Origin of the sequence: Ruminococcus flavefaciens, assembly GCF_900119075.1 — a bacterium.
Classification (GTDB): Bacteria; Bacillota; Clostridia; order Oscillospirales; family Ruminococcaceae; genus Ruminococcus; species Ruminococcus flavefaciens_Q.
The window spans coordinates 1-115343 of record NZ_FPIP01000009.1 but is presented as its reverse complement, the minus strand read 5'-3'; the positions used below and the strand labels follow the sequence as shown (position 1 = coordinate 115343).

Sequence of the window (115343 nt, the reverse complement as noted above, 5' to 3'; positions counted from 1 at the left end):
ACAGCGTCACCGCAAACAGCAGACCTCCGTCGATACTGTGCTTACCCGAGGGTAATTTTTTGAATGCCGATTTCATTGTTTCTCCTTGTTTTTTCTTTGTAATAATAACTTGCTGAACCCATGAACGGGATTCCAAAGGGACTGTGTTCCTTTGGCGGAGTCCAGAGGCAGCGCCTCTGGTGGGGTGTGGGGCAAAGCCCCGCAATTATCAAGCGCTCCGCAAGGGGTGAATCGAAAAACAATCCGGTGAATTGTTTTTCGAGAGGGGACGCCCTGCAAGTGAGGGCGTCCCCTTATTGGGCGGATAATATCCGCCCCTACAGCGTTTCATTCATCATTTTATTGTTAGGCACGGGACGCCGAGGACGGCGTCCCCTACAAATAATGATCACTCGCTCCAGTATTTACGGTCAAGGCTTCGGAACTGTGCCGCTGTGGCAACGTGCTGTTTCTGTATGACCTCAGAGCCGTCTATATCCGCGATAGTACGAGCTACCTTCAATATCCTGTCATATGCTCTCGCGCTGAGACCAAGTCTGTCAAACACGTTCTTCATCAGCTTCTCAGCCGCTTCGTCCATAGGACAGAATTCCTGCAATTTATCAGGAGTTATCAGTGCATTGCAGGTGATACCCGTATCCCTGAAGCGCTCCTCCTGTATGGCTCTTGCCGCTACAACGCGCTTTCTGATATCTGCGGAGCTCTCCTCCTTTGCCTTTGAAGCAAGGTCGCCGAACTCCACGGGAGCTACCTCGATATGGAGGTCAAAGCGGTCAAGAAGCGGTCCTGATATCTTGGAGAGATAGCCCGTTACCTTATTTTTCGGGCATATGCATTTGCGCTTGGGGTGTCCGTAATATCCGCAGGGACATGGGTTCATAGCTCCGATAAGCATTATCGTACACGGATAAGTCACCGTACCCGAGGCACGGGCAATAGTAACCTTCCTGTCCTCCAATGGCTGACGGAGTATCTCCAGCGTTTTGCGGTCAAACTCCGCAAGCTCGTCCAGAAAGAGAAGTCCGTTATGAGCAAGGGACACCTCGCCGGGGTGAGGAACTGTTCCGCCGCCTGCAAGACCTGCCGAGGATATGGTATGGTGTGGCGAGCGGAAAGGTCTTTTTGTTATTATGGGCATTTCGGGAGTAAGTAATCCCGAAATTGAATGTATTTTCGTAGTTTCAAGAGCTTCCTCAAAGGTCAGCGGCGGAAGTATTGACGGCATACGCTTTGCAAGCATACTCTTGCCGCTTCCGGGCGAGCCTATGAGCAGGGCGTTGTGTCCGCCTGCCGCGGCTATTTCCAGAGCCTTTTTCGCGGACTGCTGACCTCTTACGTCAGCAAAGTCCAGCGGCTCGTTGTACGCCGCTTCGGGCGGTATATAGTGCTCGCAGGGCGTGAGAAGCTCCTCATTGCGAAAATGACGGATAAGCTCCTCTGCATTATGGACAGCGTAAATATCCACGCCGTCGATAACAGAAGCCTCCTTTGCGTTCTCAGCAGGCACAAATACCGACTTTATGCCTGTTTCACGGGCAAGCATGACCATTGGGAGAACCCCGTTTATGCGGCGGATATCACCGTTGAGGGATATCTCACCGATGAACGAACAGCCGTCGGTATCCTCGGTTATCATTCTCATACCGCGGAGCACAGCCATAAATATCGCCATATCGTGGACCGAGCCGCTCTTTTTCGTATCTGCGGGAGCAAGATTTATCATGACAGAAGCCACAGGAAAGCTGATACTGCATGAGCGCAGTGCAGCGCGGATACGCTCGCGGCTCTCTTTTACGACAGTATCGGGAAGTCCGACTATCTCAAACATGGGATTTCCGCGGCTGATATCTATCTCTACATCTACAGGAAAGGCGTTAAGCCCGAAAAGTCCAAGACTTGAAACCTTTGCAAACATAGTATGTCCCCCTTATCTGAGTTTTAACGGACTGAAAGAAATAGTCCCCTCTTTTCCTGATTTTGGCTTGAACAAGCCTTCAGAAGCGCCTGAACGCGACATACCCGACGTATTGAGCTCGGGCATATTGCCAAGTGGGTTCTGCGGCTTGACATAGCTCTGAGACTTTTGTACAGATGCGGCAGGAGCGGCGCTCTGCTGATTCATCGAATCGTAATAATCCTTTCCGCTCTTTGTGTGCAGGAAGTTCGTTTTCCCCTTCTGGTCATCATATTCAGCTAAAACGACGCTGAACATAGGAAAGCCCTCAGTCTTTGAGAGCTGCTGGTAATCCTTGCCGTCTCTGAAAACTCCGCGGCAGTAGTACATTCCCATAATGCCGATAATAGTAGTTATGACATCCAAGCCCGTAAGCGTAAAGAATACCGAGCTTATCGTCAGGACCATATATATCACAAACAATACAATGCCAAAAGTCTTGCGTTTTCCCAGGTTAAGCGCTGAGAACACAACTATAGCCGCACAGCACAGCACCTGTGCAAAGCCGAATCCAAAGCTGACATTGAAAGCGCCCTTGCTTATCTCCTCGCTGTTGAAAATCATGGGCAGCCAGCCGATAACGTGCATAGGTACGCAGAGGATAGAAAAGAAAGCCATTAACGCACAGGCAATGAGAGTATAAAAAAATATCTGATGGCTGTGCTTTTCAATATCCGAGAGCCTGCCGCGGCATATGGGATAGTGCGCGTGATTTGGCTTTTCGCGCAGTTCCTCGTTCATATATTCGTCCATTAGATCACCTATCGGTTTAGTTGAAAGTTGAGAGTGAAGAGTTGAGAGTTGAAAGTTGATGTATTCGCTTCGCTCATATTATTCAAATAATGTCGCCATAGGCGACACCATAACTTTCAACTCTCATCTCTCAACTTTACGCTGTTTTATAAGTATTATATCATAAAACTAAAAAAATAGCAAGTACAAAAAAGCCGCCCTAAACGGACGGCCCTGCCTTACTTTCTTCTTGTACCGTTCTTTCTGTCGGTACTGCGCTTGAGGTCGCACATACGCTCCTCGCTGGTCTGCTTGAAACGTGACATCATATCCTCAAATGTCATCTCTGACGGAGGTATCTGCTTCTTCGGCTCCCATATAACAGGCTTGCTGCGCTGAGGACGTTCGTTATTCCTTTCGCCCTTATCAAAACTGCGCTCGCCCTTGTCGAACTTATCGAACTTTTCTCCGCCCTTATCGCCCTTGTCAAACTTGCCCTGACCTTTGTCAAATCGGCGCTGACGTGGCTGTGCGTCGCCGTTCTCGGAAGCCTTCTTAATGGACAGGCTGACCTTACCTGCCTCGTTGATGCCAATTACCTTGACCTTGACTTCCTGCTCCTCTGTAAGATGTTCGCGGATATCGTTTACATATGTATTGGCGATCTCGGAAATATGCACCATACCCGTACCGCCGCCCTCGATATCAACGAAAGCTCCGTACTGAGTGATACCCTTGACCTTTCCATTGTAAACCTTACCTATTTCCAGCTGCATAAATATTTATAACTCCTTTTTATGGATCGCTCGGATCCTATTAATCCCTTGTCGTGTCGTAGAATCTGCGCTCGTCGGGATAGGCATAGCCTCTCTCCTCAAGTGCGACCTTTTCCATATACTCTTTGAGGTCATCACTGTCAAGGACACGCTGCAGCTCGGCATTTTCGGTCTCATATGCGTCTATTTTAGTCTGTATCCTCGCCATTTGCTCTTCCTTGGTCTCGCAGTCCTTATTGGTAGTTACGATAAGTACAGCACAGCCGATAAACACGGCAACTGCGGCTAATTTAACGAGAGCGCCGTTGAACAGACCTTTTTTCTTCTGTTTTTCGTGTTTCATTTTTTTGCGCAACGCTTTTCACGTTCTTTCTCTTTTTATTTGCCATTTTATTATACAACAGAAGCCGCCTGTTTAGCAATACTATTTTTATTTTTTTAAGTGGTTTAACAATAATTTGGAGATTTCCTACAAATTTAACATTAGCTTTTGCACGAAGAAGTGCAAAAAATGCTCCTAATGGTCTGAAAATCAACTTCAAAGCAGCTCCGACAACAGAAAAAAGCTTGCGCAGAGTGGCATTGACTGCTCTTCCCACGGTAAAAAAATACAGCGCAAAGCCGAGAACGCTGCCAACAGCAAAATAAAGCCGCATCTCTCCCCTTGCAGCAGCGTTTGAAAAAGCCGTCAGTACCACGGCGTACAGCCCTAAAAAGCCGATATCCTCGGCTGCCACGAGACAGCTGTTATGGGGCAGCGTAAGTCTCAGTACGCGCAGAACATCGTAAGCTGCGCCGACAGCCGCTCCCATAAGACATGAAAGCCCGAATAACCGAAGCTCCTCGCTGACGGTGAAATAGGTCTCGGGGATAGTCATCTGAACAGCTTTCCCAGTGCGGATATGGGACCTTTTTTATCCTTGTCTCCGTAGATAAGCGCCCATATGTCGCCTGTTATGGTCATGTCCCCTGTTTCGACGCTCATGGCGTCGATATGAAGCTCGCGCCCCTGAATGGTCAGCTCCCCCAGCTGAGTATAGAGGATTATCTCCCTCTCGTCGAAGCTGTCCACGTCGGTTATGCCCGAAATACTCAGGCTCTTGCGGTTTTCGAGAATCATATTGTGGTTTTGTTTTACAGTCTTGTCCTGCATGGTCTTACCTCCGATATTTGATACTTCAAGTTTATTCGGAGGACTTCGGGATTATGCCTTTGATGTCAGGACTAAGAACTTAGAACTAAGAGCTAAAAATGTAGGGGCGACGTCCCGTCGCCCGTTTATTTGGTAACGTATTCATTTCGTCGAACAGCTAAACTCCGCCCCCACAAAACAAGGGCTGCCAATGGCAGCCCCTGCGTAGTTTATTCGGTTATTGCAATGATTCGATATCAGCCGCGGAGCTCTGCTCCGATAGCGCTGAGAGCCTTGAGCACGCGCTTCATAGCTCCGTCAGCCTGCTCGTCGGTGAGAGTTCCCTCATGTGAACGCATTGAGATAGAGTAAGCGATACTCTTCTTGCCGTTCTTCTTCATGTCGTCGCTGCGGTATACGTCGAAGAGAGTTACCTTTTCAAGGATCTTTCCGACAGCGCCCTTGATAGCCTTTTCAAGCTCTGCAACAGGCATATCCTCGTCCACAAGGAGACTGAGGTCACGTGTAGTTGCAGGGAACTTTGGCAGGGGCTGATATGTTATCTTCTCAGCGGCAGCTGCCATGAGCTCAGGGATATTGAGCTTTGCAACGTATGTCTTTACGCCTATCTCATAGGTCTCCTGAACCTCGGGGTGAACCTCGCCCATGATACCGAGAGGAGCGCCGTCCTTGAGGATAACTGCGCTTCTGCCGGGGTGGAGAGCGTACTTCTCGTCGAATACATCGCTGTCGTTTGCACGGATATACTCAACGTCCTCTATCTTGAGCTCTGCGAGGAGCTGCTCTACCATGCCCTTGAGGGTGTAGAAGTCAGCGTCGCCGCCGTACATACCGATAGTGAGCTTCTGTGGCTCATCGGGGAGAGAATAGCTGTACTTGTGCTTCTGCTTGCCGCTGTTTGCGAGAGTATCGCCATTGATGAAGGGCTTCTCCTCCTGTGCAGGGAGGTACTCCTTAGCTATCTCAAAGAGACAAGCCTTGTCGTTGCGGTTGTTGTAGTTGAATGAGAGAACGTCCAGCATCGAGGGGATAGTAGATGTTCTCATAACGCTGGTGTCCTCGCCGAGAGGATTAACTATCTTGACTACCTTACGGAGCTTGCTGTCAGCAGGGAGCTTTATCTTATCGAAGTACTTAGGCGATACGAATGAGTAGGTAGCTATCTCGTAGCCGCCCAGAGCAACCGCCGCATTTCTGAGAGTGCGGACGAATTTCTGCTCCTCTGTGAACTCTGCTCTTGCAACGCCGCGGAAATCAGTTGAGGGGATATTGTTGTAGCCGTAGATACGGGCAACTTCCTCTGCAACGTCAGCCTTGCAGCCGATGTCTATACGGAATGAGGGAGCTATTACCTTGCCGTTTTCTACCTTGAAATCAAGTCTTTCGAGGTACTTTATCATGTCAGCCTCTGAGATATCAGTGCCGAGGAAATTGTTTATCCACTCTGCGCTGAAATCAACAGCTGCAGGAGTCTTGTCTGTGTAGTCGCAGTCGATTACTGTGTTGAGGACTTCGCCTGCTCCAAGCTCTTCAACAAGCTGGAATGCTCTCTTTAAGCAGGTCATGGAGATAAGTCTGTCAACGCCCTTTTCATAGCGTGATGAAGCGTCTGATTTAAGGCGGAGAGCCTTTGATGTACGTCTTACCTGTGTAGGCTCAAAGTAAGCTGACTCGAATACAACAGTTGTGGTGTCGTCCATGATACCGCTGTACTCGCCGCCCATGATACCTGCAACGGCAACGGGCTTCTTCTCGTCAGCGATTACCAGCATATCCTCTGTGAGCTCTCTTTCAACGCCGTCGAGAGTCATTATCTTTTCGCCGTTCTTGGCGTTGCGGACATTGATATGAGCTCCCTCAACATAGCGAAGGTCGAAAGCGTGCATAGGCTGACCGTATTCAAGCATTACGTAGTTTGTGATATCAACGAAGTTGTTGATAGGACGAACGCCGCTTGCACGGAGTCTCTCTCTCATCCAGCGCGGTGAAGGACCTATCTTTACGTTCTTGACGATACCTGCGCAGTATCTCTGACACTTTTCCTTGTTGATGATATCTACCTTCAGCATTGAGTTGATATCGCCGTCAACGCCCTTGAACTCGGGAGCCTTTACCTTGAGCTCTGTGCCGTAGGTAGCGGCAGTCTCTCTTGCGAGACCGATAACGCTGAGACAGTCGGGGCGGTTTGAGGTTATCTCAAACTCAACGGAAGTATCGTCCAGACCGATAGCTGTGTGGATATCCTCGCCAAGCTTGCAGTCCTCCTCGATGACGAAAACGCCCTCTGGATCTGCATAGGGGAAGTCGTGAGCTGTGAGACCGAGAGTATCAAGTCCGCAGAACATACCGAAGCTCTCAACTCCGCGCATCTTGCACTTCTTTATCTTGCCCTCGGGGAGAACAGCTCCGTCAAGAGCAACGGGGACGAGGTCGCCCTCCTTGACGTTCTTAGCGTTTGTAACTATCTGTATAGGAGCCTCTGCGCCGATGTCCACCTGACAAACGAAGAGCGCGTCAGCATTTTCGTGAGGTCCCTTTGAGAGTATCTTACCAACTACAACGTTGGAAATATTGCTTCCTTCTTTTTCGTAGCATTCTACCTTAGAGCCGCTCATTGTGAGGGCATGGCAGAAATCCTTTATAGGCATATCGGCTTTAACATAATCGCCGAGCCATTTCATAGATAAATTCATATCTTTTTTCCTTTCATTTTAATTGATCCTGATCCTTTACGATATCAATGGGATCACCATATTCCGAATAAGCTTTTGCCAGATTTAAAAATACCGCATCACGCTCTATAAAGCTTTCATATTTTAGTCTGAATTTACGCGGCAGCCTGTCATGCTTATTAAGGCTGATCTTTATCTCATATACTGTGACTGTTTCCGTGGTCGAGCCCATTTCCGGGTTTTGCGAGCTATAGTACACATTGAAAGAGCCTTTTATCATCTTCTGGATATCTCTTATATAAAAGTACTCCAGTTTCGTGAAATTGACGACCATACCGTTATTCAGGAAGGTATAAGTATGTTTAAGATGTTCAGAATGTTCGAGGAAATAATCTAATTCAGATTCGTTGGTCACTCCCAGAACACCGAGCAGCTTTTTATATTTTCTTTTCGCATTTATAATTGCCATGGCGGCGATCACAGAAGGCGATACAATAAACATAATAAGTAATGCTTTGCCTATTGTGCTGTCGATCTCGTGAATAAAGATGATCGGGAACAGAAAGAGCAGCTGTATTGCTATTCCGCCTACCACTCTTTCTATCTGCTTGCTGAATAAAAATTTTGTTATATTTCTTACCATAACATTGTTTATCCGAACTGCCGAAGCGGCAGCGATCTTGATCAAATATCAGCGTATCATATATCAGAACTGCTCTAAGAATCTCACATCGTTCTCATAGAGGAGACGGAGGTCGTTAATGTCGTAGCGTCCCATAACCATACGCTCCAGTCCGAGACCGAATGCGAAGCCCGAATACTCATTGCTGTCGATACCGCAGTTCTCCAGTACCTTTGGGTGAACCATGCCTGCGCCGAGAAGCTCGATGTAGCCCTCGTCCTTACACATTGAGCAGCCCTTGCCGCCGCAGTTGAAGCAGCTTATATCAACTTCACAGCTTGGCTCGGTGAACGGGAAGTGGTGAGGACGGAAACGGAGCTTGCAGTCGTTGCCGTAGAGCTTCTTCATGAGCATTTCGAGAGTGCCCTTGAGGTCGCTCATTGTGATGCCCTTGTCAACTACGAGTCCCTCTATCTGGTGGAAGAGAGGTGAGTGTGTAGCGTCAACAGCATCTGAACGGAAAACACGTCCTGGGGAGATGATACGGATAGGGGGCTTCTGGTTCTCCATAACGTGGACCTGTACAGATGAGGTCTGTGTACGGAGGAGAACTGTCTCGTTTGTGCCCTCGATATAGAAAGTATCCTGAGTATCTCTTGCAGGGTGATCGGGAGGGAGGTTAAGAGCCTCGAAAACATGGTAATCGTCGTCGATCTCGGGACCGTCAGCGATGTTGAAGCCCATGCCGATGAATATTTCTCTTATCTCGTTCTCTACCTTAGTGAGCGGGTGGAGCTTTCCGAAAGGAGCGTGCTTGCCGGGGAGAGTGATGTCGATCTTCTCCTCTGCCAGCTTAGCAGCCTGTGCATTTGCTTTCAGTGAAGCGAGCTTGCTGCTGAGAGCTTCTTCGATGTCTGCTCTAACCTTGTTGGCGAGCTGACCGATAACAGGTCTTTCTTCTGCGGAGAGCTTGCCCATTTGCTTTAAGATAGCAGTGAGCTCGCCCTTTTTGCCGAGGAACTTTATCCTCAGGTCGTCCAGCGCCTTTATCTCTGTGCAGGAATCAAGCTCCTGCTTAGCCAGCGCTTCGATTTTTTCAAGCTGTTCTTTCATTTTTTCACCTCAGAATGATTTTGTGTGTAGGAGGCGATGCCCACATCGCCACGTTGGTGTTGATCTCATTAGGACGGGCTGATGTGGGCATCAGCCCCTGCAAATTATTTTGTGTCGTGACTAAATAAAAAAGTCCTGTCCAACAGGACAAGACTTAAAACCTTGCTTTTATACCACCCATTGTCAGGAGAGCCGACACTCTCTTGTCTTTAACGCAGACCTACGTCGCAGCCTACTACACCGCATACAGCAGCGCTTCCGCTTTGCCCCTCGCAAGTGAACTTCGGTATGGACTGTAACAGAACGCTCTCACCTTTGCGCCCCTCTCTGAGGAAACAGGTACATACTTACTCTCTCGGTCATCGGGTTATACATCAATTATATAGCTGAAATCCAAAAAAATCAAGCCTTTTTCAAAAAAAATCTCAGTTTACTGCAAACTTGTGAAAAAAAGATGAAGCCTTTGGATTTTTTGGAGCGATTTGTTGCAATCTGACGGAAGCAGCGTGACGCTGCACCCTTGCCACGGTGCCGCTCGTAAACTCGCTCACTGATATCAAAGTCCATGCTTGTACATCGCTTACAGCGCATAATGAGTGAAGTCCGAACTGACGGAAGCAGCGTGACGCCGATGCAGGGGCGGATATTATCCGCCCATTGAAAAATGTAGGGGACGGCGTCCTCGACGTCCCGCAAGCGCCGAATTTGTTATAAATGACCTATTTGTAGGGGGCGATGCCCACATCGCCCCGTGGCACACGATTTAAAATAAGCAGGCTGATGTGTGCATCAGCCCCTACATATTATTCTGGCGACGGGCGAGCGTAACTCGTCCCTACAAACATAAATCATGATTTTTTCACATTGGCAGTTGAATTTTTCATAAAAATATGTTATGATATAAAGTACAGCTTTAATAAAAAATATATGAATGGAGATAAAATAATGGATAATTTTGCAGAACAGCTTGTAAAAAAGAACGAGACAGCTTCTGATAAAACAAGGCGTATCATGTTCATAATCGTGGGTATCCTCTTCACACTGGCGCTTGCAGGTCTTTCTGTGCTCCAGCTGGGCAATCCTATCATGTCCCTGCTCGGCTTGGTACTTGCGGCAGCAGCAGGCTACGGCACCTATCATTTCGTACAGAATACCTACGTCGAGTACGAGTACACCTTCACCAACGGCGAGCTTGACGTGGACAAGATAATCGCCAAGAAGAAGCGCCGCGAGATGCTTTCCACAAATATCCGTCAGTTCACCGACTTCGGCAAATATAACGACGGTATGGAGGAATCCGCAGACATGACCGTTATCCTTGCTACGGACAACATCGCTTCTCATGAGTATTATGCGGATTTTACCGACGAAAATGTTGGCTCGGCGAGACTTATCTTCGCACCCGACGAGAGAATGCTCGAAAATATAAAGAAAGCTCTTCCTGCAAAGCTGAGAACTAAGCAGCAGTAACAGGAATTGTATAAAAAATTCGGCGTAAAACGCTAAAGGGGAGGTCATTTATATGCAGATAGTTACACCAAAGCAAATGAGCAGACTCGAAGAGCGCTCCGAGAAGCTGGGCGTGTCCAAAAGACAGCTCATGGAGAACGCAGGCGGAAAGCTTGCAGAGCTCATCGAGAATTACTGCACCGCAGAGGCAAAGCTGAAGCCCGAGTACTGCTCGGTAGTATTCCTTGCAGGTACGGGAAATAACGGCGGAGACTGCTTCGCAGCGGCGGATATCCTTGTCTACAAGGGCTACAGGATAACTATTATCCATATAGGCGGACTTCCCAAAACTCCGCTGGCGCAGGAAATGCTCAGCAGACTGCCCCGTGACCGCATAACCTTTATCGAGGGCTTCCGCAGCGGCAATGTTGAGGCGGCTATCGAAGCGGCGGAGCTTGACTACATGACCATACAGCCCAAGAGCTCGGACAGCTCCGACGGCAAAAAGGAGCACAATCCCCTCGATGACATACTCCTTGCCGAGAAGAACCGCATGGGACTTATCAAAGGCGCTGTCGTAGGCGCACAGGTCCTTGTGGACGGCGTTTTCGGAACAGGCTTCCACGGACAGCTTGACAAGGACACAATGGGCATTTTCGGCATAGGCTCGGGAGCTTACCGTATTGCGGTGGACGTTCCCAGCGGCGGAAACAGCTCCTCGGGTACGGCAGCCGTGGGCATATTCAAGGCTGACGAGACTATCACCTTCGGATTTATAAAGTCGGGAATGTCACAGTTCCCCATGAAGAAATACTGCGGCAAGGTAACAGTTGCGGACATCGGTATCCCAGAAGAAGCGCTGAGAATACTTGACGGCGAGAGGAAATACTACCGTATCGAGAGAAATTTCCTTGCCTCATATCCGCCCAAGCGCAGCAGAGATGCTCACAAGGGCGATTTCGGAACTGTCCTTGTTATCGCAGGCAGCTCCTCAATGCGCGGTGCTGCGGCATTTGCCACGCTGGGAGCTCTCCGCAGCGGCGTAGGACTGGTTCGTCTGGCTTCTGTTGAGAAGTGCATAGACACCGTATCCGTACTTGCTCCCGAAGCTACATTTCTGGAGCTTGACAGCGATGATTACGGCTATATGCTCTATGATTCCAGCCGCGAGCCCCTTGAAGAAGCCATGAAAAAGGCTGACGCGATAGTTATCGGCTGCGGCATGGGAGTAACTCCCGACACTATCGAGCTCACCAAATTCATCACTCAGAATGCTCCCTGTCCAGTAATTATCGACGCAGATGGAATAAACTGCATAGCTAAGGACATAGATATTTTAATGAAGAAGCGCACGGACATCATCATTACTCCCCATATGGGCGAAATGGCAAGGCTTCTCAGCTGCGACACGGAGATGATAGCTGAAAACAGGCTCATTGCCGCTGAGAAGTACGCTGAGCAGTTCGGCATAACCGTTGTCCTCAAGGGAGCAGGCACTGTGGTGGCAGACAGCCACTCCACAGCCGCTAACCACACAGGCAACGCAGGTATGAGCGTGGGCGGCAGCGGCGATGTGCTGGCAGGCATGATAGGCGCTGCTGTAGCACAGGGCTGCGGCATATTCGACGGAGCCTGCGCTGGCGTTTATATGCACGGACTTGCAGGCGATAAGGCAGCTCAGAAGCTGGGCATGGAGGCTATGCTGCCGAGGGATATCATCAGCAATATCTCCGACGCTTTCAGTATTCTAAAGGAAAAGAAGAGAAATATGACTGTATAAAAGGCGGTCGGATGTGAAAATGTATTTTCATTACTTGATTGGAGCTGGTAACATGAAAAGGATATTCACATTCGTACTGACTATGGCTATGGCGCTGTGCCTTGCAGCCTGCGCTGTGCCGACAGGGGGCGGGAGTTCCCGAAAGAACGGTCTCGGCAATGCTTTTTCGGCAGTTGTGGGCATAACTCTTGACCGACTTGAAGCCGAGGGCGAGATAAAGCGCTACGGTGAGGGCGTATGGGAGATAGAGTTTTCTCAGCCAAATACTCTCAGCGGCGTAAAGCTGGAATTCAGCGAGGGAAATGTGCTTGCCTCCTACAAGGGGCTCAGCTTTTCCGTGCCCCAGTCGGCAGTGCCTGTAAAGGCAATGATGCTCAATCTCATAAAGGCTGTTGAGGACAACGCAAAGCTTGCGGAGCTCAGCGGCGAGGAGAGCGACGGTATGCTGAAAATAAGCGGCAGTCTTGACGGCGGAGACTACACTCTCACAGTTGACAAGGACGGTCTGCTCAGCGGCTTTGAAATGCCAAACAACAAGCTGACCATGAAGTTTTCGGAGATGAAGACTGCTGAGATAACCATAGAGCAGTCGGCTTCGGAGACCTCTGCAGAGACTGCAACAGAAGCAGTATCCACAACAACCACAACTGCTAACGTACAGTAAAAGCAAACCGCAGGCTATGCCTGCGGTTTTCAGTTTGTCAAAAAAACATATCATTTAAGGAGACGCCCTCACTTGCAGGGCGTCTCCTCTTCAAAAACAGTCCACCGGACTGTTTTTGAATTCACCTCTTGCGGAGCGCCTTCGTATCTCGGGGCGCTGCCCCAGGCTAACCGCCCCAGCCCCTCTGTCGCTTTGCGATATCTCCCCACACTGTGGGGAGTCACCCTGCAAGGGCTTTCAGCCCTTGACCTGACCAAAGGGACACAGTCCCTTTGGAATCCCATTCATAGGTAAAACGACTTTTACGATTACCCCTTATTTAAGGAAATCAGGGAGAGAAGCCTCGCCGCCTGTTGCTGTGAATGCATAATAGGACAGGATAGCCGACGCGTCGAGGGCGTTCACAGCTCCGTCCTTGTCAACGTCAAGGTGTTTGAGCTGGTCGGCAGTATAAGCTCCGCCATTGTCGGTCTGCACCTTTGAGTAAAGGCTCAGAGCTTCTGAAGCGTCAACAGCGTCTATCTTATAGTCGCCGTTGCCGTCGCCGAGGCTTATGATGTATGGAGAAACGTCAAAGCCGACCTGCTCTGAGTATTCCTTGACGGATACGGGAAATGCCCAGCCAAGAGCTTCGTCCTCCACAAAAATGACAGGTGTTATACGGTTCCCCTGACTTTTTGCAATGTCATAGAGACTAACGCCGCTGTAAAGCTCCATTGTGGGGTTCTCCCAGAAATGCTTCCTATCCAGCTGTGATTTTACCTTGCTTATATCGTCCTTGCTCTTTAAGCCGTAGACCACAAGATAGTCGGTCCTGTTGTCCTTGCCTGCGTTTAATACAACATCAAACTTAACATAATCATCGCAGAGAGATTTTCCGTCGGTGCTGCGGGTGTAGGCGTTGAGGATTTCTTCCTTTTTTTCAAGAGCGTCTGCAATGTCAGTGACAGGCTGGAGGTCAGGCGGTGTATAGAGGTTTATCTCGGTTATTATGTCAGAATTCAGAGCCTTTTGATACTGCTCGTCTGTGAGAGAACATACTATAGACGGGGTAAACTGGCTGCACCATGCGGCGGAGGGCTCAACACCCAGCTCGCTGAGTATCTCTGCTGACTTCTCTGCGAAGGCTTCCTTCAGCATATCAAGGCGAATTCTCTTATAATAATCTGTGACCATTTTCTCGATCTCTCTCTGGTCGCTTACAGTATCATACAGCGAGTACTGATAATCGTGAGTTTTTTGAGAAACGATCGTGTCTATCTCCGAGGTGTCGATATTCTTATAAAATATCCAGTAATTCTTTGTCTGGGCAGTTTCTTCCGAAGCCGCAGTTTCAGGAGCGGTCTCTGCTGTCACAGCAGTCGGGACTGCCGTCAGAGCTGTCATTGAAAGAGCAGCTGCAAGAACAGCTGATAATAGCCTTTTTTTCATAAGATGACCTCCTTTTGAATGTATATTAACGATAGAGATGGTTTCTTCTTTCTATTAATTAGACGTTTATGCTCTTGAAATCTCTCACCTTTTTCGCAAAAAAAGCCGAAATTTGTACGCCTGCACAAAATATTTCGATAGATTTGTGCAAGTATACAGTGGCATATGGGCGGATAATATCCGCCCCAGCCATTAGCCATTCATATTCTCAATAAGCAAATACAGTACTGGGATTATTTTCATAAAACTGTTTTTTATTGATTTGTTGCCAAATATGTGATTTTGTGCTATACTTAAAGAAAAACTATCCTTTCGGGAGGTCAGCCGTGAAAAAACGATACAGCGTTCCGCTGATACTAATAGGACTAATGATAATCATAAACATTATCGCACGTTTCAGTCGTCCCTTTGCGGACTTCTACGTCACAAAAATATTCCCCCACATATCGGACTGCATATCCTTTGTCAGCGGACTTTTTCCATTTTCGCTGGGAGAAATGCTGACAGTCGCCGCTGTAGCTCTTGTAATATTCGGCATACCGCTGTTTCTTATCCTGCTCATTTTCGCAAAGGGCAGACGTAAGAAAATAGCAGCATTTGCAGGCACATTCGTCCTGTGGATAATCTGCTACGTCACCGTTACCGAGACCATGAACTGCTTCATAATGTATCAGTGTACGCCGTTTTCGGAGAAGTACTTCCCCGACTCCCACGAGCACACCGACGAGGAGATAACGGAGCTCTACGGGGCGCTGATAAAAAAGTGCAATGAGCTTGCAAAGGAAGTTCCACGTGACGACGAGGGCTGCTTTACTCTTACCTGCGATTTCAACAGCGAAGCACGGACAGCCATGAAACGTGCAAGTGAGAAATACCCTCAGCTCCGCGGCTATTATCCCAAGGCAAAGCCCATACAGTTCTCATACTTCATGAGCCAGTCCAATCTGACGGGAATATATCTCCCCTACACTATCGAAGCCAACTACAACGACGACATGGTAAGGGCGAATCTGCCCTCAACGGTCTGCCATGAGCTTGCTCATCTTAAAGGCTTCATACAGGAGGACGAAGCCAACTTTATCTCATTTGCCGCGGCTACAGGCAGCGATAATGTGGAGTTTCAGTACTCAGGCTACCTTGACGCTCTTGAGTACGTACATAATGCCGTCTGGGAGAACGAGATAGAAACGGCTATGCCTCTTTCGGAGTATATCTCAGACGAGGTCCTCAGCGACTGGTTCAGATTCATGCCTGAGAATTACTGGGAAGAGAACGCCTCAAAGGAGGTCATATCCACCGAAGCAGTCAGCGAAGCCTCCACCGCAGCGATAGATACCAATATCCGCATGAACGGCAGAGACGACGGTATCCGCGCATATTCCATGGTGGTGAATCTCCTGCTGGACTATTATTATCCGTAATAATAAAAACCTCCCGAAAGGATCTGTCTTTCGGGAGGTTTTTCTGCATAAATCAAAATTTAAATTTGTAGGGGACGGCGTCCTCGACGTCCCAATGTAGGGGGTGATGCCTACATCGCCCCGTTAAGGGACGCCCTCACTTGCAGGGCGTCCCTAATCGGGCTCGGCACCCTCTGTCAGCAAAGCTGACATCTCCCTGCACAGCAGGGAGTCACCCTCTCAAAAAACAGTCCACTGGACTGTTTTTTGATTCACCCCTTGCGGGGCGCTTTGTAACTGTGGGACTTTGCCCCACACCCTACCAGAGGCGCTGCCTCTGACCTAACAGGTACGTCCCCTCTGTCGCTTCGCGACATCTCCCCATTTTATGGGGAGTCACTCCGCCAAAGGAACACAGTCCCTTTGGAATCCCATTCATGGATTCCACAAGTAATTACGCTAAATTCTGATTTATAATATCAAAGCAGTGTGATTCCGTTTTCTGCGCACTTTGCTATCATGTCATCTGGCCAAATTGAGGACTGAACCTCGCCGATATGCGCCTTTTCAAGCATGAACATACAAAGTCTTGACTGTCCGATACCGCCGCCGATAGTGAGCGGAAGTGTGCCGTCTGCTATCATCTGATGATACTTGTACTGCATTCTGTCCTCTGCGCCGCACTCTGCAAGCTGCTTTTTCAGTGACTCAGCGTCAACACGGATACCCATTGAGGATATCTCCAGTGAATCGTCAAGCACCTCGTCCCAGAAGAGGATATCGCCGTTGAGAGCCCAGTCGTCATAGTCGGGAGCTCTGCCGTCGTGCTTCTCGCCGCTGGCAAGCTTGCCGCCGATACCCATGAGGAATACCGTGCCGTGCTCCTTAGTGATAAGGCGCTCACGCTCGTGGCCTGTCTTGTCGGGATACATATCCTCAAGCTCCTGAGTTGTAATGAAGTAAGGCTCGTCGCATACCTTAGCTGCAAGCTGTGGATAGCGGAGACTTACCTTGCGCTTTGTATAAGCGATTGCCTTTACCAGTGACTTTACAGTATCCTTAAGGAACTGGATATTTCTCTGGTCCCGTGTGATGACCTTTTCCCAGTCCCACTGGTCAACGAAAATTGAGTGGGTATTATCTGTATCGTCATCACGGCGGATAGCGTTCATATCTGTGTAGATACCCTCGCCCGGATTATAACCATAGCGATAGAGTGCCATACGCTTCCACTTTGCAAGTGACTGGACTACCTCTGCTTCTGCGGCGATCTCCTTGATATCGAAGTCGACCTTGCGCTCAACGCCGTTGAGGTCGTCGTTTATACCGCTGCCCTTTTTAACGATAAGGGGAGCAGATACTCTGTCCAGAGTAAGAGCAAATGAAAGAGCCTGCTGGAATACGTCCTTGATATATTTGATAGCGTGCTGAGTTTCTCTCAGTGTGAGGACTGATTTATAGTCCTTGGGGATATACAGCTTTTTTGACATAGAGATCACTTTCCTTTACATTAAGATATATTTAACAGAAAACAGCGCCATTGATGCTTTCTGTGCTGCACGTTTTTAATTAGGGAACGCCGCCCTCGGCGTTCCAATATAAAATTTTTTTGCGGGACGCCGAGGGCGGCGTCCCCTACAAGTGCTTATGGCTGAATTATCTGATAGAGCCGACTGTTCTCGGGAACAGTATTACGTCGCGGATATTTGCCATGCCTGTTGTATACATGATAAGTCTCTCGAAGCCCAGACCAAAGCCGCCGTGAGGCACTGAGCCGAACTTTCTGAGGTCGAGGTAGTCGCTGTAGAGGTCGAGATTCATCTTTCTCTCGTTCATTGCAGCGATAAGCTTCTCGTAGTCAGCCTCTCTCTCGCTGCCGCCGATTATCTCGCCGACGCCCGGTACAAGGAGGTCAACTGCCGCAACGGTCTTGCCGTCGGGATTCTGCTTCATGTAGAATGACTTTATCTCCTTCGGATAGTCTGTTACGAATACAGCCTTCTTGAATACCTTCTCGGAGAGGTATCTCTCGTGCTCTGTCTGGAGGTCGCAGCCCCACTCTACAGGATATACGAAGTTCTCGCCTGACTTCTTGAGAAGCTCGATAGCCTCTGTATATGTTACTCTTGCAAAGTCGTGGGAGATAAGCTCCTCAAGACGAGCGATAAGTCCCTTTTCAAAGTGAGCGTCAAAGAACTTCATATCGTCAGGACAGGTATCAAGGAGCTTGCGGATAACGTATTTCAGCATATTCTCAGCTATCTCGATAACGTCGTCGAGCTCTGCGAAGGCTACCTCAGGCTCAACGTGCCAGAACTCGGCAAGGTGCTTTGGAGTATTGGAATTCTCGGCTCTGAATGAAGGACCGAAGGTGTATATCTTACCCATAGCCATTGCAGCCATTTCGCCCTCAAGCTGACCTGATACGGAAAGACCAGCCTTTCTGCCGAAGAAGTCGTTAGCGTAGTACTCCTCCTCGTTCTTGTAGTCCTTGCTGTAGCCGATAGTAGTTACCTGGAACATCTCGCCTGCGCCCTCACAGTCGCTGCCTGTGATAAGGGGAGTATTTACATAAACGTAGTTGTGTGTCTGGAAGTACTCGTGGATAGCAGCAGCAAGCACTGAACGTACACGCCATACTGCATTGAATGTATTCGTTCTGCCTCTGAGGTGAGGGATAGTACGGAGAAATTCAAGTGTGTGTCCCTTTTTCTGGAGAGGATAATCTGTAGGAGCGTCGCCCAGTACGGTGATACCCTCGGGAACAGCGTTTATCTCGACAGTCTCGTTTCTGCCCTCAACAGCAGTACCTGTTACCTTTACGGACATACCAACTCTTGGCTCCTTGTAGTCGCTGTCGCCCTTGTCAACTACGACCTGTACGTTTTTCAGTGATGTACCGTCGTTTACCTCAACGAAAGCCACGCTCTTGGAGTTACGCGATGTACGTACCCAGCCGCAGACTGTTACTTCCTTGCCTACATAGTCCTTTGTGGAGATTATCTCCTTTACGTCGATGTGTTTCATAAGTGTTCTTCCTTTCAATATATAAGAATATATTATGCAGGACGAGCATAAATACAAAAAGCCCCGTCCTGAAACTACAGGACGGGGCATAATACCCGTGGTGCCACCTGAATTACCGCAAAAGCGATCACTTTTGAGCCGCTGTAACGTGCGGAATACGTCTCCCCTACTCGAATACCGTTTGATCTCTGAGCCATTTACACGCAATGTCACTAAAACACACGCTGCCCCTTTCAGTCACACAGCCCTCTTCGGAACTTGCCACTTGATCCGGCACCCTTTGGGTTTGCTGCTCGGGAGTGTTATTCACACAGACTCTGATATGCGGCTCTCACCCTGCCCACACTCTCTGGGAACGAAATCCTGCGCTACTTCTCTCCGTCATCGCATTTATTTGATGTTTGTATTATAGCACTTATAAAAATGATTGTCAAGTGCTTCGTGGAAAAATATTTCATTCTTTTCACATTACTGTCAGATAATCTCCCTGTATTTCATATTTTCGAGCTTTTTCACACAAAGCTTTCCGAGCATTTTCACTTTGCAATATGATAATTTACAAAAAAGGGGTGTATATTATAAACATGGAAACAAAAAAAGTTCAATTAAGACAGTTTCATTTTTCTTCACTCCCTCTATAATGTAAAAAACCGAGAGATAACCATGATACTTATAAAGAAGTTTTATGCTTATTATTGAGAGAACCCCTTTTGAAAAAGGGGCTTCTCTCAAACTCTCTCCCTAAAACTTTCAGTTTTATTTTTTCTCATATAGGGCTCGCTCTGTTTTTTTTCCGGGGTTTTTTTATTTTGGGCGAGCCCTATATGAGAAAAAATCAGCTAAAAAAGTCTTTGGAAAGGGGTATGGGGGAAAGCCTTTCTTCAGAAAGGTTTCCCCCATAATTAACTATAATCTTCTATATAAGTGTTTATGTTATGCTCTCGGTTTTTGCTTTCATATAAACAGTGTACTGAAGCCGTGCTCCTTGGCATAGCGCTCAGCTTTTTTGCGGTTGACCTGTTTAAGTATCTTTATGGTCTGCTTGTGACCTTTTTTAATGTTTTCAAGTGGGATATTCTCGTCCTCGAACTCCATTATCTGGATATTGCAGAGGCTCTCGCAGCCGCAGAAGGCGTCTTCCTTGATATCCTTGGTGTTCATGCTTATCTTGAGATCCATAAGATTCTGACAGCCGTAGAAAGCCCAGTTGCTTATGCTCTTGATAGTCGGCGGGATAGTTATGGACTCCAGAGACCTGCACCATGAGAATGCGCTCTCGCCTATGGCAGTAACGGAATTGGAGATGATTATCTTTTTGAGGCTGTAGCACTCTGAAAAAGCCGCGCTGCCGATGTCCTCAACAGAACCTGAGATAACTATTCTTCTCAGTCTCTTGCAGGAGAAGAACATGAGGTCGCTTATTCTCTGGAGATAAGCAGGAAGAACCACGTTTTCAAGGCTGTTGCAGCGTCCGAAAGCGCCCTTGCCTATCTTCTTGACAGATTCGGGCAGATTCAGTTCCTTGAGCCTCAGGCACTTGAGGAAGGCATTTTCGCCGATAGATTCGAGATTCTTGGAGAATACCACCTCTTCAAGGTTGAAGCAGTGGCAGAATGCGAACTTATCCACAACGCGGATACTGTCGGACATCACTATCTTCTTCACGGTCTCATTGCCGCGGAAAGCATACTTGCCTACCACCTTGACCTTTTCGGGGATAACGATAGACTCGGTAGTACCAACATACTTAACGAGAGTGCCGTTCTTGTCGATAGCCATGTTGTTGACGTCGTCTATCTCGATATTCTCGTCGTTTATAAGGTCGCCGTACTTCTCATAATCATCGTCGTCATTTTTGTGATGCTCATATACTTTGGGTATTTCGAGCTTCTTTTCTTTTTTTTTTTCTTTCTTTTTTGGTGTTTCGGGCTTCTTTTCCTCAGCTTTTTCTTCCTTTTTTGGAGCTTCGGGCTTCTTTTCCTCAGCTTTTTCTTCCTTTTTGGGAGCTTCGGGCTTCTTTTCTTCAGCCTTTACTTCCTTTTTGGGAGCTTCGGGCTTCTTTTCTTCAGCCTTTACTTCCTTTTTGGGAGCTTCGGACTTCTTTTCTTCAGCCTTTACTTCCTTTTTGGGAGCTTCGGGCTTCTTTTCCTCAGCCTTTACGTCCTTTTTGGGAGCTTCGGGCTTCTTTTCCTCAGCCTTTTCTTCCTTTTTGGGAGCTTCGGGCTTCTTTTCCTCAGCCTTTTCTTCCTTTTTGGGAGCTTCGGACTTCTTATCACCAAACTTCTCCTTATCCAGCTTTACGGGAGCGGGAGAAGTGTCTATTTTCTTCTTATCATGGAGAATATCGGGCTTTTTGTCAGCATTGAACTTCTCCTTTTCGGACTCGGGAATGGAGTCCATTATCTTCTGCGCAAGCTCGTCGCCGTCGTCAGTACGGACAGCCTTGCTCTGCTTTTTCTCGCTTACAGCTTCTTTTTTCGGCTCAGCCTTTGGCTCTGCATGAACAGCAGACTTGGTCTCGGCAGCCTTTGGCTCTGCATGAACAGCAGACTTGGTCTCGGCTGGCTTCTGCTCTGCTTTAGGCGCAGGCTTGGTCTCGGCTGGCTTCTGCTCTGCTTTGGGTGCAGGCTTAGTATCGGCAGGCTTCTGCTCTGCCTTGGGCGCAGGCTTGGTCTCGGCTGGTTTCTGCTCTGCCTTTGGCTCTGCATGAACAGCAGACTTGGTCTCAACTGGCTTCTGCTCTGCCTTGGGCGCAGGCTTGGCCTCAGCTGGTTTCTGCTCTGCCTTTGGCGCAGGCTTGGTCTCAGCAGGCTTCTGCTCTGCCTTTGGCGCAGGCTTGGTCTCAGCTGGCTTCTGCTCCGCTTTAGGCGCAGGCTTGACCTCAGCTGGTTTCTGCTCTGCTTTAGGTGCAGGCTTGGTCTCAGCTGGCTTCTGCTCTGCCTTTGGTGCAGGCTTGGTATCGGCGGGCTTTACCTCTGCTTCTGCCGACTGGCGAGCCTTGACAGCTCTTACCTTTACGACCTTTGCCTTTTTCGGAGTCTTTCCGCGCTCATTTTTTTCAGCGCATACAGGGCAGCTGTCATATTTATCAGCATCGTAGAGATGCTTCTCGGGACATTTTGTCATTTTCATTTTGCTATCACTCCATAGGGTAGTTCTATGCGTTGTTTTTTAAGAAAAAATGAATTCAACAATATAATTATAGCATTTCATTAAGCAAAAATCAACAAAGCGGATAGTCCGCCTCTAAAATTTGTAAATAATTACAAGTATCTTCCGTAATATCCCCCTGCAAACGCGGATTTTCCGCTTACAGATTTGGAATAATTTGGATAAAATGCACAAAGTAAAAATATTGTTATAGCAGCGCTCTATATAAGAAAAGCTGAGAGCCGATGCCGCCGCAAGCGGCTCATAACTCTCAGCTCTCAGCTCTAAACTATTATCTCCGCATTGCTGCCGCCGTTTTTGTCCTTGCGGACTACTATCTGCTTGTCGATACGATGTTTCAGCGCCTGTACGTGGGAGATTATTCCCACAAGACGTCTGCCCTCTGACAGACCTGCAAGAGCACAGACCGCCTGCTCTATGGAATTGTCGTCCAGCGAGCCGAAGCCCTCGTCCACAAACATGGTATCGAGCTGTATGCCACCTGCGGAGCACTGTATCTCGTCGGAAAGTCCCAGTGCCAGTGAAAGCGAAGCCTTGAAGGACTCGCCGCCTGACAAGGTTTTCACGCTGCGCACCGAGCCGTTGTAATGGTCGATAACGTCAAGGTCAAGTCCCACCTGAGTGCGCTTGTCCTCGAATTCCTCACGCCTTTTGAGGGTGTACTGCCCGTCGGACATTACCTTCAAGCGCAGGTTAGCTCGGCGGATTATCCTGTCAAAATAGGCGGTCTGGATATAGGTCTCCAGCATGAGCTTGCTCTGGTCGGAGAGCTTTCCGTTGGCTGTATCCGAGAGATTTTTCACCCATGCATAGCGCTTTTCAAGCTCCGAGAGCTCCGCAGAGCCGTCGGTGATGTTTGCAAGGGCTGTTTTATTTATGGTCAGCCTTGTGTGAAGCTGGCGAAGCTTCGCAGTAAGGGCTGCTTTTTCGGCTGTGAACCGCGATTTTTCGGCAGTTTCCTTTTCACCGTCAAGATCTCCGAAGTCCGCAAGCTGCTCCGTAAGCTGTTTCAGTCTGCCTGCAATTCCCGAGCACAACTTTTCGCCCTCGTTTACGGCAGTTTCAGCCGCTTCGTAAGCCGCCTTTATATCAGCACATTTCTTTCGCAGAGACGCTGCGTATATCTCGGCATTCTCGCCGTTCTCAAAACGCAGTCTGCCGCGGAGCTCCGCAAGCTGACGCCCCAGCTCCGCCAGTCTCGTATCGGAAGCCGCTTTTTTCACGGTAAGCTCGGTGATTTCGGTACTCAGGCGGCTGATGAGCTGCTCTGACTGTGGTATGAGCTTTTCAAGCTCCGCCTTATGGAGAGCCTTTTGGTTTTCCTCGGCTATCTTCGCGGAAATATCCGTAATTTTCGCATTCAGCAGGGTTCGCTCCGAGGCTATTTTCTCACGAACATCGTCAAAAGCGACGCCCTCCATGACCTCAGCAGCTTTCTTCTCAGCGTCCGCGAGAAGCCGCTTCACACCGCCGTCAAGGGTATCCCTGCGGCTGCGGAGCTCCGTTATACTGCGGTCTGTTTCCGCAACAGCCGCCATAACGCCTGTCTGCTGCTTTTCAGCAGACTCCGTTTCGCGCCCCAGCCTTTCGCGCTCGGCTATGAGCTTGTCCGCCTCTGTCAGCTTCTTTTCCAGCTCGTTGAGCTGCTCGATACTGCTTTGCAGCTCCGTGGCGCAGTGCTCTGCGGCTTCTGCCATATCGCAGTCAAGAAGCTCCCTCACCTGTGATGTCAATGTCTTTTCCAGTTCATTCGCCTTCGCCCTTGCGGCAGAAGCTTCAGCGCTGCGCTTTTCTGCGAAGCTCCGCGCCTGTTCAAGCTGCTTTTTCAGCTTTTCCAGCTCCGCCTCTGTGGGGGCATTGGTGCATTTTTTCGCAGGCGCAGGGTGCTCCCGTGAGCCGCACACAGGGCAGGGCTCGTCCTCGCGGAGCTGCTCTGCAAGGACACCTGCACGGTCGTCAAGAAAGGCTCTGTAGCCCTGTTCATATCTGGCTGCAAGTCGGCTCGCCTTTTCTGCGGCTTCGCTGTAGAGCTCCGCCGCCTCCTCGTATTCGCTGCCGCGCTTCTCGCTCTCGGTTATATCCGCGGACAGCTTTCTCAGCTGAGCGCTTCTGCTTTTCAGGCTCTCCTCGCTGCGCAGGAGCTTTTCTTTCTCCGCACCGCAGCTCTCAAGCTCGCCGCGGCGCTTTTTCAGCTCCGATATCTCTTTCGTCAGCAGCTCGCACTGCTTCACCAACCTGTCATGCTCGGAGCTCTGCTCCTTCAGCTCGGCGGCTGCCCTTTTCAGCTCTGTGCTGCTGTTTTCGTATTCCGTTATCTGCTCCGCCAGCCTGTACAGCTCATCGCTGCGTCGGCTCAGCTTCTCGCGCTCCGCGTCCAGCTTCGCCTTGTTCTCGCCTGTGCCGCCGAGAGCTGAAAGCTCTGCTTTCAGCGTTTCCAGCCGCTTCTCCGAAGCGGCTTTCTCGGCGGCGGCGCTGTCAAGCTCGGATACGGCATTGCCAAGGGACTTCTTCTCCTCGGCAAGGAGCCTCTCCTGCTCAGCCGCACGTTCATATTCCGCCCTTTCAGCTTCTACAGCCGCCAACTCCGCCATAAGCTCAGTCACCTTTGACTGACGAGCCTTTTCCGTTTCGTATTTGTCCGCAAGGAGCTTCTGGCGCTGCTGAGCTTCACTGAGCTCCTTGGATGTGCGGTCGCGGTCAGCTTCTATACGTGCTTTTTCCTCTGCCTTTGCAAGCCTTGCACTTACGGCTTCAAGGCTCTTGTCAAGCTCCTCGCTTTCGCGCTCGCACACCTCAGACTGAGCCTTGTCACGGCTTATGAGCTTGTTCATCACATCTGTGATATACTCCAACGGCGGCATTTCCTCGCGGAGCTTTTCCACCTCGGAAGCAAGCTCGTCGTCCTCGGCGCAGACTATGCCCTCAATGTACTGCTTCAAGCCCTCACGGAGCCTGTCACAGCCGCTTTTCAATGTACTGCTCTGAACTCTCAACGCCTCCTGCAATGTCTGGTAATTCTTGGTCTTGAAGATATGACGCAGTATCTCGCGGCGCTGTGTGGTGTCCTCGGTTATGAGCTTCATGAAATCGCCCTGCGCTATCATGGCTATCTGCTTGAACTGCTTTTCGCTGAGCCCTATGACCTCGGCAACTGCTGCGTCAACGTCCCGTTTGCCCGAAACTGCCCTGCCGTCGGGATATGTAAAAACGGCGTTTGCAGGCTGCTGTGCAACACCGCCGCCGCGCTTCGCCTGTCGGGTATAGGACGGGTTGCGGTTTACGATGTAGCGCTTGCCTGCGTAGTCGAAAACCAGCTCCACATACGTCGGAGTATCCAGCGAGGAATACTTCGAGCGAAGCATAGAATCGTCGTCGCGGTTCACGCCGCTGGCACTGCCGTACAGCGCATAGGTTATGGCGTCGAATATGGTGGTCTTGCCTGCTCCCGTATCGCCTGTGATAAGGTAAAGTCCGCTGTTTCCGAGAGCTTCAAGGTCAAGGACCGTTTTTTCGGCATATGGTCCGAAGCCTGATATTTCAAGTTTTATCGGTCTCATGCTTCTTCCTCCCATATCTTCTCTATCAGCGACTGAGCAAGCTCACGTTGCTGCTCTGACATCTCGCCGCCGTTGGCAAGCTTGTAGAACTCCTCAAAAAGCTCGATAGGCAGCCTGTTGTCGGCGTCGGCTGTCTCGATACTGCCGTGGGAGCTCCTTGTGCGGCGGTTATCGTATTCAAGGCTCATTATATTGGGGTAAACAGCGCGGAGCCGTCCCATAGCCTCGGGGATATCCTCCTCGTCGGTTAGCACTGCATGGATATAGTCCTCGGTATTACCTGCGGAGCTGCACTCCTTTGAGCATATGCAGTCGAAGCTGCCCCTCACTACACGCATATCACGGAGAGGTCCAAGAGGGACTGTTCTTACGGTGATATCGCCTTTTACACCGAAGTCCACAACCGTTACGGACTTCTCCTGATTCGCCTCGGAAAATGAGTATTTCAGCGGAGTTCCGCAGTAGCGTATCCTCTCGTCGCCCACATTCTGGGGACTGTGGATATGTCCCAGCGCAACATAGTCGAAGCCGTCAAATGCGGAGCTGTCCACATTGTCTGTACCGCCTACCGATATCTCCTCGGAGTCGCTTTTCTGAGCTCCCGTAACGAACTGGTGAGTAATAAGGATATTGCGCCGCGAAAAGTCCGCATTCATGGCGTCAACTGCGGTATTCACGGCGTCGGTGTAGGTCTCTATTTCAGTATCAGGGAAGAACCTTCTTACGCTGACAGGCTTGATAAATGGCAGCATATACACGCCGAAGTCTCCGTACTCGTCGCTTAATATAGTAGGTACGATATTTCCGTCGTACACAGGCGACATATGTATGCCGCTTTTCTCCATGATATGAGAGCCGAAGGCTATGCGCTCCGCAGAATCATGGTTGCCGCTTATGACAAAGATATGCTTTGTCTGCTCCGCCGCCTTTGTGAGGAAGTCGTCAAAGAGCTTAACAGCCTCCGCAGAGGGCACGGGCTTGTCGTAGATATCCCCTGCGATAACGATGATATCGGGGCGCTCCTCTGATATTATGCTGTATATCTCGCGGAGAATGAACTCCTGATCCTCAATAAGCGAGAATTCGTTCAGTCTCTTGCCGAGGTGAAGATCTGATAAATGGATAAGCTTCATACATAACCCCCTTAAATCATAATTTACATTTGTAGGGGGCGATGACCACATCGCCCCGTTAAGGGACGCCCTCACTTGCAGGGCGTCCCCTCTCAAAAAACAGTCCACTGGACTGTTTTTTGATTCACCCCTTGCGGAGCGCCTTCGTAACTGTGGGGCTTTGCCCCACACCCCACAAGGGCTGTCTGCCCTTGACCTGACCAAAGGAACACAGTCCCTTTGGAATCCCATTCATGGATTCCACAAGTAATTACGCTAAATTTTGATTTATCTACATTAATTATATAGCGTTTACACTGCATTGTCAACGCAGTCAAGACAAAAAAATCCCCGTCCGAGTGCTGCGGATAGGGATAGATTAAATATTTGATTTGCCGATTCTTGAAGCTGTCATATACCGCATATGCCTGACGCCCGTGCAGATGAGCGCTAAGCTGCCGCAGCATATTTACCGTTTGTCCCCCTTGGTTCAGCTCCGTCCGTTCTTTTTATCACGCAGGAACAACGCCGCTGCTCCTGCACTGCAAAGTGCCGCAAACGTCATTACAGGCGGCTTATCGCCTGTATTCGGTACGCTTTTGGCTCCTACAGCCTTTGTGGAAGTTGCCGCAGCAGCTTTTGTGGTACTCGTTTCCGAAGTCCGAGCATATGCTGCGCTCTTTGTCTCTGTCGCCCTCTTGACCATAGTCTCTGAAGCCGACGTGGTCATCTTTGATGTAGTCACACCTGTGTTTTTCACAGTTGTTGTCACTCTTGTGGTGGTCGTAAGCCTTGTGTTAGTCGTCACCTTTGTTGTTGTGGTGGTGGTCGGCGTAGTTGATGTTGTCGTAACAGGCTTCTCATCTACCCATACGCCCGAAGCCGTATTCTCCGCTGTCTGGGTGAATACCTCGTTTTCGCCGTAAAGAGCTCCGTTTGCGTAGTGAACGCAGACCACTCTGTAATAGTATCCGCCCCGAACATTTACGGCATAGCCGTCCAGATTGTAATACTTGGTATTTTTCGCCGTTTTGTCTCCGACAGTCACTTCGTCCTGCCAGTTTCTTCCGTCACTGCTTCGCTGTACAACTATATTCTTGAAGCCGACCTCGTTCATCTTGCCTGATACCTGAGTTTTCGCAGATATCTCAAGAAGCCCTTTGCCTGCTGAGGAACATCTTACAGAGCATTTTTCAATTAGTCCGATAGCCCTCTGGTACTGCTCATAGTAGCTGTTATCCACCGATACAGCGTTCATCTGTACAGGTGCGCCCACAAGCAGCAGTCCTAAAAAGGCAGCTGTAATGTATTTCTTCTTCATTCCGCCGCCCTCACTTCTTTATGAATTCCGAGGGATACGGAACAAAGCCTTCAGCTATTACTTCCAGCTCGTTGTAGTTCACTCCCGAGCCGTGGAGAGTATAGACCGTATTGCCGTAAACGAACACCGCTGTACATTTCCTTGAATCGCCCATTATAAAGCCGCTTATCTCTTTGCCCCTGAATATATCATAGGAATCATCATCACTGGGAACGAGAACATTCGGCAGGAGCTCTTCGGAATAGTATTCCTCAACGGTGATATCTATCTTTGAAGCTGAATTCTCAAATGTGAAATAGCAGTCGTTTGAGTCCTTGAGCTTCTCATTATGGAAATCGGTGCAGGTCATGCTGCCGAAGTCCGTGGGCAGCTGAGTCGGATAGCACGGATATATACCGACGGTCTCGGCTTTGGTGAGCATCTCCTCAGCCATTCCGACTGCTTCCTCATCACATCTGCTAAGCATATTTGCCATAGGGCTGTCGCCTGCGGGAACAGGGACAGTTGTCGTAGAAGCAGGAACGTTTGTAGCAGTTACAGCAGTTGCATATGTGCCCGGCACTGTAGTTGTAAACATTCCTGACACCTGAGTTGCGGCAACTGTGGTCGTAGTAGTATAGATACCCGCAGTCGTAGCTGTGGTAGAAGCTGCCACAGGAGCCGCAGGATCAATGTCCCTGAGCTGGCTGGTGTCTATACTGAAGCCCGATCTTGCCATATTTATCATTGCTTCAAATACGTTTGAGCCGTATGTTCTGAGGGTGTAGAAGTTGAGTCCGATACAGAGCGCGAAGCAGGCGCTGAGGACTGCCGCCCATTTGCGCAGCAGTACGATCCTGTGTCGTTTCTTTCTTGCCGCTGCCTCTGCGAGGACTTTCTCCGCTGGAACAGGCTGCGGAATTTCTTCGTCATTAATATCGACCATAGCGTTGGTGATTTTCTCAATGGCATCAAGATCACGCTCCTCTAACGGCTTGGCAAGCTCCTCATTCAGAAGGGCTTGCAGATCGTCAAGCATATTCTTATCAGAAAGCTTATCTGTGATAGCTTTTTTCTTCAACGGTATCACTCCTTATCCATGATAGCGTCCGCGGACCTTTTTCCTGCGGCGCGAAGCTTCTTTTTTATCTTGTGTATCTTTCTGTAGAGTGCGGGCAGGGACAATCCCAACCGCTTTGCCGCTTCGTTTCGTTGTCCGTAGTCGCTGTCGTAGTAGAGCTCAAGAAGCTTTCGCTCGTCGGGCCCGAGAATGTCCAGCAGGCTTTCGTCTGTGTCGTCAAATCCGCCGCTGTCTGCGATATTCATCGCCTCAGCGCTCTCTTCGAGGCTGACCGCAGGGGGACTCTTTCGCAGGAACGTCTTTATTACGTTGTCTGCCGTCCTGTACAGCCATAGTCTTATATTGTCGGTATCCTCAAGCTTTTCGTGCTTCTGAAAGAATACCACAAACACCTCCTGTGTACAGTCCTCTGCGGAATGGTAGCTGTAGCCGAGCTTCGCGTAGCAATAGCTGAATATCTCGCGGTAGTACCTCTCTATTATCAGCGTGCAATGTTCGGGCTCTATCAACAGCTTCACTTCCTTCCGCCGATAAGCTTCTCGTAATATAAATGTCGCAGAAATGCACACTTTTTTCCGTCAAGCCTTATCTTTGTACGCCTGCACAAAAACTGCGGCAGTAATTTATATATTATTGCCGCAGATGTCATGCTATAATATTTTACCACTTCGTCAGCCTTTTGTCAATCACATTGTATATACATATTTATGTCAATATTTCGCAGAGGAGATGTGTTCGAAAACTGTAATCAAACTGTAATAATTAGCCGAAGAGGATAAAATCGGGCTACAGCTACAGTTCTGAGTTCTTGAAACTATTTAAAAGGTTCATATGAACTTGTTTTTGTGATATTATCTTCTGTGCATTATGCATAAATGCAAGTTTATATCTATACAAGCTGTAATGATTTGTGGCATATTGACAAAGTCATAAAAATAATATATAATACTATCATGCGGTCGAGATAAGTCGAACGCTGTAAAACAAGTGCTCCGCATAAGCACATTTTTAGTATGATATGGAGGTTTATATGTTTGACAACATCAACTGGGGAATCGTAATCCCTGCCGGAATCGGCATCATCCTATTACTCATTATAATATTCACAGGTTACATAAAGGCTCCGCCGGATACTGCGTACATCATCTCAGGTCTGAGAAAGAAGATCATAATCGGTAAGGCAAGCATCCGCATTCCCTTCTTCGAGCGTGTGGATAAGCTGAAGTTACAGCTTATCGCCGTTGACGTAAAGACTTCAAGCGCTGTTCCTACTGCGGACTACATCAACATCAACGTTGACGCTAACGTAAACGTTAAGGTCAGCAGCGATCCTCAGCTCATCAAGCTGGGCGCTGAGAACTTCCTTAACAAGGACACAGCTTATGTTGCAAAGGTTGCAAGAGAGGTTCTTGAAGGTAATATGCGTGAGATCGTTGGTCAGATGTCTCTCGAGGCTATGGTCAACGACCGTAAGGCTTTCGCTGAGAAGGTTCAGGAAAACGCAGCTCCTGACCTGAACAGAATGGGACTTGAAATTGTTTCATTCAACGTTCAGAACTTTACCGACGACCAGAACCTTATCGAGAATCTCGGTATCGACAACACCACAAAGATCCAGAAGAAGGCTGCTATCGCAAGAGCTGAGTCTGAAAAGGAGATCGAGATCGCCAAGGCTCAGGCTAAGAAAGAAGCCAACGACGCTAAGATACTCGCTGAGACCGAGATCGCTCAGAAGAACAACGAACTGGCTATCCGTCAGGCTGAACTCAAAAAAGAAGCTGATACACAGCTCGCTATCGCTGACGCTGCTTACGAGATCCAGAAGGAAGAGCAGCGTAAGTCTATCGAGGTTTCAAAGGCTAACGCTAATATCGCTGCTTCCGAAAAGGACGTTGAGCTCAAGGCTCGCGAGGCAGAGGTAACAGAAAAGGCTCTCGAAGCTCAGATCAAGAAGAAGGCTGAGGCTGACCGCTACAAGGCTCAGCAGGAAGCCGACGCTAAGCTCTATCAGCTGAAGAAAGAGGCTGAAGCCGATCGTTTCCAGCGTGAGCAGGAGGCTGAGGCTCAGAAGGCTGAGGCTGAAGCTCAGAAGTACGCCAAAATGCAGGAGGCTGAAGGTATCGCTGCTGTAGGTAAGGCTGAGGCGGACGCTATCCGCGCGAAAGGTCTTGCTGAGGCTGAGGGTATCAACGCTAAGGCTGAGGCTATGAAGAAGTACGGCGAGGCTGCTGTGCTTGAAATGTACTTCAAGGCTCTCCCAGAAGTTGTTAAGAACGCCGCTACTCCTCTGTCGCAGGTCGACAAGATCACAATGTACGGCGAAGGCAATTCCAGCAAGCTGGTTGGCGACATCATCGACTCCACCACAAGGATCACCGATGGTCTTACAGCGTCTACAGGCGTTGACATCAGAGCTCTGCTGGCTGGCTTCCTCGGCGGCAAGATGGCTGCTCCAAAGGCTGCTGCTCCCGCAGCTCCCGCACAGGACAGCTCAGATAACGGCGACTACGTATACAGCTACGACGAAAACAGAGACGCTCAGGATCACACCGACGACGAAGATACTCAGTACTATACTGATACAAACTCTGAGTTTGACGGTGAAGATACACCGGAGCAGTAAAATAAACTCATTTCCCCCGATGATATGCGGTCATCGGGGGTTTTTGTCGTACTGACGTATTATGCCCTTTACAAAGCAGTTTTTATACTAACAATCGCTCTTTCCATATTGCGCAAAATTTGGTTGGTCTATTTGTATAGTTTTCACAAAGTTATACAAAAAGCATTTACAAAATACGGCATATAGATTATAATGGTATTAACACAATAGATAAACGCATGAAAAAGACAGCAATATTTGGTCAACACCATTGCTAAAACGAGCCTCAGAGGGGGGGCGATATACATGATAAAACATCTTTCGGGTGACTTTGAGACCGTTGAGTATGACACTCAAAAATATGCCATGCTCTATGATAATGTCCAGAACGAAGAGTACCCCGTGCACTGGCATAACGCAGTCGAACTCATTATGCCTATCAAAAATGAATACACCGTAACTGTCAACGCTATGGACTATCTCGTACCCGAGAATGATGTTCTCATCATTCCGCCCGGCGAGCTCCACAGTATGCCCGCTATCCCGGGAAGACGTATAATCTTCCAGTGCGATAACAGTATACTCGGCGAGATATCCGCTCTTGAGCCTGTTATGCGTTCGCTGAATGCACCTGTCCTTATCAATGGTGATATGGATAAGGAGCTTCACGTACTGGCTAAAAAGACAATGCTGGATATCCTGTCGCTGTATAACTCAAAGTCCGAGCTGGCTGACGTTAAGATATACGTCAAGGTCATCGAGCTGTTTATGGCACTCCGCGAATATCAGCTGGAGCAGCAGAAGATAGTTATGGACTGCGACGACGAGAAGATAGACGAGTACAGTGAAAAGTTCGGTACAGTTCTCAAGTATATCGACAATAACTTCATGTACGATATCACTCTGGAGCAGCTTGCCGACGTTGCAGGCTACAGCAAATACCATTTCTCGCGTATATTCAAGCAGTATAACTCAATGTCATACTTGCAGTACATAAATGCAAGACGTACCAAGGCAGCAGAGCTTCTCCTGCTCGACCCGAGCATACCTATTACGGAAGTGGCTATGCGTTCGGGCTTCAAGAGCCTGACCACCTTCAACCGTATCTTCAAGGAGATAAAGCACTGTACGCCTACGGATTTCAAAAAGCTTTATGCATTAAGGTAAAACAAACCGCACATCTTACGATGTGCGGTTTTTATTTATCCTTCTGTTGTTCTTATCTGTCCATAGTTAGATATATCAATCGACTTTATTGATGTTGATCTGTCTGTACTCGGGGAGCTCAACGCCAATTTCATCTTTAAGCACGGATTCAAGCTTATCTACGTCTATCTGATAGTTTTCAGTGTTTTTAGGCTGCATTTCACCTTTTTCATCAGTCTTGTATTCATTGCACTCCACAAAACCATCCATGTAAATAAAGTAATCCACAGTTCGCATTTTATTATCATCAAGCTTGAATACCAGGTCAACTCCATACACTAATCCCCCAACTATATCATCAGATCTTGTCGGTTGAAGCATTTCTTTGAAGTCGTTTAAAAGAAAATCATCAAGACCGATCACACCTTCATCGCTTATCGGAGTAAGACCGTCTGCGGTAGCATAGTACAGCTTTGCCCTCTCAAAAACTTCTGTGGGAGCTTCGGCTTTATACTTTGCAAGTATCTCCGTTATCCCCTTGTCAAAGGCTTCATAATCAACACGGTAAAGCTGTACGGATTCGGGTTCAATAACTTCTCCGTAACCCTTCACATAAGTAACCTTTTGTACGTTATAAACTGCATATCCTATCTCCATAACGGCAAGACCGTATAATTTATCCTCGCTTCTCCATTCAAGACTATGAAGATTCATTTGTGATCGATTTTTCTCTTCTTCTGAAAGCTGATCATCAGATATCTCTTCGCCCCAGTTGAAGTTATTAAGGAAATCGGAAAGATTTGCACGGACATCGTCTGAAAGCTCACCGTATTTGGCGTCATTTGCATTAAAAGTATAATCGAGCTTTCTGAAATCACCGAATGGTGATACGTAATTTGCATCCTCGGCAATTATCGCTTGTATACCGCTGTCAAATGCGTTAAAATCTATCCTGTAACTACGGCTTTCAATAAAATGATCCTCATCTGTTTCCAAATACTCAATATCTTCGTTGTAAAGGACATAGCCGGTTTTCGACACATGAATATTACAATTAACCGGCGGAGTATCTCCCTTTGTCCATGTTATAGTATATTTTTCGTAAAACAGATCCTGTAAGCCAGTTTCGTCGTCATTTTCCGCCTCTGACATATCCAGCTCCTCGCCCCAGTTGAACTTATTGAGGAAGTCAGACAGCTTCGCATATGTCTCTGCTGAGTATTCGCCGAATTTACCGTCTTGTGCATCCAAGCTGTATTCGAACTCACTGAAATCCCCGAATGGTGTTGGAGCGTCTGCCTGAGCCAGAATTTCCTGTACTCCCCTGTCAAAGGCATCTAAGTCTATCTTGTAGCACTTGCTGCCTATAGTCTCCATAGCGCCTGACTCAAAGCCCATCATGCTCTCCTGATAGGTCACAAAGCCGTCAACAGAAATATAGATATCGCAATCAACCGGCGGTGTATCGCATCTTGTCCACTTGATATGGTATACCTTTGCGTCCTGCTCTTCCGTTCTTGTCTCGTATTCTGTCAGCTCCTCGCCCCAGTTGAATTTATTGAGGAAGTCAGAGAGCTTTGCGTAGGTTTCGGGTGAGTATCTGCCATTTTTTCCGTCGCCTGCTTCAAATCTGTAATCAAATTCGCTGAAATCTCCGAAGGGACAGCTTCTGCACTCTGTTTCTGAGACTTCGCTGCCTGACATCTGAGTGCTATTCTGTCTGTGGAGCAGGAAGCCTGTAGTTCCGATTCCGCCCACAAGCACTGCACAGGCTGCAATAGCGATGATAGTACGGATTATGTTTCTTCTCGGGTCAACGCGCTCAGCGGAGCTTACTACGTCGATGTATCCGTCATTGTCTGTATTTACGCGATTCTTCTCCGCAAGCTCGGCTGCATTTATAATGCGAGCCTTCATATCCTCCGGCATTTTTATCTTATCTGCCGCATTTTTAAGCTTTTTATCCATATTACATATACTCCTTTCTGTATTTTTCCTTCAGCAGCTTGCGCCCTCTTGACAGGCGCATTTTAGCTGCGGAAAGACTTATTCCCATGATATCCGAAATCTCGTCGAGTTTGTACTGGTCTATATAAAAGAGCATGAGCGGTGTTTTGTACTTTTCGGGGAGCTCCATAAGAGCGTCAAGTATTCCGCTTTCCTCTTTTTCTATAGCATAACCGTTGAGAAGTTCCTCACTCTCGGTTTTGTGTCTTGTTCGATATCTCAGCATATCACGGCATTTATTTGTGGCTACAGTGATAAGCCATGCTTTTTCATGCTCGCCGTCGCTAAAATCGGGAGACTTCTGTACATATTTTATAAATGTCTCCTGCACAGCGTCCTCTGCGTCGGCAGTGTTTCTCAGAGAAAGCAGGCATATCCTGTACAGCATATCGCCGTATCTCTCGACCGCCTCGCGAGCGCAGCCGCATTTTTGCATCTTCATCAGCTCCTTTCACTATACACACGCATGGGAGTATAATATGGTCACAAAATATTATATCATTTTTCTATAAAAATGAAAAGACAGTCGATTTGCACCGACTGCCTTTCAGGGGATATTAAAATTTGGAGAAATCTTAATTAAGTGTGCCGACCGCCGATTCTGCGATCGGCACATTGTTATTTAGCTTAGCGATTAAGCACGTGTGTGAACCTGACCGCCTGCAAGTGTCTTGCCGTGTGCCTTAGCCATATCAGAGATGTTTACGTTCTGGTAACCATTCTGTGCGAGCCAAGGAAGAACCTGCTCCATAGCTGCTGCTGTTGTAGCGTAGTTCTCGTGGCAGAGTACGATAGCGCCTTCAAGTGAGCCGTTCTGCGCAGCCTGCTTGATTGTATTTACGATATCGTTTGTGGAAGCGTTGTTCCAGTCCTTAGTATCGATTGCACAGCTGATAAGCGGTACATCGTAGAGTGCAGACTGAACTGTTCCGTTGCTCTCGAGGTAAGGAAGTCTCATAAGCTTTGAAGGATCAGTGCCGATGATGCTCTTGAGCTTGCTGTTGCACTGCTCCCACTCACTTCTGATCTGCTGTGAACCCATCTGACCGAGGTGTGGGTGAGTCTGAGTGTGGTTAGCAACTTCCATGCCCTTTGAATACTCATACTTGATCTGCTCATTTGTCTTGATCCAGCTTCCTACGTTGAAGAAAGTAGCTGTCATGTTATTCTCAGCAAGAGCGTTGATGATTCTGTATCCGGGATCGCTTGTTGACTGAGCGCTTGCACCGTCATCGAATGAGATAGCGCAGAGCTTCTTGCCAGCCTGTACCTGTGTACCTGTCTGTCCTGTCTGACCTGTCTGTCCTGTCTGTCCTGTCTGACCTGTCTGGCTGCTTCCGCCGCCTGATACGTCGATTGAAAGCTTAGAAACGTTAGCCTTACCGCTGCTCTCCCAACCTTCTACGTTGAGTGCAACTTCTGTGAGGTTACCGATATTCCAGCCAGCGTTTGCCCATGCCTTGAAGTGATCTGATACTGTGATAGTACCTGATGTTCTCTTAGACTTACGAACGCTGAAGTACTGCTTGAAGTTACGTGACTGGTTGTCAAGGATTGTAGGACCATAGTGGTCGAGTGTGAAGATCTCGTACTGAGCACCGTCGATAGTAACTGTCTTGCTGCCGCCCTGTGGCTGTGGACACCAGTTTACCCAGTCCTCAATGATATAGTACTCTACGAGCGGATCTGTCATCCAGCCGTATACGCAAAGTCTTGAGTTACCCTGTGAGCTTGCTGAGTAGTCAGCAGCATAATCCAGAGTGATCTTACCTACATCTGTAGCCTTCTTTGTACGGTCGAAGTCCATACCGCGGCGAGCGAGGAAGTTACCCTTGGAAACCTGAGCACTCCACTCTGTGTTGAATGTACCGCCGCTGCCAAGTGTCATTGAACCGCTTCCGCCTGTCTGATCAAGCCAGATCTCATAGCTGTAGCCATCGCTGTCGCCCTTGAACTGGTTCTGACCATTCTTAACGCTGTATGTCTTGCCGCTAAGCTGCTGTGTAGGAGCCTTAGTTGTTGTAGCCTTAGTAGTTGTAGGCTTAGCTGTTGTAGTTTCAACCTTCTTTGTTGTTGTAGCAGGAGCTGTTACTGTCTTGATATTGTCTGAATAGCTCTCAGGGAGCTTGGAGAGTGTACCAAGAAGGAACTTCTGGATAGCGAGAGCATCGTTTGCTGTAACGCCGTTACCTGCTTCATTTACGTCTGCATTGAGGAGAGCTGTATCCTTGAGCGCATACTTATTCGGGTTAGCAAGTGACTGCATGATAAGTACAACGTCGCCCATATCTACAGTGCCGTCTGCGTTTGCGTCGCCCCACTTGGAAACCTTAGAATTAAGAACTTCCTTGAGGTCAACCGGCTTAGCAGGCTCTGCTGTTGTAGTTGTTACATTAACAGGCTTTGTTGTTGTAGGCTGAGTTGTTGTAACTACTTCCTCCTCATATGAAGGAGGTGCAATTGTCTTTGTAAGACCGATGATGTCATTATAGAAATCCTTAGGCTGATAATTGCTGAATGGAAGTGGTGAACCACCGTTCTCGCTCTTTCTCCAGCTTCTCTCATCGGTTGTACCCCAGAGAGTTACGCAGGAGATGTTCTTAGCGTGCTTCATAGCAACTTCAAATATCTGCTTGTAAAGCTGGCCCTGATTGCTCTGATTTCTTGTGATATCGAGCTCAGTGATCTGAACATCAAGACCGAGTGACTCGAACTGCTTGATAGCTGTCTCGAACTCGCTTGCTGAAGGATAGCTTGCTGCAAGGTGAGCCTGCATACCGATACCATCGATATAGTCGCCTTCCTTCATTACGTTCTTAGCCATATTAACGAGGTCGTTTGTCTTCTTGGACATATACTCGTTATAATCGTTGAGGTAAAGCTTTGTCTCAGAAGGTGCATACTGTCTTGCATACTTGAATGCGTTAACTACGAAGTCATAGTTGCCTGCGCCGTATACGTCCTTCCACTTTGAGAAGTTTCTCATTCCGCCGCCGTCGTTCTCAAAGAGCTCGTTACAAACGTCGTATGAGTGAACCTGAAGCTTAGGATAATTGGACTTGAGCTGTGAGAATGTATTCTTGATCATGCTCTCAAGTCTCTTGTTCATTCTGTCCTTGGAAACGTAGCTGCCGTTCTCCTTGAAGAGCATTTCAGGAGTCTGGCTGTACCATACGAACGTATGACCACGAACACCGATTCCGTTCTGCTCAGCGAACTTGAGGATAGCGTCAGCAGACTGGAGGCTGATATTTACGTTATCGCCATTTACGCCCTTAACGATTGAATCAGGCTTCATTTCGTTCTCACAGGTGATAGAGTTGTAGTTCTTCTTGATGAACTGCTGAGCCTGTGAGTTGCCGATCTCGTAACCGCTTACGGAAGTACCGAGACGGAAGTATGGTCCCATGTAATCCTTGAAGCCGTTGCCGCCCTGCTCATATTTATAATCAAGGTTCTGGTGCTTGCGAACACCTGTGTAGTTGCTTGAAGAACCGGTTGAGCCTGTTGAACCTGTGCTGCCAGTGCTGCCTGTTGAGCCTGTGCTGCCTGTTGAGCTGTCAACCTTGCCCTGACCTGTTACAACTGAGGACTTCTTGCCTTTTTCAGAAACCTGAACTGCGTCTACATAGAAGTCGAAGAGGTCACCTGAGCTCTCAGGAGTCTCAATGTAAAGGATCATATCGCCTGAGTTTGCAGGGATTGTAAACTCTGTATTCTCAAGCTTTGTCCACTCGCCGCTCTTTGTGCTTGCTTCAGCAATCTGTGTATAAGAAGCGCCGTTGCCGTCGCCCTGCTGGAGTGACATCTGGATAGTAGCCGGGCTGCCTGACTTCTGGAGTACAGCAGCACTGAAGCTGTATGTGTTGCCAGCTACGAATGCGCCTGAATCGAGTGGGATAGCACAGCCGTTCCACTCATTCTCTCTGCCTGATACAAAGAGTGACTTGCTGCCGTCATAGTAATTGGAAGAATCTGTAGTAACAGAAGCGCTTCCTCTGCCTGACCAGTCGCCTGCGCCGCTCTCGAAAGTATTTGTGAAGTAATTGCCGTTAGAGTCAGCCTTTACAGTCTGAGTTGGAGTAGTTCCTGTTGAGCCAGTTGAACCAGTCTGTCCTGTCTGGCCATTTGGAAGTCCGTTCTCATAAACAGCGATCTTCTTTACGTTAGCAGAACCGTTTGAACGGTAGCCTTCAATATTAAGAGAAACCTCGTACAGTGTACCACTCATATCGAGACCTGCCTTTGACCAAGCGTCAAAGTGCTTGCCTACGTGGATAGTACCCTGCATATAGTTTGTAGTGTTATTTCTTGAACCGCTTGTCTGACGGATGCTCCAGTACTGAGGGAATGTAGCAGTACCGTCAAGAGATGGCTGGTTGTAACGCATTGTCTTAGCAATGTCGTATGTGTTTCCGTCGAGAGTTACAGTACCCTTTCTCTCAGCCTGATCTCCGGGTGGACGCCAGTCGCCCCAGCCTTCTACGATGTAGTACTCCATAAGAGGATTTCTTGTCCAGCCGTATACACACATATACGAATTTCCTCTTGGTGTGTACTCAACATCATAAGTAAGAGTGATATCAGAACCTATCTGATTGTATCTCTGCTTTTTGCTGTCGTAGTTTTTGCCCATACGAGCCAGGAAGTTCTCGATTCCGCTCCATGAGCAGGTGAATGAGCCAGCGCCGGGCTGCATGGAAACCTGACCGGTATAGTTCTGGTTCCACATCTCATAGTCGAATCCGCCGATGTTGCCTCTCTGCTGCTGATCAGCACCGTGAACAACTGCTGCGGGGATCGAAGGTACACTTGAAGCGACCATCATAGCTGTTAAGCTTGCACTGACGATCTTCTTGAATGCGCCTTTTTTCATGTTGATCATTCCTCACTTTCTAAAATTGATAAAACCTAAAAAATGATTTTTCCCTTTTCTCGCTAAGTCAAAGCGTTGAGACACTATTCTGTCTCACGTCCCTCCTTTTCCTCAGCTTCTGTTATCATTTTATTACATTTCTGTGAACTATTCAAGTCAATTCTTGCTAAGAATTTTTTGCCTTGCTCATTTTTTGCTTTTTTTGTACATTTTCGGTCACGTAATGACGTGATTTTTAGACACTATTGTTTTTTAGCTATTTATCGGCATTATCTAATGTTCAAAGTGTGCTTTCCGGTGTCACTTTTATGCCACATTATTATTATAATATAACCATTATAATTGGTTGGTATCATCATACCCTGTTTAAACTCGCTGTAAATCAGCTTTATGCACAAACAATGTGGTAATTTCATGTCACTTCCTACAAAAATTTTGGCGCACACAGGATTTTAACATAATAGACTTTATTTTTGTAACAAAAGTGCTATAATATTAATAAATAGATTTTTACACATTTATTTCAGGATAAAAGAGGGGATATCATGGATAAAAACAAAACTAAAAAAATAGTTGTTGTGGTCTCGGGACTCGATGAAGAATACCAGCACAATGTTTTCAAGGGCATCAGCACCTACGCCTACAGCCACAACATGAATGTCTCCTATGTTGCAGGCTTCGGCGGCATGGTCGGCAGTGCCACATTCGACATCGGCGAGAGCAGTATATACGACCTTATCGATTATACCAGATTTGACGGCGCTGTCCTTATGACCAACACCTTCGGCGACACTGAAATGCGAAACAGTATTTTCCGAAAGGTCCTCGCCGCAAATATCCCTGCTGTTGTTTTCGAGAACCACGAATGCTCGGATTTCTATGATATAAGCATAGACAACTTCGGCGTCATGAAAAAGCTGGTCAACCATATTATCAGGGACCACGGCGCCAAGGTAATCAATTACGTTTCGGGACCTCTTGGCAACCCCGACGGAAAATCCCGTTATGACGCCTTTGTCAGCGCTATGGAGGAAAACGGTCTCACCACTGACCGGAAGCGCGTATTCTACGGCGATTTCAAGAGCTATGACGGCAAAATGGCTGTGGACGCCTTTGTGGAATCGGGACTCCCCCTCCCCGACGCGTTCATATGCGCAAACGACAGTATGGCTCTCACGGTAGCTTCGTCACTGGAAAAGCTCGGATACAAGATACCCGACGACATAATCGTAACAGGCTTTGACAATACATTCAGCGCACGTAATTCCAGCCCTGCTATCACATCTGTAAAATGTCCCCTTTATGATGTGGGATATAAATCTGTGGAGATACTCTCCAATGTCATCGACGGTATCCCTCAGCCAAAGAGCACTATCCTCGACGCCGAGCCAGCTCTCAGCGAAAGCTGCGGCTGCAAATGCTCCGGCACAGACGAGCTGGTGGAGTACAAGAAAGTCACCTACCGCAAATCCGAGGATACAAACAACAACATCCACATGATAAACCGCCTTACGGCAGGTCTTGCAGAAGCTTTCACTCCAGAGCAGTACTTTGATGTTATAAATGACCTTATCGGCGAGCTTGAATGTGAGAAGTTCACTCTCTGTCTCAGCGAGGACTGGCAGGACGATTACACCTCCGACAGTGCTTCGGAGACCTCAGGATATTTCTCGGAATGTATGAGCGCTCCGCTTATCTGGGACAAGGGCGAACGCAGACAGGTAGAATGTTTCCACAGCAACGAAATGTTCCCCGAAGGCTTCGAGGAACGCGGCTGCGTGAACTACTTCCTGCCCCTGCATTACAGCGACCGCTGTCTCGGCTATTACATATTCACAAACAGCGAATTCCCGACCTACAGTCTCCTCTGCCATACGCTGACCATGATACTCAGCAACTCGCTGGAAAATATCCGAAAGCTCTTCCACCTCAACAAGGTAAACGCCGAGCTGAAGCGTCTGTACGTCATCGATCCGCTGTGCAATATCTATAACAGGAACGGTTTCTATAACCATGCAGACGATATATTCAACAAGTGTGTTGCCGAGGGCAGGCAGATAATGATTAGCTTCATCGACATGGACGGTCTGAAGTACATCAACGACAACTACGGTCACAATGAGGGTGACTTCGCTATACAGCGCCTTGCAAATACTATCAGCAGCTGCTGCGGTCAGGGCTGTATCTGCGCGCGCTTCGGCGGCGACGAGTTCGTATATTTCGATCCAAACGCCAATAACAGCGCTGCGGATTCTCTCAGCAGAAAGATAAACAAGTCACTCGAAAGCCTCAATAAACTGATACAGAAGCCCTATGACATCTCTGCGAGTATCGGCAGCGTCATTACTGTGGCTCAGAAAGATGATACCCTGTTCAGCGTCATAAAAATGGCTGACGACAAAATGTACGAGGTCAAAAAGAAGAAAAAGGCCGCAAGAAAATCCGAAAAAGTATAAAAAAGCCATGAAGCGAAAGCTTCATGGCTTTTTTGCTAACGTCTAAGGGCTGTAAATCAAACCTTGCGGAAACCCACGCACTGAACGGCTGCTATAGGATTGCCGAGCTCGTCCTTTATTTCGACATTGTAGCAGCAGATAGTCCTGCCGTCCTTGATAAGCTTGGCCTCGGCGATTATGCGCTCGGTCTTGGGGACACCAATAAAAGAAGCGTCAACATTAAGTCCCACAACACCCGGCTGCTGCCAGTTTGAAGCAACGGCAAAGGCAAAATCAGCAAGGGTGAAGTAAACTCCGCCCATTACACCGCCCATGGCATTTTTGTGGTGCTCGTTGATAACGAGACTGCATTTGGAGTAGTGGTCGTCTATTTCGTCAATAACCGCACCTGTCTCTGTAGCATATCTGTCACCGCGGAATATTTCGCGTACCTTTTCCAGTTCTTCCTGTGAAACCATAATTTTTCTCCTTTTGTAATTGTATATTGAACCCACGAACGGGAGTCCCCTTAATCGGGCGGATAATATCCGCCACTACAAATGTTATATCAGTTCCAGAATGCGAATATGCGCTGTACGTCGTATGCCATTTCAGGATAGCTCAGGTCGTATGCGTCAAAGCGGAACGCCTGATTGAACGCCTGTACTCCTCCCACTAACAGAGCCCACATCGCTGCAAACCACATGAAACCGAATACCAGCTCCTTTTTGGTCTTGTCCGTAAGTCTGCCATAGAGGAAGAACATTATCGCAAATGCTCCTAAAAGCGACTGCCATGCGAAATCCACCATATAACGGACTGCATAGCCGCTCTCCCATACAGAAGCGATTATGCCGAATGGTATCAGCAGGCAGGGTACTCCGATGTAAAACGCCATAAGGAGCTTCTTTCTCCTGCCGCGGAGCTGCCCGAGAGCCTTGAATGACAGCAGATACGCGAACATAGGCAGTGCAATGAAGAACAGTCCCGAGGTATTGCGCGTCGAGGGCAGGTCTGCATAAAAGAAGCCGCCTGCGTTGAGGAACTGGAATTCCGTGCTGATATTCGGGTATGCCATGGAGAATACCGGCGGATTGAACATATAATTATATATCGGCACAAGTGAAAGTCTGCTGTGGAACTGGGTTTTGGTAAAATCGTTGATAGTCAGCGAGTACTGTATGCCGAACTCGAATACCGAGCCGAAACGGTCATAGTTGTACCACATCTGCACTGCTCCGATACAGACCATAGGCAGCAGCGCACAAAGGATATAGCGGAACTTCCGCGAGCTGTCCTCGGGCTTTTTGCCCTTTTTGACTGCGCCTGCCGCTCTTGAAGCTGCAAGGAGCATGAATGCGCCTGCGGTAATGCAGTAAAGCACCAGAGTAGGTCTGCACAGAACCGCTACGGCAAAAAGCAGCGACGATACGGCTGTGCGGGAAAGTATCGGCTTCTCCGTACCGATTATGTTGGCTGACAGCATGAAATATACCGCCCATGTCAGCGTCGCAAAGCCTGCCGACATAGCTATCTCATAGAACTCAGGTCTGCCTATGCTGAACCATATACCGCTTGCCACCTGTAGTATTATAAGTCCCGCTATGGCTATGCCCGTGGGTGTTTTCGGGAAGAGCTTCTTCAGGAACTCCCTGTAAAGCTTGGTAAGACCGATAATGCCTATGAGCGCGAACAGTAGCACCGCCATCGAATCAGGGAAATAATACCCCGTCAGCTTGTGATACGGCAGGAAAAGCAGCACAACAGGCGCTATGCCGTAGTAGCTGTAGTACTCGCCGTCAAAATAAACGTGGTCCCACTCATACTCCAAATTAGCTTTGTCACGGGCGTCGCCTGTATACGGAGTCGGGAACTCATTCAGCTCATCACTTGGCTTTTTCAGCAGGCTCGTACTGCCGTTTTCAAAGGCTTCCACCAGTTCCTCAGTCATCTGATTGCCCTTAGGACGCTTCATTATGTCGGTTATGGAGTAGTTGTCAAGCTTTACGAATGTCACAACAACTGCGGCGATACAGGCGATATCCGTTATAAATACTGCCGCCAAACGGAAAATGCGCTTGTTTTTGGTGATACTCTGCTGCATGGTCTTGCTGCTGCGCATGAGATGCCAGAAAACTATGCCGAATACTATAAGCGCCAGCCTCGCCCATGATACGCTCATGGGTATCTGCTGATTCAAGCCTATGCCCTTTATGGAGACTGCTCCGCTGTTAAAGGGAGATACAGCCACTTTAAGCTTGCTGACGTCTCCCGAGAGATGGAGCTGTATGTACTGTGAATGAGGTCTTTTTATAACAGGTCTGCCCTCTGCGATCGCAGGTCTGTAGTCTACGGCACAGGTCTCGTCCATAGCGTCCACAGACACCACAGCCGCCTTGGTACGGGTATCGAAATCAAGGTCAACGTAAACGTCCGCCACCTCGAAATTTATATCCTCAAGAGTGAATACCGACGTTCTGTCGCCGCGTACATCAAGCTCTCCCGTATCTGCACGGAAATTGGTATCAGTACCGTCAGTACATTCCTCTGCGGAAAAGTAAACGCTGTTATAGCTGCCGAACCACATACGGAATGTAGGGGCATTGAACAGAGTAGTCTCCAGCACCGCTGCGATGAGGACTGCCTTTACGACACATACTGCCGAGTGATATCTGCGCTTCTTGTTCATGGTACAGACAAGAGCCGAAATGCCTGCCATAGAGCCGAGAACGGCGAATGCTCCCGAATAAGCTCCCATATTTATTATGTGGAGGAGCTCCGCAGCAGCTATGAAAGCAAGCACAAGAGCAGCACAGAGAGATACCCTGCGAACTGCGGCAAGCCTTTTGCTCACAAGCTCACTGCCATTTATGTCGCTCTTTGTTTCATGCAAAAAGACAGCGGTCACAGCGACAGAGACCGCAAACATTAAAATAAAAAGAAAAGTTTCCATAATATCTCCGTTTTTCAGAGCAGAGCTCTTATATTCTTGTTGCGAGAAGCTGCGAGTATTTGCCGCGGAACTGTTCAAATCTGTCCTCGTCAATGGCTTCTCTTATCTTCTCGGTAAGAGTATTGTAGAAATACAGGTTGTGCTGTACGGCAAGTCTGCCTGCAAGCTGCTCATTCGCCTTGAAAAGATGTCTTATATAGGCACGGCTGAAATTGCGGCAGGTAGGACAGTCGCACTGCTCGTCCACAGGTCGGGGATCTGTCTCATAGCACTTGTTGCCAAGGTGCATTATGCCGCTCCATGTGAACACTGTTGCATGACGGGCGTTACGGCTGGGCATTACGCAGTCGAACATATCCACTCCCCTTGCAACGGCTTCGATGATATTCGATGGAGTTCCCACGCCCATGAGGTAACGGGGCTTGTATACGGGCATATAAGGCTCTACCACGTCGATTATGCGGTACATCTCCTCGGTAGCCTCGCCTACGGCAAGTCCGCCGATAGCGTAGCCGTCAAGGTCAAGCTTGGCTATGTCCTCCATGTGCTTTATGCGCAGGTCGTCAAATGTGGAGCCCTGATTGATGCCGAAGAGCATCTGGTGCTTGTTTATGGTATCGGGCAGGCTGTTCAGGCGAGCCATTTCCTCCTGACAGCGTATGAGCCAGCGCGTCGTGCGCTCTATGGAAGCCGCTACGTACTTGTACGGGGACGGGTTCTCGATACATTCGTCGAACGCCATAGCGATAGTCGAACCCAGATTCGACTGTATCTGCATACTCTCCTCAGGTCCCATGAAAATGCGGCGTCCGTCGATATGGGAGGCGAAGTAAACGCCCTCCTCTTTAATCTTGCGGAGCTGTGCCAGCGAGAACACCTGAAATCCGCCGCTATCGGTGAGGATAGGCTTGTCCCAGTTCATGAACTTGTGGAGTCCGCCCATTTGCTTCACCACATGGTCGCCGGGGCGCAGGTGCAGATGATAGGTATTGCAGAGCTCAACCTGTGTTTTAAGCCCTTTAAGGTCAACGGAGGATATACCGCCCTTGATAGCGGCGGCTGTACCCACGTTCATGAAGCAGGGCGTCTGAAAGGTACCGTGAACTGTCTCGAAAGTACCTCGTCTTGCTTTATTGTCGGTCTTTAAAAGTGTGAACATAGTCGCTCCTCTTAATTTTTTATATCATTATATTATATAAAACGCAAAGTTCAGAGTTGAGAGTGGAGAGTTGAGAGTTAATCTATTTACAGCACTCACACTATTTAGATCCTGTCGCCGCAGGCGAAACCATAACTTTCAACTCTTAACTCTGAACTCTCAACCGATCAAAAATCAGCTTTGCTGATTTTTAATCGAGATCAAACTCCTTGCCTGAATCGGGAGTCCTGTCCTCACGGCGTCCGTAGAAGCCGAGGAGCTCTCCCTTTGTATTCCTGATGGCAAGTATGTACATATCCATATTATGCTTCTCGTCGTGCAGTGCGAACACCTTGTTGTTCTTTTTGTCCTCCTTGAACCACTCCACGCTCATGACTACCTTGCTCATCTGCTCATCGTTCATTACCGTCGAAAGAAGCCTGCCTGTAAGCGGCGATACAGGTGCATAGTAGTTTTCTGCCGCAGGATTCTCGTATATCACCCTGTAATCGAGATTGCAAAGGACTATAGGTCCTTCCTCGGAATCGATTATTCCCTTGAAAAAATCATAAAGTTCCATTTCTGCCATTTCTTACTCCTCAAATCAAATATTTATAGTATGCACATACTGTCGCCGAAGCTGAAAAAACGGTAGCGCTCGGCAACAGCCGTCTTGTATGCGTTCATAGTGTTGTCGTAGCCCATAAATGCCGAAACAAGCATGATGAGCGTACTTTCGGGAAGATGGAAGTTTGTGATAAGTCCATCTATGCACTTGAACTCATAGGACGGGTAAATGAATATGTCTGTGTAGCCCTCGTGCTCGGAGATATCCCCGTAAAAAGTGGCTACGCTCTCTAAAGTTCGGCAGGTCGTCGTACCAACGGCGATAACTCGTCCGCCGTTTTTCTTTGTCTCATTTATCAGGTCAGCAGTCTCCTTGGGGAGATAATAATGCTCGCTGTGCATTTTGTGGTCAAGGACGTTGTCCTCCTTGACGGGGCGGAATGTGCCAAGTCCTACATGAAGCGTCACAAATGCGGTCTTTATGCCCCTTGCGCGGAGGTCGTCCAGCATTTCGGGAGTGAAATGCAGACCTGCCGTAGGTGCCGCCGCAGAGCCCAGCTCCTTGGAATATACCGTCTGATAGCGCTCACGGTTCTCCAGCTTTTCCTTTATGTACGGAGGGAGCGGCATCTGTCCCACGTCCTCGAGAGCCGTGAAGAAGTTGCCCTCGCACTCAAACTGAACTATACGGTTGCCGTCGTCCTTTACCTCGACTACCTCGGCTACAAGCCTGCCGCCGCCGAATGAGAAGCGTGTTCCCACCTTGGCTTTTTTGCCCGGACGGCAGATTATCTCCCAGCGCTTGTCACCTTTCTGCTCCAGCAGCAGGAACTCGATAAAGGTCTGGTTGCCTATCTTTTCGCCGTAGAGCCTTGCAGGGATAACTCGGGAGTCGTTCATTACCAGCAAATCACCCTCTTTGAGGTGTTCGCATAAATTATAGAAGTGGTCGTGAGTTATAGCTCCCGTTTTGCGGTCAACGCACATCATTCGGGAGGCGTTTCGAGGCTCTATGGGAGTCTGAGCGATGAGCTCCTCAGGAAGCTCATAGTAAAAATCGGATTTAAGAAGTTCCATTCGGGTTAATATCTCCTTCGATTCAGCTATTAGACGTCAGATTGTAGGGGGCGATGCCTACATCGCCCCGCAAAATTATTTGCGTATTTTACGGGCTGATGTGGGCATCAGCCCCTACAGAGGAACGCCGAGGGCGGCGTTCCCTACTAATTTCTAATTGCTAATTACTCAAAAATTTTCAAGAATGTATTGACAATAGCTGATTTAAGTGCTATTATAGTTACAAGGTAGAGGCGCGGCTGCGAATAGTACCTGTGCACGGGACCACCTGTCCTATGGTGTTCAGCGAAAGGCAATGCCGCCGAAGAGCTGTCTTTGGTAAATTCAGCTCTGGCTGCACACTCAACAGGTTTGCAGCTGTCATCATGCTTTTGATGGAGAGCTATCGGCATATTTCGTTTTGATATGTCAACATTTCTATTATAACGCATGATGAGCCGGTTTGCAACCGGTTTTTGTTATTTTATGGAAAATTTTTTCAAGGAGAGGTAAGTATGAAACAGTACAACGTAGGTATTATAGGCGCAACGGGCATGGTAGGACAGAGATTTGCAACTCTGCTGGAGAACCACCCGTGGTTCAATGTCAAGGTCCTTGCAGCTTCACCAAGAAGCGCAGGTCAGACATATGAGCAGGCAGCAGGCAGCCGCTGGAAGATGGCTGTTCCTATGCCCGCAGCTATGAAGGACATGGTCCTCATGGACGCAACAAACGATATTGAGAAGATAGCAGGCATGGTAGATTTCTGCTTCTGTGCCGTTGATATGAAGAAGGACGAGATAAAGGCTCTCGAAGAGGCTTACGCTAAGGCTGAGTGCCCTATCGTTTCCAACAACTCCGCACACAGATTCACACCTGATGTTCCTATGGTAGTGCCTGAGATAAACCCCGAGCACATCGAGATAATCAAGGCTCAGCGTGAGCGTCTCGGCACAAAGAGAGGTTTTATCGCTGTCAAGTCTAACTGCTCTATCCAGAGCTACGTTCCTGCACTTCACCCACTGAGAAAGTTCGGTCTGAAGAACGTTCTGGCTTGTACTTATCAGGCAATCTCAGGCGCAGGCAAGAACTTCGAAACATGGCCTGAAATGGTGGATAACCTTATCCCATACATCGGCGGCGAAGAAGAGAAGTCCGAGCAGGAGCCTCTCAAGGTCTGGGGCGAGATCAAGGGCAACGAGATCGTAAAGGCTACAGCTCCCAACATCACAACACAGTGCCTCCGTGTTCCTGTTTCAGACGGACACACAGCTGCTGTATTCGTAACATTCGAGAATAAGCCTTCAAAGGAAGAGATACTCAAGCTCTGGGCTGATTTCAAGGGCGTTCCTCAGGAACTCCAGCTCCCAAGCGCTCCAAAGCAGTTCATTCACTACTTCGAGGAGAATGACCGTCCGCAGGCTAAGCTGGACAGAAACCTCGAGGGCGGCATGGCTGTTTCTACAGGACGTCTCCGCGAGGATACACAGTACGATTACAAGTTCGTATGCCTTTCACACAATACTCTCAGAGGTGCAGCAGGCGGCGGTGTGCTTCTTGCTGAACTCCTTGCAGCAAAGGGCTATTTTGATTAAGTGGGGAGCCCCCGCAGGCTTCCACATTGACGCTCGTAAACTCGCTGACTATTGATATATATATCAAAGTCTGCTATCGCTTACGGCAATGAATATATTTGTAGGGAACGCCGCCCTCGGCGTTCCGCTGTATGTGTAAATATTATGGGACGTCGAGCACACCGTCCCCTACATATGTAATCATAACACTGATGTAGGGGGCGATGCCCACATCGCCCTGTTACTGTAATAATATGTCTTTGGAACGCCGAGGGCGGCGTTCCCTACATTCCACTTTTATGAAAGGAATAAAGCTATGAAGAATACCATTTTCACCGGCGCAGCTGTGGCTATTATAACTCCAATGAACGCCGACGGTTCTATAAACTACGACGAGCTTGGCCGTGTTATCGACGACCAGATTGCCAAGGGCACTGACGCTATCGTTATCTGCGGCACTACAGGCGAGTCCGCTACCATGACAGATGACGAACACCGCGACTGCATAAAGTTCGCCGTAAAGCACGTTGCAGGCAGAGTTCCTGTTATCGCAGGCGCAGGCAGCAACGATACTCACTACGCAGTTGAGCTCTCCAAGGAGGCTGAGGCAGCAGGCGCAGACGCTCTGCTCCATGTTACTCCTTATTACAACAAGGCTACTCAGAAAGGACTTATCGCTCACTTCACAGCTATCGCTGACGCGGTAAATATCCCGATAATCCTCTACAATGTTCCAAGCAGAACAGGCTGCGGCTTCGATGTTGCCACCGTTAAGGAGCTTTCCAAGCACAGGAACATCGCTGCTATCAAGGAGGCAAGCGGCAATATCAGCTATGTTGCAAAGCTTGCAGCTGCCTGCGGCGACGATATCGATATCTACAGCGGCAACGACGATATGGTAGTTCCTGTAATGTCACTGGGCGGCAAGGGCGTTATCTCCGTTGCTTCCCACGTTATCCCCAAGGAAATGCACGATATGGTACAGCTTTGCCTCGATAACAACTTCACAGAGGCTATGAAGCTCCAGCTCAAGTACCTTGATATCATCAACGACCTCTTCATTGAGGTAAATCCTATCCCTGTAAAGGAAGCTATGAACATGATAGGCTGGAACGCAGGTCCATGTCGTCTGCCTCTCTGCGAGATGACCGACGAGCACAGAGCTAAGCTTCAGGCTACGCTTGCAAAGCACGGACTTGTCAAATAATTGAATATTATCTTGTAGTGGAGGGAGCCCGAGGGCGGGCTCCCCTACATTATATACGGAATTATATTTTAAAGTAAAGGAGAAAGAAAAATGACCAATATCGCTATTTGCGGCGCTAACGGAAAAATGGGCAAGAACATCTACTACTGCGTCAAGGAGCGCGAGGACTGCGAAGTAGTTGCAGGCGTTGATATCTACACCGAGCAGTACGCAGACTTCCCTATCGTTGAGACTCCTGCACAGCTCCCCGTTAAGCCCGACGTTATAATAGACTTCTCAAATCCTGCTCTGCTGGACGGACTTCTTGAGTACTGCCTGTCAACGGGCACTCCACTTGTTATCGGCTCTACAGGCTACAGCGACGCTCAGATCGCAAAAATAAAGTCCGCTGCACATCAGATACCTGTGTTCTTCACATTCAATATGTCGCTGGGTATCAATCTCCTTGTTGAGCTTGCAAAGAAGGCTGCTTCAATTCTGGGCGACCAGTTTGACATTGAGATAGTTGAGAAGCACCACAACCAGAAGATAGACGCTCCAAGCGGTACTGCAATAATGCTTGCAAACGCTATCAACGAAACGCTTGATAACTCAAAGCACTATGTCTATGACCGCCACTCACGCCGTCAGAAGCGTGAAAAGTCCGAGATAGGTATGCACTCTATCCGCGGCGGCACTATCGTGGGCGAACATGACATTATCTTCGCAGGCAACGACGAGGTCATCACTCTTTCCCACTCGGCTGCTTCAAAAATGGTATTCGCCGAGGGCGCTGTAAATGCGGCTATGTTCATCAAGGGCAAGCCCGCAGGACTTTACGATATGTCACAAATGGTATGATAAAAAGTTATCCCCCTCATATTGAGGGGGATTTTTTCATGTATTCCTGTTATAAAGCGTGACCATTATAAAATCATCGTCCTTATAGCCGAGTATGAATCTCTGGAGCTTTACAAGATCGGCAACTCCGACTTCGCCGTCAGAGTTGAAATCATAATGTACCAACGGCTTTTTGTCAGTCAAAATGAGTTTTCTGAAAGCAATAAGGTCAAAACTGTCAATAACACCGTCATGGTTTATATCACCGCGTACTTCGGTGACAGTTTGTGGTTCTTTTGTCGTAGTCGCGGCAGTAGTTGTTGATGTCGTAGTCGTTATGCTTGTTGTAGTGGTGGTTGTCGTTGATGTAGTTGTTGTGGTGGTAGTAGTTGTAGTCGTGGTCGTGGTAGTTGTTGTTGTTACAACAGGCTTTTTCTGAGGATAGATGTTGAGGAATACGTCCAGTGATTCCAAAGGCTTGCCGTGGAAGTCGAAAAGCGCCTGATTATCGAATGAAGAGCCGCCCGACTCCGTAACGTCCTTGTCGTAGCCCTTTGCATGATATGTAGCCCAGCCTGTGCCGTACTTGTCCCACAGCTTCTGCTGCTCGCCCTTGGAGATATCGGGAACTCCCAGCCATGCAGGCTCCCAGTAGAATACGCCGATACCGTGTCCGTTGCAGTTTGCCACTGTCTTGAAAACATCGGTGACAGCCTTAGCCTGTCCGTCTACCGAGATATCATATCTCAGGTCAACGTCCTTGGTGCTTGATGTTACGGTATTTCCGAAGTTATCGCCGTCATTGTTTGTATAAGGATAGGCAGTCTCAACCACCATAACGTACTTGTTGTACTTGTTGCCGATGCCTGTCAGTACCTTCTGCATATTTTCAAGCGAACCATGCCAGTAGGAATAATACGAGCAGGCAAAAACATCATAATCCAGCTTGCACTCGTTCATTACCTGCGCATACCAGTCGAAATGTCCGCTGCCCGGATTTGCGAAGTGATGAGCGATGAGGATATTCTTGTTATAGTCACGGACAGCCTTTTCGCCGCTGGAGAAAAGGTCGCATATCTCGTACATATCCTTCTCGTCGCAGAAAAAGCAGTTGGTCTCGTTGCCTATCTGCACCATACCGATATCGCTGCCGTTTTCCGTGAGGTACTTCACTACCCATGACGTCCAGTTGTATATCTCGCCCTTGAGCTTGTTGTGGTCATGAGGCTGCCAGTACTTGGGGCGTGTCTGCTTTCCGGGGTCTGCCCAGAAATCGGAATACTGGATATCCGCAAGGAGCTTCATTCCGTGGTCAGCGGCAAGCTTGCCTATCTTTACAGCAGTTTCAAGGTCATTATGACCTCCGCCGTAGGTGCTGCCGTTGTCGTCGTGAGGCTCGTTCCATATCCTTACGCGGATATAGTTTACGCCGTGCTCCGCAAGAGTCTGGAAGATATCCTGCTCCTGACCGTTGTCGTTGTAGAACTTCACGCCTGCTTCTTCGAGGGAGATGATACTGGAGATATCAACGCCGCGGATAGGCTCTCCGCCGTTTATGCGGCTGTCGAAGTTGTTGAACGTTACCGAGCTTATGTCAGCTGCAATCGCTGTCTGTGAGGGTAATGTTTCCGTGCGCAGCGCCGAGGGAAAGGCTAAGAGGGCTGCCGCTGCCAACGCGATGAAACGTTTTATCTTCATGGTAAACTCCTTTCTTTGACGTATCAGTCGTTTTTCTTGCGTGTTTTTATCCACGCCTTTTTGAGCGGATTGCGTACCTGCATATCGTTGAAATAGTTATACAGCACGTCCTGATTGCAGCCTGCGTCCCTGAGAGAGCAGTAGAGCTTTTCAAGTCCCTTGAGGTCGGTGCCTATCTCCGAGGGAAACTCGATGTCATTTGCCGAAAAGACAACTGCTCCCGTAACGGGCACCTTGTCGAAGCCGCCTTTTTTCAGGTGATGTACAACATTGTCGATATGAGTTTTGTTCTGCATCTGAGGGTTGTAGAGCTTGTGCGTCTTGCTGCCTATGGTATGGGTGAGGTTCTTGCCGCTGCCTGTTACCTTGCCAGAGATACCCTTAGTCTCCACAACAAGGACTCCGAAGCGTCCGAAAACGAGGTGGTCCACCTCGCAGGCTTTGTTGTAAAGAGGCAGATAGGCGTTGTTTATTATCCTGATATGGTCTTTTTTGCCCAGTTTTTTGATAAATTTTCCCACCTTGCGCTCGGCAGCTCTGCCCTTTCGCTTGCCCTTGCTGAAATGAACGCAGATATAGAGAATGAGCAGCAGTGCTGCAATTGCTGCGGCTGCAATGAGAATCCATGTTTTTTTGTCAAAGTCAAATAATGCGATATTTTCCAAAACCATAATTTTCTCCTTCAAAAATGAATAATCACGGGATAAGCGGCGATAATAGCTTTGTACCGCTGAAACGCGGCATGAGCCGAAATCAGTGGTCGTCGGCGCATTGCGCCGTAATTCCCGAACAAAGAGGTGTTCTCAATATGTGGGACAAATTAGCTCTTATTCTTCTGATAATCGGAGGAATAAACTGGGGATTGGTCGGTATTTTCGAGTTTGATATGGTAGCATGGCTTTTCGGCGGCGCAGGAAGCGTCATCAGCCGTGCAGTCTACATTCTCGTAGCAATTTCGGCAGTATGGTGTATATCTCTTCTCTTCCGCAAGGACGAAGAGCTCGCCGTACAGAATATCGACCGATAGACCTGAATACGCTCCTTTAACGATGCCGTAAGGAGCGGATACATATGATAAAACGTCAAAATATGAATATGCAAAAAGGGAGGCTTAATGCCTCCCTTGAATTTATGAATTAGTCGCTGATATAAGGAAGCAGAGCGATGTGTCTTGCTCTCTTGATAGCAACTGTGAGCTCACGCTGGTGGTAAGCGCAAGTGCCTGTTACACGTCTTGGAAGAATCTTAGCTCTCTCTGTCATGCACTTTCTGAGCTTAGCGAGATCCTTATAATCGATCTTCTCGATTCTGTCAGCGCAGAACATACAAACCTTCTTGCGTGGCTTCTTCGCAGGACGGGAATTTCTTTCCTTTTCCATGACTTTTCCTCCTATCGTAATAAAGTAAAGTTAGTTCACTCAGAACGGAACGTCGCCGTCACTGAGTATTTCCTCGAAATCGCTGAGGTTGCCGTAAGACATACTGTCATTAGCTGCGGGCTGCTGTGGAGCTGCCTGCTGCGGAGGAGCAGAATAATTGTTATTGTAATTGTTCTGGGGAGCATTATAGCCGCCGTTATTATAACCGCCGCCGTTGCCGCCGCTTTCGCCCTTGCCGCCTACGAACTCAACATTATCCACCTGCACATCTGTAGTGTAGTGTGTAACGTCCGGGTGGTTCTTATCCTGATAGTTGTTATTTCTGAGAGTACCCTCAACACAAATGAGTTTACCCTTATTGAAATATCTTGATACGAACTCAGCAGTCTGTCTCCATGCGGTGCAGCTGATGAAATCAGCCTGTCTCTCACCTGTGTTCTTGTCGGCAAATCTTCTGTCGCAAGCCACTGTGAATCTGCAAGAAGCGATACCGCTCTGAGTCTGTCTCAGCTCAGGATCGGCAGTAAGCCTTCCAATTAAAATTACCTTATTCATCTGAGCGCCTCCTAAATAATGAAGTAGAATTATTCAACAACTGTTACGAGTGAACGAAGAACGCCGTCTGCGATGTTGAGACGTCTTGAAAGCTCAGCAGGATAATCAGGCTGTGACTGGAATGTATAGATCACATAGTAGCCCTCTGTCTCGTCCTCGATAGGATATGCAAGCTTGCGCTTACCCCAATCCTCGTTGACTTCAACAGCTTCGGCGTGACGCTCGATTCTCTCCTTGAACTTCTCTACGAGAGCCTTCATAGGCTCCTCGCCGTTCTTGAGGCTGAAAACAACCATTACTTCATACTTAGCGGATACCTTTGCCATTTAGCACACCTCCTTCTGGGATCATGCCCGACAACTCACTGCGGGCAAGGATAATAGTACCTGTTTACACACGATACTCAAATATTATATCATTTCATTCAGAGCTTGTCAAGCGATTTTTAAAAAAAGTTGAGAGCTGAAAGTGCAGAGTTAAGAGTTTATGTGTTCGCTTCGCTCACATTATCTGAAATGCGACGTCAAAGGCGACTTTTTAACTCTCAACTCTCAGCTTTCAGCTCTCAACTATGATATCATTCGGAAAATATCTTTCCTTTATAGGCATAAGCCCCTGCTTCAAGCCAGCCGTGATCCGACAGCACATAATCGCTCTTATACTGCGTTGCGTCAAAGGTATCAGGCTCAAGGTCGGGACGCTTCACCAGAGAGAACATGAATCTGCCGTAGGAATCAAACACAATATTCCCCTCATCACTGAGACGGAAATCATGGTCTGTTCCGACAGCATAGGTAAATTCAAACTTGGCGCTCATAGGATCGGCGCTATTCTCCCATACATTCGTCTCGTGAAAGGTCATGCTGTCCTTTGCCTGCTCGCAGGTAAAGCTTGATATCCTGCCGTCGTATGCGCTCCAGTATTCCCCATGGCTTTCATCGAAGAATACGCAGAACTCCCCCTTGAACCTGTTGTCATATGTCAGGTCGGGGTTCATCTCCTCTGCCTCCTGTATCTCGTAAACGCCTCTTTCAAGCCTGATACTGCCGTCGGCAGAAGTGTTTGCGATAGTTTCGGGAGCTGTAGTTGTTGTGTCTGTAGCTGAGATAGTTTCTGTCATTTCCTGCATAACGGGCTCGGAATAGTCGCTGTCCAGCGAAGCACAGCCGCAAAGCAGTGTCAGCGTCAATGCCGATAAAATTATTTTTTTCATAGTATTGACCGTCCTTACATAAATTTGATTACTGTGTGAATTAGTTAATTTAAGCTATTATATCACATCATCTTCATATTTGCAACCCAATTCTTGCGGTTTTTCGCTAAAAAGTGCTGTTTTTCGGTCAGAACCGCAAAAAAGTTGACAACTGCAAGGTTTCATAGTATAATAAATGTATATGGGAGCATTTGTGCTCCCTTTATTTGCGAAAGGATATGAATATGAATGGCAACTTATGAGATTCTGAAGGACCTTGCGATAATTTTCATCTGCGCAAAGGGTGCGGGACTTCTTGCAAGACGGCTGAAAGCTCCCATGGTCGTGGGCGAGATAGTCGCAGGACTGCTTATCGGTCCCTGTCTGCTGGGCTGGGTGCAGCCTACTTCCTTTATCAAGCAAATGGCTGAGATAGGCGTTATACTCATTATGTTCTCGGCAGGACTTGAAACGAACCTTCAGGAAATGAAAAAATCGGGATTTGCGGCGTTCTTTATCGCCTGCGTGGGAGTTTTAGTACCGCTGATCGGCGGAAGTCTGCTTTATATGTGCGTTTACGGCTTCTCGGAGTTTGGCTCCGACGAGTTCTTCAAGGCGGTGTTCATCGGCTGTATAATGACAGCGACCTCCGTCGGCATAACCGTCGAGGTGCTGAAGGAAATGGGCAAGCTGAAAAGCCGCGTGGGACAGACCATACTCAGCGCCGCTATAATCGATGACGTTATCGGTATCATCGTCCTCACCTTTGTACTCGGCTTCAAGGATCCCGACAGCAATACTCTCATCGTTACGGGAAAGATACTGCTTTTCCTTGTGCTTTCACTGGTGATAGGCTTCGTTATCTACAAGGTGTTCAAGTTTTACGATGACAGACACGCTCACACAAGACGTATACCTATCATCGCTATAACCCTTTGCTTCATAATGGCGTATATTGCCGAGAAATACTTCGGTATCGCCGATATCACAGGCGCTTATATCGCAGGAATAATCCTCTGCAACGTCCGCGATGCCGAGTACATAGACCGCCGCGTAAATATCAACGGATATATGTTCTTTGCACCTATGTTTTTTGTAGGTATCGGTCTTGAAACAGACCTTCGCACCGTTGATTCAAGCATGATAGTGTTCTCAATAGGCTTTGTTCTGGTAGCTATGCTCAGCAAGGTCATCGGCTGCGGACTTGCATCGAAATGCTTCAGGTACAGCTGGATAGACTGCCTGAAAATAGGCGCAGGCATGATGACACGCGGCGAGGTAGCCCTCATCATCACAAACAAGGGACTGGGGCTCGGCATAATCGACTCGTCCTACTTTACGGCAGTAATACTGCTCATAATCGTATCGAGTATCGTTACGCCGATAATTTTAAAGCTGCTTTTCGGAAAATCCCATGATGAAGCAGAAACGGCTGTTGAAACAAAAGCCACATCATAACACGCATTTATAGGGGACGGCGTCCTCGACGTCCCTTTAAGGGAACGCCTTCTCTTGCAAGGCGTTCCCTCTTTCCAAACAGTCCACCGGACTGTTTGGAAATTCACCCTTTGCGAGGGGCTTTGTAACTGTGGGGTTACTCCCCACAGTGTGGGGAGTCACTCCGCCAAAGGGACAAAGTCCCTTTGGAATCCCATTCATGCGCTAAGCAAAAAATTACTGTAATTCTTCTACTTACTTATCGAAAGGAGAAAAATATGTTCAGAATAGGTCACGGTTACGACGTTCACAAGCTGGTGGAGGGCAGAAAGCTCATTCTCGGCGGCATCGAGATACCTCACGTTACGGGGCTTCTCGGTCACTCGGACGCTGACGTTCTCGTCCACGCCATAATGGACGCCATGCTGGGCGCTCTCGCTATGGGCGACATCGGTCACCTCTTCCCCGACAACGATGACAGCTTCAAGGACGCCGACAGCATGAAGCTCATGGCTGAGGTTTGCCGCAGGATAAGAGCCGAGGGCTGGGAAATAGGCAACATCGACGCTACTATCATTGCTCAGGCTCCTAAGCTTGCTCCACATATCATGGCTATGCGCGAGAATATCGCCAAGGTTTGCGGCTGCGACGTATCACAGATCAGCGTTAAGGCTACAACCGAGGAGCATCTGGGCTTCACAGGCGAAAAGCTTGGTATGTCCGCTCATGCTGTAGCTCTCATGTGCAAAGTCTGAAATAGCTCCCGATGTACTACGTTTACATCATAAAATGCGAGGGAGACCTGCTCTACACGGGCATAACCACCGACGTTGACCGCAGAATGGACGAGCATGAACGCAGAACTCCCAAAGGCGCAAAGTTCACGCGCTCCCACAAATTCCTGTCCCTTGAAGCTCTCTGGAGCTGCGGCGACAGAAGTCTCGCTTCAAAGCTGGAATACCGCATAAAACAGCTCACAAAAGCGCAAAAGCTCAGGCTTATTGCGGATAATTCCTGCTTTTCGGAGCTTATACGCTCCGAAAACGCTGAGCTTTACTGCCGAGAAATAATCTGACAAGGAGTACCATATGTACGAAAACAAGACCGACGACATTCCCGTAAAAGCAGTCCTCGCCTGCGTTGATACAGGCGAATTTGACGCCGAGGTCTCTATAGCCGAGCTTGAAGAGTTGGCGACCACTGCAAACGCAGAAGTGGTGGGCTCTATAATACAGAAGCGCCCTGCCTACGACTCCGCCACCTGTATGGGGGCAGGCAGACTGGAAGAGCTGAAAGAACAGCTCGAAGCCCTCGGCGCAGAGCTTGTCATCTTCGACCACGAGCTTACGGGAGTTCAGGTGCGCAATATCGAGGAGATACTGGACGTCCGGGTTATCGACAGAACTACGCTGATACTGGATATTTTCGCTCAGAGAGCCCGTACAAAAGAGGGCAAGCTGCAAGTTGAGCTTGCTCAGCAGAAGTACAGACTTCCCCGTCTCACGGGCATGGGTACTGCCCTTTCGAGACTTGGCGGCGGTATCGGCACAAGAGGTCCCGGTGAAACAAAGCTGGAGACCGACAAGCGCCATATCCGCAAGCGTATCAGCTACCTTGAAGCAGAGCTTGAGGAACTGAAAAAGCACCGTAACTTCTCACGGTCACGCCGCAAAAAGGACGGCGTTCTCTGCGCGGCTATAGTTGGCTATACAAACGTTGGCAAGTCCACACTGCTCAACGCACTCACCGACGCAGGAGTCCTCGCAGAAAACAAGCTCTTTGCAACGCTGGATATCACCTCCCGTTCGATAGAGCTCCCCGACGGCAGAAGCGTCATGCTCATAGATACGGTAGGACTTATAAGGAGACTTCCCCATAATCTGGTCGAAGCCTTCAAGTCAACTCTTGAAGAAGCTGCGGCGGCGGATATTATCCTCAATGTGCAGGACCTCTCCTCTCCCGAGATAAAGGAACAGGCAGAAGTAACGGCAAGCCTGCTGAATGAGCTGGGCTGTGAGGGAATACCGCAGATATACGTCATGAACAAGGCTGACGCCGCCCCATTTACGGACACTGTTTTCGAGGACGACCACACCGTTATGATAAGCGCCAAGGAACGCACGGGCTTCGATAAGCTCCTGCAATGCATAATGAAGAACCTCCCCGAGACCGCAAAGCGCATGAAGCTCCTTATCCCCTACGACAAGGGAGCGTTTCTCGGCAGGATAAGACAGGACGGCAAGATATTCTCCGAGGAATACGCAGAAAACGGAACTCTCATCGACGCACTTGTGGACGTGAAGCTCATAAAAGAGGCGGAAAGCTACAAGGTCTGAGTACTTTTCCGCGAAAATGCGTTGACACAGGCGCTAAAAACGGATATAATTTATGTATGAAAAATCATAATTTAACGCAATAACTTTATAAATCTATGAACGGGATTCCAAAGGGACTGTGTTCCTTTGGTCAGGTCAAGGGCTGACAGCCCTTGTGGGGTGTGGGGCAAAGCCCCGCAGTTACAAAGCGCTCCGCAAAGGGTGAATTTCAAAACAGTCCGGTGGACTGTTTTGAAAGAGGGAACGCCCTGCAAGTGAGGGCGTTCCCTCAACGGGACGTCGAGGACGCCGTCCCCTACAAACAGCCCCAAATTAATCGAAAGGATAAAACATGAATAATAAGATAAACGACTTATACGGCTTCGACAGCAGGCTCGCAGAGCTTGCCGCTCAGGCAGAAAAGAACTGCGCAGAAGCCTTCGCAAGAATAGATTCAAACGCCGAATACTGCGGTGCAAAGGTCCTCAAGGCATTCTCCGACAACAAGGTCAGCGAGCCCTGCTTCTACGGCTCAACAGGCTATGGCTACGGAGATATGGGACGTGAGGTCATCGATAAGGTATTTGCACAGGCTCTCGGCGCTGAGGACGCTCTGGTGCGCTTCAACTTCGTTTCGGGCACTCACGCTCTTTCCGTTGCGCTTTTCGGAGTTCTCCGCACAGGCGACAAAATTGTCTCTATCACAGGCAAGCCCTATGATACTCTCGAAGAGGTCATCGGCATAAGCGGCGACAAGGGCAACGGCTCACTCATGGACTACGGCGTGGAGTACGGACAGGTCGACCTGAACGCTGACGGTACTCCCAAGCTGGATGAGATAACCGAAGCCGTAAAGGGCGCAAAGGTGGCTTACATACAGCGTTCACGGGGCTATTCTCTCCGCGGAGCTTTCACTATTGCCGATATTGAGAAAATGATAAATGCCGCTAAGAAAGGCAATCCCGACGTTATCGTAATGGTCGATAACTGCTACGGCGAGTTCGTTGAGGACAGAGAGCCTACTGCTGTAGGCGCTGACGTTATCATCGGCTCCCTTATCAAGAACGCTGGCGGCGGTATCGCCCGTACAGGCGGATATATCGCTGGTCGTGCCGACCTTGTAGAGCTGTGCTCCTATCGTCTCACCTGCGTTGGCATGGGTAAGGAAGTAGGCTGTACTCTCGGCATGAACCGTGAAATGCTCATGGGAATATTCTTCGCTCCAGACGTTGTGGCAAATGCTATCAAGACCTGCACCTTTGCAAGCGAGCTGTTCACACTTCTGGGCTTTGAGTGCTCCCCCCGCAAGGACGAGCCGAGAGGAGATATCATCACCGCTGTAAAGCTTGGCGACGAGGAACATCTCTGCGCATTCTGCCGCGGTATACAGAAGGGCGCTCCCGTTGACTCATTCGTAACTCCCGAACCTTGGGATATGCCCGGCTATTCAAGTCAGGTCATCATGGCGGCAGGCGCTTTCACAAACGGAGCTTCTATCGAGCTCTCCGCAGACGCTCCCCTCCGCGAGCCATACGCAGTATGGATGCAGGGCGGCATAACCTACACAAGCGGCAAGCTGGGCGTAATGCTTGCGGCTCAGGAAATGCTTTCAGAGGGACTTATAGAAATATGAACCGTAATTCAGCGCAGGAAAAATTATCCTGTAGGGGCTGATGCCCACATCAGCCCGTCAACTAACATCATCATAATATCGGGGCGATGTGGACATCGTCCCCTATACAACATGCTAACGGCTAATAGCTAATGGCTAAAGGCTAAAAAACAATGAGGAGGAAATTATTATGCCATTCATCAACGTCAAGACCAACGTATCCGTTTCCGAGGAGCAGAAAACATCTATCAAATCCGCTATGGGACGCGCTATCACAGCTATCCCCGGCAAGTCAGAGGGCTGGCTCATGGTGGGTATCGAGCCTGAGTACGACCTGTGGTTCAAGGGCGAGAGCGCTCCTGCCGCTATGGTGGAGGTATCTATCTACGGAAGCGCTTCTTCAAATGCGCTGACCACTCTCACAAGCCACATCACAGGTATTCTCACAGACAATATCGGCATACCGTCAGACCGTGTGTACGTGAAGTACACCAGCACCAACGACTGGGGCTGGAACGGCTCCAATTTCTGAGGTGACAGGTATGAAACTTAGTAAACTTTGCGGACTTCTCACAGCGGCTGTTATAAGCGCTTCTTCGCTTACCGTTGCCAATATCGGCGATAAGAGCTTCTACGCCTCCGCTGAGGAATGGTGCTATGCAGGAGAGACCTGCGAGCCCCTCCACGATACTTCCCGTGACATCCAGAAAGAGGGCGTTGGCAATCCGCTGAATTTCGGCGAGAGAAATACTCCTGCGGACGCTTCTACAGCAGAGATACGCGCTATCAACCACAAAATGACCGTTCAGGAGGTCAAGTACGCTCTCTACAAGGAAATTGACGAGCACTGGGACCTCATTTCCACACGTCTTGGACAGACCGACCGCGAGAAAATGTATGCTCTGTTTCTGGGACTGGGCTCCCGTGAGTCCACTCTCGGCGAGGGCAAGATAGGCTCCGACCACGAGACCGCCTATGAGGACGGCTGGGGAGTAAACTCCGCCCACGCATACGGCACCTTGCAGACCGCTGTTACGGCTTTCAAGGACTGCGATCCAAAGTTCATGCCCGAGGACAACGTCCCCGAGATGTTCCAGTATTCCTTTACAGAGTCAAACTTCTATGACTGTATCATCTCCAATCACATGGGTATCAGAAAGATACTCCACTTTGCGGAGATATGCATAGACGAGCAGGATATGCACGACTATCAGGTTGTAAGAAACAGTCTCAAGGGCTTCAATACGGGCTGGTGCACAAAGGCTGAGGACGACGGCGCTTACGCTACCTACGCTGACGAGATTTGTGCAATGGCGCAGTTCTACTACTATGAGGGACACCTCTATGACAACGTGTTCACATGGACATCTGCAAACGGAGATAAGATAAACAAGTACCGTACCGCTGACCGCTGGGACTGGTGGGGCGACGGTGTTCCAAGCATGGCTCCGATAGCTGAAAAGCAGGAGCCTGACACAACCACAACAACTACGACTACATCTTCCACAACAACAACTACTACAACTTCAGAAACAACAACTTCATCTGTCACCACTACATCAACTACATCGGACGGCAATGAAAAAAGAGTTTACGGCGACGCCAACTGCGACGGCGCTGTGGATATGTCGGACGTTGTACTTATAATGCAGGCACTTGCCAACCCCAACAAGTACGGCTTGGAGGGTACTGACAGCAAGCACCTGACAACCAAGGGCTCGGACAATGCCGACGTTGATACTTCAAGCAAGGGTATCACCGCAAATGACGCCCTGCGCATACAGGAGTATCTGCTCCATAAGGTGACAACTCTTGAACCTGAGAAATAAACAGCAAAGCCGCTGCAATTGCAGCGGCTTTTTTTAATATCACATTAAGGGACGCCTTCACTTGCAAGGCGTTCAATAAAACGGTAAACTTCGGGACGTCGGGGACGCCGTCCCCTACACTATTATTTCAATATGATATCTGCAATATCAGAAGCTCTTTCCGCAATGTAGTCCGCGCCCTCGGCTTCCAGCTCGGCACGTCCGCGGAATCCCCACGCACAGCCGATACTCGTGATCCCTGCATTTTTCGCAGTCTGAACGTCCACATTGCTGTCGCCTATCATGTACACGCGGTTCTCCGCGTCTGGCAGAGCCGCAAATATCTCAATAAGTATTGCACTGTCGGGCTTATGCGGCCTGTAGTCCACGCCGCCCAGCACCTTTACGAAATCAATATCGGGAAGAAGCTCCCATACTATCTCCCTCGCAACATCTTCGGGCTTATTGGTGGCGACTGCAAGGACAACTCCCCTGCTCTGGAGCTTTTCGAGAGTCTCCTTTATGCCGTCATACAGCCTTGTTTTGTCAAGATAATGGGCGCTGTAATACTCCCTGAACAAGCCGTGGAGCTCCGCTGACCTATCCTTTTTCCCCTCGGGAAGAGCTCTCTCACAGAGCTTTTTCGCGCCGTTTCCCACCATTTGCTTGTAGCTCTCATAGTCATGGGTGGGACAGCCCAGCTTTTCCAGTCCGTAATTCACTGCATCACCGAGGTCGCAGATAGTGTCGGCAAGAGTTCCGTCAAGGTCAAAAATCGCTGTTATCATGCTCATTCACCTATAAGCTTTCTTATCTCGTCGGGAGTGAAAACGTACTCCTTACCGCAGAAATGACAGCTTACCGCAGTGTCCTTGCCCTCGTCGGCTATGGACTTCAGCTCGTCCTTTCCTATGCTTATGAGTACGCGCTCGGTGCGCTCGCGGCTGCAATCGCACTTGTATACAGGGTGGGCAGTATCAAGCTCATTGGGCTCCAGCCCCTCAAGAAGCATATTTGCTATCTCCTCGGGAGTTATGCCCTCGTCAAGCATAGCCGATACGGGACGTATCTTCGCAACGTTTTTCTCGATAGTGTCTATGCACTTCTCGTCTGCAAATGGCAGGAGCTGTACAAGGAAGCCGCCTGCTGCCTTTACTGTAAGGTCTGGATTCACAAGAACTCCGAGGCTGCAAACCGTGGGTATCTGCTCGCTGGTAGCATAGTAGCTCGCGATATCCTCGGCTATCTCGCCTGATACGAGAGGGATAACGCCTACATATGGCTCTTTAAGTCCCATGTCCTTGACAACGGACAGAGTACCGTCCCTGCCGACTGCTCCGCCTACGTCAAGCTTGCCCTGCGCATTCAGTGGAAGCTCCACAACAGGATTGTTCACGCAGCTCTTTACGTTTCCCCTGCTGTCGGCAACTGCCACAAGCTGTCCCGAAGGACCGCCGCCGTCCACGCGGAGAGTTACGCTGTCCTCCTCGCCTTTCAGCATATAACCGATAAGTGAAGCGCCTATGGTAAGCCTGCCAAGACCTGCTGTGATGACTGCGGAGGTCTTGTGTATGCGCTCTATCTCCGAAACTATATCCTTAGCGTCAAGAACAGCTGCAAAAGCTGAACCGTCCGCTGAAATTGCCCTGTATAAATTACCCATTTTCCTTGTCCTTTCACTTTTTCTGCCCGTTTCTGATACATCTTGCAGCGTAGACTATACGCTGCGAATCAGACCTCGGCAGCTCAAATGTATCGTCGCCGTACTTGCCCAGCACCTCAAAGCCGCATTCGTCAAGAAGCCTTTCGATATCGGCTTCGCTGAACGCTCTCTCGGAAAGGCTGTCGGAGCTTCGTGAGTAAAGCCCGTTCTCCTCTCTCTCGAAGAACTCCAGATTCATCTTGACTTCAAGAGTGTCGATATCAAGGGTGTTCTCCCAGACGCAGTAGACGTTTTCCGTCTCATAGGTAAAGGTATTGTTTGCCAGCACAACGCGGTGCTTGTAGGGAGTATTCACATCAAAGATGAAAATCCCGTCCTGCTCCGAGAACAGAGCCACGCTACTGAACACCTTTTTCACGTCGTCAAGACCTGCAAGGTGGTTGATACTGTCAAGAGCACATACAGTCACATCTACCGTACCATAGAGGTCCAGCTCACGCATATCCTGACAGATATACTGTATGTCAAGTCCGCTGTCGAACTTCTTGTCCATAGCTATGCCCAGCATTTCCTCTGAGTAATCCACGCCTATGACGTCATAGCCAAGGCCTGCCATTACCTCCGAGATACTTCCCGTACCGCAGGCAAGGTCGAGGAGGATATTCTCCTTTGTGGTCTTGAAGCGCTTGATGATACTGTGGAAGTATTCTCCCCGCTTTTTATAGTCGATATTCGCAGTAAGCTCGTCATAGTAACGCGCAAATGCACTGTATCTGCTCATAATAATATCTCCATTTTATCAATGTCAAACAAAGGGCTGCACCATGTCGGCGCAGCCCGCTTCTGTTATTCAGCAAAGCCGAAGTGCAGATAGTTATTCTTCATTTGGTTCTTCTGATGTAGGCTGATTGTTTTCACCTATAAGATTGCCCTCGCTGTCACGAGTCTCTCTTGATATCTCAGCACCGTTCTCATCGTAGTTGATATAGTCGATGAGAATATCGCCGCTGTTTGTATACTGGTGGATATATTCCCTGAGCACAAGCTTGTTCTGTGCATTCCACTCAAAGGACTTCTTCTCGTACTCTATCTTGTCCTCTTTCTTGTCGAGAACTACAAGTCTGTTTGAAGATGTGTCCTTCTTTATCTCGAACTTAAGAGCATTGAGCTCTTCCCATACTGTGTACTTGCCCTCGTCGGGATCATACTTGAAGTACTTGCCCGATATATTCAGCTCGTCTTCCTTTTCCTTTACAAAGAGGTCAGGATATCCGTCGCCGTCGAAGTCTACTTTTTCAAGGAAATCGTTGATAGTCTTGTTGGAGTTCTTTTCAAGCTCTTCCTTTATCTCAGTTGTATCAACGTTAAGAGTCTGACAGGAACGGCTCCTGCCGTCGCTGTAAGGACGGATAACCTCGATCTTATCGGGCTTGTCGCTCTTGAAATCAAATGTCACTGAGCTGTAGTCCTTGTGATCGTATGTTGCAGGCTCTGTAGCAGGCTGATGTGTTGAAGAAGCAGAAGTTGTTGTCCTTGAAGTAGTTCTCGGAGCTGTAGGAACAACTCTTGTAGTTCCGTGGACTACGCTGTTTCCGCCCGAAGCTCTTGTAACAACTCGTCCTGTTGCCTTGGCAGCAGTAGTAGTAGTTCCCGATATCTTTTCACCGGCTTTTTTGGTAGTGGTGGTCTTTTTGCCGTCATCATCCGTAGTAGTCTCAGTCTCAGATGTTGCAGCTCCCTTAGTCGTAGAAGAAGCAGTACCCGAAACTATCTCGATATGACTGTCTGTCTCAGACACATCCTTTACCTTACCGCAGCCGGCTAAAAGCGCGAGAAGAACAACGGGAAGAATATACTTTTTCATAATGTCACCTCATAAAACCTTTCTTTCTCTTTGAAAAAAGCCTTTCATGCCGAAAGGGGCGATAGCCGCCCCCTCTCGGTAATGGTATCACTTGCTTTCCATATCCTTTGCCTTACAGCACTTTTTATACTTCTTGCCGCTTCCGCATGGGCATGGATCATTATCGCCGATCTTCTTTGCGCGTACAGGCTCGTCGGAGAAGCTGCCGTCTCCTGCTCCTGCGTTAGGAGCGTCAGGCTTAGCCACCTGCTCACGCTCGGGAGCTTCGTTTCTCTGGAGCTTGACAGTAAGGAGCATACGGATAGTATCCTCACGGATAGCCTCGACCATAGCGTCGAACATCTCAAAGCCCTCGTAACGGTACTCGATAACAGGGTTCTTCTGACCGTATGAACGGAGTCCGATACCCTTCTTGAGCTCTTCCATGTCGTCGATGTGAGCCATCCACTTTGTATCAACGACCTTGAGGAGGATAACTCTTTCGAGCTCACGCATGATCTCTGAGCCGTATTCCTCTTCCTTAGCCTGATATATCTCGCCTGCCTTGGTGCTGAGAGCGTTTACGATATCCTCCTTGGATACCTCCTGAAGCTCCTCATCAGTGAATGTGAGATCCTCAGGACCGATGAGCCAGCCGAGGAAGTGCTCCTTGAGACCAACGATGTTCCAGTCGTCCTTGACCTCGTCATCAACAAGGTAGGTATCAACAGTAGAGCTGATAAGATCCTCCATCATCTTGAGAATGCTCTCGTGGAGATCCTCACCGTCCAGCACCTGAGCTCTCTGCTTGTAGATTATCTCACGCTGTGTATTCATAACGTCGTCGTAGTTGAGGACGTTCTTTCTTATGCTGAAGTTCTGTCCCTCGACCTTCTTCTGTGATGACTCGATTATCTTTGTGAGCATTTTGCTCTCGATAGGAGTATTCTCGTCGACGTTGAGAGTCTTCATAAGGTTTTCGAGGCGGTCGCCTGCGAAGATACGCATGAGGTTATCCTCGATCGAGAGGAAGAAGCAGCTTTCGCCCTCGTCGCCCTGACGTCCTGAACGTCCGCGGAGCTGGTTGTCGATACGGCGTGACTCGTGACGCTCTGTACCGAGGATATAAAGTCCGCCTGCTTCCTTGACTGCAACAGCCTTTTCCTTTACCTCTGCGTTGAATTTATCATAAAGCTCACGGTAGAGCTTTCTTGCTTCGATAACTTCCGGTACATCTGTATCAGCGAAGCCGATAGCCTCGGTGATTATCTCCTCGGGTATCTCGCGCTTTCTCAGCTCTGCTCTTGCAAGGAACTCAGCGTTACCGCCCAGCATGATATCGGTACCACGTCCTGCCATGTTGGTTGCGATAGTAACAGCGCCGTACTTACCTGCCTGAGCAACTATCTCAGCTTCCTTAGCGTGCTGCTTGGCGTTGAGTACCTCGTGCTTGATGCCCTTTCTCTTGAGCATAGCGGAGAGGAGCTCTGACTTTTCGATAGAAACAGTACCAACGAGGATAGGCTGTCCCTTGTCGTGGCACTCCTTTATCTTCTCGATGATAGCAGCATACTTGCCCTTTTCTGTTGTATATACCTGATCGTTATGGTCGATACGGATAACAGGCTTGTTAGTCGGTATAGCGATAACGTCGAGCTTGTATATCTCCTTGAACTCGTCCTCTTCGGTCATGGCAGTACCTGTCATACCTGAGAGCTTTGTGTAAAGACGGAAGAAGTTCTGGAAGGTGATAGTAGCCAGAGTCTTTGACTCGCTCTTTATCTTAACGCCTTCCTTAGCCTCGATAGCCTGGTGGAGACCGTCGTTGAAACGACGTCCCATCATAAGACGGCCTGTAAACTCGTCAACGATAATGATCTCGCCGTCCTTGACAACGTAGTCGATATCGTTCTTCATAACGCCGTTAGCCTTGATAGCCTGATTGATGTGGTGGAGAAGAGTCATATTCTCGGAATCCATAAGGTTCTCGACTCTGAATGCCTCCTCAGCCTTCTTAACACCGCGCTGTGTGATAGTAGCGGTCTTTGCCTTTTCGTCGATGATATAGTCAGCGGTATCGTTGATAGCGTCCTGGTCTACCTTGTCGTCCATTTCAACGACTGTAGTAGCAGTAAGTGTCTTTGCAAAGCGGTCAACGATAGCATAAAGGTCTGTTGACTTGTCTCCGCGTCCGGAAATGATAAGCGGAGTACGAGCCTCGTCGATGAGGATAGAGTCTACCTCGTCCACGATAGCGAAGTTAGGAGCACGCTGAACGCGCTCTTCCTTGTGGGTAACCATGTTGTCACGGAGGTAATCGAAGCCCAGCTCGTTGTTTGTAGCGTAGGTTACGTCGCAGTTATAAGCTGCACGGCGCTGGTCGTTGTTAAGTCCGTGGAGGATACAGCCGACTGTAAGTCCCAGCCAGCGGAGTACCTTGCCCATTTCCTCAGCCTGTGTCTTAGCGAGGTAGTCGTTAACGGTAACGACGTGAACGCCCAGACCTGAGAGAGCATTAAGATAAGAAGCAACACAGGCAACGAGAGTTTTACCTTCACCTGTCTTCATCTCGGCGATACGTCCCTGATGAAGAACGATAGCACCGATAATCTGTACTGGGTAAGGCTTCTTCTCGAGTACACGCCAAGCGGCTTCTCTTACGGTAGCAAGAGCCTCGGGGAGGATATCGTCGAGAGTCTCGCCGTCCTCCAGTCTCTCCTTGAATTCAGCGGTCTTGCCCTTGAGCTCTGCGTCGGAGAGTTTCTGATACTCCTCGTCCAGATCGAGGACTTTATTTTTAATAGGTTCGATACGCTTGAGCTCGCGGTTGGAGTAAGCGTTCGCACCGAAAATGTTCTTGAATAAACCCATTTTTGCTTTCCGCCTTTACTTTATTATAGTGTAGGTATGATAAATCATATAAGTAGACATAATATATTTTACAACAAACGACATTGTTTGTCAATACCCATAATACAAATAGCGGACAATGTCCGCTATTTCAACAAAAATGCGTGTTTCGGTCAAAGAGCTTGTGCTATTTTTACGCATTTGCGGCAACTATTGCCTGTTTGGTCAGCCGATCTTTCCCACTCCCTGCGCTGTTTCGCAGCAGGAAGAAAACATATCTGCCGCTGCATTGGCTAAGGAATTCAGGATAAGCAATATCCCTGCTATCAGCACTGCAAGTATGATGAGCACTATTTTGACCGCCTTTTTGATCGTCTCCTTGTCCTCTTCTGCTGTTTTAGAGGGATCAATAAATGCCAAAGCCACCCATATCCCGATTATCACAAGGGTTATTACGATAAACAGCATATTATCCTCTCCTTTCAGCCTATTCTTCCTATTTCCTCCACTGTACCACAACAGGAATCAAATATTTTATTAAACTCCTTCTTTGCACTGCTAATTATCAGCCAGCTTCCCGCTATCATGGTCACAAGCACGATCAGAACTATTATAAGGGCTTTTATGCCGCTGTTATTTCCTTTGCTCTCTGATTCTGTCGGGGAATTATCCATAAAATCTATCACTATCCATATTGCTGTAAGCATAATAATTATTATTATCATATCCTGACTTTCCTTTCAGCCTATCCTACCGCAGGTCTGTATCTCATTAAAGCATGATTCTAAAACACCCTCTATAATTAATTCTACAATGAATTGAAAAATAACCACCGCAAAGAATAAAACACATATAACAACCGAAGCCAAAAGAACTATACCTGTGATCCTTACGCTTAACTTTTTAGAAACACAAAGCATACAAAGACCAACTATCATCATAATTAAAAGCAATAAACAAAATAATAGCAGCGGTAAACCCATTTCTGTATTTATCATATTTTCCCTCCTTGAAATGCATGAGCTTTCTTTATGCTATTATAATACCATCAGAAGCTCCCGTGCACAAGGTGTCATTTGTCACTTTTTCAGTGACATTTGTCACTGTTTCTCTTGTAATCGGACTGCCGAAATGATATAATATTAGCGGTGATAATTATGCTTATGATATCAATGATAGACTTGGATAAACGCGAATTTCACAGCCATGCGCATAAAATGCTTCGGGAGTGTCTCCGCAAAATGGGCATAGAATACGGCGATGCTACGCCGATCGTCAAAGGAAAGCTGGGCAAGCCCTCCCTTGCGGAATATCCCGATGTACACTACAATCTCTCCCATGCAAGCGGTATAGCCGCCTGTATGGTCTCGGACCGTGAATGCGGCATAGACTGCGAGAACGTCCGCGATTTCCGTCCAAATGTTATGAAACGGGCTTTTTCGGAAAAGGAACGTGAAATGGTTGAAAAAGCTCCCGAAAGCGAGAAAAATCTGCTGTTTTTCCGCCTGTGGACTCTCAAAGAAGCCTATGTAAAAGCGCTCGGCGTGGGTATCTCCTACCCTATGGATACGGCGGAGTTCAGCTTTGACGGCGAAAACATCATTACCGATATCGAAAACTGCCGTTTCCGCCAGTTTATACTCAAAAACGGCAGCTTTGTAGTCTCGGTATGCGAGATCAATAACGGAGACAATTGACATTTTTGTGGAACATCGGGGCAATATGACTTTTTTCGCGGTGCTCAGGCTGTGCAAAATCCCTAAATTCAACGGGGAATTTCGTTCAAATCGGGAAAAATTCCGTTCTGCCCTTGCATTGCCGCTGATTTTAGGGTATAATATTATTATAATGACCGTCAAAAATTTGACGTTCATTATAATAAAAAGATAAAAAATGCCTCGCACATTCGCAAACTTATGTTTGCTCCGTGCGTATCGGCAAATAGCAAACGCCAAATACTTTTTGCCGTTTGCTATATATAAATGTATTCCAAGCAGCGGGAGGCTGATATTATGTTTGATAAAACCATGACTTTTTCCGTAAATGAGGACAAAGAAGCTGAACTCAAAAAGAATCTCACTATCATATACGACGCTCTCACAGAAAAGGGCTATAACCCCGTAAATCAGATAGTAGGCTATATTCTTTCGGAAGATCCTACATACATCACGACCTACAACAATGCAAGAAGTCTTATCCGTCACATCGACCGCGATGAGCTTTTGCAGGTTCTGGTAAGGTCTTATCTCAACGCATAAAATTAAGGACGGTCAATGACCGTCCTTTTTTAATTCATAATTGAGGTGTCCGCTGACGCGGACTGATTTAAATATGCATGAGCAAAATCTATCCAAAAAAGAATCTTATAATACGTTCCCATAAACTCGGACGTTTCTGCGGCGGTATTTCCTCTTTGAACTGGACATATTCTAAGTTTGACTTACTATGCCAGTTGTAACCATACCATGTTTCTGTTTTCCTATAGAGTTGCTGGTTGGTGCTTGGCTTTGGAGGCTGCGTGGTTTGTTGAACTGGTTTACGTTGTATTGTTTGGGAAACTTTACGTATCCTTGACAGTGGATCATCAGCTGTGAACAGTCGGTTATAGAAATTTTCAAGCCAATCATAATCTTCTTCTTCGCCCTCGAAAATATCGTCATGAACAAGTTGGTTTCTGAGCCAACGTACACGTTTCAATTCGATGTAGTCATTTCGCCATGATTGAACATAAGTATATCCTTTTCCACAGTTAATCTCCATTTGTCGAATATACTCCGATACACCCTCGTTTGAAGAATAAGCGTCCTTTATGAATTTATCAACTTTTATGTATAAGCTTAAAAAATCCCTGTCATGCATATTTTCACCAGCTTTCGTTCTGAATTTCGGCTAATTAAGCGCAAGGGCTGCCCAAAGCAGCCCTACTTTCTTAGTTCTTAGCTCTTAGTTCTAAACTCTGCTCACTTCTGTGCTTCATAAGCCTCACGTACAGCAATGCACAGCTGGTCTGCGCATGAAGTTGGGCGCTGACCGCAGGTGTTGCCCTTGAGCTTTGCCTCTATCTGCTCAACGGTCCAGCCGTCAAGAACCTTCGACAGTGCCTTGAGATTTCCGTTGCAGCCGCCGCGGAAAGCAATATTTGTGATGACGTTCCCGTCGATATTGAAGCTTATCTCCTGAGAACAGACCATTTTTGTCTTGTATTTGTACTCCATGATAATCTCTCCTGTAATAAAATTGTTTCTGTAATAATAATTTTATACTATACGGCAGGGCTTGTCAATGGAAATAAGATGAATTTTCAGTGAAAACGCCCCATAGTGACGAAATTGTAAGAATTTTGAGGTTTACAAACTGCGAAAAATGTGATATTATATACTTACAGACAAATAAAATCTATAAAGGAGATAAAAATGGCAGACAACAAAAGACGTATACGCTTCAAGAGCATAGCTCTGGTAGAAGCTGTTATAATCCTGATACTTACGCTCCTGCTGATATGGGCGGCATTTATCCGCGGCAGAGATAAGGCAGTCCCTGCAAATGCCAGTGTCAAAAAGGACATACGCAGGAGAGCTGTAATAGAAAAAGAGGAGACTTTCTACCAGCTTGACGGCAAGAAGATACTCATGAACGACGGTACATACGGCGAGGTCTTCGTCCCTGTTTATGCGGACGTTCCTGCCAGCACTATAAACCTTGACGAGCTCACCATGCGCAACGGCTACGCCTATTACAAGGAAAACGGCGAGGTGGTATCCACTACGGGAGTCGATGTTTCCGAGTTTCAGGGCGAGATTGACTGGGAACAGGTAAAGCAGGCTGATATCGACTTTGCGTTCATACGCGTGGGCTACCGTACATACGGCGACGGAATAGTTACCTATGATTCGGCTTTCCAGCGCAATATCGAGGGAGCTCTCGACGCAGGCATAAAGGTGGGAGTTTACTTCTACTCGCAGGCTACCGACGCCGACGAGGCTATAGCAGAAGCCGACGCAGTCATCGACGCACTTGCCGATTATAAGATAACATACCCCGTGGTTTACGACTGGGAGATAGTTCACGACGCGGCAAGAACCGACAATGTCAGCGTTGAAGCTCTTGCGGACTGCTGTGTGGCATTCTGCGAGAGAGTAAAGGACTCGGGATATACTCCCATGGTTTATCAGAATACAGGAACAGCCATGCACAAGCTTGACCTGCCTAGGATAAAGGATTACGACTTCTGGCTCGCCGAGTACGCTGAAAAGCCCTCTTACTACTATGACTTCAAGATATGGCAGTACTCCAATACGGGAAGAGTCCCCGGTATTGAAGGCGATGTTGACCTTAACATCTGCTTCCGTCCATACGACGGCAAGATAAAAGAGACCGAGAAAAATACATAAGACGAAGCCCCCGTTTATATACGGGGGCTTGATTTATATACTATCAGCGCTTCATGTAAACAAATGTCTTTTTTCCGGATTTACTTCCTCTGTTCATGCTTGCTTGATTAGTAGTGTCGAACCATGTAACAGTTGTACCTAAATTATCGGTTGCTTTTACATTTTCAGCCAAAGCTGCATTTATTCTGCGTACTGGCTTTTTATTTGCATTTTTTGATGTGTACAGATATATCCACGTACCCTTGACACCCCTATTCAGATCGCCGTAATAAGAACCGGTAACGCGAGTATATGTCGCACCGTTCTTACTATTTAAGGTATCATGCTCTGTTTCACTTACCTTAGTGCAATATAAGCCTTGAATATCTTTAATAGCATCTGCTTTAGAGCCTAACTTATAACCAATGTAAATGTAATATCCCGAATGGCAGCTATAATTCATATCAAGATCAAGAATATGATATTCATCGCTTTTTGCCGTGATAGCTGCACAAGCGTCACCATAACTACTACCTGTACCAACTATAAGCTCAGTAATATAAGAATCGTTTGAAGCAATTGTGTTGTTCAGTTTAGAAAGCTCTGACTCATAATAGTTTTTGAGTTCATTGCTGCGTCTTGAAGAAGCAGCAAGATCCCAGACAGGAACAAGAGAATCGCGATCATAAATACTGCAAAATTCACTGTTTGCCTTTGTGATGGACTTCAGCCATCTCTGAAAATCATTGCTGAAATTATCCATAGAAGTATTATTCAGATCGCCGTCGCCGCCAATAGACGAAGCATGGAAATCTGTACGCGACATAACACTTTTCATGGTCTTTGTCCACTCGGTATTATTTGATACGCTCGCAATGTCTTTATATCCTATTTCCAGCTTTGCCTTTAATTCTTCCGCGGTTTCATCGCTGCTTTTTTCAGTAGTATTGCAGATATCCGCACGTCCGCCGTATAAAGCGCCAACGATAAGATGAGTTCCGTATATATCAAATAAAGTCTTTGGCGACATTGAAGAATTCAAGTCATTAGCAAACTGACTGTCAAGATTATTCTTGTAATCAAATTTATTCATCAGTTCACGATAAGTAAATTTTACTCCATAAGCCTTAAGATAGACATTTTCCTTTGTGCTGTTTTTGCTGTTTGAAAATCCAATATTAAAGTCAGCCTTGAAGCCTGAAAATAAAACATTTAAAGATGAATTATTAGTAAATTTCTCGGAAAGCTCTTCCAGAGATTCGCTCGCATCCTTGTGAAAATCCTGTATCGAATATACTTCTTCCTTAACTGTGTCGTTTGATCTGTAATTTACGTTAAGAATAGGATTTGTGCGGCGAGTATACTCTATACTTGGGTATAATGCCTTTAATGCATTGATACCATAACCCAGTACGGTATTTTCCTTCTCCTTTACACCGGCTGTTGAACTGCCGGCAGGTCTTGTTGATGAACCTCTTGCAGGTCTTGAACTTACACTTTTGATTCCTGTTGATGATGTTCTTCTTGTTGGCATAACAATCTCTCCCTAATAAATAATAAAATTGATTTGATAAATGTAATTTGTCTGTTGGAATAATATTCGGCGCCTGAACTTTTTCCGTACCTCTGTGGTATGCTCTTATTCTATCACGTTCCTGCGACTTTGAAAAGATGTCATTTGTCACTTTTTGAGTGACATTTGTCACTAAAAAAATGACATATGTCACTTCTGCAAGTTAAAGTTATCCTACCAATCATAAAAAGGCAGCCGAAGCTGCCTTTTTTACTATTTCTTTCGGTTCACGAAGTCGCTTATGCCTGTATACAGCGTAAACGCCACCTTTTCACGATAGTCCTCTGTACACAGCATAGCCGCCTCCTCGGGGTTAGACAGGAATCCGCACTCCGCCATTACAGTGGGATTCTCGCTGTAATAGCACAGAAAGAGCTCCTTGCCGCAGAGCTTTATCTCTCGGTTATTATCAGGCTGCAAAAGCTCCCTGAATCGGCTCTGGAGCGCACGTGCAAGGGCTTCGCTGTTCTTGTTGCTGTTGGAATAAAACATCTGGGCGCCGCTGTATTTTGCGTCCGTGAACTGGTTCTGGTGTATGGACAGGCACAGTGCGTTGTCCGTTTCATTGAAGATCGCCAGCCTGTTGTCCATGTCGGAGCTCTTCTGCTCCGCGATACCCACTATGCCCTCATCGTGGATAGACCTGTCGGTGTCTCGTGTCACTTTGACCTCGTAGCCGTTTATCTCCAGCAGATCGCGAAGCCGAAGCAGTATGTCCAGATTTATGCCTTTCTCGGGTACGCCCTCCGCCGACGTGCAGCCGCCGTCTATGCCGCCGTGCCCTGCATCAAGCACGATTATGGGCTTTTCGTTGTCAAGGTCAGTAAGCGATGCAGGCAGAGCTCCTTTCTCTGCCCTTTCGGCGATACGCGATGCTCCGTACAGCGTAAACAGCGCACAGCCGCAAAGCAGAGCTCCACTGACTATTTTTCTGTGTGTTTTTCTCATACAGGTTTCTCCTTTTTTGATAATTGGTCACTGAATTATATGAGCGGAACACACTATATATGCAAAATCTCCGGCCATATGGCAGGAGATTTATTAATATCAATCTAAAGATTTGAGTTTACCTAAGAGATAAAGCTGTATACGCTGTGCATCATTTACCGTCAAGCCATCTCCATCTGTATCTGCACATTTAGATCCTTCTGAAGTAATATGTCTTGGATCAGTTCCGTTTACTCCGTACTTATTCGGATTTGCAAGCGCCTGCATAATAAGCACAATATCAGACATATCTAACTGACCGTCGCCATTTGCATCGCCATTCATAGGCTTATCTGCTGTTTCGGAGGAAGATTCCTCATCTATTGCTTCAAATTTAATATTAAATTTGTTTGCAAATTCCTCTGCAGTAGAACCCTTATAGCCTCTTATCACACAATGATCGAGTTCCTTTCCTGAGTCGAGATAATTACGATCATTTTCCCATATTTTACATTGTGGATTTAAAAAGGTAACTGATGTGAGATTGCTGCAATCCCCAAATGTGCTGTTATACACCGACTCAACACTTTCAGGAAACACTATTGATCTAATACTACATTCTCTAAACGCTGAATCTCCTATTTCTTTAATACCACCGGAGAGTTTTATTTTTTCGAGTTTTTCACAAAAAACAAAAGCATATTCACATATTATTTCGATACTATCAGGGAATTCCACAGATGTAAGACTATCGCAGCAGCGAAATGCAAAATCACCTATATATGCAGTGCCGTCAGGTATATTTATACTCTCAAGTGCAGTACAATGATCAAATGCATAACTACCTATTTTTAAAACACCATCCGGTAGAGTTACTGAGGTAATATCTTTACATTTCTCAAATGCTCTTGCCGCAATAAATGTAACGGGCTTGTCTTCAACCTTATCAGGAATAACGATAGTACCTTTTGCATTTTTATCACATTTTAAAACCAATGCAGTATCATCGAAAACAACGTATGTCACATTATCAACTATAACTTTCTTGGCATTTTCATCTCCAAGCGCAATAAAAACAATTTCATTTTCCTCAGCAAATGCCTGTGCAGAAGAACCTTCATAGCCATAAATAAGGTCAATATAATAAGAACCATGTAAAGATGTAAAATCAAATTCAGGATTCAGAACTGTAAGCGAATCAAAATTCCTTGAATCCAAATTTAAACTATCTATTTTTTCAGGTATAGTTACAGAAGCAATGTTATCACACATATCAAATGCGCCTTCATCTATTCTTTCAAGACTGTTCGGAAGGGACAGCTCTTTAAGATTTCTACAAAAGAAGAATGCACTTTTTCCTATGCTTGTAACACCTTCAGGTATTTCTACCGATTCGAGTTTCATACAATGCATAAATAATTCATCACTTATACTTTTTAAATTCTTTGGCAGTACTGCCGATTCAAGATTGTCACAGGATAAAAATGTCCCTATTCCTATTTCCGTAATACTATCAGGAAGAATGACTTTTTTCAGATCAGAACAGAACTTAAACACGTCTTCACCAATAGATAATACACCTTCAGGAATTTCTATGGATCCAAGACTTTCACAGTGCATAAATGCCTCACTTTTGATCTCCCTTAAACTATCAGGGAGATCAACGCTTTTTAATTTCTTACACATTGCAAATGTTTCCGTCCCTATCGTTTCGATCTCACCCTGAATAGATACGGTTTCGAGATTCTCACAGCCCCTAAAAGCTGCATTACCAATAGTTTTTACACTATCAGGGATAGTTACGGTCACAAGATTCTCACAGCTACCGAAAGCTAAATCACCAATGGCTTTTATATTATCAGGAATAATTGCCTTTTTTAGGTTTTTGCATCCCATAAAGCAACCATCACTCAATACTGTAAGAGGCACACCTTTGACTGTTTCGGGAAGTATCAGCTCCTCTTTACTATAGCTTCTGGCAAAATCCAACTCTGCATGATCGCTGTAGATCTTAAACTCAAAACGCTCATCATACGTATAGCCCTCATCAGGCACGCTGAATCTTTCAAAGTCATCACTTTCAGCCGCATTGATAATGTCTGGTGAATAATCGTTTACTATCTGCATTGCCCCAAATGAGATAGTAAGTGCCGTAACAAAAGATAAGATTTTTTTGATTTTCATTTTTTTACTCCTTTTATATCATTAGTCTTTCGACTTATACGGAATTATACCACAAAAATAACGCCTGTACAATATCCTGCGGTCAAAATTTACATTCCTGTAATATTCAATCAATAATTAATACAAAATGCTGTCAAACTATCAACTTATTCTATTTCAATAGCTTTTTAACTATGTTTAAGTTGATTCGCCATGCCCTGCGTCAAGGACGATTATCGGCTTCTCGTTATCAAGGTCTGTCAGTGCTGTCGGCAAAGCGCCGTTCTCTGCCCTTTCGGCGATACGCGATGCTCCGTACAGCGTAAACAGCGCACAGCCGCAAAGCAGAGCTCTGAGGTTTTATCTTGTTCTCCTTTTTTCGATATTTGGTCAGTGAATTATATGAGAAAATCACACTATATATGCCAAAACTCCGACCAACCGGTCGGAGTTTTAAATATTAAGTCAAAGAAGGAATAAGTCCTAAAAGATACTGCTGAATACGAAGCGCATCATTTACAGTAAGACCGTCTCCGTCAGAATCAGCATATCCAAATCCGCTTACAGTAATATGCTTGGGATCCGTACCTTCTATACCATACTTATTTGGATTTGCAAGTGCCTGCATTATCAATACAACGTCTGACATATCTATCTCTCCGTCGCCGTTAGCGTCGCCCTTAACTCCGGGTGCAACGTTATATGTTGTAATTTTAAGAGCATCAGGAGTTCCAAATGCCTTTGTTATGGTATCGTTTATTGCTTCACTTACAAAGATAAACGCCCATTTTTCATTTTCATCAGGTAAATACGAGAATGAAACCACTCCGTCGCCGTTAGCAGTCCGCTGGTCAAAGAACCTTACATTCTCTCTGTCAAGAAGCTCATCAGTAGAACCGTTGACTGTTTTGTCGTCATTTACTGCAATAAATACGCACTCTGAATCTGGTACTACCTGTGTTGTCACTACTGCTGCCGTGGTTGTGGTTGTTTTTACAAAAGTTGAAGTAACTGCAGTTGTTGTTTTTACCGTTGTTATAGGCTTAGGAGTTACAGTATCAGGAGTTTCCGGATCTAAAGGAACAAATTTCAGATTATAACTCGAGTTGTTAATTACATACTTATGAGCTGTTGAATTCATATAACCATATACTACAGTGTTTTCCGGAACAAAAGAAGCGCCTAATATACAATCACGATTGCGAATAACTATTTTTCTTAGCGGTGTGTTATTAAAAGCCCATGTACCGATGTTTTCTACTGTATAAGGCACATAAACCGAAATAACAGATGAACCATTAAATGCGCTCTTTCCGATATTGAGCAATCCTTGATTCAGTTCAATTTCTTCAAGCTTTTTACAATTGGCAAATGCTCTGTCATCAATTAATTCAAGACTTGACGGCATATTTATCTCAGAAAGATTAATGCAACCGTAAAATGCGTCTTTGCCTATTGTTTTAAATAAAGATAACTCAACTTTTTGGATATACTCATTATTATAAGCAAACTTATCTATAATAAATTCACCATTATCGCCATTAAAACATAATTCTTCCACAGGCGATTTTCTTATACTGTTATCTGCAAATTTAAAATTGTTTAAATTGAAACCGTATAAAACCTCCTCATTTGTCTCATCTTCTTTTAACATACAATTTGTTTTCACGCCTGACCCGATTATCGCTTTTTTGATTTCCTTAGTTTTTGATAATTCTTGAAGAATAGTAGCTTTTATATATCCATTTCCTTCAAATCTTACTTCTCCATTCTCATCAATTATATATTTAACTTTTTTGGCTTTTGAATATTTATCAGCTATTTCTTCTGTAAAATAAACATATCTTGAATTAGGTTCAAGTTCATTTTTACTAAAATAATCAACATAAAAATTTGAAAGCGGAACTTTTATCTGTCCATTACTTGTATTCTTTACTATACAACGATTCTCCTTATCAAATTTATCACCTTTAGATAAATCAAATATAAGCACTTTTGATTTAGATGGATCAATTCCACAGTAAAACTCTTTAGGAGTTTCGGGGGCCACGTTATTGATTATAATATCAAACGAATTCGGTTTCTTTAATTTATTATCAAAATACTTTCCTACAGCAACATAACCTTTATTGCCTTTTTCATCCTGAGCCATAACAACTGTCATTTCATCTTTCAATATTTCATCCTTTATCCATGCTTCTGCTTGTCCTTCATCATTTGTTTTGATTATTTGACCTTTATCATCTTCAATGTACATATAGCCTGTATCATCAGTTTTTATAGAAAGCATAGCGTTTTTTGCAGGCTTTCCTTTTGTTCCCTTATCCTCTCCCATATCATATACATTGAGAATTATTCTATGGCTTTTATTCGGACATTCACCTTTATGAACTCCCTCTTCATTTATATAGAATTGAAGAGGGGCAGATTCCCAAATAGGAACATGTATTATCCATTCAACGCCTAAGTCATCTACACCAAATATTTCTATACAAAATACTATATCCAATTCAATAAAAAATGATATTTTTACATCACAACAAGCTTCGCAATCGTGTCGTTCATATGGTTCTTCTTTTGTTATATTAACATTTTCAGAATCTATATGACCAGTTATTTTTTCGCCTTTTGAAACTTCAGAACCACTCTCTATTTCTGCCCTGATTCCTCCTCGAGGTGATATCTTAAAAATAGTAAATATGGCGACATCAAGCTCAAATGACAGATCTATCGCCAATTCTATTGTCACTTTGCCATACATTTTCTTTGTAACAGGATCTGTTATTGAATAATCTATTCCATTTTTAGTGTCACAGTTAAGGTGAAATTCTCTTTCATAGCCTACTACGCCTTCTCCCTGTGCAGTAACCGTAAACTTAGGATAGAAATAAATATTTACAAAACCTGTCAGAAAAACCGGATACCTTGTACCAAATTTTGGAAAGCTCAACAACTCAAAACTAACGCCGATACTGACCTCAACTTCCACTTTTACATCAGCTGTTGCGCTGCAAAATACATCTTTTCCTTTTTCAGCTTCAAAATATAATTCAATATGTCCTTCTTCTTTTAAAGAAACAGTACCATAATCACCTGTAGAATTGCTGTTTATTTCAAAATCGTTTCTATTGTATATGTAATCATCAATTGTAGCGGATAATTCCGATTTAATCGTTGGTAATTTTAATAAATACGGATCATCAGAATCTGAATTCGGTGAAAAAGGCTGTGGTAATTGCTCTCTATGCTCTACCTGCTCCTCATTTGTTGTATCTTTTATATGTTTTTCACCAGTGTATTCATCAGAGTTCACCTTCAAAAATTTAATAAACTCATCAATTTGAACATCTTCATGAGATACAATAGTTTTTTCTCCATCTGACTTTATCTCCTTAACCTTAAACGCTATCATATCAGGAGAACAGGTCACAAATGCTTTATCTCCTTTTTGCAGAGTTGCGATATCAACAGCATTTTCAAATATATAATTTCCGTTCTCATCTTCGCCTATGTAAATATCAGTTGAATCTGTGGGAGTTATTTTATTTACCCCCTCCTGAAGAACAACAAAATTATTATTGTTTTTTTCGTCTAAATTTACAATATCATTTTCTTCAAAATTTTCTGTAGTTTTATTTAGTATTTCCTGCATCTGGAAAGTACACTTATTGTAAACAAATGGATCCGTCAACGGATTAAGGAACTGACTGTCTACCATAAACACCTTTATAAGGAAATAATCCGGAAGAACAGACGGAGCATACACTTCTGCAAAGCCATTGCTGTCTGCCTTCAATTCCTTAGTAACAGAAGTAATAAGCTCTGTACCTTCGTCGTTATAAAAACCAACAAAAAGAGTACAGTCGTTTTTAGCGCGATAACCGACTTCAACAGACTTTACATTCTCATCATACTCAAGCTTATAAATAGCATAGTCAGAATTAAGAATTCCCTGTTTTTTCTCAGCAGACTCACTTATCTCGTCTGAAAGCATTGACCCGAACAATCCTTCGTATTGTATTCCCGAGTCATTTGTTTCTGTTTTCATTTCTATCAAGGAATCAGTTTCTGCATACGAACTAAAACTTGACAATGATAATGCCGACAGCGTCATTATCGAAGACATAAAAAAAGCTATTATTTTTTTGATTTTCATTATTTTCCTCCTATAATTAAATTGATAAAATAATTATAGTATATTGCCCGATACTTGTCAACAATTTTATTACTAATACACACTTTTTTCATTCTTTTGCACTACATACGGAATCTTTCTATCATTGTATTTATTACTTTTTTGAACTATTTTTAAGCTCGTCTGACACATATAAAACAACTAAAGATAAAAAGCTCCCACTCAGGGAGCTTTCAGTGCTAATTATGAACTATGTTTAAGTTGATTCGCCATGTGGCGAATCAACTTAAATCAAGTCGTATTTATGGCTTAAAATAGCCGTTTGTACATATATTATATCACGTATTTTTTATTTGTCAAGAGCAAAAAACCATAGAGCTAAAAACTCTATGGCATTAGTTTTAAAGGACTTCCTTCAAGACTGCACACCCTGATATATACATAAAAAACAACGGTATGCCGCATTACAGCATACCGTTATAATTTCCAGTGAATATGTATCTCGCGCTCGCCGTTCTCACTGCTCTCCCCTATCTCGACATAGTCAATGAATTCGTCGGCGATATTACGGTCAAGCTTGTCAAAATGAGTATACTTTTCTATTATAGACCTCTGTCCTTCGGTATTCCTGATACGTTCACGGCATTCATTTATATGCTTTGCGGTATCGGCTATCCTCGCTGACATCTCATGCTCCTCATCACTGAGATTCTGACGGAACAAGGAGTAATCCTCATCGGAGATAACTCCGTCAAGCTTGTCCTTATACATAGCCAGAAGACGTTTTTCTGCGGAGCTATGACGTTCATTCAGCCTTGCAAGGTCAGCTTCAAGCTGTTTGAGCTGTTCGCTGTAAATATCCCTTAACTGTATCTTATCCGCCTGACAATACTGCTCGACGATACTGTTCAGCTCGTCAAGTATCTTCTTTTCGAGGACAAGTCCGCTTATACTTTTCTTATTTGTACAATTCATAGCTCCTGTCTTGTAGGTTGCGCATTGCAGACCGTAGTACTTAATAGTCTTAGCCTTGTTGTAGTAGACATTGCGCTTCATAGGTCTGCCGCAGACAGCACACTTCACCTTTCCTGACAACGGCGAAAGCTCCTGCGAACGCTTCCCTACTCTGCCATTTGAACGGAGCCGCACCTGTGTCCGCGCCCATGTTTCTGCGTCGATTATAGCTTCATGGGTATTAGGTATCATTATCCAGTCTGCCTGCTCTACCTTTTTGCGCTTCTTGTTCTTGTAGCTGATGTGGTGAGATTTGCCCTGAACGAGAGTGCCTGTATACATCTCATTTGCCAGTATCCTTGCGACAGTGGACTGCGTCCAAAGCCCACGGGAATTACTGGTATCAGCGTTGAGATTGACGTACTTTGAGCCTTTCTGCCGCTTATATTCCGTGGGACTGACGATGCCATCGGAATTAAGCTTCAATACTATCGCTCGGTAACCTGCTCCGCTTATATACATATCGAAGATCTGCCTTACAACAGACGCGGTTTCCTCATCGATGACGAGATGGTGCTTGTCCTCTGCATCAATCATATAACCATATGGAGCAAAAGAGGCTATGAACTGCCCCTGCTCACGCTTATAGGCAAGAGTCCGACGTATCTTCGCGGAGATATCCTTGACATACATTTCGTTGTATGCAGAGGTAAAAAGCCTCATGGTACTGTAGCTCTCGCTGTCAGTATCGGCATTGTCGGCGACTCCAATGAAGCGTATGCCCCACTCAAGGAACTTATCATTGATAAGCTGCTCTATCACCACGGTATCACGGGAAAAACGGGACTGGTCTTTACATAACACTATGTCGATATTACCCTTCTCGCAGTCCCTGAGCATACGGTTAAATTCGGGACGGCTTCGGTCAATGCCGCTGTAGCCATCATCAACATAGATGTCATATATCTCCCAGTCTCGTTCGTGACAGTAGTCGCGAAGCATGGCTTTCTGGTTCTGTATACTTGCACTTGCATCGTTATCTGACTTATCCTTATCCTCTATGGATAAACGACAGTATATAGCCACCTTTGGCATTGACCTCACCTCCTTGTTTCAATAGTTTTGGGTTCAGTTTGTTCTCTTCACCTGACGGTTTACGAGTTTCTCTATCTTCTCTGTGACAGTTTTTTTTAAACGCTCGATATCAGCCGTTTTGAAACTGCTTTTTGTATGTATTTTATCATTCATTTTTATCACCTGCCTTCAAGTGTATTCGAAATAAGCATTATATATGCTTATTATACTTGACCTACTCTGGTAATCAGTATATAATATGTTTAGATGGCAGCGCCCCGAAGGGCGCTTGCCTGTACGGAATCAAGGAATATTGTACTCCGCCTTTAACCTTTTATACATATAAAGGAGTAACAATTATGAAAAAGTCAATTATTATCACACTTGCAGTCACACTTTGCGCACTCACATCATGCGGAAAGGACAATGTCTCTTTCCCCGATGCTGCTACTTCACCAGCCGATAAACCAAACGCAGTAGCTATTTCTGCAGAAATAACAACAGAACTCACCTCTGCTAAACCGTCAGAAACTACTGTCACAAGTGTAACAAATGATACCACTATTGTCTCTGCTGAGACAAATAACAAAGAAGCTCAGGTAACAGACACAAATACTGCTCAGCTTGAAAACGGAACTGCTGAGAATAATACATTTTCCGCAGGAATATCCAACGGGAACGTCTATACCTCAGAATTTGCAGGCATAAAGATTACTATACCCGAAAATGTTCATTTCCTGAACAGTGACGATCTTAATACTCACTATATCATGCCCACAAGATTCATGAGCGAAGTAGAAAAAGAGACCTACTTCACAGGCACACTGGACGCTTCTGCCTGCTATGGCGAGGATATGGAAAATGTAAAGTATGTCGATGTATGGTTCTTTAACACAAAACTCAGATACCCAGATGCCCCCGATATTACCGCAGCAGAATTCATGCAGCGCAATGAGCTGAGCTTCTCGCCTGATATTGAGGCAACTGATATAAGTGCTCCCGAAACTGTTGAACTCTGCGGCAAGAGCTACATCAAAGCAAGCTACACCGTTTTTGATCAGAATCACATAAACTATGTCAGAAGAATTAATGATGATTACATAATGTCGATCAGAGTATCAGGCTTTACCCCTGAAGATTTTGAAAGCAGACTTGAAGCTGCAAACTGATAACTTCAGTTTTTTACAACACTCCAAATAACTGCAATAAATACTGTAAAAGCAAATAAAACAAGCTCACATAAAATATGAAGGCGGCTCTAAAGCCGCCTTCATTCTATTTCACTAAATTATTTTATTCTGGTGAGCCTGCCTTTTTTTACTATAAATACCCTGTCGGAAATTTCCATAAGTGCCTTGTCATTATAGGAATCGGTGTAGAAGCATTCTATTCGTTTATCCCCATATAATGCCTTATACCCTTTGACCTTGTTTTCACCGAAATTGAGATATCTGACCTTCATTTTTACCTCCGTGAACGGATAGCCGCGGTAAGCTTTCAAAGCCGGACATACCGCAAGAATCACTTATCTTCTTCCAGCATTTCAGCTGTTATCTCTGCTGCAGTGCGTACCATTTCGGTGCAGTATTTTACGTACAGTCCATTTGCCCTCGCAAAATTTCTGCCTTCATCGGTAGAAATATCACAGCCGAGTATCTCACGGCAGATATATGAACCATTACGTTTCTTGAACCTCTCAAGTAACTGCAACGCCTTTTCGCTCTCGGCAGCACGGCTTTCAAGGTCATCAATATCGTACTGCCCATACTTCATACCGAGAACCATAAGTGCCCCCGTGCAGGCACCGCAGACCTCCGCCTTGCTCATTCCGCCGCCAAAACAGGCACCGATCTGCAAAGCCTGTTTTTCGCTGATGCCGAACTCCTCCGAAAAAGCGGCAAATACTGCCTGTGAACACTTAAATCCTTTACCGAACAGCTCCACTGCTTTTGAAACGTTATCCATAATGTTATCCTCCCGAATTACGAGTAAATTTCCTATTTCATAAATATTGATGTACCAATAAAATCTTGGATATGATACTTGACAAAATTGAGTTTACGTTTATTATAGTACACATATTCCTATTTGCCAATATGTTTTTTAATTCAGCCTGTCAGATTATGTTGATCAAATACATTATCTTCTTAATTGATATTATCCACCCAATGTGTATTAATTAAATTAAGTGCACTGATAGTCAGTATTTTTTCAGAAGTTACGAGCAGTTAAGAAATAAATATAACTATGCCCAATCCGACCCGAAAATGATATTGTTAGCACGATTTGAATATGGATTTTTTGTTACAAATCCAGCTTATGCAGTAACAATTTTGATATATTTTTGCATATAACATCAATATATTACCTTTTTATCGCCAATTATTGCTGCTTGTTGACCAAAAATTGCTCTTTTGTTCACAAACTCTTTACAATTTGCGGTTGATTAGTGTATATTGTTGTCAAAGGCAATTCACAATTATGTTATATTTTGTATAATAAAATTATGCATTCTGCCTTGATAAAAACAAAAGGCGGGGAAACAAAAAGCACACATTCATTTAATTAATTTTATTTGGGAGGTACTTATGAAAAAGCACTTTATTGTCGGGGAAACAATAAAACGTTTTCTCAGAATCGGCACATCTCTTGCACTTTCGATTTCTACACTAAGCCTGCTTCCCCCTGCACCGAGGCAGAGTTCAGCAGCCGACACCATCAAGATCATGCCTCTGGGCGATTCTATCACATACGGTATGGCTGACGAGGGCGGCTACAGAAAGTATCTCAGCTGCTTTCTGCAGCAAAAGGGCTACACAAATGTTGATCTCGTAGGACCTGAGGGAAAGGACAGCGCTTCCTTCAATTACAACGGTCAGAGTGTCAAGTACGACGACAATCACGCAGGATACAGCGGCTATACCATAACCAACCTGCCGGGCGGCTGGTTCGGTCAGCTCAACGGTATCCTTGAGACAATGCAGGGCGGAGATTATATAAAAAAGTACTCTCCCGATATAATACTTCTTCAGATAGGTACAAACGATGTTTCAAACGGTCATCTTGACGGCTCTGAGGAACGTCTGCACAAGCTCCTCGACTATCTTAGAGAAAATATGCCGTCAGACGGAAAGATTTTCCTGACTACTATCCCCGACTTAGGCAATTCAGGCTGGGGCGGCAATTCAAACGGCGATATTGCAAAATACAATGAGCTCATAAAAAAAGTTGCAAATGACTACAGCAGCAAAAACGTTATTTACGCCGATATCCACAGCGTAATAGATGCTTCAAAGGACCTTGCGGACGGAGTTCACCCCAACGCAGGCGGCTATGAGAAGATGGGCAAATACTGGCTCGAACAGATCGAGGGCTATTTAAAAGCCTCTGATGATCAGCAGCAGACACAGCCAGCTCAGCCTGCAACGCAGGGTAACAGCAGTCCAGAGTTTATTTACGGAGACCTCAACGGCGATAAGATGATATCTTCCTTTGATGAAGTTATCATGCGAAAGGGACTCATAAACGGCTTCCAGGATAATAACATAAAGAAAGCCGCTGACATAGATCAGAATGGCAAGGCAGAAGTAGCAGACCTTGTCCAGCTCCGGAGCTTTATAATCGGTAAGATAAAAGAGTTCACCGTGGCCGAAAAAACTGTCACAGAAAAGCCTGTTTTTGAAAAGAGCTACAACTTCCCCGCTGTAAATCAGCTGAAAAGCTCAAAGGATATTCCCGATCCTTTCATATTTATGGACGGTTCAAAGGTAGAATCCACCGACGACTGGTGGAAGCGTCAGAGCGAGATCAGCTGTATGTATGAGTATTATATGTACGGCAAATGGATAGACGGCTCCGATGATGAAACTACCTATAGCATAAGCGGAAACACCATGACTGTCAACGTTAAGCGCAAGAGCACAGGCAAGACAGCTTCATTCAAGGCAGTTATAAATCTTCCTAAGAATGTCCGCCATGAGGGCGGAGCTCCTGTTATCCTTGGTATGCACAAGGGTATTTCTGAAAGCACCGCTACTTCAAACGGCTATGCAGTTATAACCTACGACAGTGACGGAATGTTCAGCGCTCCGGGAACTGCACAGGATAACAACCAGCACAAGGGTGCTTTCTATGATCTCTATCCTTACGGTAACAGCTGGGATCAGCAGACAGGCGATCTTATGGCATGGTCATGGGGAATCAGCAGAATACTCGACGCTCTTTACAATGGAGCAGCAAAGGAGCTGAACATCAATCCTGACAGCTCTATCGTTACAGGAGTTTCAAGATACGGCAAGGCAGCTTCTGTATGCGGAGCATTCGATACACGTATCAAGATGTGTGCTCCCTCATGCTCGGGTGCAGGCGGTCTGGCACTGTATCGCTACAGCTCAGTGGGAAAGACCTATGACTTCTCCAGCAAGGGCGGTTCTTCATCTTATACATATAAGGAAAACGAGCCTCTCGGAAGCCTACAGGCTTCGGGCGAGCAGGGCTGGTTCAACGGAAGATTCATGGAGTTCAAAAACGCCGAGCAGTTCCCGATGGATCAGCATATGCTGGGCTCTCTCTGCTGTGATCCTGACAGGTATCTGTTTATAATCGGCTCATGCGAAAGCGAGGACTGGGTAAATGCTCCGTCAGTATGGATGGCTTACCTCGGTATGAAGCACGTGTGGGATTATGTTGGGCTCAGCGATCATCTTGCTATAAATATCCATAAATCAGGTCACGCAGTCATAGCAGAAGACGTCGAGAAAATGGTACAGTATTTCGACTATCATGTATACGGAATACAGCCGAAAATGAACCTTGAAGAGCTTCAGACCTCTGTATTTGCTCTTCCAAAGAATAAAGACTCATTTGCAGATACATTTGCTTCAAAGTGGCTTTACTGATCCATACACATCAATAGCTGATGTTATAATTCTTTTCCGATGTTGATCTGTGCAGTGCATCTGCACATAGCACTGCACAGATTGATATAATTTCTAAAATAAATTGTAAGGGACAAATCAGAACAGAAAAACGTATTTTAGCATTACAACAAGGCAGTCCGTTGGATTGCCTTATTCTATGCATATATTCTTCCAAGAAAGGTATTGACACATTGCAGAAATTATGATAATCTGTTATTACTGAATTGCCGTGTAACAGGAGGTCCATTATGAAAAATAGACTTTTGACTCGCTTTATATCATTAATAACAAGTCTTGCACTGGTCTTATCGCTTTATTATTGCTTTCCCGACAGCATCATAAAAGCAAATTCAACAGATCTCACCGAAGCAGAAAGTGTCGCTGATACGTCTGATACGATATCAGATAATCCCTTTGACAAACAGGACGACATGGAAGTCCCCTACGACAGAACTCGCTGGGTACAGCCGAAGGATTGGAATACTCCGAAGATAGATCCCAGGGATTATGATGGCGGCATTATGCTCTATTTCGATAAGATAGGACTTGACCCCGAATATGCAAAGGGCAAGGTCCAGCGAGTTTATTTCAGTATTACAGGCGCAACGGAACCGGTCAGCTACATCAAGTTCCACGTTTTTTATGACACTCGTCTGACTGTCAAAGAAAACTCAGCAGGTAAGTTCATAACACCAGGCAAAGGATTAAACGGCTTCACTACAGGCTCGGCAAAGATCGAAGACGGACAGCTGGCATTCTATGCATATGCCGAGGATACTCTGCTGAATCACAGCTGTTTATTCACCATTGATTTTATAGTTCCCGAAAATGCTGAGCAGGGTGAAGTCTATCCCATAGGCTTGGCGTATACAGACGACGGCATAGTAGCTGATACCTTTATAAACAGTCATAAGGACGAGGCAGGAAAACTTCAGATGACCTATGTATTCACTAAGGGTATATACAACGGCTACATCAGGATACTCGGCGAGAAAAAAACTACGACAACAACGCCAACCACTACAACTACTGTCACAACAAAGGCTAACCCTGATGAAACTACTGAGTATAAGCTTGGCGACGTAAATAATGACAGGGTGATAAATGCGGTTGACGCTTCTGAGGTCCTGACATACTACGCCATGACCTCCACCAATAAGAATGGCGACCTCGATGCGAATCAGAAGCTTGCCGCAGACGTTGACCGCAACGGCAGTATCAATGCTGTGGACGCTTCCAATATTCTTTCGTACTACGCATATGTATCGACTACAAAAGAAACTCCGATGTCAATGGAAGAATTCATTAAAAAGAAATAAGAAAAAACTAATTTGACGACCGCCCTTCATGGGCGGTTATGCTTTATGTATTTACATTATATCGGTACAGACCTAATTCGTAATAAGAGCCTTGCCCCGTTTGGGGCAGGGCTTACTTTTATGCTTCAACTATCATAAGAAAAAAGTCCACACATTTCGACTGTGAGAGCCTTATTGTATTTATTCAGATAAACACATTAACGTGAATATCACGCCAACTTAGTATCCTACGCTTCGTAGACTTTGCGTAAAGGTATTCTTTAGCATCGTCCAGATTCAGCGTAAAATAGCCAATCTGAGTATATTTCCGAATTACTTATTTTCGCTGATTGCAGCCTGAGCAGCCCTCCACCAACGCAGGCGCATAAGATGCCCCGAAAAGCTCGATTTTATGGGCTTTTTTGTTGCCATCCACATTGCACGTTTTCGGAGTTTTGTCATCGTCCGAGAAGTGCAGATACCAATCGAAGGAGTTCTCATTCACCACTATTTTTTCTACAAATGCTTCGATAACTGCCTCGGGTATATCCTCATCGGAGTCAAAATTAGTGTACCGTTCAAGAGCATATCTCAACAGAGTGATACGCTCGTTGTAGTCGGGAACATCACTTGTCTCTGTGACTTTCTCCGTGGGCGAAAGCTCGCATATCTGCTCCTGCAAAGAAGCTATCTGCGCATCGACTTCTGACTTCATGTTCATGAACTGCTCTTTGGTTATCTCATCGTCAGCCCTCATGGAAATGAGTTTGTTCAGACGCTTTTCCAGCTTGTCAAGTTCTGCCTTTTTCTGTGCGATGAGTTCGGTATTATCCTCAACGACCTCTTCATCGTCGATATGCTTTTCAAGCATCTCCTCGGCGATATCAAGTATCCTGTCAGTGTTCCTCAGAAACTCACGGAACAGGTTCTTCGCCATGAAATGTAACTTCCAACCCGGTATCATCTGCGAGGTGCAGATACCGTCCGTGGGCAGTCCCTTTTTCAGCCTTGTCCGTATAGTGCCGTTGCGTATCTGCGAGTAGCACATATACCCGTACTGCGTACCCTTTGATGTGGTGTGCCATACCTTGCGGTTGAATGTGCATCCGCAGGAGCATACCAACAGCCTGCACCATACGTCCGAAACGGGCTTCTTGCCCTTTTCCTTGCGTCCTGTCTTATTGGCAGGATTTTTCAGCCTTTTACTTTCCATTATCTCTTGCACACTGTTGAATTCCTCCAGCGTAACGATAGGTTCGTGTCTGCCATCAACTCGCAGACGATCTATCTCACCGAAATTGTTGATCTTCTTCTGTTCAAGAAAGTCGGGAGTGAACTGCTTGTGGTACTCCAGTATGCCTGCGTAGAACGGGTTCTTGAGTATCTTGCTGATGTTGGATTCGTACCACCTGGTCTTGCCCATAGCAGTGAGTACACCCTCTTTTTCAAGCTCAAACTGTATCTGCCTGACGCCCATACCGTCCAGATACCAGTCGTATATCTTCCGCACCGTCTTAGCCTGTTCGGGATCAATAACAAGTTCTTTCCCGACCCTGTTGTACCCGAGGATATTTCCGTTGCCGTAATATACGCCGTTCTCCATAGATGTCTGCTGTCCGCTTTTCACACGGATAGAAGTCTTTCGGCTCTCGTCCTGTGCAAGCGTTGCCATTATGGTCAGACGAAGCTCACCGTCACCGTCAAAAGTCCTGATGTTGTCGTTGATGAAGAACACCTCCACACCCAGCCTTTTCAGGTCACGGGTGTATTGCAGAGTGTCCACCGTGTTTCGTGCAAAACGTGAAACCTCACGTGTCAGTATCAGATTGAAGTCGCCGTTCTTTGCATCGTTTAGCATCTGCATGAACTGCGGACGTTTCTTCGCCGATGTTCCCGTGATACCCTCGTCAACATAACTGCGCACAAGCGTCCATTCGGGATGCTGTTCCAATAGCGGCTTGTACCAGTCCAGCTGATTTTCCAGAGCCGAAAGCTGAGCCTCATGCTCGGTGGAAACTCTTGCGTAGATGACCACATTCTTCGGCACAGCCACAGCATTATATCCGTACATCATACCGCCTCCTTATCTTCTGCGTTTGGTATAGTATAGCGCGCATCAGCAACCTTGTCAAGGCCTTTGCCGTAATACTCGTTGCAGATATTGCGGTAAACGTGTTTGGGTATCTCACCCTGTTCGTACAGAAGTCCGATGAGCTTCAGTGCTGCCCCGATCTCCTGTTTGGTTGCGTTCTGTGTGACATTCTTTTTATTTTTCTCAGATGTCATTTTGTCACTCCATAGCAGGTACTTCCCCTGCTTTCTATCTTTTATATTTCTGTTTTTCTGCCGAACTCCATCGGCTGATAATATTATAGCGCACAACAATAGTAAAATTCCAGATTCATTGCGCACGAACTTTAGGTCGAATTTCAGTTTTCCCCGGTGTAATTTGCACTGGAAAAATGAAAAAGCATCAAGTATAGCCCTTGATGCTTGAATAGTTTTTATAATGCTTTCTCCAGTTTCAGCAGCTCTATCTTCTTGTTAAGACCACCTGCGTATCCAGTCAAACTTCCGTCTGCGCCGACCACTCTGTGACACGGGATAATAATCGAGACAGGATTATGTCCCACAGCACTGCCTACTGCCTGGGCGGACATACGCTCCACACCATTTTGCTTTGCGATGATATTTGCTATCTCGCCATAGGTCATGGTTTGTCCGTAGGGTATCGTGAGCAGTATATCATAGACTGCCTTACGGAACGGCGTTGTGTTCAAGTATATAGACGGTGTGAAGTCGGGAATGTTGCCGCTGAAATATATGTCGAGCCAGTTGCAGGTCCGAGTGAATATCGGCAGCTCCGCTTCGGTGCTTTCAGATATGTACTTATGGGAAAAGTGTTTCTGCCCGTCGAACCATAAGCCTGTGAGTGATTCGCCGTTGCTGGCGAGTGTGATAATACCGAGCGGAGAAGTGTAATTATAAATATATGTCATATGCTATTTATTCTACTTCAAATACATAAAGAGGATATAAGTAATCTTCATTTTTATCGTCTGTTATCCAGTACATTCCTTCTTCAATCCAGTTACATACATATATCTTTCCGAATGTCAAAGGAAACAGAGAATTATTACCGATGTATCGTAATTTTCGATTGTTCAGATACTGATTTTTATCACTTTGAAAAGTGTATCGCCTGCCGCAACCATAGCATACAAATGTTACAATGGTAGTCAGAGGTTCATCGCTATAAACATGAATCGCATTTGAGTGGCAGAACAAGCATTCACCTGGATCACCATACTGTAAATAGTGCCGCATACTTTTTATCCACGGATCACGTTCTCTCCTCATTTGAAACCAAGCCGCAGTCGCATTCTCATTTGGCTCAAAACCGATTCCATTTGCACACTCTCTTCTAAATTCAAACAAGTAATTTTCATAAGCATGATTTCCATTTGGATAAGCATCGCAAGTAGGTAACCAACCATCTTTTAATTCAGAATGACGATGCTTGCAAAAATAGCTGCAATATTCAACACTGATGGATTTACTCATATGCTCACCTGCTTTTAAGCTTTTCCATATTATATCACATTACCTCTGATAAGGCAATATCTGCATTGAAAAACTTGCCACAAAAGATAACCAAGCTTTCCCAGCAAGCTCGGTATCTCCGCATTACAATTTTGGAAAATTGAATGCTGCGATACATAGCTTGCAAGAGGTTTCCCCCCCTTGGAACCCGAACATCAAAAAGAAAAAAACGACCGAGCTAAACAGTCCAGAAGAAAACAAAAATTTAATCTCAGATTCACACCCAGCAAGCTCGGTGTATTGTGTCCACAAGAACTGTGAAAACAATACACGATGCTTGCTGAGGGAAACTTCCCCATACCCCTGAGTAAACAAGAGCAAAAAATTAGAACAATCAGTCAGAAACAGTCAGAAAAAATATGATGCCTACAAGGCCAAAAATCACACCCAGCAAGCTCTGCACATTGTAATACAGAAACCTGTGAGAACAATGTGTGGGAAGTGCTTGTGACTGTCCCAATTCTTCCTTTAACAAGAACGAAAAAAGGACAGGAAAAAGCAATTCCTGTCCCTGATTGATCTTTTTCTATTGTCACTGAAATATTGTCCCCTTAAACCGTTTGCTGATAGCTGTCAGAGCACCCGATTTCCTGCGCTATCAATCAATATGGATCTCAGTTAACAGTTTACAATCTTTCGGCAACGTATCACTAACATCAATTATATCTCCGAGCCATTCTCCGATATCACATCTTCTGCCGCCGTATGCCATAAGAACAGGAAGCGGATCTGCATGATCTAATTTGCTGTTATCACTCAGAAGGATCTTTGTTCCTTCATGCGAATAGCATACCTTCTTCGTGTGGTTGATGATATACTTGAACGATTTGCCGTTTCTGAGAAATAAACCTCTGTATGGATCGTTGATATCTACACCATAAACATTTGGACTGATCGGAGGATCTGATCTCACAACATTGAGATAAAAAGCTATTTCATCACGGACAGATTCTTCCGCTGACTTGAAAAGACCACTTACATTCCGGTATGTTTCATAAACATTGTCGAACAAGTAGCCTGAAATGTCGCTTTCTGCCTGATGTTTTACCAGAATATCAAGCACCTCATTTGACACTTCATCAAGAGCGTGGCATTCGTCTCCGAGGAATACCAGACGGTCGCCTTTCCACTCAGCCGAGAGGAGTTCCCACAGGGCACGAAGCAAAGCATTGTCTGCATTCATTGACTCATGGAGTTTGTTCCCAAGATCAAAATCAGCAGGACATAAGTATTCTTTCTTATCGACATTCACCCAGCAGTAATATTGTCCCATAGCATTTCACCTCACAATCAATGTGCTGTAGTTTATAATATAATATCACATAGCGGGGAAAAAGTCAATCGCCATTACAGCGCATTGCACTGGGAAAAATCCACATTTTGCTGCGCATTTCACAAGAATTATTACAATCCTTCCACAACGCTGGACTCCGGTAGTTTTATCGGATATAATGGATTCAAAATAATACTTCTGGAGGTACACAGCTATGTTGAAAACACCTGAATTGGCAATGCCGATAACAAACGAAGTCACTACTGTCTGCAATGGTAAGCGTGAGGTCTGGACAAACTATGAGGAAGCGAAGACGTATTTTCTTGGACTAATGATGTCTACTGACGGCGAGGAACATGAACGTGCCGAGTGCGTTTATATTCAGCTTATGCACGGACTTGATGAGTGTTCAGATGAGGACTGAAAGGAGCTTTGATATGCTGAATAGAATTATGATGACAGGACGTATCACTACCGATTTGAACATTCTAACCGAGGAGGATTACAGCTACTGCAAATTCAGCATCGCAGTAGACCAGCCAAAACGCAACAGTGTTGATACGGTCGAGACAGATATATTCACCTGCCTCGCCTTTGACGAAAATGCTAAGTCGGTTAGTTTCCTTTACTCAAAGGGCGGACAGATAACCTTTGTTGGTTCGCTCAGGAAAGCTCCTGATAATACCGCTGTTATCATCGTTGAGGAACTGCACTTTCAAAACAAGTTTGCTATCAAGGTAGACGTTGATTCAGGGCAGCTTTTCTGACGAAACAGACGATCTACTAACATATAGCTGAAACAAGGCTCTCAGAGTGTTCTGGGGGCCTTGCTTCATATGGAGATTTTACTGAAACAACTGGAATTATAGCTTTTTATTCATTGACATACGGTATGTAAAATGGTATAATTTAAACAAATAATAGCTTTTGCTTTGGGAGCGTGATAAAATGAGAGCAGTACATAACAAACTCGTCCGTGACAACATACCAGAGATCATCAAACAGGCTGGCAAAATACCCGTAACTCACACACTTCCCGATGACGAATATCTCTCCGAGCTTGACAAAAAGCTGAACGAAGAATGTTCCGAGTATCAGGCTGACAAGAACATAGAAGAACTGGCTGATATGCTGGAAGTTATGTATGCTATCGCCGAAGCAAGAGGATGGTCGGTATCTGAGCTTGAAGCTGTCCGTAAGTCTAAGGCTGAAAAGCGTGGTGGCTTCAAAAAGAAAATATACCTTGAGTATGTGGAGGACGGAAATGAGTGAAAAACTTGTAACGCCAAGTGGGAGCGCTCCCGAAAACCTGTTCATAGAACTTTTCTCCGATGCTTTCGGTGCAGAAAAAGCGGCGTTTCTTTATCCGCAGTACCACTTCACCGACATTTATCAGAATGACCGTTATGCCGATTTCTTCCTTGAAAACGGCGGAAAGCGTATCGCTATCGAGATCGACGATGAAGCAAGTCATAACCCGTCGGTCGTGTCACGCAACAAGTTCTATGACGACCTGCTCAAACAGAACAGCATGATCTTCAAAGGCTGGGACGTTTACCGTTGGGCAGTGCGACAACTACAGGTACAGCCCGATACTGTCAAGGACGAACTGCGTATATTTCTCGGTTCGCACCCGCTGTTCCGTGAGATAGCAGATTATCTTCCCACACAGCGTGCCAAGACGATCAATGCCGAGAATTTGCAGCTGAAAGAGCATCAGCTTGCAGCTTTGAAGTCTCTTGAAAAAATGCGTGAACGTCATGAAACTATCGCACTTCTTTATCATGCAACAGGAACGGGAAAGACCGTTACCGCAGTCAGCGATGCAAAGCGGTTCGGCAAACGCACACTGTTCCTCGCACATACGATAGAGCTTGTAAATCAGGCTTATGAGACTTTCAAAAGTTTGTGGGAGGGCGTTTCTGTTGGCAAGTTCGGAGATGCTGTCAAGGAGAAGGACGCTTTTATCGTCTGCGGAAGTATCCAGAGTGTTGCACTGAACCTTGATTGTTTCAAGGACGACGATTTTGACTATCTGATAATCGACGAAGCACACCACGCTTCTGCCGACACATACCAGAAAGTGCTGGCATATTTCAAGCCGAAATTCACGTTGGGACTTACCGCTACTCCCGAACGTGCTGACGATAAGGACATCATAGAAATATTCAAGAATACCGCACATAAACTTGATATACAAACTGCCGTTGAGATAGGCGAGCTGGTGCCGGTGCGCTGTATCCGAATACATACAAATATCGACCTGACAAAGGTGCGCTTCAACAGCGTTCAGTATAATATCCGTGACCTCGAAAGCAAGATATTCGTTCCGGAGCGAAATACGCTGATCGTGGATACTTTCATGGAGTATGTCAGCGATAAGCGCACTGTCATTTTCTGTGCAAGTGTAAAGCACGCCGAGCAGATAGCGGAAATGATAAGGGAGCGAGGAGTTACTGCCGCCGCAGTCAGCGGAAATATGAAGTCCTCAGAACGCAAAGAGATGCTTGCAAAGTTTCAGAAGGGCGAGATCAAGGCTATGTGTGCCTGTGATCTTCTCAATGAAGGCTGGGACTGTCCCGAAACAGAAGTGCTTTTCATGGCTCGTCCCACTATGTCTAAGGTGCTGTACACTCAGCAGTTAGGTCGTGGCATGAGACTTGCAGACGGCAAGGATTTTCTCATGGTATTTGACTTCGTGGACAACGCAAGCCAGTACAATATGCCCTATTCTCTGCACAGATTATTCAAGCTGAAAAAGTATCGACCCGGACAGACAGTTCTCGGAAAAGACCGTGCTGCCGATGAAGCATTATACGAACGAGGCGAAAAGCCGGAAGCGTTGATAGACTATCCCGTGAGTGTGACCGACTACGAAGCCGTTGATGTTTTCAACTGGCAGGAAGAAGCTGCTGGAATGATATCTCAGATGGAGTTTATCCGCCGTGTGGACGTGCAGTCCGAAACAGTTGAAAGATATATCCGTGAGGGGAAGATCATCCCCGATCTGATAGTACCCATGAGCGAGCATAAGCAGCTTAAATACTTCACCGAGGAAACGCTCGAAGCTGCCGCAAAAGACAATGGCTGGAAGATTATAAACGACAGCAACCGCAAGGAGCTGTTTATGGAAATGGTCGGGCAGATGGATATGAGCTATTCATATAAGCCTGTCCTGCTGAAAGCGATATTCGCCAATGCAGACAACAAAGGTCGCGTAAAGCTCGATGATATCTCCGCATATTTCCGCAGTTTTTATGAGGAACGCAGAAATTCGGGACTTGTAGTAGAGAAGCCAAACAGCATATTTGCAAAAGGCGGCTTCACCGACAAGGACGCTCAGCGGAATATCCTTTCCAATCCGTTCAAACGCTTTGAAGATATGCAGATGTTGCGTCATACCAAAACTCTCGGCATCATTGAAGTCGAACCGACTGTGTGGAGAAATCTGACAGAGGAGGAAAAGGCGGAGATTCTGGAGATATGTGAGGAAAAGCTGGAGGCATATTACAATAGAATTTCATAAAAATGAATGTTTCAAAAAAGAAGATCAAGACAAGCATCTTTTTGAAAACTTGAATCCAAGCAGATCGAGGAAAATCATTTTTATGCAAGGCAAAAATGTATTGAATGGTATTCTTAAAAACTTTTTTATAGAACAAAACTCCATGCATAGATTTTGCATGGAGTTTTGTTTAATAGTTTGCATTTAATTTAACTACTTTCTTTTGGGATGTCAATAATTGAATTATATATTTCTGAAGTTATTACAAAGTAGCACCTGTTATTCAGAATAAGAATAATTGTATACTACTCAGAATATTCCCTTAAATACTTGAACGGGAACGGTATAACAGTATACTGTTCATTTCTGACAAACTCAACAGACATTAGTGGGAAGAACTTTTTGGTGTCGGGAAGCTCATTGTCAGAATACACTTTTCGTATAACACAGCCATTATATACCGATTGCTGTAAACTGCTTCTTTTGGGACCCACAAAGTAAACCAATGCTTTTTTATTATCCCATGTTTGTTCATAACAGTATCTTATATTGCAGATGTTTTTCAGATAGTATTCCTCTTCATTATCCTTGTTTTTTATTTCAGGATTTATCCTTATACCATAATTTGCATAGATAAACCTGTTCAAAGCTGAACCTGCCTTTTTGTTTTTCCTGATATCAAGGCACGAATTTGCATATCTGTAACTGATTTCATCTTCTGCCGCAAGTTTTTCAAAAATTGAATCAGCATAATCACTATACTCAGGCATCTCTTCTTTAAAAGCAGAAACAGCATCAACGATAGTTTCCTTAGAGAACGGTTTTTGTTCAAGACTTTCAGCTATTGCATTTATATTCGGTAATGTTGTACAGGCAGTTTTCACTATTGCTGAATAGTTGTCATTATCAGTCACCATGATCCCCTCCATCGAATCCGGATATCTGGCATATCTGTTTTTCAAGTCCTCATATACGTTTATAATATGCAGATCGTTATTGTCAAGAAAATCTTTGGTGTTAAACGCTCTGAGATCAAATTCTCCGTCGGGTGAAATGTGTATTATCTTGTATACATATTCCTTGTCCTGCTTTTTAGATCTGATATTATTATCATGCTTGATCTCATCACAGGAAATAAAGGAAACGCTTCTTTCAAAATCAAGACTTTTCCAGTCAAAGCAGGTTATCCTGCTGTTTTTTATATCCTGTTTGATTATCAGCTCCTGAATTATCTTCTTTATGTCAGCAGAAGGATTATTACCTTTTTGTGATAATTCAGAATGTTTGCTTTCTTCTACTACCATATGCTGAACAACTATATCCTTAGAGATATCATTGTGAGGATCTGTGATATTATTGTCTTTATAATAGTCAGCGTCATGTATTATACGGATATTATTCCCTGTGGTCGATAGTTCGCCAAAAGTGGTGCTGATCCCGTAAAATTTGCTGAGTTCATAACTTATTTTTTCGACTATTTTTACAGATTCGATCGTCTTTACTTCATCAGAGATATTAACTTCATTATTCAGCAGTCTACCATAATGCAGGTACAGCTGCTCACCTTTTTCGGTTCGTGCTATCTCATGATCATAGGTATTTTCCAACTCTTCAGATTTCAGCGTGAAATACTTTCCGTATTCATCTTCTATATCTTTTTGGAAACGATACAGTATCCCCAGCTTTGAATGATAAAAATCCTCCTTGGAATTGAAACGAAGAAAGTCAACAGTGTTTTTTGAGTTTTTAAACCCTTTTTGAATATATTCTGTCACATTTTTATCTGATGACAGTTTCTTTCGCAGTTCACCGCTTTTAGGGTCAAATATGAGCCCGGTAGTAGTATCTTTTTCACTCTTTTTTCTGAATGAGCGGACATGCAGTTTGAGGATATTGCCTTTTTCAAATTTGATCTCAATACAATAAAAGCTATCCTTCTTTTTCCATTTAGCCGGTATATAATACAGCTTTCCTGTAGTGTTATTGTATGAGAATATCTCATTCTTCGGTGTTCTTATCGCATTAGCAAAAAGCTGCACCAGTACATTATCATAAAGATAACAATTTTTTCGTTCTTCTTCATTGGTGATATCTATCTTCTGAACACAATTATCTTTAAACCTTTCCTGAATAGCAATTCTAAACGCAGTTTCCTCAACTTTTCCTTTAGTAAATAAAACAAAAGCGACTTTTCCGAAGGTATACTGTACCGATAAGGCTTTGAATTCAGTATTTGGTATATCCAGTATGTTAGATTTCATATAATCATCGGAACTGCCAGATATCCTGAATATATCATAATCATTATCTATTGCACCATTGTTTGTTTCAACAGTATATCTGTTCAAAAGTATACCATGAGCCATTACATATCCTCCTTTATCATATCAAGCATTCTTTTGTCAACATTTCCGTTTTTATCTATAAGACCCGGGATCTCTACGATCCTCCCACCGTGACTTATACAAGGTCTGCTGTTATGTGTGCCGGTCATATTGATTACATATACTCGTTTTCCGCCTATGGCATCAAGTTTAGCAAGTATTTCTGCTCTTGTTTTTTCTTTATCCTGTACATAGGTGTATTTCCAGTTTTTGAAGTCTACATATATATCAGGTGCAAGAAGATAATCAAAAAACTCAAACTTATCAGGATCAGTTATATCAGAAAGCTCGATCCTACGCTCGTTTTTAAGTATAAACTTTCCTGCTGCTTCACCGAGGGCGCCTTTATAGATGTTGTGATACAACACAGGGCTCATAATATACAGGTTCTTCTCAAACTTTACCGCATATCCAGAATCAATAAAGAATTTTTTCAGTGGAGCGTATTTCATGAGCGAAGTAAGTCCCGAATCCTCTTCAGACATTGTCAGTGTAACACGTTCTTTTCCTTCTCCCATGATCTTAGCTCTTTCACTATTCTTAAATCCGACAACATTGCAGGTGAAATCAATTACTACATTATTGAAATCCGAATACTGAGAATAGATGTATCTGTTTATCGCTTCTCCCGATGTGATATATAACTTCCTGATAATTTCATTTCGTACGGCGAGTTCTTTATATGCTGTCGGATATCTGAGTACGGTTTCTCTGATAGCCGCCCAGAGTTCCATGCTTTCCTGTGTCCAGTTCTTTGAAAGCATCTGCCTTATGGTTCTCATTCCATAAGTGGATATCCTTTCAGCAGTATTGAGTACCCTGTCTTCCGATACTGTATACTTTTTGCTGAGCTTTCTGCATTCTTTTGTAATAGCTGCAATTTCGGGTGAAGAACTATATTTTTCAAGCAGCGACACATCAAGCTTTCCCAGCAGAGTATCATCGGCGTACAGGTAAATATCAGGACGTTTCAGATAGGTCCTACACATTCTTCCGACTGCCTGCACTGTAAGCAGTGTAACATAGTTTCTCATACTCTCTGTCTTATACAGCAGGTTACAGTTATTATCATAATTTCCTGAAAACGAATTGAACGCAAGCTTTACCATTCTGTCCGTATTATCATAACTTAACTCGCCGTTATAATACAAGGATTCTGTCTGAAACAGCATCTTCAGAAGTTCTTCCTTTGTTATGTTTCCTTCAGAATAGGTATTTACAGTAAGGTTAGTTATACTGCCAAGATACAGAGCATCAAAATCTGCCGAGAAATGCCTCTTGTCATTATCATTTTCACATTCGCAGAGCTCAACATAACCGCTTTTATCCTTTATCGAATATTGTAAATTCTGCCCTGCACCGATGGTGCTGTACGACGACATAACAAATCTTCGTTCTCCGTTGCTAAGTGCACTGAGAACAGCATCCTTGTCATTATCGAAATTTGCTGTGCGCAATATGCAAATCTCATTATCATTTGCAGTTTTGCCCAGGTCTGAAGCGGCAAGCACGAATAAGCTGCACAGCAGATCTTCATTCATTTTTGCATCAGCTGAAGGCAGCGCATTCTGAAGGCACAACAGTGCTCGGATTTCATTATGTTCAAAGAAGCCATGCATAACCCGAAGGATACTGCAATAGCGCATCTGAGCATAATGATCATCAGTTATATTTGAAATGATATTTGCCGCAAGCTTAGCATTGTCAGATGAAAGAAATTCATCACACTTTTCCTTTATTTCACCGTTGCAGGATGTATTCAATGTCTCAGAATGTATAGTGATCCTGCCATCTGTATATGCTTTGTAATTACGCTTTAATGAATCATCCACACGACGGCTGAGTTCTTCGTCCTGCTTATGATAACGTTCTCCCAACGTTTCTTTAAGGTATGTAAGATCGTAATTTCCGAATACTGTTGGCATATCAGCCGTTGCTGATATCGCAAACACCGTATTTCTTTCACTTATATACCTTATAATCTTTTCGGGTGTATCATAAACTTTGATATAATTTATCTCAGTTGATTCATTGTGTTCATCGCTGTCTTTAAATTCAAATATCTCAAATCCGACTGTATAGTGTGAACGTTCAGGAATAAGAGTTCTTCTGAAAGACGATATCCGACAGCATTCGTTCATAAGGAGTGCCTGATGAGTTTTATTAAGTCCTATCGAGTAAAGAATGGTGCTTATGGCATTTTCTTTGGTAAACTCATCGTATTCATCAGAACGGCCTGAATTTACGATCATACGGTAGCATTCCGCCCATTTGAATACAAGTAAACGAAATCTGGAAAGAAAAGAACGGACATTTCTCAGCAAACTGAAAATGACCAGGTCGTTATTGGTCTTGTTTACTTTATAATCCTCTTTGCTCTCTGTAGTTATCAGTACATTATTGCTTCTTTCATCATAAGCAGAACGGATATATTTTTTCCCTCTTTCAAATACGGTGTGGAAACTGCCATCATTGAACAGATAATTCTGATGTCTGTCAATACTCTCGTTATTCATCTTGTAACTAAGATCCAATCGGAATTCGTGAATTAGTTTTTCACCTGTTTCCATGATCGTGTTTATATCATCCGATAGATGCTCGTCAGAAGATAATGCCATTTGCAGATTTGCTGGTATGCTTTCTATCCTGAAACCATAAAATATTGCCTTGAACAGGTCAAGATAATCATTGGAAACATTTAATGCACATTCGATAAGATGATCTGTTATAACGGCTTTGGTTGCATCAAACTCATCAATGAATACAACAGCGTTTTCCATGAATTCGGCAGTAATAAAATCATAGCTGTGATCGATGATAACAGAATTCTTACTCAAAAACTTCTTCATCGTCATTATAAGTACCTGCTTTATATCTGTAAAAACAGCAGGGTATAATTCTCCTATCCAGCGATATCTGTTCTGTGTTCGTATAGCATCAAGCCGTGCAGTCTTATTATGAAATGTCTGCTTAAGATGTGTTTGTAATTCATGCCTGAATAATGATTCGCTTTCTATAAGTTCCTTTTCAACAGAGTCTATGTATTCTTTATCGAACGTATTATTTTTCCTGAGTTTGCTGAGCTTTTCGGCTGTTCTAAGTGTTTTGTGATACGCTGGGGTCTTAAAGACTTCCGGTACTTCTAATTCCGGGAGTATATCCATTACCTGATCAAGATTTGAACGCAAAATCAGAACATCATCAGAATCAACGAACGATTTTGGCAAATTCTTTTTTAATGATGTCAGATAAATAATTTTTCTGTCATCCGAAGCATCTGCCAGTATATCTCTGATAACTTTTTCAACAGAAAAGCTTTTTCCATATCCGGTTGGAAGTCTACATACATACAGTCCTTTTTCATGCCTGTCTATTATATCCGAAAGATACTTTTTCATCTTTATCTCTCCTTTGATCATATTTTTTTCAATTATAACATAAGCCCAGCATTTATCTCAAGCTAAAGATGTATTAAATTTAACACATCTTTCTTCTAACGCAAATAATATATTGAATTTAATACATTTAGATTGACAGCAAACTTTTCTTATGGTATACTTAATAAAAAAGGAGGGGAGCAATTTGGCTGGAAAAAGAAAATCAAGACAAAGAATAATAGCTATCATGCAGTATCTTCGTGAATTTGGTGAAGACGGACAAAAAATAGATATAGCTCATTTACAGGATTACCTACAGGAACTGTCATCAAACAGGCAGATAATATATAATGATCTCAAAGCGCTGGAAGAACTCGGGGCAGGTATCGAACATAATAAAAATGGTCACTATATTTACAAACCACAAAGTTTTTCCAGCGGAGAACTCATGCTGCTTGCAGACGTAATATGTTCTTCCAGTTTTCTCAGCGCAAAAAAGGCGGAAGAACTCATCACACACATAAAACAAATGACGAATATGAAAGGATTTGATGACCTTTCTCACGACATAGATGTTGTCTTGCGCAATAAGACCATTAACGAGGAATGTATAAAAAACATAGAATGCATTCATAAAGCAATAAGGGAAAAAAAGAAACTGACATTCAGCTATGCAAAATATGATGAGGCAGGAGAACTATGGTATGCTGTAAAAACAGATGATGACTATAAAAAAGTTTTTCCTGAAACCAATGTACAGCTTCCTCTTGACCCCGGTGAACGTGACGGTATACATACTGTTTCACCATATAAATTGATATGGGATAATTCGCAGTGTTATCTGATCTGCGGGAAAAAATACGAATCAAACGATATAAAAATATTCAATTTCAGGGCTGACAGAATATATGGATTATCTGTTTTAGATGAGGAAAATGATAAACTTGATATGTCAAGCGACTTTTATGATCCAGAAAAAGAGGTTTTGGATGCGGAGAAATATTTAAGATCAATATTTGAAATGTTCGGATCTAAAGATGGTAAGCTTACCACTGTCAACTTTGTAGTGTCCAAAAAACTTAAGGGAGCAATGATAGATAAATTCGGTAAGCAGGTTAATTTCATTGATTACGATGAACATCATCTTAGTTTTATGGTTCCGATTCAGAAATCTGATATTTTCTTTGGTTGGCTGGCAAAATTCCGATATGATGATTTACGAATTGTTTCTCCTTCTAAACTTATTTCTGATTTCAAAGGCCATTTGCAGACCATATTAGATGGATATGAAAAAAATAATTAACCGCCGTTCAGATCAGCCCCTGAACGGCGGTGTTTTTGTTATAAGCAAATCGTCATATAAGGCGGTATGCAAACAATATCCTCCTTGAAACTGAGATTTCGTGGATGTATCACATAGCACTCACCTATACGAGCTTTGTACTTCTCCTTGAAACGTTTGAGCGATTCTATCGAATACTTCTTCCCCGACTTGACTTCGATCGGGAACATTTTGTATTTCAGCTTGCTATTGTTTGATATCAGAAAGTCGATCTCGATGTCGTTGCGGTGTTTCTCAGCATTGTACTGCGTGTAAAAATACAGCTTGTGACCGTTTGCTGTCAGCATCTGAGCGATAGCGTTCTCATAGAGCATACCCTCGTTCATATTCAACTTGTCACCGAGTATTTGCTTGTAGACTTCGTCTTCCAGCAGTTCGTTTTCGTCAAAGGCGTGACTGACGAGCAGTCCCGTGTCGCCAAGATAGCACTTTACATACGATCTGTTCTCGTTGATTGAAAGCCCGACATTCGGGTCATTACACAGGAAACATTCGTTGGAGATCATCGAATCTGACAGCCAGAAGAACGTTTCCTCATACTGGTCTGCCTTGCTCCCTGCTGAAATATCATTGAAAACGACACGTTTTTCGTGCTGAGAGAGCAGACCGGGTATCTGATCGAATATGGTGAGGACTTTGCTCCTGTACTTGCGGCTTATTTTCAAGATCTCACTGCGGTACAGCGAGAGAATGTCACGCTTCTCAATATCAGCCTTGTCAAAATCCTTCCTGCTTTCAAGAAACGCAATAACACTCTGCGGCATACCGCCTACAAGCATATACTGCTTGAACAGGAGCATCGCTTTGTGGTGAAGCTCATTTTCAAGGGGAACTCTATCAGCAAAGCACTTGCGGATATAACCGCATATCTGCTCCTCACCCAAAGCATCGCAGAACTCCTCGAAATCCAGCGGATACATACTCAGATGACGCTCCTCCGAGGGAATGACGATATCCTTGACATTCTCCTTGATAGAAATGAGCGAGCCTGTTTCGATATAGTCGTATCTGCCGTCAGCAACAAGGTACTTGATGCACTCTCTCGCCTTCGGGTACATCTGCACTTCGTCAAAGATGATAAGCGACTCACGCTCATACAACTTCACGCCATAATATATGGATAACAGCATGAAGAACGTATCAAGATCGTTCATGTGCTTCACGAAGTAGTCCTTGACCTCATCGGGACACTTGGCAAAGTCTATGAGGATATAGCTCTTATATTCTTTTTTGCCGAATTCCTCGCATATCGTTGACTTTCCGATACGTCTTGCACCCTCGATAAGAAAGGCTTTTTTACCGTTCAGCTCGTTTTTGAGAGTCAGCAGCTTGTCATACATTTTACGTTTCAGTATCATGATAACGCCTCATTTCCATAATACGCATGTTTTAGTTTGCTTGTAAATTCCTGAATACGCAGGTTTGTGATACACTCTAAATTCAATTATACGCAGGTTTATGATAATTATACTATATGGATGCGAAAAAGTCAAGTGTCAAGTAAAAACGCATTTTACATAAAACGCCCATATTTCACCCCACAAAAAAGCTCTCACAGCCGAAACTGTGAGAGCCTTATTATTAACTATTCTATCGGCTCAGACATAAACGTTTACACGGATGTCACGCCAATTATGGAATTCACGCTTCTCGGACTTAGCTTTGAAGTACATCTCTGCATCGCCCTGAAACAGCGTAAAATCGCCGATTTTGAGATAGTCGTGAATTACTTCTTTTCGTTGATTGCAGCCTGTACTGTAGATAGGGCGCATTAACATTCAAATAAAAAAATGGCTATATATCACCATAAACTCGATATAGAAAAAGTCCTCTGCTTGCTGCGGTCATAATTGCTTACAGCGAAAAGCCTTTCGATGCGGATTCAATATTAATAAGCAATTGAAGGATGATTCGATTGACCTTTTGCTTGTTGTATGGTATAATTAGCCTATATACCGCTTACAAGGGGGGGCGAACCAATGGAACTGCGATTACTGGAATATTTCCTGACGGTAGTCCGTGAGGAGAACATATCAAGAGCCGCCGAGGTACTTCATGTGACACAACCAACACTCAGCCGTCAGATGAAGGAGCTTGAGGACGAGCTTCACACAACGTTATTCATCAGAGGCAAGCGACTCACGCTGACCGATTCGGGCGTTATGCTCCGCAGACGTGCAGAGGAAGTTGTGTCGCTGATGAACAAGATAGACAGTGAGTTCCGTGAACAGGAGGAAATCAGCGGAGTTATCTCCGTAGGCAGCGGCGGACTAAAGGCAGCAAGCGTTCTTCCTGAACTGATAGAGCATTTCCGTGAACGCTATCCGCTTGTGAGTTTTGAGATAATTACAGGAACAGCCGACCTTATTAAGGAAAGGCTTGAACACGGTCTGCTTGACTTCGGGTTCCTGTTGGAGCCGATAGATATAGAGAAGTTCGATTATTTGCGTCTTCCGACTAAGGAAGTATGGGGCGTTCTTCTTCCTGCGAATCATCGACTTTCGACCGAGAAGGCTATCACACGGCAACAACTCAGAGAACTTCCTCTTGTGGTGACGAGCCGTAATGCTCTGCGCGGAGAGATAGAAGAATGGCTTAAATATCCGGTTTCTGAGCTTGATATTGTAGCAACCTTTAATCTGATCGACAATGTAGCACCGCTTGCAGAACGTGGCATTGCCTGTGTTCTGGCAGTTGAGGGAGCAGTGGATATGTTTGATCCTGCACGTTTTGCATTCCGTCCGCTGAAACCAGAACTTTTCATGACATCGGTACTTGCTTGGAAGAAACTGAGCCCATATGCAGGTGCGGCAGGCAAATTCCTTGAATACATCAAAAGTATACATTCCAAGCATACCAAAGTATGAAATATAAGCATTTTACATATTGAGAAATATATGTTATACTGAGTACAGGACATAAACCTGTACTCTTTTGTTTTTTGCGGAGGTGATCGAATGAAGGTGACAATACCCGAAATAACCAATAAGGAGCTTGCAGACTTACTGAAAAGCTCAGGTATGACAGATGAAGAGGTTGAGTCATTCCTCAAACGCTGTGAGAACAACTGTTGCTGTGCCGAAAAGGTTCGTATCCTGCGTAAAACACGAAAAGCTCTGCTCGATACGATACACAAGGAACAGGCTGTGCTTGATAAGCTCGATAACCTCATATGGAACATAGAACACGGAGGTGCTTTATGAATAAGCTGATTTCTATACTTGCATCAACAGTTATCGCTGTATCAGCTATGATGACAACAAGCGGTACGATAAAAACATCAGCAGATGCAGATGCTGTTTCAGCATCGACAGAAAAAACAACATATACGATTCAGGATGTACGAAATTTGCAGGGCTTCATTCTTGCTAAGCCTGTGGAAGAAGATCTGACAGGAAAGCCTTATGATTTGAACGGTGATGACCGCTGGGACGTATATGACCTCTGCCTGATGAGGCGTGAAGTTTTGAAAAATCCGAATACCGCTTATGACAATGATACACTTGTTATCTACTTCTCGCGTACCGGAAACACTGAGAAAATCGCTGAATACCTGATAGACATTACAAATGCAGACAGCTATGTTATCGAGGCGGCTGTGCCTTACAGCGATGCGGACATAAAATATCAGGACGATAACTGCCGCGCCAACAAAGAACAGAACGACAAGTCGGTTCGTCCTGAGATAGCAAACCCGATAGCTTCTATCGACAGCTATGATACTATCTTCCTCGGTTATCCAATTTGGTGGGGACAGGAGCCTCGCATTATTGATACATTCCTTGAAAGTTATGATTTCTCGGATAAGACCGTTATTCCGTTCTGTACATCTGCAAGCAGTGGAATTGCCACAAGTGAGAAAAATATCAAGGCACTTGTGCCAATAGGCAATCAGCTTGAAGGCAGGCGTTTCTCTTCGGGTGCTACAAAAGAAGATGTAAAAGCGTGGTATGACACACTTCCTCTGAACGAAGAAAAGTCTGACAATAAGCTGAAAATATCAGTAAATGGTACGGAGCTTACAGCAACTCTTGAAGATAACAGCTCGGCTCAGGCTTTGACAGAACTTTTGAAGCAAGGCAATATTACCGTAGATATGAGCGATTACGGCAATTTTGAAAAGGTCGGCAATCTTCCTCAAAGTTTACCGAAAAATGATGAAAAGATCACAACAGTACCGGGTGACATTATTCTGTATCAGGGCAACAAGATCACAATATATTACGCCGAGAATACATGGGATTTCACAAAGCTTGGTCACATCAATAATATCACACAGAAAGAACTGAAGGCAATATTGGGCGATGGCGATATTACCGTCACGCTCTCAAATTAAAAAAACGGAGGTAATCACTATGAGTAAAAAATTAGTAGCATATTTCTCAGCAAGCGGCGTTACCGCTAAACTGGCAAAAAATCTCGCAGAAGCAGCAGGGGCAGACATTTATGAGATACGCCCTGAAGAACCATATACAAACGCAGACCTCAACTGGCAGAACAAGAACAGCAGAAGCTCTGTCGAGATGAAAGACAAGTCCTTCCGTCCTTCTATCGCTGATACAGATGCAAATATCGCTGACTATGATACGATCTTCGTAGGTTTCCCGATATGGTGGTATGTAGCACCTACTATTATCAATACATTCCTCGAAGCCTATGATTTTTCGGGAAAGACTATCATTCTATTTGCAACATCCGGCGGAAGCGGAATGGGTAACTCAGCAAAGGAACTTCGCCCCAGCGTGTCCGATAGTGCTGTTATCAAGGACGGCAAGCGTTTCAGTGCAAATGCTTCTGTAAGCGAACTGAAAGAATGGATTAAGTCGCTTGGCATCTGATAAAAGGAGCATACAATGAGTATTATCGTGAATCTCAGATACACTGGCAAAAGCGGCTCTGCGAGAGCCTTTGCAGAGGAGATGACTTCAAGCGGAACAGTTGATGTGATCAGAAATGAGAACGGCAATCTGCGGTATGAATATTATCTTTCATTTGATGATCCGGAAACTGTTCTGCTGATAGATGAATGGACAGATCAGGCGGCTATCGACCGTCACCACGCATCGCCCATGATGCAGAAGATAACAGAGCTTCGGGACAAATACGATCTTCACATGACGGTGGAGCGATATGTCAGTGATGAGGGCGGCATACCTGACAAGGACGAGGAATTCATAAGGAAGTAGGTGTCACAATGACTGAAAAGATAGTGCAGACAGCAGGAAGAGAGACTCTCGGTGAGTTCACTCCCGACTTTGCACATTTCAACGATGATATACTGTTTGGTGAGAATTGGAACAATACCGATATTGACCTGAAGACGCGGACTATTATCACAGTGGTAGCCCTCATGTCTCAGGGCGTGACGGATAATTCTATCCGCTATCATATCCAGAACGCTAAGAATCACGGCGTATCGCAGAGAGAAATGGCAGCAGTCATTACTCACACTGCTTTTTATGCTGGCTGGCCGCACGCATGGGCGGTGTTCAATATTGCAAAGGAAGTCTATGCGGATAACGCTCCTGTCGTTTCCGATAAGGACAAGTTCCAGAACGAGATCATGTTCCCCATAGGCGAGCCGAATCCCTATGGCGATTACTTTGTGGGACAAAGCTATCTTGCGCCTGTTTCCACGGAACAAATACCGATCTACAACGTGACCTTTGAGCCTGCCTGCCGCAATAATTGGCATATCCACCACGCAAAAAGCGGCGGCGGTCAGATGCTGATCTGTGTCGGCGGTCGTGGCTGGTATCAAGAGTATGGCAAGGAAGCGAGAGAATTAAATCCGGGCGATATTGTGAATATCCCTGCCGAGGTCAAGCACTGGCATGGTGCGGCTAAGGACAGTTGGTTTGCACATCTTGCGGTTGAGATTCAGGGCGAGGATTGCAGTACGGAATGGTGCGAAGCTGTATCCGATAAGGATTACAATAAACTGAAATAGAATAATTTAAAGGCAGCCGTAATGGCTGCCTTACTCTTATTGTTATATTCAGATAAACACATTGACGTGAATATCAGAAAACAGCATGCTTTAATTTCTCAAATAGATAAGTAACCTTTTCACGCTACCGTTACATATGTAACCGTTTAAATGAAACTGCCCGTTGAATTATCAGAATAAATATGCTACAATAAGCACATAAGGAACAGGAGTTACCTAAATCGCAAAGGAGGAACTAATATGAACGCTATCGTTATTTATTTTTCAAGAGCAGATGAAAACTATTTCGGAGGTTCGATGAAGTATGTGGAGGTTGGCAACACTGAGATCGCAGTACAGCACATCACCGAACTGACAGGCTATGACAGCTTCAAGCTCGAAATGGTGCAGCCTTACTCCGCTGACTATATGACTTGTATCGAAGAAGCAAAGGCTCATCTGAGAGAAAAAGCTCGCCCCGAGCTGAAAGAGATGCCCGATGTTTCCGGCTATGACACGATCATTCTCGCTTATCCCAACTACTGGGGAACGATGCCGATGGCGGTGTTCACGTTCCTCGATAACGCTGATCTGAACGGCAAGACGGTCTACCCGCTCTGCACCAACGAGGGCAGCGGACTTGGCAAAAGCGTTTCGGACATAAAGAAATATGCAAATGTCGGCGAGGGACTTTCTCTCACGGGCAGTGGCGTAAAAGGCGCAAAGTCCACTATTGAAAAGTGGCTTAAAAACAACAAACTTATCTGAGAAGGTATAATTATGCAGGCTTACATTATCTTGAATGACGGTACGAAAATCCCGCAGTTCGGACTTGGCGTTTATCAGATTCCGGAGGGAGAAGCTACTTATAATGCGGTACTTGACGCGCTGAAAATTGGCGTCCGCCACATCGACACGGCTCACGCTTATCAGAACGAGCGCAGCGTCGGCAAGGCAGTCAGGAACAGCGGCGTTCCCCGTGAAGAAGTGTGGATCACCACAAAGCTCTGGCCGCACGAATACGGCGCGGGCAAGACCGCTGCAGCTATCGACAAGATGCTTGACAGGCTCGGTACCGACTATATCGACCTTCTCCTGCTGCATCAGCAGTTCGGCGATTATCTCGGTGCCTGGAAGGACATGGAGAAGGCTGTTAAGGCAGACAAGGTAAAGTCTATTGGTATCAGCAACTTTGAGAGCGAGCGTCTTGAGGAGCTGTGCGAAGCTGCCACGATAAAGCCCTCTGTATTGCAGGTGGAGTGCCACCCTTACTATCAGCAGAACGCATTGAAAAAGCGTATCGCAAAGTACGGTACCGTCATCGAAAGCTGGTATCCCATCGGTCACGGTGACAAGGGGCTTATCGGTGAGGCTGTATTCACGAAACTGGCTCGGAAATATGGCAAGACCAATGTGCAGATAATCTTACGCTGGCATATCCAGGAGGGTACTATCGTATTCCCCAGAACAACAAATCCTCAGCATATGAAAGAGAACTTCGATATTTTTGACTTTGAGCTGACCGCCGATGAAATGGCTGAGATCAGAGCACTTGACTGCGGAAAGCGTTTCTTCAACATGACGCTTGAACAGCAGGAGGCAAACCTCGGAGCATGGCATCCGGCTGACTAAAACGGGAGGACTACTATGATACTGACAGGCAGCGAAGATTTAAGGGTGCGCAGGACAATAGACTCTATCAAAAGCGTGTTTGAGCAGATGATATGTGAAATGGACTACGGCAAGATCAGGGTAACAGAACTTTGCAGCCGTGCGATGATAAACAAAAAGACCTTTTACGTTTACTATCCCACGCTTGATGATCTGCTTGCAGAACTGCAGTCGGAGTATGCTGCGGAGTACATCGAGCGTATCAAGAATTTCAGGCTGCCTGATGAGCTTGACAAGGTGAACCGTGAGTTTTTCCTGTTTTCAGAGGAAAAAGGATTTGCCTATGAGAAGATCACCTGCGCAGGCAGCGAGTCCTATCACTATATCCGCAGCGGTATGATAAAAGAGGTCAATCACGCAGGCTGGAGCAGTTCAAAGAAATACGGTGCTTTGCCCGAATATCAGCAAAGTATGCTGCTGAACTTTGTCAACAACTCGGTTCTCGGTATTTACAGGCAGTGGGTAGAAGAAGGCAAACAGCAGTCGGTCGAGGAGATCATAGAACTGACGAACAAGCTCGTGCTTGGCGGCGTCAAGGGATTTTTCAAATGAGGCGAGCGTATGAAGACAAGAATACTGCGTGATATTGAAGTTTCTGCTGTTGGAATGGGCTGTATGGCTTTTTCTCACGGCTATCACTCATTCAGATATTTTACACTAAGACACATCATTACGACTTTTTCGTATAGCAAATATAATCCACGCTCCGATCAAAACACCGCTTGTATTTAATATCACGTCATCAATATCTGTATGTCTTTCTGTACATAACAACTGGGAAAGCTCAATAAAGATAATAAAACAAATACCGGCAAACACAGTTTTTTTGATATTATCAAGCTTTCTAAAACAGATAGGCCATACTATTCCTACAGGTATAAACATTACTATGTTCCCTATAATATTGATAAGCCATCCATCATATCTGTCAAAGAGAAAAAAGAACGGGATTAAACTTATCATGTCAGACAATGTAGTTGAAAATCCAATCGTTAGAGTACCTATTTCCCCGTCAACAAAATGTAACGGGAAGTATACAAATCTTGCAATAACTACAAGGCATATGTATACAAGAAGCATCTGAAGTTCGCGTTTTACTGAAAACTTCTTGAATCTGATC

The 115343-nt window shown here is 45.7% G+C and carries 98 protein-coding genes, 1 riboswitch and 1 other annotated feature (1 of these 100 running past the window's edge); of the genes, 38 read left to right on the top strand and 60 right to left on the bottom strand.

Translation table 11 applies throughout. The features are described from left to right. From BT105_RS12360 to pheS, 10 genes are all read right to left on the bottom strand, one after another. On the bottom strand, nucleotides 1–76 hold the start of the coding sequence (locus BT105_RS12360) for an FtsW/RodA/SpoVE family cell cycle protein (protein WP_072301028.1). Its footprint begins 1082 nt before the window's first position; only the first 76 of its 1158 coding nucleotides appear in the window; it begins with the start codon at nucleotides 74–76; its stop codon lies off the left edge, out of view. Nucleotides 77–388: 312 nt separating this feature from the next. Further along, entirely contained in the window at nucleotides 389–1915 is a 1527-nt protein-coding gene (locus tag BT105_RS12355; protein ID WP_028514613.1) for a YifB family Mg chelatase-like AAA ATPase, read from the bottom strand. Nucleotides 1916–1927: 12 nt separating this feature from the next. Further along, nucleotides 1928–2707, bottom strand: coding sequence for a hypothetical protein (locus BT105_RS12350; RefSeq protein WP_072301027.1), 780 nt, complete (start codon nucleotides 2705–2707; stop codon nucleotides 1928–1930). 218 nt (nucleotides 2708–2925) lie between these two features. Next, nucleotides 2926–3462, bottom strand: a complete 537-nt coding sequence (locus tag BT105_RS12345) for a S1 RNA-binding domain-containing protein (protein WP_072301026.1) — start codon at nucleotides 3460–3462, stop codon at nucleotides 2926–2928. 40 nt (nucleotides 3463–3502) lie between these two features. Then, entirely contained in the window at nucleotides 3503–3805 is a 303-nt protein-coding gene (locus tag BT105_RS12340; protein ID WP_072301025.1) for a hypothetical protein, read from the bottom strand. Next, nucleotides 3753–4340 carry a spore cortex biosynthesis protein YabQ gene (gene yabQ, locus BT105_RS12335; RefSeq protein WP_072301024.1) on the bottom strand — a complete coding sequence of 196 codons (588 nt, stop codon included), beginning with the start codon at nucleotides 4338–4340 and terminating at the stop codon, nucleotides 3753–3755. Before yabQ ends, BT105_RS12340 begins: the two co-directional genes overlap by 53 nt. Continuing rightward, entirely contained in the window at nucleotides 4337–4615 is a 279-nt protein-coding gene (yabP, locus tag BT105_RS12330) for a sporulation protein YabP (RefSeq protein WP_072301023.1), read from the bottom strand. Before yabP ends, yabQ begins: the two co-directional genes overlap by 4 nt. Nucleotides 4616–4851: 236 nt before the next feature. After that, nucleotides 4852–7308 carry a phenylalanine--tRNA ligase subunit beta gene (pheT, locus tag BT105_RS12325; RefSeq protein ID WP_072301022.1) on the bottom strand — a complete coding sequence of 819 codons (2457 nt, stop codon included), beginning with the start codon at nucleotides 7306–7308 and terminating at the stop codon, nucleotides 4852–4854. Nucleotides 7309–7321: 13 nt separating this feature from the next. Continuing rightward, nucleotides 7322–7930, bottom strand: a complete 609-nt coding sequence (locus tag BT105_RS12320) for a hypothetical protein (RefSeq protein ID WP_072301021.1) — start codon at nucleotides 7928–7930, stop codon at nucleotides 7322–7324. 63 nt (nucleotides 7931–7993) lie between these two features. Beyond that, entirely contained in the window at nucleotides 7994–9022 is a 1029-nt protein-coding gene (gene pheS, locus BT105_RS12315) for a phenylalanine--tRNA ligase subunit alpha (RefSeq protein WP_072301020.1), read from the bottom strand. Nucleotides 9023–9967: 945 nt separating this feature from the next. Between pheS and BT105_RS12310 the strand changes: the two genes are divergently transcribed. Genes BT105_RS12310 through BT105_RS12300 form a run of 3 tightly spaced genes read left to right on the top strand, consistent with a single transcriptional unit; the run spans nucleotide 9968 to nucleotide 12915 of the window. Then, nucleotides 9968–10492: a hypothetical protein gene (locus tag BT105_RS12310; RefSeq protein WP_072301019.1), complete on the top strand. Its 525-nt coding sequence runs from the start codon at nucleotides 9968–9970 to the stop codon at nucleotides 10490–10492. A 52-nt stretch (nucleotides 10493–10544) separates the two neighbouring features. After that, nucleotides 10545–12251: a bifunctional ADP-dependent NAD(P)H-hydrate dehydratase/NAD(P)H-hydrate epimerase gene (locus BT105_RS12305; RefSeq protein WP_072301018.1), complete on the top strand. Its 1707-nt coding sequence runs from the start codon at nucleotides 10545–10547 to the stop codon at nucleotides 12249–12251. 52 nt (nucleotides 12252–12303) lie between these two features. After that, on the top strand, nucleotides 12304–12915 hold the full coding sequence (locus BT105_RS12300) for a hypothetical protein (RefSeq protein WP_072301017.1): 612 nt from the start codon (nucleotides 12304–12306) through the stop codon (nucleotides 12913–12915). A 315-nt stretch (nucleotides 12916–13230) separates the two neighbouring features. Here the strand turns inward: BT105_RS12300 and BT105_RS12295 are convergent, their stop codons facing one another. Continuing rightward, nucleotides 13231–14346, bottom strand: a complete 1116-nt coding sequence (locus BT105_RS12295; RefSeq protein ID WP_072301016.1) for a dockerin type I domain-containing protein — start codon at nucleotides 14344–14346, stop codon at nucleotides 13231–13233. Between the two features lie 326 nt (nucleotides 14347–14672). Here BT105_RS12295 and BT105_RS12290 point away from each other — a divergent pair, with 326 nt between their 5' ends. After that, nucleotides 14673–15767, top strand: coding sequence for a DUF3810 domain-containing protein (locus tag BT105_RS12290; RefSeq protein ID WP_072301015.1), 1095 nt, complete (start codon nucleotides 14673–14675; stop codon nucleotides 15765–15767). A gap of 458 nt (nucleotides 15768–16225) precedes the next feature. On the opposite strand, the gene asnA is transcribed toward BT105_RS12290, so the two are convergent. The 8 genes from asnA to BT105_RS12245 all read right to left on the bottom strand — a co-directional run bounded on the left by asnA (nucleotide 16226) and on the right by BT105_RS12245 (nucleotide 29512). After that, the gene (gene asnA, locus BT105_RS12285; RefSeq protein ID WP_072301014.1) at nucleotides 16226–17236 is read right to left on the bottom strand and encodes an aspartate--ammonia ligase; all 1011 of its coding nucleotides are present in this window, start codon (nucleotides 17234–17236) and stop codon (nucleotides 16226–16228) included. A gap of 166 nt (nucleotides 17237–17402) precedes the next feature. Further along, nucleotides 17403–18773, bottom strand: coding sequence for an asparagine--tRNA ligase (asnS, locus tag BT105_RS12280; protein WP_072301013.1), 1371 nt, complete (start codon nucleotides 18771–18773; stop codon nucleotides 17403–17405). A gap of 74 nt (nucleotides 18774–18847) precedes the next feature. Then, nucleotides 18848–19167 (bottom strand) — a binding site (T-box leader). 560 nt (nucleotides 19168–19727) lie between these two features. Then, the gene (locus BT105_RS15375) at nucleotides 19728–21905 is read right to left on the bottom strand and encodes a leucine-rich repeat domain-containing protein (RefSeq protein WP_072301012.1); all 2178 of its coding nucleotides are present in this window, start codon (nucleotides 21903–21905) and stop codon (nucleotides 19728–19730) included. A 302-nt stretch (nucleotides 21906–22207) separates the two neighbouring features. Beyond that, nucleotides 22208–25501 carry an SbcC/MukB-like Walker B domain-containing protein gene (locus BT105_RS12270; RefSeq protein ID WP_072301011.1) on the bottom strand — a complete coding sequence of 1098 codons (3294 nt, stop codon included), beginning with the start codon at nucleotides 25499–25501 and terminating at the stop codon, nucleotides 22208–22210. Then, complete coding sequence (locus tag BT105_RS12265) at nucleotides 25498–26634, bottom strand: exonuclease SbcCD subunit D (RefSeq protein ID WP_072301010.1); 1137 nt, start codon at nucleotides 26632–26634, stop codon at nucleotides 25498–25500. The genes BT105_RS12270 and BT105_RS12265 overlap by 4 nt, the downstream gene beginning before the upstream one ends. Before the next feature lie 469 nt (nucleotides 26635–27103). Continuing rightward, nucleotides 27104–27934 (bottom strand): hypothetical protein, encoded by an 831-nt coding sequence (locus BT105_RS12255; protein ID WP_072301008.1) that lies wholly within the window; start codon nucleotides 27932–27934, stop codon nucleotides 27104–27106. Between the two features lie 10 nt (nucleotides 27935–27944). Next, entirely contained in the window at nucleotides 27945–28994 is a 1050-nt protein-coding gene (locus tag BT105_RS12250; protein ID WP_072301007.1) for a DUF4367 domain-containing protein, read from the bottom strand. Nucleotides 28995–28999: 5 nt separating this feature from the next. Continuing rightward, on the bottom strand, nucleotides 29000–29512 hold the full coding sequence (locus tag BT105_RS12245) for an RNA polymerase sigma factor (protein WP_177243985.1): 513 nt from the start codon (nucleotides 29510–29512) through the stop codon (nucleotides 29000–29002). Between the two features lie 512 nt (nucleotides 29513–30024). On the opposite strand from BT105_RS12245, the gene BT105_RS12240 reads away from it, so the two are divergent. Then, nucleotides 30025–31617: a flotillin family protein gene (locus BT105_RS12240; protein ID WP_072301005.1), complete on the top strand. Its 1593-nt coding sequence runs from the start codon at nucleotides 30025–30027 to the stop codon at nucleotides 31615–31617. 285 nt (nucleotides 31618–31902) lie between these two features. Further along, nucleotides 31903–32763, top strand: a complete 861-nt coding sequence (locus BT105_RS12235; RefSeq protein WP_072301004.1) for an AraC family transcriptional regulator — start codon at nucleotides 31903–31905, stop codon at nucleotides 32761–32763. 75 nt (nucleotides 32764–32838) lie between these two features. On the opposite strand, the gene BT105_RS12230 is transcribed toward BT105_RS12235, so the two are convergent. From BT105_RS12230 to BT105_RS14865, 3 genes are all read right to left on the bottom strand, one after another. Next, nucleotides 32839–34710, bottom strand: coding sequence for a hypothetical protein (locus BT105_RS12230; protein WP_072301003.1), 1872 nt, complete (start codon nucleotides 34708–34710; stop codon nucleotides 32839–32841). Between the two features lies 1 nt (nucleotide 34711). Next, a complete protein-coding gene (locus BT105_RS12225; protein WP_072301002.1) occupies nucleotides 34712–35191 on the bottom strand; it encodes an RNA polymerase sigma factor in 480 nt (159 codons plus the stop codon). 192 nt (nucleotides 35192–35383) lie between these two features. Further along, complete coding sequence (locus tag BT105_RS14865; RefSeq protein WP_072301001.1) at nucleotides 35384–39625, bottom strand: glycoside hydrolase family 11 protein; 4242 nt, start codon at nucleotides 39623–39625, stop codon at nucleotides 35384–35386. 545 nt (nucleotides 39626–40170) lie between these two features. On the opposite strand from BT105_RS14865, the gene BT105_RS12215 reads away from it, so the two are divergent. Continuing rightward, nucleotides 40171–42081: a GGDEF domain-containing protein gene (locus BT105_RS12215; RefSeq protein ID WP_072301000.1), complete on the top strand. Its 1911-nt coding sequence runs from the start codon at nucleotides 40171–40173 to the stop codon at nucleotides 42079–42081. Nucleotides 42082–42137: 56 nt separating this feature from the next. On the opposite strand, the gene BT105_RS12210 is transcribed toward BT105_RS12215, so the two are convergent. From BT105_RS12210 to queA, 5 genes are all read right to left on the bottom strand, one after another. Further along, the gene (locus BT105_RS12210; RefSeq protein WP_072300999.1) at nucleotides 42138–42539 is read right to left on the bottom strand and encodes a PaaI family thioesterase; all 402 of its coding nucleotides are present in this window, start codon (nucleotides 42537–42539) and stop codon (nucleotides 42138–42140) included. A gap of 89 nt (nucleotides 42540–42628) precedes the next feature. Next, the gene (locus tag BT105_RS12205) at nucleotides 42629–45013 is read right to left on the bottom strand and encodes a hypothetical protein (protein ID WP_072300998.1); all 2385 of its coding nucleotides are present in this window, start codon (nucleotides 45011–45013) and stop codon (nucleotides 42629–42631) included. Nucleotides 45014–45041: 28 nt separating this feature from the next. Then, entirely contained in the window at nucleotides 45042–46172 is a 1131-nt protein-coding gene (tgt, locus tag BT105_RS12200) for a tRNA guanosine(34) transglycosylase Tgt (RefSeq protein WP_072300997.1), read from the bottom strand. Between the two features lie 190 nt (nucleotides 46173–46362). After that, nucleotides 46363–46740 carry a hypothetical protein gene (locus tag BT105_RS12195; protein WP_242940129.1) on the bottom strand — a complete coding sequence of 126 codons (378 nt, stop codon included), beginning with the start codon at nucleotides 46738–46740 and terminating at the stop codon, nucleotides 46363–46365. Between the two features lie 23 nt (nucleotides 46741–46763). Beyond that, nucleotides 46764–47795, bottom strand: a complete 1032-nt coding sequence (gene queA / locus BT105_RS12190) for a tRNA preQ1(34) S-adenosylmethionine ribosyltransferase-isomerase QueA (protein ID WP_072300996.1) — start codon at nucleotides 47793–47795, stop codon at nucleotides 46764–46766. Nucleotides 47796–48015: 220 nt separating this feature from the next. Next, nucleotides 48016–48188, top strand: a riboswitch (Lysine riboswitch). Between the two features lie 101 nt (nucleotides 48189–48289). Here queA and asd point away from each other — a divergent pair. From asd to dapB, 3 genes are all read left to right on the top strand, one after another. Then, nucleotides 48290–49369 (top strand): aspartate-semialdehyde dehydrogenase, encoded by a 1080-nt coding sequence (gene asd, locus BT105_RS12185; RefSeq protein ID WP_072300995.1) that lies wholly within the window; start codon nucleotides 48290–48292, stop codon nucleotides 49367–49369. A 295-nt stretch (nucleotides 49370–49664) separates the two neighbouring features. Further along, nucleotides 49665–50555: a 4-hydroxy-tetrahydrodipicolinate synthase gene (gene dapA / locus BT105_RS12180; RefSeq protein WP_072300994.1), complete on the top strand. Its 891-nt coding sequence runs from the start codon at nucleotides 49665–49667 to the stop codon at nucleotides 50553–50555. Nucleotides 50556–50645: 90 nt separating this feature from the next. Beyond that, nucleotides 50646–51395: a 4-hydroxy-tetrahydrodipicolinate reductase gene (dapB, locus tag BT105_RS12175; RefSeq protein ID WP_028514580.1), complete on the top strand. Its 750-nt coding sequence runs from the start codon at nucleotides 50646–50648 to the stop codon at nucleotides 51393–51395. Nucleotides 51396–51431: 36 nt separating this feature from the next. Here dapB and BT105_RS12170 read toward each other — a convergent pair whose 3' ends face one another. After that, nucleotides 51432–53072: a glycosyl hydrolase 53 family protein gene (locus BT105_RS12170; protein WP_072300993.1), complete on the bottom strand. Its 1641-nt coding sequence runs from the start codon at nucleotides 53070–53072 to the stop codon at nucleotides 51432–51434. Between the two features lie 23 nt (nucleotides 53073–53095). After that, nucleotides 53096–53743 (bottom strand): nuclease-related domain-containing protein, encoded by a 648-nt coding sequence (locus tag BT105_RS12165; protein WP_072300992.1) that lies wholly within the window; start codon nucleotides 53741–53743, stop codon nucleotides 53096–53098. A 137-nt stretch (nucleotides 53744–53880) separates the two neighbouring features. On the opposite strand from BT105_RS12165, the gene BT105_RS12160 reads away from it, so the two are divergent. Further along, nucleotides 53881–54099, top strand: a complete 219-nt coding sequence (locus BT105_RS12160; protein ID WP_028514577.1) for a DUF378 domain-containing protein — start codon at nucleotides 53881–53883, stop codon at nucleotides 54097–54099. 109 nt (nucleotides 54100–54208) lie between these two features. Here BT105_RS12160 and rpsR read toward each other — a convergent pair whose 3' ends face one another. The 4 genes from rpsR to BT105_RS12140 form a co-directional block, all read right to left on the bottom strand. Further along, entirely contained in the window at nucleotides 54209–54451 is a 243-nt protein-coding gene (gene rpsR, locus BT105_RS12155; protein ID WP_019680929.1) for a 30S ribosomal protein S18, read from the bottom strand. A gap of 39 nt (nucleotides 54452–54490) precedes the next feature. Next, a complete protein-coding gene (locus BT105_RS12150) occupies nucleotides 54491–55006 on the bottom strand; it encodes a single-stranded DNA-binding protein (RefSeq protein ID WP_072300991.1) in 516 nt (171 codons plus the stop codon). A gap of 29 nt (nucleotides 55007–55035) precedes the next feature. Next, the gene (gene rpsF / locus BT105_RS12145) at nucleotides 55036–55332 is read right to left on the bottom strand and encodes a 30S ribosomal protein S6 (protein WP_028514575.1); all 297 of its coding nucleotides are present in this window, start codon (nucleotides 55330–55332) and stop codon (nucleotides 55036–55038) included. Nucleotides 55333–55583: 251 nt separating this feature from the next. Then, entirely contained in the window at nucleotides 55584–56219 is a 636-nt protein-coding gene (locus BT105_RS12140) for a hypothetical protein (RefSeq protein ID WP_028514574.1), read from the bottom strand. 228 nt (nucleotides 56220–56447) lie between these two features. On the opposite strand from BT105_RS12140, the gene BT105_RS12135 reads away from it, so the two are divergent. The 7 genes from BT105_RS12135 (at nucleotide 56448) to BT105_RS12105 (ending at nucleotide 63391) form a co-directional block, all read left to right on the top strand. After that, a complete protein-coding gene (locus BT105_RS12135) occupies nucleotides 56448–57656 on the top strand; it encodes a cation:proton antiporter (RefSeq protein WP_072300990.1) in 1209 nt (402 codons plus the stop codon). Nucleotides 57657–57913: 257 nt separating this feature from the next. Then, entirely contained in the window at nucleotides 57914–58390 is a 477-nt protein-coding gene (gene ispF, locus BT105_RS12130; protein WP_072300989.1) for a 2-C-methyl-D-erythritol 2,4-cyclodiphosphate synthase, read from the top strand. Between the two features lie 11 nt (nucleotides 58391–58401). After that, nucleotides 58402–58710, top strand: coding sequence for a GIY-YIG nuclease family protein (locus BT105_RS12125; RefSeq protein WP_028514571.1), 309 nt, complete (start codon nucleotides 58402–58404; stop codon nucleotides 58708–58710). A gap of 13 nt (nucleotides 58711–58723) precedes the next feature. Continuing rightward, nucleotides 58724–59971 (top strand): GTPase HflX, encoded by a 1248-nt coding sequence (gene hflX, locus BT105_RS12120; RefSeq protein ID WP_072300988.1) that lies wholly within the window; start codon nucleotides 58724–58726, stop codon nucleotides 59969–59971. Nucleotides 59972–60302: 331 nt separating this feature from the next. Next, entirely contained in the window at nucleotides 60303–61583 is a 1281-nt protein-coding gene (locus BT105_RS12115) for a methionine gamma-lyase family protein (protein ID WP_072300987.1), read from the top strand. A 169-nt stretch (nucleotides 61584–61752) separates the two neighbouring features. Continuing rightward, complete coding sequence (locus tag BT105_RS12110; RefSeq protein ID WP_028514568.1) at nucleotides 61753–62094, top strand: phenylpyruvate tautomerase MIF-related protein; 342 nt, start codon at nucleotides 61753–61755, stop codon at nucleotides 62092–62094. Between the two features lie 10 nt (nucleotides 62095–62104). After that, nucleotides 62105–63391 (top strand): dockerin type I repeat-containing protein, encoded by a 1287-nt coding sequence (locus BT105_RS12105; protein ID WP_072300986.1) that lies wholly within the window; start codon nucleotides 62105–62107, stop codon nucleotides 63389–63391. 122 nt (nucleotides 63392–63513) lie between these two features. Here BT105_RS12105 and BT105_RS12100 read toward each other — a convergent pair whose 3' ends face one another. From BT105_RS12100 to BT105_RS12065, 8 genes are all read right to left on the bottom strand, one after another. Next, nucleotides 63514–64158, bottom strand: coding sequence for an HAD family hydrolase (locus BT105_RS12100; protein ID WP_081367893.1), 645 nt, complete (start codon nucleotides 64156–64158; stop codon nucleotides 63514–63516). 2 nt (nucleotides 64159–64160) lie between these two features. Then, nucleotides 64161–65033 carry an Hsp33 family molecular chaperone HslO gene (gene hslO, locus BT105_RS12095; protein WP_072300984.1) on the bottom strand — a complete coding sequence of 291 codons (873 nt, stop codon included), beginning with the start codon at nucleotides 65031–65033 and terminating at the stop codon, nucleotides 64161–64163. A gap of 13 nt (nucleotides 65034–65046) precedes the next feature. Next, nucleotides 65047–65814, bottom strand: a complete 768-nt coding sequence (locus BT105_RS12090) for a class I SAM-dependent DNA methyltransferase (protein WP_072300983.1) — start codon at nucleotides 65812–65814, stop codon at nucleotides 65047–65049. Between the two features lie 93 nt (nucleotides 65815–65907). After that, complete coding sequence (locus BT105_RS12085; RefSeq protein ID WP_072300982.1) at nucleotides 65908–66897, bottom strand: hypothetical protein; 990 nt, start codon at nucleotides 66895–66897, stop codon at nucleotides 65908–65910. An 87-nt stretch (nucleotides 66898–66984) separates the two neighbouring features. Then, nucleotides 66985–69747, bottom strand: coding sequence for a preprotein translocase subunit SecA (gene secA / locus BT105_RS12080; RefSeq protein WP_072300981.1), 2763 nt, complete (start codon nucleotides 69745–69747; stop codon nucleotides 66985–66987). A 204-nt stretch (nucleotides 69748–69951) separates the two neighbouring features. Next, complete coding sequence (locus BT105_RS12075) at nucleotides 69952–70194, bottom strand: hypothetical protein (protein ID WP_028514561.1); 243 nt, start codon at nucleotides 70192–70194, stop codon at nucleotides 69952–69954. Nucleotides 70195–70208: 14 nt separating this feature from the next. Beyond that, nucleotides 70209–70451: a hypothetical protein gene (locus tag BT105_RS12070; RefSeq protein WP_072300980.1), complete on the bottom strand. Its 243-nt coding sequence runs from the start codon at nucleotides 70449–70451 to the stop codon at nucleotides 70209–70211. A gap of 15 nt (nucleotides 70452–70466) precedes the next feature. Next, a complete protein-coding gene (locus BT105_RS12065) occupies nucleotides 70467–70724 on the bottom strand; it encodes a hypothetical protein (RefSeq protein WP_072300979.1) in 258 nt (85 codons plus the stop codon). 159 nt (nucleotides 70725–70883) lie between these two features. On the opposite strand from BT105_RS12065, the gene BT105_RS12060 reads away from it, so the two are divergent. Together BT105_RS12060 and BT105_RS12055 are read left to right on the top strand one after the other, a co-directional pair. Further along, entirely contained in the window at nucleotides 70884–71423 is a 540-nt protein-coding gene (locus BT105_RS12060) for a 4'-phosphopantetheinyl transferase family protein (RefSeq protein WP_072300978.1), read from the top strand. A gap of 315 nt (nucleotides 71424–71738) precedes the next feature. Then, nucleotides 71739–71984: an IreB family regulatory phosphoprotein gene (locus BT105_RS12055; protein ID WP_024860721.1), complete on the top strand. Its 246-nt coding sequence runs from the start codon at nucleotides 71739–71741 to the stop codon at nucleotides 71982–71984. Between the two features lie 88 nt (nucleotides 71985–72072). Here BT105_RS12055 and BT105_RS12050 read toward each other — a convergent pair whose 3' ends face one another. Beyond that, nucleotides 72073–72585, bottom strand: a complete 513-nt coding sequence (locus tag BT105_RS12050; protein ID WP_072300977.1) for a DUF6548 family protein — start codon at nucleotides 72583–72585, stop codon at nucleotides 72073–72075. Nucleotides 72586–72686: 101 nt separating this feature from the next. Beyond that, the gene (locus BT105_RS12045) at nucleotides 72687–72941 is read right to left on the bottom strand and encodes a TIGR03905 family TSCPD domain-containing protein (RefSeq protein WP_072300976.1); all 255 of its coding nucleotides are present in this window, start codon (nucleotides 72939–72941) and stop codon (nucleotides 72687–72689) included. Between the two features lie 198 nt (nucleotides 72942–73139). Between BT105_RS12045 and BT105_RS12040 the strand changes: the two genes are divergently transcribed. Further along, nucleotides 73140–74117, top strand: a complete 978-nt coding sequence (locus BT105_RS12040) for a glycoside hydrolase family 25 protein (RefSeq protein ID WP_072300975.1) — start codon at nucleotides 73140–73142, stop codon at nucleotides 74115–74117. 43 nt (nucleotides 74118–74160) lie between these two features. Here the strand turns inward: BT105_RS12040 and BT105_RS12035 are convergent, their stop codons facing one another. The 5 genes from BT105_RS12035 to BT105_RS12015 all read right to left on the bottom strand — a co-directional run bounded on the left by BT105_RS12035 (nucleotide 74161) and on the right by BT105_RS12015 (nucleotide 84943). Continuing rightward, complete coding sequence (locus BT105_RS12035) at nucleotides 74161–75630, bottom strand: MAC/perforin domain-containing protein (RefSeq protein WP_072300974.1); 1470 nt, start codon at nucleotides 75628–75630, stop codon at nucleotides 74161–74163. Between the two features lie 252 nt (nucleotides 75631–75882). Continuing rightward, nucleotides 75883–76617, bottom strand: a complete 735-nt coding sequence (locus BT105_RS12030) for an N-acetylmuramoyl-L-alanine amidase (RefSeq protein ID WP_072300973.1) — start codon at nucleotides 76615–76617, stop codon at nucleotides 75883–75885. Between the two features lie 99 nt (nucleotides 76618–76716). After that, nucleotides 76717–78780 carry a leucine-rich repeat protein gene (locus BT105_RS12025; protein WP_072300972.1) on the bottom strand — a complete coding sequence of 688 codons (2064 nt, stop codon included), beginning with the start codon at nucleotides 78778–78780 and terminating at the stop codon, nucleotides 76717–76719. A 439-nt stretch (nucleotides 78781–79219) separates the two neighbouring features. Continuing rightward, entirely contained in the window at nucleotides 79220–82915 is a 3696-nt protein-coding gene (locus tag BT105_RS12020; protein WP_072300971.1) for a leucine-rich repeat protein, read from the bottom strand. Between the two features lie 456 nt (nucleotides 82916–83371). Further along, nucleotides 83372–84943 (bottom strand): recombinase family protein, encoded by a 1572-nt coding sequence (locus BT105_RS12015; RefSeq protein ID WP_072300970.1) that lies wholly within the window; start codon nucleotides 84941–84943, stop codon nucleotides 83372–83374. A gap of 338 nt (nucleotides 84944–85281) precedes the next feature. Here BT105_RS12015 and BT105_RS12010 point away from each other — a divergent pair, with 338 nt between their 5' ends. After that, on the top strand, nucleotides 85282–86091 hold the full coding sequence (locus BT105_RS12010; protein ID WP_072300969.1) for a hypothetical protein: 810 nt from the start codon (nucleotides 85282–85284) through the stop codon (nucleotides 86089–86091). Nucleotides 86092–86210: 119 nt separating this feature from the next. Here the strand turns inward: BT105_RS12010 and BT105_RS15105 are convergent, their stop codons facing one another. Together BT105_RS15105 and BT105_RS12005 are read right to left on the bottom strand one after the other, a co-directional pair. Beyond that, a complete protein-coding gene (locus BT105_RS15105) occupies nucleotides 86211–86384 on the bottom strand; it encodes an HAD family hydrolase (RefSeq protein WP_177243984.1) in 174 nt (57 codons plus the stop codon). 59 nt (nucleotides 86385–86443) lie between these two features. Continuing rightward, nucleotides 86444–86887 carry a C-GCAxxG-C-C family protein gene (locus BT105_RS12005; RefSeq protein ID WP_072300968.1) on the bottom strand — a complete coding sequence of 148 codons (444 nt, stop codon included), beginning with the start codon at nucleotides 86885–86887 and terminating at the stop codon, nucleotides 86444–86446. A gap of 623 nt (nucleotides 86888–87510) precedes the next feature. On the opposite strand from BT105_RS12005, the gene BT105_RS12000 reads away from it, so the two are divergent. Together BT105_RS12000 and BT105_RS11995 are read left to right on the top strand one after the other, a co-directional pair. After that, nucleotides 87511–89820, top strand: coding sequence for a glucuronyl esterase domain-containing protein (locus BT105_RS12000; protein WP_072300967.1), 2310 nt, complete (start codon nucleotides 87511–87513; stop codon nucleotides 89818–89820). Nucleotides 89821–90089: 269 nt separating this feature from the next. Further along, nucleotides 90090–91160 (top strand): dockerin type I domain-containing protein, encoded by a 1071-nt coding sequence (locus BT105_RS11995; RefSeq protein ID WP_072300966.1) that lies wholly within the window; start codon nucleotides 90090–90092, stop codon nucleotides 91158–91160. A 316-nt stretch (nucleotides 91161–91476) separates the two neighbouring features. Here the strand turns inward: BT105_RS11995 and BT105_RS11990 are convergent, their stop codons facing one another. The 5 genes from BT105_RS11990 to BT105_RS11970 form a co-directional block, all read right to left on the bottom strand. Further along, nucleotides 91477–93213, bottom strand: coding sequence for a recombinase family protein (locus BT105_RS11990; RefSeq protein ID WP_072300965.1), 1737 nt, complete (start codon nucleotides 93211–93213; stop codon nucleotides 91477–91479). After that, the gene (locus BT105_RS11985; RefSeq protein WP_002852562.1) at nucleotides 93210–93425 is read right to left on the bottom strand and encodes a hypothetical protein; all 216 of its coding nucleotides are present in this window, start codon (nucleotides 93423–93425) and stop codon (nucleotides 93210–93212) included. Before BT105_RS11985 ends, BT105_RS11990 begins: the two co-directional genes overlap by 4 nt. A gap of 218 nt (nucleotides 93426–93643) precedes the next feature. Next, on the bottom strand, nucleotides 93644–94138 hold the full coding sequence (locus tag BT105_RS11980) for a methylated-DNA--[protein]-cysteine S-methyltransferase (RefSeq protein ID WP_072300964.1): 495 nt from the start codon (nucleotides 94136–94138) through the stop codon (nucleotides 93644–93646). A 7-nt stretch (nucleotides 94139–94145) separates the two neighbouring features. Continuing rightward, nucleotides 94146–94703: a hypothetical protein gene (locus tag BT105_RS11975; RefSeq protein ID WP_072300963.1), complete on the bottom strand. Its 558-nt coding sequence runs from the start codon at nucleotides 94701–94703 to the stop codon at nucleotides 94146–94148. 637 nt (nucleotides 94704–95340) lie between these two features. Continuing rightward, nucleotides 95341–96015, bottom strand: a complete 675-nt coding sequence (locus BT105_RS11970) for a hypothetical protein (RefSeq protein WP_072300962.1) — start codon at nucleotides 96013–96015, stop codon at nucleotides 95341–95343. A gap of 214 nt (nucleotides 96016–96229) precedes the next feature. On the opposite strand from BT105_RS11970, the gene BT105_RS11965 reads away from it, so the two are divergent. From BT105_RS11965 to BT105_RS11950, 4 genes are all read left to right on the top strand, one after another. Beyond that, nucleotides 96230–96439 (top strand): hypothetical protein, encoded by a 210-nt coding sequence (locus BT105_RS11965; RefSeq protein ID WP_072300961.1) that lies wholly within the window; start codon nucleotides 96230–96232, stop codon nucleotides 96437–96439. Between the two features lie 13 nt (nucleotides 96440–96452). Next, a complete protein-coding gene (locus BT105_RS11960; RefSeq protein ID WP_072300960.1) occupies nucleotides 96453–96782 on the top strand; it encodes a single-stranded DNA-binding protein in 330 nt (109 codons plus the stop codon). 181 nt (nucleotides 96783–96963) lie between these two features. Beyond that, entirely contained in the window at nucleotides 96964–97287 is a 324-nt protein-coding gene (locus BT105_RS11955) for a nucleoside triphosphate pyrophosphohydrolase (protein ID WP_072300959.1), read from the top strand. Then, nucleotides 97280–99541, top strand: coding sequence for a DEAD/DEAH box helicase (locus BT105_RS11950; protein WP_072300958.1), 2262 nt, complete (start codon nucleotides 97280–97282; stop codon nucleotides 99539–99541). Before BT105_RS11955 ends, BT105_RS11950 begins: the two co-directional genes overlap by 8 nt. A 284-nt stretch (nucleotides 99542–99825) precedes the next feature. On the opposite strand, the gene BT105_RS11945 is transcribed toward BT105_RS11950, so the two are convergent. Both BT105_RS11945 and BT105_RS11940 read right to left on the bottom strand, forming a co-directional pair. Next, nucleotides 99826–101886: a hypothetical protein gene (locus BT105_RS11945; RefSeq protein ID WP_072300957.1), complete on the bottom strand. Its 2061-nt coding sequence runs from the start codon at nucleotides 101884–101886 to the stop codon at nucleotides 99826–99828. Beyond that, nucleotides 101886–105302, bottom strand: coding sequence for a hypothetical protein (locus tag BT105_RS11940; RefSeq protein WP_072300956.1), 3417 nt, complete (start codon nucleotides 105300–105302; stop codon nucleotides 101886–101888). Before BT105_RS11940 ends, BT105_RS11945 begins: the two co-directional genes overlap by 1 nt. A gap of 184 nt (nucleotides 105303–105486) precedes the next feature. Between BT105_RS11940 and BT105_RS11935 the strand changes: the two genes are divergently transcribed. Then, entirely contained in the window at nucleotides 105487–106584 is a 1098-nt protein-coding gene (locus BT105_RS11935) for a helix-turn-helix transcriptional regulator (protein ID WP_072300955.1), read from the top strand. 38 nt (nucleotides 106585–106622) lie between these two features. Here BT105_RS11935 and BT105_RS11930 read toward each other — a convergent pair whose 3' ends face one another. After that, complete coding sequence (locus BT105_RS11930; protein ID WP_072300954.1) at nucleotides 106623–107981, bottom strand: ATP-binding protein; 1359 nt, start codon at nucleotides 107979–107981, stop codon at nucleotides 106623–106625. A 240-nt stretch (nucleotides 107982–108221) separates the two neighbouring features. Continuing rightward, on the bottom strand, nucleotides 108222–108395 hold the full coding sequence (locus BT105_RS15100; protein ID WP_177243983.1) for a hypothetical protein: 174 nt from the start codon (nucleotides 108393–108395) through the stop codon (nucleotides 108222–108224). A gap of 207 nt (nucleotides 108396–108602) precedes the next feature. Here BT105_RS15100 and BT105_RS11925 point away from each other — a divergent pair, with 207 nt between their 5' ends. From BT105_RS11925 to BT105_RS11885, 9 genes are all read left to right on the top strand, one after another. Then, a complete protein-coding gene (locus tag BT105_RS11925; protein ID WP_072300953.1) occupies nucleotides 108603–109490 on the top strand; it encodes a LysR family transcriptional regulator in 888 nt (295 codons plus the stop codon). Between the two features lie 90 nt (nucleotides 109491–109580). Beyond that, nucleotides 109581–109826: a hypothetical protein gene (locus tag BT105_RS11920; protein ID WP_019680292.1), complete on the top strand. Its 246-nt coding sequence runs from the start codon at nucleotides 109581–109583 to the stop codon at nucleotides 109824–109826. Further along, complete coding sequence (locus BT105_RS15320; protein ID WP_072300952.1) at nucleotides 109823–110959, top strand: flavodoxin; 1137 nt, start codon at nucleotides 109823–109825, stop codon at nucleotides 110957–110959. The genes BT105_RS11920 and BT105_RS15320 overlap by 4 nt, the downstream gene beginning before the upstream one ends. Nucleotides 110960–110978: 19 nt before the next feature. Beyond that, on the top strand, nucleotides 110979–111461 hold the full coding sequence (locus tag BT105_RS11910; protein WP_072300951.1) for a flavodoxin: 483 nt from the start codon (nucleotides 110979–110981) through the stop codon (nucleotides 111459–111461). A 15-nt stretch (nucleotides 111462–111476) separates the two neighbouring features. Then, nucleotides 111477–111809: a putative quinol monooxygenase gene (locus BT105_RS11905; RefSeq protein WP_031562400.1), complete on the top strand. Its 333-nt coding sequence runs from the start codon at nucleotides 111477–111479 to the stop codon at nucleotides 111807–111809. An 8-nt stretch (nucleotides 111810–111817) separates the two neighbouring features. After that, nucleotides 111818–112573, top strand: coding sequence for a carboxymuconolactone decarboxylase family protein (locus BT105_RS11900; protein ID WP_072300950.1), 756 nt, complete (start codon nucleotides 111818–111820; stop codon nucleotides 112571–112573). 240 nt (nucleotides 112574–112813) lie between these two features. Continuing rightward, entirely contained in the window at nucleotides 112814–113320 is a 507-nt protein-coding gene (locus BT105_RS11895; protein ID WP_028514275.1) for a flavodoxin, read from the top strand. Between the two features lie 12 nt (nucleotides 113321–113332). Then, on the top strand, nucleotides 113333–114184 hold the full coding sequence (locus BT105_RS11890; protein ID WP_072300949.1) for an aldo/keto reductase: 852 nt from the start codon (nucleotides 113333–113335) through the stop codon (nucleotides 114182–114184). A gap of 15 nt (nucleotides 114185–114199) precedes the next feature. Beyond that, complete coding sequence (locus tag BT105_RS11885; protein ID WP_028514273.1) at nucleotides 114200–114775, top strand: TetR/AcrR family transcriptional regulator; 576 nt, start codon at nucleotides 114200–114202, stop codon at nucleotides 114773–114775. Between the two features lie 105 nt (nucleotides 114776–114880). Here the strand turns inward: BT105_RS11885 and BT105_RS11880 are convergent. Next, the coding region (locus tag BT105_RS11880) for a VanZ family protein (protein ID WP_072300948.1) at nucleotides 114881–115343 on the bottom strand (463 nt) is incomplete at its 5' end.

What these genes read in the sequence shown, in the direction of transcription:
- BT105_RS12355 (WP_028514613.1), bottom strand. Translation starts at nt 1,915, where the DNA reads ATGTTTGCAAAGGTTTCAAGTCTTGGACTTTTCGGGCTTAACGCCTTT.
- BT105_RS12350 (WP_072301027.1), bottom strand. Translation starts at nt 2,707, where the DNA reads ATGGACGAATATATGAACGAGGAACTGCGCGAAAAGCCAAATCACGCG.
- BT105_RS12345 (WP_072301026.1), bottom strand. Translation starts at nt 3,462, where the DNA reads ATGCAGCTGGAAATAGGTAAGGTTTACAATGGAAAGGTCAAGGGTATC.
- BT105_RS12340 (WP_072301025.1), bottom strand. Translation starts at nt 3,805, where the DNA reads ATGAAACACGAAAAACAGAAGAAAAAAGGTCTGTTCAACGGCGCTCTC.
- yabQ (WP_072301024.1), bottom strand. Translation starts at nt 4,340, where the DNA reads ATGACTATCCCCGAGACCTATTTCACCGTCAGCGAGGAGCTTCGGTTA.
- yabP (WP_072301023.1), bottom strand. Translation starts at nt 4,615, where the DNA reads ATGCAGGACAAGACTGTAAAACAAAACCACAATATGATTCTCGAAAAC.
- pheT (WP_072301022.1), bottom strand. Translation starts at nt 7,308, where the DNA reads ATGAATTTATCTATGAAATGGCTCGGCGATTATGTTAAAGCCGATATG.
- BT105_RS12320 (WP_072301021.1), bottom strand. Translation starts at nt 7,930, where the DNA reads ATGGTAAGAAATATAACAAAATTTTTATTCAGCAAGCAGATAGAAAGA.
- pheS (WP_072301020.1), bottom strand. Translation starts at nt 9,022, where the DNA reads ATGAAAGAACAGCTTGAAAAAATCGAAGCGCTGGCTAAGCAGGAGCTT.
- BT105_RS12310 (WP_072301019.1), top strand. Translation starts at nt 9,968, where the DNA reads ATGGATAATTTTGCAGAACAGCTTGTAAAAAAGAACGAGACAGCTTCT.
- BT105_RS12305 (WP_072301018.1), top strand. Translation starts at nt 10,545, where the DNA reads ATGCAGATAGTTACACCAAAGCAAATGAGCAGACTCGAAGAGCGCTCC.
- BT105_RS12300 (WP_072301017.1), top strand. Translation starts at nt 12,304, where the DNA reads ATGAAAAGGATATTCACATTCGTACTGACTATGGCTATGGCGCTGTGC.
- BT105_RS12295 (WP_072301016.1), bottom strand. Translation starts at nt 14,346, where the DNA reads ATGAAAAAAAGGCTATTATCAGCTGTTCTTGCAGCTGCTCTTTCAATG.
- asnA (WP_072301014.1), bottom strand. Translation starts at nt 17,236, where the DNA reads ATGTCAAAAAAGCTGTATATCCCCAAGGACTATAAATCAGTCCTCACA.
- asnS (WP_072301013.1), bottom strand. Translation starts at nt 18,773, where the DNA reads ATGAAACACATCGACGTAAAGGAGATAATCTCCACAAAGGACTATGTA.
- BT105_RS15375 (WP_072301012.1), bottom strand. Translation starts at nt 21,905, where the DNA reads ATGAAAATGACAAAATGTCCCGAGAAGCATCTCTACGATGCTGATAAA.
- BT105_RS12270 (WP_072301011.1), bottom strand. Translation starts at nt 25,501, where the DNA reads ATGAGACCGATAAAACTTGAAATATCAGGCTTCGGACCATATGCCGAA.
- BT105_RS12265 (WP_072301010.1), bottom strand. Translation starts at nt 26,634, where the DNA reads ATGAAGCTTATCCATTTATCAGATCTTCACCTCGGCAAGAGACTGAAC.
- BT105_RS12255 (WP_072301008.1), bottom strand. Translation starts at nt 27,934, where the DNA reads ATGAAGAAGAAATACATTACAGCTGCCTTTTTAGGACTGCTGCTTGTG.
- BT105_RS12240 (WP_072301005.1), top strand. Translation starts at nt 30,025, where the DNA reads ATGTTTGACAACATCAACTGGGGAATCGTAATCCCTGCCGGAATCGGC.
- BT105_RS12235 (WP_072301004.1), top strand. Translation starts at nt 31,903, where the DNA reads ATGATAAAACATCTTTCGGGTGACTTTGAGACCGTTGAGTATGACACT.
- BT105_RS12230 (WP_072301003.1), bottom strand. Translation starts at nt 34,710, where the DNA reads ATGGATAAAAAGCTTAAAAATGCGGCAGATAAGATAAAAATGCCGGAG.
- BT105_RS12225 (WP_072301002.1), bottom strand. Translation starts at nt 35,191, where the DNA reads ATGAAGATGCAAAAATGCGGCTGCGCTCGCGAGGCGGTCGAGAGATAC.
- BT105_RS14865 (WP_072301001.1), bottom strand. Translation starts at nt 39,625, where the DNA reads ATGAAAAAAGGCGCATTCAAGAAGATCGTCAGTGCAAGCTTAACAGCT.
- BT105_RS12215 (WP_072301000.1), top strand. Translation starts at nt 40,171, where the DNA reads ATGGATAAAAACAAAACTAAAAAAATAGTTGTTGTGGTCTCGGGACTC.
- BT105_RS12210 (WP_072300999.1), bottom strand. Translation starts at nt 42,539, where the DNA reads ATGGTTTCACAGGAAGAACTGGAAAAGGTACGCGAAATATTCCGCGGT.
- BT105_RS12205 (WP_072300998.1), bottom strand. Translation starts at nt 45,013, where the DNA reads ATGGAAACTTTTCTTTTTATTTTAATGTTTGCGGTCTCTGTCGCTGTG.
- tgt (WP_072300997.1), bottom strand. Translation starts at nt 46,172, where the DNA reads ATGTTCACACTTTTAAAGACCGACAATAAAGCAAGACGAGGTACTTTC.
- BT105_RS12195 (WP_242940129.1), bottom strand. Translation starts at nt 46,740, where the DNA reads ATGGCAGAAATGGAACTTTATGATTTTTTCAAGGGAATAATCGATTCC.
- queA (WP_072300996.1), bottom strand. Translation starts at nt 47,795, where the DNA reads ATGGAACTTCTTAAATCCGATTTTTACTATGAGCTTCCTGAGGAGCTC.
- asd (WP_072300995.1), top strand. Translation starts at nt 48,290, where the DNA reads ATGAAACAGTACAACGTAGGTATTATAGGCGCAACGGGCATGGTAGGA.
- dapA (WP_072300994.1), top strand. Translation starts at nt 49,665, where the DNA reads ATGAAGAATACCATTTTCACCGGCGCAGCTGTGGCTATTATAACTCCA.
- dapB (WP_028514580.1), top strand. Translation starts at nt 50,646, where the DNA reads ATGACCAATATCGCTATTTGCGGCGCTAACGGAAAAATGGGCAAGAAC.
- BT105_RS12170 (WP_072300993.1), bottom strand. Translation starts at nt 53,072, where the DNA reads ATGAAGATAAAACGTTTCATCGCGTTGGCAGCGGCAGCCCTCTTAGCC.
- BT105_RS12165 (WP_072300992.1), bottom strand. Translation starts at nt 53,743, where the DNA reads ATGGTTTTGGAAAATATCGCATTATTTGACTTTGACAAAAAAACATGG.
- BT105_RS12160 (WP_028514577.1), top strand. Translation starts at nt 53,881, where the DNA reads ATGTGGGACAAATTAGCTCTTATTCTTCTGATAATCGGAGGAATAAAC.
- rpsR (WP_019680929.1), bottom strand. Translation starts at nt 54,451, where the DNA reads ATGGAAAAGGAAAGAAATTCCCGTCCTGCGAAGAAGCCACGCAAGAAG.
- BT105_RS12150 (WP_072300991.1), bottom strand. Translation starts at nt 55,006, where the DNA reads ATGAATAAGGTAATTTTAATTGGAAGGCTTACTGCCGATCCTGAGCTG.
- rpsF (WP_028514575.1), bottom strand. Translation starts at nt 55,332, where the DNA reads ATGGCAAAGGTATCCGCTAAGTATGAAGTAATGGTTGTTTTCAGCCTC.
- BT105_RS12140 (WP_028514574.1), bottom strand. Translation starts at nt 56,219, where the DNA reads ATGAAAAAAATAATTTTATCGGCATTGACGCTGACACTGCTTTGCGGC.
- BT105_RS12135 (WP_072300990.1), top strand. Translation starts at nt 56,448, where the DNA reads ATGGCAACTTATGAGATTCTGAAGGACCTTGCGATAATTTTCATCTGC.
- ispF (WP_072300989.1), top strand. Translation starts at nt 57,914, where the DNA reads ATGTTCAGAATAGGTCACGGTTACGACGTTCACAAGCTGGTGGAGGGC.
- BT105_RS12125 (WP_028514571.1), top strand. Translation starts at nt 58,402, where the DNA reads ATGTACTACGTTTACATCATAAAATGCGAGGGAGACCTGCTCTACACG.
- hflX (WP_072300988.1), top strand. Translation starts at nt 58,724, where the DNA reads ATGTACGAAAACAAGACCGACGACATTCCCGTAAAAGCAGTCCTCGCC.
- BT105_RS12115 (WP_072300987.1), top strand. Translation starts at nt 60,303, where the DNA reads ATGAATAATAAGATAAACGACTTATACGGCTTCGACAGCAGGCTCGCA.
- BT105_RS12110 (WP_028514568.1), top strand. Translation starts at nt 61,753, where the DNA reads ATGCCATTCATCAACGTCAAGACCAACGTATCCGTTTCCGAGGAGCAG.
- BT105_RS12105 (WP_072300986.1), top strand. Translation starts at nt 62,105, where the DNA reads ATGAAACTTAGTAAACTTTGCGGACTTCTCACAGCGGCTGTTATAAGC.
- BT105_RS12100 (WP_081367893.1), bottom strand. Translation starts at nt 64,158, where the DNA reads ATGATAACAGCGATTTTTGACCTTGACGGAACTCTTGCCGACACTATC.
- hslO (WP_072300984.1), bottom strand. Translation starts at nt 65,033, where the DNA reads ATGGGTAATTTATACAGGGCAATTTCAGCGGACGGTTCAGCTTTTGCA.
- BT105_RS12090 (WP_072300983.1), bottom strand. Translation starts at nt 65,814, where the DNA reads ATGAGCAGATACAGTGCATTTGCGCGTTACTATGACGAGCTTACTGCG.
- BT105_RS12085 (WP_072300982.1), bottom strand. Translation starts at nt 66,897, where the DNA reads ATGAAAAAGTATATTCTTCCCGTTGTTCTTCTCGCGCTTTTAGCCGGC.
- secA (WP_072300981.1), bottom strand. Translation starts at nt 69,747, where the DNA reads ATGGGTTTATTCAAGAACATTTTCGGTGCGAACGCTTACTCCAACCGC.
- BT105_RS12075 (WP_028514561.1), bottom strand. Translation starts at nt 70,194, where the DNA reads ATGCTGTTTATCGTAATAACCCTTGTGATAATCGGGATATGGGTGGCT.
- BT105_RS12070 (WP_072300980.1), bottom strand. Translation starts at nt 70,451, where the DNA reads ATGATAATAATAATTATTATGCTTACAGCAATATGGATAGTGATAGAT.
- BT105_RS12065 (WP_072300979.1), bottom strand. Translation starts at nt 70,724, where the DNA reads ATGATAAATACAGAAATGGGTTTACCGCTGCTATTATTTTGTTTATTG.
- BT105_RS12060 (WP_072300978.1), top strand. Translation starts at nt 70,884, where the DNA reads ATGCTTATGATATCAATGATAGACTTGGATAAACGCGAATTTCACAGC.
- BT105_RS12055 (WP_024860721.1), top strand. Translation starts at nt 71,739, where the DNA reads ATGTTTGATAAAACCATGACTTTTTCCGTAAATGAGGACAAAGAAGCT.
- BT105_RS12050 (WP_072300977.1), bottom strand. Translation starts at nt 72,585, where the DNA reads ATGCATGACAGGGATTTTTTAAGCTTATACATAAAAGTTGATAAATTC.
- BT105_RS12045 (WP_072300976.1), bottom strand. Translation starts at nt 72,941, where the DNA reads ATGGAGTACAAATACAAGACAAAAATGGTCTGTTCTCAGGAGATAAGC.
- BT105_RS12040 (WP_072300975.1), top strand. Translation starts at nt 73,140, where the DNA reads ATGGCAGACAACAAAAGACGTATACGCTTCAAGAGCATAGCTCTGGTA.
- BT105_RS12035 (WP_072300974.1), bottom strand. Translation starts at nt 75,630, where the DNA reads ATGCCAACAAGAAGAACATCATCAACAGGAATCAAAAGTGTAAGTTCA.
- BT105_RS12030 (WP_072300973.1), bottom strand. Translation starts at nt 76,617, where the DNA reads ATGAGAAAAACACACAGAAAAATAGTCAGTGGAGCTCTGCTTTGCGGC.
- BT105_RS12025 (WP_072300972.1), bottom strand. Translation starts at nt 78,780, where the DNA reads ATGAAAATCAAAAAAATCTTATCTTTTGTTACGGCACTTACTATCTCA.
- BT105_RS12020 (WP_072300971.1), bottom strand. Translation starts at nt 82,915, where the DNA reads ATGAAAATCAAAAAAATAATAGCTTTTTTTATGTCTTCGATAATGACG.
- BT105_RS12015 (WP_072300970.1), bottom strand. Translation starts at nt 84,943, where the DNA reads ATGCCAAAGGTGGCTATATACTGTCGTTTATCCATAGAGGATAAGGAT.
- BT105_RS12010 (WP_072300969.1), top strand. Translation starts at nt 85,282, where the DNA reads ATGAAAAAGTCAATTATTATCACACTTGCAGTCACACTTTGCGCACTC.
- BT105_RS15105 (WP_177243984.1), bottom strand. Translation starts at nt 86,384, where the DNA reads ATGAAGGTCAGATATCTCAATTTCGGTGAAAACAAGGTCAAAGGGTAT.
- BT105_RS12005 (WP_072300968.1), bottom strand. Translation starts at nt 86,887, where the DNA reads ATGGATAACGTTTCAAAAGCAGTGGAGCTGTTCGGTAAAGGATTTAAG.
- BT105_RS12000 (WP_072300967.1), top strand. Translation starts at nt 87,511, where the DNA reads ATGAAAAAGCACTTTATTGTCGGGGAAACAATAAAACGTTTTCTCAGA.
- BT105_RS11995 (WP_072300966.1), top strand. Translation starts at nt 90,090, where the DNA reads ATGAAAAATAGACTTTTGACTCGCTTTATATCATTAATAACAAGTCTT.
- BT105_RS11990 (WP_072300965.1), bottom strand. Translation starts at nt 93,213, where the DNA reads ATGATGTACGGATATAATGCTGTGGCTGTGCCGAAGAATGTGGTCATC.
- BT105_RS11985 (WP_002852562.1), bottom strand. Translation starts at nt 93,425, where the DNA reads ATGACATCTGAGAAAAATAAAAAGAATGTCACACAGAACGCAACCAAA.
- BT105_RS11980 (WP_072300964.1), bottom strand. Translation starts at nt 94,138, where the DNA reads ATGACATATATTTATAATTACACTTCTCCGCTCGGTATTATCACACTC.
- BT105_RS11975 (WP_072300963.1), bottom strand. Translation starts at nt 94,703, where the DNA reads ATGAGTAAATCCATCAGTGTTGAATATTGCAGCTATTTTTGCAAGCAT.
- BT105_RS11970 (WP_072300962.1), bottom strand. Translation starts at nt 96,015, where the DNA reads ATGGGACAATATTACTGCTGGGTGAATGTCGATAAGAAAGAATACTTA.
- BT105_RS11965 (WP_072300961.1), top strand. Translation starts at nt 96,230, where the DNA reads ATGTTGAAAACACCTGAATTGGCAATGCCGATAACAAACGAAGTCACT.
- BT105_RS11960 (WP_072300960.1), top strand. Translation starts at nt 96,453, where the DNA reads ATGCTGAATAGAATTATGATGACAGGACGTATCACTACCGATTTGAAC.
- BT105_RS11955 (WP_072300959.1), top strand. Translation starts at nt 96,964, where the DNA reads ATGAGAGCAGTACATAACAAACTCGTCCGTGACAACATACCAGAGATC.
- BT105_RS11950 (WP_072300958.1), top strand. Translation starts at nt 97,280, where the DNA reads ATGAGTGAAAAACTTGTAACGCCAAGTGGGAGCGCTCCCGAAAACCTG.
- BT105_RS11945 (WP_072300957.1), bottom strand. Translation starts at nt 101,886, where the DNA reads ATGGCTCATGGTATACTTTTGAACAGATATACTGTTGAAACAAACAAT.
- BT105_RS11940 (WP_072300956.1), bottom strand. Translation starts at nt 105,302, where the DNA reads ATGAAAAAGTATCTTTCGGATATAATAGACAGGCATGAAAAAGGACTG.
- BT105_RS11930 (WP_072300954.1), bottom strand. Translation starts at nt 107,981, where the DNA reads ATGATACTGAAACGTAAAATGTATGACAAGCTGCTGACTCTCAAAAAC.
- BT105_RS15100 (WP_177243983.1), bottom strand. Translation starts at nt 108,395, where the DNA reads ATGCGCCCTATCTACAGTACAGGCTGCAATCAACGAAAAGAAGTAATT.
- BT105_RS11925 (WP_072300953.1), top strand. Translation starts at nt 108,603, where the DNA reads ATGGAACTGCGATTACTGGAATATTTCCTGACGGTAGTCCGTGAGGAG.
- BT105_RS11920 (WP_019680292.1), top strand. Translation starts at nt 109,581, where the DNA reads ATGAAGGTGACAATACCCGAAATAACCAATAAGGAGCTTGCAGACTTA.
- BT105_RS15320 (WP_072300952.1), top strand. Translation starts at nt 109,823, where the DNA reads ATGAATAAGCTGATTTCTATACTTGCATCAACAGTTATCGCTGTATCA.
- BT105_RS11910 (WP_072300951.1), top strand. Translation starts at nt 110,979, where the DNA reads ATGAGTAAAAAATTAGTAGCATATTTCTCAGCAAGCGGCGTTACCGCT.
- BT105_RS11905 (WP_031562400.1), top strand. Translation starts at nt 111,477, where the DNA reads ATGAGTATTATCGTGAATCTCAGATACACTGGCAAAAGCGGCTCTGCG.
- BT105_RS11900 (WP_072300950.1), top strand. Translation starts at nt 111,818, where the DNA reads ATGACTGAAAAGATAGTGCAGACAGCAGGAAGAGAGACTCTCGGTGAG.
- BT105_RS11895 (WP_028514275.1), top strand. Translation starts at nt 112,814, where the DNA reads ATGAACGCTATCGTTATTTATTTTTCAAGAGCAGATGAAAACTATTTC.
- BT105_RS11890 (WP_072300949.1), top strand. Translation starts at nt 113,333, where the DNA reads ATGCAGGCTTACATTATCTTGAATGACGGTACGAAAATCCCGCAGTTC.
- BT105_RS11885 (WP_028514273.1), top strand. Translation starts at nt 114,200, where the DNA reads ATGATACTGACAGGCAGCGAAGATTTAAGGGTGCGCAGGACAATAGAC.